Below are 113,596 nucleotides of genomic sequence, written 5' to 3' on the forward strand. Positions count from 1 at the left end.
CTCGGCGAAGACCATCGACGCGGCGGCGAGCAGGGTCTGCCGTCGTACGGGCCCCCAGGAGACCGGATGGGTCAGTACCGCCCGGCGGACCGGCTCTCCCGCGACCTGGTCCGCCTCGGCCGCGACCCGACGCAGCACGGCGGCGATGAGTTCGACCACCGGTACGGCCCGGTCGCCGAGCAGCACCGTGCCGTGGTCCACGCAGCGCTTCGGCGCCGGCTCGAACCGCCCCGGCTGGGTACGCGCCGAGTGCAGCGCATCCCGGCCGGTCAGCAGGCCGCCGTCCGCCTCCGCGAAGACGGCCGACGGAAGCAGTGGCGAGCCGTCGAACAACAGCGGGCGGGGCTGCGCTCCGGGACCGGCCAGCACGGCGGCAGTGCTCGACGTACCGAAGTCGACGCCGACCCGCACCCCGTCGACTCCCACGCCGACACTCTATGCGGGACCCGCCAGCCGAGACCATCGGGCGACTCTGGCCTTGGTCAGTCCCGGTACGGCTCCGGCGTCTGCCGAGTGCCGCAGCCAGGCTGCCGTCTCCGCCCGCGCCCGGCCACGCTGGCTGTCCGTCATCACTCTGAGCGCACCGACCACTTGCCGGGAAGGTCGATTGTGGGCCAGCCAAAGCTGCCGCCGGGCTGCTCGACCATGCCGGTGTTGTCGTTCAACAACTGGGCCAACGACGTCATGGAGCTGTCGAACCTGTCGATGTACTCCAGCAGCGCCAACGCCGCGGCAGCAAGCAGTGAGATCACGGCCGCAGCGGTGCCACAGGCTTCCGGTGGTGCGGCGGGGGCGGTGACGACCGCAGCGGCCAACCCGACGGCGCCGACCATACCGGCGACAAACGTCGCTACCGCGGCGGCCAGAGCTGCCCAGAAGGCGACGAGGCCCCAGCCGAGATCGTCCAACGCGGCTTGAATCTTTTCGGTGGCCGGTCCGATGGTCGCGATGGCATCTGCCTGGGCGAGCGCCGCGTCCCGGTAGGCATCGGCTGCCGTGCCGGTCCAGAGGCGAGCAGAGTCCAACCCGTGTGGAGACACCTTTTGCTGCAAGCTACTAACCGGGGCACCCACCCGTAGGTTCCAGTACTCGCCGATGCGCCAGAGCGCTGGCGGGAAGCCCGGTTCCTCGGCGAACCTCTGCAGCTCATCGAATATGCGGTCCTTAAGTTCGAGGAACCTCTGCCATTCCCGCTCAATCGCCTCGGCACCGGTGCCGAGCGGCAACAGACGCATCACGTCGTTGAGCCGATCCGCCAACTCCACAGTCAACTGCTGGACCCGTTCGAGTCCGTCACTGACGTTCTGTTGCGAGCCCTCAGCAATCTGCTCCAGCCAGCTTGCCCTACTGCGCTCATCGCTAGTCCCCTGCCCGCTCCACGCGTACGGATGCCCCCAGGTCCGCCCGGTCGTACTCGTCCAGCACCGCCCGAAGCCTGGTCGCCATCTCCGTCATAATGACCGCACCCTCGCTCAGTATCCTCACCAAGAACTCCTGCGCCTCGGTGTAGCGCTGCCCGGCGCCGAGCCTGTCGGCCAGATATCCGGTGTGAAATCCGGTGAGGGCTAACGAGGACGCATCCTGCGCGGCCTTCGTCATGACCTCGGCAGCTTCATGCCATGTCGTCGCATCGCTCACAAGTGCTTCGCGTGCCATTCTGATGGTCGCCGCATCCGGTTCGGCCAACTCGGTGTCCCCCTCAAACTCTTGCCAGACGGCAGCGCTGCCGCCGCTGGTGTGAACAGATCAGCCGGGCGAGCCCAAGCGACGCATCAGGGCCGCTGGATCCACCGTGAGATCGCGCAATGCCGCTAGGCCCGGTAGACCGCCCAACGCGGCCTCGTCCTCCTGGGCAATCCGGTCGTACGCGTCCTGGCACGCCTCGTACAGATCGCTAGCAACGGCCTGGCCACTCGGCTGTTTCCGCAGCCAACGTTGATCGATGTCGACTCGTAAGATCTGGCCACCGGTCAACGTGACGGTCACACGATCGGCGAGGGACCGTCCTTGTACCTGCTGGCGCGCCCGCACGTCCGTCCGATGACGGAGGTCGTTCATCTCGGACATGGCTGCATTAGTGGCGTCCGATATCCGTAGGAGCTCCTCCACCCTGCTCTCATCGACACCAATCTGTCCGGTGTGGTGACAGTCAGAGGGGTCGGCGCCTTGGCACCGGATGAGCGCGCTCTGCCAGTCAGCCGGCGGCTCGCCATCTGCACGCTCAGCCACGCGTTCCGACCAGACCCTTATTCGATCGACAACAGCGCGGTTCGCCGCAGTGGTGATCGCCTCCGCCAGCCGCTCGGGACTTAGATCCCGCCACCATGTATGACTGACATCAACTCGCTGCACACGCCCCGAGTCGTTCAGATGCACCCGCACTGTGTGTGAATCATCCGCGCCGACACCGCTCACACCCGAGTGGTCCGTTCGCCAGGCAAGTCGCTCGGCCGACTCACGAAGCTGGAAGAGGTCCCGCGCAATGTTCACTGAGCCCCCATAATCTGATGAACGGTAGAGATGGACGATGCAGATCTCAGCGGGGCCAAGCCGTCATGGCGCGCAGCCAGGCCACGGTCTCCGTCACTCCCGGGCAACGTGCAACGGACAGGGCGTCGGCCAGGAAAGACAACTGATCCGGGGGCAACAGCACCCGTTCGCGACTGGCTAGGCGGAGCCGGACCTGCCGCCGGCCCGAGTCCACCACCAGCAGGGGAACAGTGGGCGGTGCTTGCATCGCGGCGGCCGGAGCCGAGACGGCGAGCATCTCGGCAGTGGACTGCAGTGACACGGCATGGGCGGCAGCCAGTTCGATGACCTGGCGACGTCCGTCCTGCACGGTCAGCCGAGTGCCGTCCAACCATGCCCCGGGAAACACGTGCCGTAACACACGGCGCAGCAGAAACCACGTCGCGATGCCGAGGACCGCACCTGTCACAAACGGCAGGGAGAGCGGTCCTCCTTCGAACGGATCAGAGCCGTCGGCAAGTATCCGCACCAGCAGCCTGCCCAGCCCGAAGCCGGCGGTGACGGCGGCAATGGCGACAGCGCCACCGAGCACCAACACGAGCAGGTATCGACCCACGAGCCCGCGCAGGTGCCCGACCGAGAGATAGACACGTTTGCCTGGCGACTGCACCCGGCCATCATGACAGACAGGGGCGACACGTAGGGTGGTCAGGATTGTGACAGAAGGTCAACAGCCGCCAGTGCTCGATCTACACCCGTACGGTCAAACCAACGCTCGCAATCCATGTCTCGCCACATACCGACTGCGGTCCGAGGCGGTTCAGCACATGCTGGCACCCACTGTTGCTCTATGAAGCCAGGTGACGGTCTCCACGGCGCCCGGGCAACGTGCCACGGAGAGCGCGTTGGCAAGCGCGAATAGTTGATCTGGTGGTAGCTGGATGGCATCCGGGTTGGCCAGACGGAGGTGAACGGTCCTACCCTCGCCGATGACGACGAGCACTGCCATCATTGGGGCTGGTCCGACCACACCGGCACGACGCACCGGGCCGATGAGCGGCCTGTTGGTCACCCGAACTGCCACGGATGTGGCGTAGGAAAGCTCGACCGTCCGCTCCCGAACGACTCGTACCGTAAGCCTGCTGCCCTCCAGCCAGGCGTCGGTACGTACCACCCTTGTGATCCGCACCGCGGTATATGCCACGACCGCCCCGGAGGCCAGTACGGCCAGCACGATCGGCAGGAAGCCCCATCGCTCAGGGCCACTCGGATCACCAGGGGCCAGAATTGCTATCCCCACCAACCCCAGTAAGGTGCCGGCACATATCGCCGCGCCAGCTGCCATGCCTCCGAGAAACACCATGCAGACGACGCGGATGGCTCGGCTACCGTGAAATCCCACGGACAGCCGATATCGATGCATCCCGCTCTGCACCTGGCCATGATGGCAGATAACGGCGCCACTGTGGGTGGTCAAAATTGCAACAGAAGGTCAGCGGCCGTCGCTGCCGCGATACTCAGACGCTCAGCGGTCGACCTGGGTGAAGTCCCAGACGTGTGGGGTACGGGCGAGCATCCGGGCCGGTGGGTCGGGCAGCGAGACCGGGTTGGCCCGCCACTTCGAGATGACCACCAGCCGGTTGTCGGTGGAGGAGAAGACCTCGCTGGAGATGTGCAGCGGATTGTGCTCCAGCTCGGGCAGGGCGCTGTCGCAGACCCAGGTGAGCAGGTCGGCGAAGCCGGCACGCTCCGCGCGTACCTCCCACATCCGTACGATCACGTCGGTCATCACGCTCCTCACCGCCCTCGACGCCGCCGGAACACTACACGCTGACGATCGTGAGCGGCATCGCGGAATCGGCGGGCAGGTCCAGCCGGCTCGGGGCCACCCCGGCGGCCACCAGGTGCGACCCGAGCGCCGCGACCATCGCGCCGTTGTCGGTGCAGAGCTTCGGCCGGGGTACCCGGACGTGGATGCCGTGTTTCGCCGCTCGCTCCTCGGCCAGCGCCCGCAGCCGCGAGTTCGCCGCGACCCCACCGCCGAGCACCAGCGTCTCGATGCCCCGGTCCCGGCAGGCCGCGATCGCCTTGCCGGTCAGTACGTCGCAGACCGCCTCCTGGAACGAGGCGGCCACGTCCGGCACGGGTACCGGCTCACCGGCCCGCTGCTTCGCCTCCACCCAGCGGGCGACCGCGGTCTTGAGCCCGGAGAACGAGAAGTCGAACCGGTGCGCGGCGAGGTCCTTCGGCGCGGTCAGCCCACGCGGGAAGGCGATCGCGTCCGGAGCGCCGGACCGCGCCTCCCGGTCGATCGGCGGGCCGCCCGGGAACGGCAGCCCGAGCAGCCGGGCCACCTTGTCGAACGCCTCTCCGGCAGCGTCGTCGATGGTGGCGCCGAGCGGGGTGACCCCGGTGGCCAGGTCGTCCACCAGCAGCAGCGAGGAGTGTCCGCCGGAGACCAGCAGCGCGATCGCCGGCTCGGGCAGCGGGCCGTGTTCCAGCGTGTCCACCGCGACGTGCGCGGCCAGGTGGTTCACCCCGTACACCGGTTTTTCGGCGGCCAGCGCGTAGCCCTTGGCGGCGGCCACCCCGACCAGCAGCGCGCCGGCCAGCCCGGGACCGGCGGTGACGGCGATCGCGTCGATGTCGGCCAGGGTCACCCCGGCGTCATCCAGCGCGCGGCGCATGGTCGGCACGATCGCCTCCAGGTGCGCCCGGCTGGCCACCTCGGGCACCACCCCGCCGAACCGGGCGTGCTCGTCCACACTGGACGCCAGCGCGTCGGCGAGCAGGGTGTGCCCGCGTACGACGCCGACGCCGGTCTCGTCGCAGGACGTCTCGATCCCGAGGATCAGGGGTTCGTCAGCCATCGTTCACCCGCTCCAGTTCGACCTGCATCACCAGCGCGTCGGTGTTGCTCGGTTGGTAGTAGCCGCGCCGCACGCCGACCGGCTCGAAGCCGTACGTCGCGTAGAGGCGCTGCGCCGGTGCGTTGTCCACCGCCACCTCCAGCAGTACCCGGCGTACGCCCCGCCGGGTCGCCTCGGCCAGCAGCTCGGTCAGCAGCATCCGGCCGATGCCGCTGCGCTGGGCGTCCCGGCGTACCGCCACGTTCTGCACCCAGGCCTCGTCCGGCGGCGCGACGGCGAGGCCGGCATAGCCGACGAGTGCGTCGGTGTCGTCCAGCGCCGCCAGATAGTGGTGGCCGTTCGCCAGCTCGTTCCAGAACATCGCCGCCGACCACTGCTCGGCACCGAACAGGTCCGCCTCGATCGGCAGCGCTTCGGAGATGTGCCACCAGCGGAACGGGCCCAGCCTGGTCATCCGAGCCCTGCCCTCATCGACCACTGCCCTCACGGTAAGACCGGCTTGCGTCCGGCCGCCGCCACGGCGTCCGGCCGGCGCAGGTAGAGCGGCGTGAGCGGGTCACCGGGGGCGCCGGCCCGGACCCGCTCGGCCGCCAGCTCCGCCAGGGCGTACGGCGGGGGGTAGTCCAGCCCGGCTCGCGGCGGCAGTCCGAGGATGTCGGCGTACCGGCGGGCCCCCTCGCCGACCGCGACCTGGACGCCCAGTTCCCGGGCCCGCTCGGCGACGGCGGCCGGGGTGTCGACCTCGGGCCCGGCCAGCCGCTCGCCGGCCAGGTCGTAGACGGCCCAGTAGATCTCCCGGCGCCGGGCGTCGGTGGCTGCCAGCACCGGTCCCACCTCGGGAGCCGCCCCCGATCGCGGCTGGGTCGCGGCGTGCCCGATGGCGTCGAGGGAGGGCACGCCGTAGGTGGGGATGCCCAGCACCTGTCCCATGCTCGCCGCGGTGACCAGGCCGACCCGCAGCCCGGTGAACGGCCCGGGCCCGACCCCGGCCACCACGGCGGTCAGGTCGGCCGGGCGGGCACCGGCCTCGGCGAGCACCTCGGAGACCTGCGGCGCGAGCAGTTCACCGTGGGCCCGGGCGTCGACGACGCTGCGCTCACCGCGCAGCGCGACCGTGTCGGCGGTGACCTCCGCCAGCGCGGCGGTCACCGCCGGGGTCGAGGAGTCCAGCACGAGTACGAGCACATAGGCACCCTAACCGGGCGGTCGTCGACGCCGGGCACGACCCGGGGCGGCATGGGTGCCGGTCGCGCCGCTCACCTCCGCCCGCCGGACCGACATCGGCGGCGAGCGTGATACCACCGAGTCATCTTGATGACAGGGTGGTATCACGCTCCTCGGATACATGCAGCATCTGACGGTGTCTTCGTCCCGGCTCACCACACTGCTCGGCACGACCCTGCGCCGACAGCGGGAACTGCACGGCCTGACCCAACGCGATCTGGCTGAGCGCTCCGGCGCCAGCCAGGCGGCGATCGCCCGGATCGAACAGGGGGTGCGGGCGCCGACGGTGGCGATGCTGGAGCGGCTGCTGGCCGCGCTTGATCTCCAGCTCACCGTGGGCGTCGAGCCGCTCGACGCCCAGCGCTGGAACCCACGGTGGGAGGAATTCGGCTACCTGCCCACCGACCCGCGCGAACCCGGCGAGCACCGATGGCAGGTGGTCGGTGGGGTGCTGCGGGCCAGCATGGCTGACGAACTGCCGGAGGCGATCGAGGTCCGGCACGACGACCGGAGCTACCGGGTGGTGCCGCTCGCCCTGGTCGAGGTGACCGAGCCGGCCACCGCCGACCTGATGCGGCGGTGGCGGGCCCGACACGCCTGCTCAGCGGGCTGACAGGTCCCAGTCGACGGTGGGCCGGCCGGCGTCGGCGAGCGCCTTGTTGCAGGCGCTGAAGGGGCGGCTGCCGAGGAAACCGCGAGGGTTCATCGGACTCGGGTGGCCGGCCTCCAGCACCACGTGCGCCGGATTGGTGACCAGCGCGGCCTTCTTGCGTGCGTATCCGCCCCAGAGCAGGAAGACGATCCGCTCCGGACGGGCGTCGAGGGCCTTGATGGTGGCGTCGGTGAATGCCTCCCAGCCCTTGTTGCCGTGCGAGCCCGGGGTCGCCTGCCGGACGGTCAGCACCGCGTTGAGCAGCAGCACGCCCTGGTTAGCCCAGCGGGTCAGATTGCCGCTGCGCGACATTGGCACCCCGAGGTCGTCGGCCAGCTCCTTGAAGACGTTACGCAGCGACGGTGGCACCGAGACGCCGTCGCGGACGCTGAAGCTGAGCCCGTGCGCCTGCCCCGCCTTGTGGTAAGGGTCCTGGCCGAGGATCAGCACCCGGCAGTCCTCCGGCGCGCAGAGCCGGTAGGCCGCGAAGAGGTCCTCCATCGGCGGGAAGACGGTCTGGGTCGCGTATTCCCCGGCGACGAACTCGGCCAACGCGGCGGTCTGGGCCGGGTCGAGATGCGGGTCCAGCGCCGCCCGCCAGGCCGGAGGCAGCAGGGCCGGAAGATCCAGGGTCATCGGTAACCTCTCGAGCGCCACGGTCGTTTCCCGCACTCTAGAAGTCCGGTACGACACCGGGAAATTCCGGTACGGCGCCCCTTCTCAGCGCGGCGTGGCGCCCCTCTTCAGCGCAGCTCGGCGAGCCGGTCGGCCCAGTCACCGCCGAACGGCACCAGCTCGATGCGCCGGGTGTCGTCGTCCCGCCGGTCGATGACCACCCGCAGGTGCGTGTCGACCAGGTGCTCGACCATGCCCTCGCCCCACTCGACCACGGTGACCGCCTCGTCCACCGAAGCGTCCAGATCGAGGTCGTCGATCTCGGCCCGGGGGTCGACCGCGTCGCCCAGCCGGTACGCGTCGGCGTGCACCAGCGTGGCCCGGCCGCCCCGGGCCGGATCGGGCCGGTGCACCCGGGCGATCACGAAGGTCGGCGAGGTGATGTCGCCGAGTACGCCCAGCCCGGCGGCGATCCCCTGCACCAGGGCGGTCTTGCCGGCGCCCAGCGGACCGGTGAGCACCAGCAGGTCCCCGGAGCGGAGCAGTTCGCCGAGCCGCCGCCCGAACTCGTGGGTGTCCGCCACCGTCGGCAGCTCGCGGACCAGTTCGGTGCCGCGCAACGCGTCGCTCATCCGGACAGCTCAGTCCCTTCCTCGGCCGGGCAGCCGGTCGAGGAAGTCCAGCAGTGCCGTATTGACCTCGTCGGCGTGTTCCAGCATCACCACGTGCCCGCTGTCGGGCACCTTGACGTATTCGGCGTCCGGCAGCCAGCGGACGATCTCCTCGGAGTGGGTGACCGGCGTGATCATGTCGCGCTCGCCCACGATGACCAGGGTCGGAGTGTCCCGCAGTGCGGCCAGCACCGGATAGCGGGCATGGGTGTAGATGGTGCGCAGATAGCGGGCCACCGTCTCGGTGGAGGTGCGCGAGTTCATCTTCTCCACGTAGGAGACCAGCGCCGGGCTGGGGGTGGGGGTGCCGAAGCCGTACCGGCGGGTGAGCAACCAGGCCAGGTTGGCCGAGGCGCGGCGGGCCCGGTCGATCACGCTGCCGGTCAGCCGGGTGGCGTTGTCGACCACCGGCAGCAGCGGTGCGCCGGCCCGGGCGACGATCGTCGGCAGGCCGAACTTCGTCTCCGCCACCAGCCCGCCCGAGGTGGCCATCAGCACGGTGCCGACCACCCGCTCGGCGAACAGCTCCGGATAGCGCTCCGCGAACGCCATGATGGTCATGCCGCCCATCGAGTGCCCGATCAGCACCAGCGGACCGGTCGGCGCCGTCCGGTCGATCACCGAGCGGAGCGTCTCGCCGAGCGCCTGGAGCTGGTATTCACCGGACTCCAGCCGACCGGATCGGCCGTGCCCCGGCTGGTCGTAGAAGACCATCCGGTCCTCGCCCAGCTCGGTAAGGATCTTGCGCTGGAAGTGGAAGGTCCCCATGTCCAGGCAGAAGCCGTGCACGAAGACCAGGGTCGGCCGCTCCGGGCCGGACGGCGGCCCGACCAGTTCCACGTGGATGTCGGTGCCGTCGGCGGTGGAGACGGTGCAGGACTCGTGGTAGGGCAGCGCCCCGAACGGCTCCGTCGCGTACCGGTCGCCGGGTGCGGCCTTGGAACGGCGTACCACCGCCCGCTCGGCGGCCACCCCGGCGGCGATGCCGGCCGCCGCGACCCCGGCCGCCGCGCCGATGATGCCGGCGACCCGGAACAGCCCGGTCCGGGTCGGGGTACGCCGGGACGGCTGCCGCTGCACCGGTACCCGGGGCGGGGCGAACCGCTTGGCGGGGCTCACCGCTGCTGCCCGTCGTACACCCGGGGCACCCGGACCCCGCCGAATCGAGTGACGATCTCGTAGTTGATGGTGCCGATCGCCTCGGCCCAGTCGTCGGCGGTGGGTGCACCGTCCGCGCCGCTGCCGAAGAGGGTCGCCACGTCGCCCGGGGCGACCGGGTCGTCGCCGCAGTCCAGCATGATCTGGTCCATGCAGACCCGGCCGGCGATCCGGCGCCGGGCACCGGCGAGCTGGACCGGGCCGACGTTGGAGGCGTGCCGGGGTACCCCGTCGGCGTAGCCCAGTGGCACGACGGCCAGCGTCGTCTCCCGCTCCGTGTGGTAGGTGTGCCCGTAGGAGACCCCGGTGCCGGCCGGTACCCGCTTGGTCAGCGTCACCCGGGCCCGGGCGGTCATCGCCGGCCGCAGCCCGAACTGCTCGCCGGGCACCGGCGACAGCCCGTACATCGCGATGCCGGGACGGACCAGGTCGAAGTGGGTGTCGGGCCGGGTCAGCGTGGCCGCCGAGTTGGCCAGGTGCCGGTAGCGGGGGCGCAGCCCGGCCCGCTCGGCCAGGGCCAGCCCCTCGCCGAAGACCGCGAGCTGCCGGTCGGTGGTGGCGTGCGTGGGCGCGTCGGCGTGGACCAGGTGGCTCCACAGCCCGACCACCTCGATCAACCCGTCGGCCTGGGCCTTCGCCGCCGCGTCGAGCAGCTCGGGCCAGTCGTCCAGGGTCGCGCCGCCCCGGGACAGGCCAGTGTCGATCTTGAGGTGGGCCCGGACCGGCCGATCGGCCCGCTCGGCGGCGGCGACCAGCTCGGCGAGCTGGCCGAGGCTGGCGGCGGCCAGGTCGATCCCGGCGGTCACCCCCTCGTGCAGCGGCAGCCCGGGCGCCAGCAACCAGGCCAGCACCGGTGCGGTGATCCCGCCCCGGCGCAGCGTCAACGCCTCGTCCAGGGTGCAGACGCCCAGCCAGTCCGCCCCGGCGTCGAGCGCCGCCCCGGCGACCGGCAGCATGCCGTGGCCGTACGCGTCGCCCTTGACCACGGCCATCAGCTCGGCACTCGTCCCGGCCCGCAGTCGGGACACGTTGTCGCGGATCGCGTCAAGGTCGACGCGTACCTCGGCCTGCCACATGCGCTCAGCCTACTGAACGGTAGATCGAAATGGCCCCGGGTGGCGCGACCAGGACACTTGGCCGGTCACCGGGGCAGCCTGGCGACCACCGGGCGCAGCGCGGCCGCCACGTCGTCGGCGGTCACCGGCCCGCGCCGGGCCGCCTCCTGCCCGGCCAGCCCGTGCAGGTACGCCGCGGCGGCCGCCGCCCGCTCCGCCGGCAGACCGGCGGCGAGCAGCGAACCGAGCAACCCGGCCAGCACGTCGCCGGTGCCGCCGGTGGCGAGTGCCGGGGTGCCGGTCGGGTTGGCGAAGGCCCGCCCGTCCGGGGTGGCGATCACCGTCCGGTCGCCCTTGAGCAGCACCACCGCGTTCATCCAGGTGGCGAGTTGCAGCGCGGCGGCGACCCGGTCCATGGGCGGCTCGCCGCAGAGCCGGGCGTACTCGCGGTCGTGCGGGGTGACCACGATCGGCGCGTCCCGCTCCCGCAGCCGCTCGGCCATCGAGCCGTCCACCAGCAGGGTGAGCGCGTCCGCGTCGAGCACCACCGGCACCGGCGCGGCGAGTACGCAGCGCAGCTCAGTCGCGGCCCGCTCGTCGGTGCCGAGCCCGGAACCGCAGACCCAGGCCTGCACCCGGCCGGCGTCGTTGACCCGCTCGGCGGCGACCACCGAGGGATAGCGGCGCAGCACCTCGACACGGGCGCCACCGGCGTACCGGATCATGCCGGTCGGTCCGGCGACCGCGCCACCGACCGAGAGCACCGCCGCGCCCGGGTACGTCGCCGAACCGGTGGCCAGGCCGACCACGCCCCGGCTGTATTTCTCCTCCTCGGGACCGAGCCGGGGCCACCAGTCGCGCACGTCCGACCACTCGGTGACCCGTACCGCCGGAGTGGCCCGCAGCCACGGGCCGAGCCCGATGTCGACCAGCTCGACCCGCCCGGCCCGGGGTGCGGCCGGGCCGACCACCAGGGCCGGCTTCAGGCAGCCGAAGGTGACCGTGAGGTCGGCGGTCACCGTGCTGGGCAGGCCGACCGAGCGCGGCACCTCGCCGGTGTCCACCTCGACCCCGCTCGGCACGTCCACCGCCACCACCGGCGGCCGGTCCCCGGACCGGCCGGTCAGGCCGGGCAGCTCGGCGACCAGCCGGGCCGCCGGCTCGCGCAGCCCGCCCGAGCCGCCGATCCCGACGATCCCGTCCAGCACCAGGTCGGCCCGGTCCGGCAGCCCGTCGACCACCCGCCCGCCGGCCGCCCGCAGCGCGGCCAGGCCGCCCTGGTGCACCCGCTCGGGCGCCAGCAGCACGGCACTCACCGCCGCGCCCCGGCCGGCGAGCCGGGCACCCGCGTAGAGGGTGTCGCCGCCGTTGTCGCCGGAGCCGACCAGCAGCAGCACCCGGGCGCCGTACACCCCGCCACCCCGCTCGGCGAGCAGCCGGGCGCAGTGCCCGGCCAGCCCACCGGCGGCACGCCGCATCAGGGTGCCGGCCGGCACTGTGGCCATCAGGGAGTGCTCGGCGGCGCGTACGTCCGCCACCCGCCACGCGGCCCTCATCGCTCCGCCACCACCATCGCCGAGGCGATCCCGCCGTCGTGCGACAGCGACAGGTGCCAGCGCTGCACCCCGCGTTCGGTGGCGGCGGCGGCGACCGTGCCGGAGACGGTCAGCCACGGCCGCCCGTCCGGGTCGGCGACCACCTCGCAGTCGTGCCAGCGCAGCCCGACCGGCGCGCCCAGCGCCTTGGCCACCGCCTCCTTCGCCGCGAACCGGGCGGCCAGCGACTCGGCCGAGCGCGGACTGCCCGACCCGGTGGCGCGTTCCGCCTCGGTGAAGAGCCGATCGGCCAGCAACGGGGTGCGGGCCAGCGCCCGGGCGAACCGATCCACCAGTACGACGTCGATGCCGACTGCGACGATCACCGCCTCACCCTACCGGCGGGCGCCACAGCGCACGCCACGGTGACCGGCTCACTCCACGGTGACCGACTTGGCCAGGTTGCGCGGCTGGTCGACGTCGTGCCCCCGGGCGGCGGCGATCTCGCAGGCGAGCACCTGCAACGGCACCGTGGTCACCAGCGGGGCCAGCAGGGTCGGGGTGCGCGGTACGTAGATCAGGTGGTCGGCGTACGGCGTCACCGCCTCGTCGCCCTGCTCGGCGATCACGATGGTGCGGGCACCCCGGGCGCGGATCTCCTGGATGTTGGAGACGATCTTGTCGTGCAGCATGCCCCGCCCGGCCGGGGAGGGCACGATGCAGACCACCGGGGTGCCCTGGTCGATCAGCGAGATGGGCCCGTGCTTCAACTCGCCCGCCGCGAACCCCTCGGCGTGCATGTAGGCGAGTTCCTTGAGCTTGAGCGCGCCCTCCAGGGCGACCGGGAAGCCGACGTGCCGGCCGATGAAGAGCACCGTGGGGGCCGCCTTGAGGTCCCGGGCGAGTTCCCGGACCGGCTCGATGCCGGCGAGCAGCTCCCGCAGCTTGTCCGGCATCTCCTGGAGCTGGTCCACCACCGCGGCGACCTCGTCGGCGTACTTGATGCCACGGACCTGGGCCAGGTGCAGGCCGATCAGATAGCAGGCCACCACCTGGGTGAGGAACGCCTTGGTCGAGGCGACCGCGACCTCGGGACCGCCGTGGGTGTAGAGCACCGCGTCGGACTCGCGCGGGATGGTGGAGCCGTTGGTGTTGCAGATCGCCAGCACCCGGGCCTTCTGCTCCTTGGCGTGTCGGAGTGCCATCAGGGTGTCCATGGTCTCGCCGGACTGGGAGATCGCCACCACCAGGGTGGACCGGTCGAGCACCGGGTCGCGGTAGCGGAACTCGCTGGCCAGCTCGACCTCGCAGGGGATCCGGGTCCAGTGCTCGATGGCGTACTTCGCCACCATCCCGGCGTGGTACGAGGTGCCGCAGGCGACGATGAAGATCTTGTCGGCGTCCCGCAGGTCCTGGTCGGAGAGGCGGACCTCGTCGAGCACGATCTCGCCGGTCTCCTTGAGCCGGCCGAGCAGGGTGTCGGCGATCGCCTGCGGCTGCTCGGCGATCTCCTTCAGCATGAAGTAGTCGTAGCCGCCCTTCTCGGCGGCCGAGGCGTCCCAGTCGATGTGGAAGTCCTTGCCGGTGGCGGGTGCACCGGTGAAGTCGGTGATCTCGATGGCGTCCCCGGTGATGAGGACGACCTGGTCCTGGCCCAGCTCGACCGCGTCCCGGGTGTGTTCGATGAACGCGGATACGTCGCTGGCCAGGTAGTTCTCCCCGACCCCGCGCCCGACCACCAGCGGCGAGTTGCGCCGGGCCCCGACCACCGCGCCGGGGATCGCGGCGTCCACCGCGAGCAGCGTGAAGGCGCCCTCCAGCCGCTGGCAGACCTGGCGCATCGCGGCGGCCAGCAGGGCCGGCCCGTCGGGCTCACCGGCGGCGCGCAGCCGGTGCAGCTCGCCGGCGAGCAGGTGCGCGGCGCACTCGGTGTCGGTGTCGCTGGTGAACTCGACGCCGTCGGCCTCCAGCTCGGCGCGGAGCTTGGCGAAGTTCTCGATGATGCCGTTGTGGATCACGGCCACCCGGCCGTCGGTGGCCCGGTGCGGGTGGGCGTTGCGGTCGGTGGGCCCGCCGTGGGTGGCCCACCGGGTGTGCCCGATGCCGGTGGTCCCGGCGCCGATGCCGAGTGCCGCGGCGCCGTCGTCGGTCGCCGACCGCTCGGCCAGCACCTTCTCCAGGTTGGCCAGCTTGCCGGCCTTCTTCTCGGTCAGCAGCTCGCCTTCGCAGACGACCGCCACGCCGGCCGAGTCGTAGCCGCGGTACTCCAGCCGCCGCAACCCGTCCAGCACGATGCCCAGCGCCGGCCTGGCGCCGGTGTAACCCACGATTCCGCACATGGCCCGCAGCCTAACCTAAGTTCGCTCATCTGGCCTGCTCGAAAGGTGCTTGTTCGATCACTGATCCTGCTCGGTATCCTGACCCGCCGCCACAACCGGACGAACGGCCGCTCGACTGGCCTGCCCAGGCTTCACCGGTACATCGCGGCCAGCGGTGACGGGGTACCGTGACTGGCGCATTCGCTGCCATCTCCTCCGGCGCCCGCCCCTCCCCGTCGCCGCGCCCCTGCTGTCCGCCATATCTGGAGCCAGACCCGATGACCGACTCGCCGCCCCCGCACAACCCGTACGATCCTTCAGCCGAGTACGAGCCGCCGACGACGAAGTTCGGCCCGCCGCAGCAGCCCCAGCCGGAGAACCCGGCCGAGGAGGACGACGCCCCGACGACGAGGTACGCCCCGCCGCAGCAGCCTCAGCCCGGGCAGCCGTCCGGCTACGGACAGCCGGTGCAGCCGACGACGTACGGGCAGCCGCCGGCCCAACCGGGCGCGTACGGCCAGCCGCCGCCGCAGCAGCAGCCCGCCCCGTACGGGCAGCCGACCTGGGGCCAGCCACCGCAGGCGGCCGGGTACGGCCAGCCGCAGCAGCCGAACCCGTACGGCCAGCCCCAGCAGCCCAACCCGTACGGCCAGCCGCAGCAGCCGAACCCGTACGCCCCGGCACAGCAGCCCGGCCCGGGCCAGCCGCCGGCCCCGCCCTACGGTGCCGGCCCGGCGTACCCGCCGCAGTCCGGCCCACCAGCCACGCCATACCCCACCAGCGGGGCGCCGAACCAGCAGGACGCCGGTTACGGCGTCTACCCGCCGCAGTCCGGCCCGCCCGGGCCCGGCGACCAGTACGCGGCGGCCGGCGCCGGCGGCCACCCCGGATACGGACAGCCCGGACAACCAGCGCAGCCCGGCTACCCGGGTGGGCCGTTCCCGCCCGCACCGCCGAAGAAGAGCAACAAGACCATGATCATCGTGATCGTGGCCGTGGTGGTGGTCGTGCTGATCGCCTGCGTCGGGATCTGCCTCGGCCCGCTGTCGTTCATGGACCAGGTGCGGAAGACGGTGGAGACCGGCCTCGACGCCACCCCGACCCCGTCCAGCTCCGACGGTACGGACGGCGGCGACCCGGGCAGCGGCGGTCAGACGGTGGTCTACGAGGTGACCGGGGACGGCCGGGTCGCACTCTCCTACATCGACGGTGCCGGCAAGCAGGTGCACTCGCCCTCGGTCGACCTGCCGTGGAAAAAGGAGGTCAAGATTCCCGAGGACGAGCTGAAGACGGTGGTGGCGATCCGCACCGGCGGCGGTTCCGGGGACATCTCCTGCAAGATCACGGTTGACGGCCAGTCCACCGCCGCCAAGAGCTCCAGCGGCAACTACGCGACCGTCACCTGCTCGGACTTCGGGATCTGACACGACCGCGCACCACGCCTCTAGGGTGACGGGGTGACGACGACAACGGACTCCGATCCCCTGGTCCGCCGGATGCGCCCGTTCGGCACCACCATCTTCGCGGAGATGTCGGCGCTGGCGGTGCGCACCGGCGCGGTCAACCTGGGTCAGGGCTTTCCGGACACGGACGGGCCGCCCGAGATGCTGGCCGCGGCGGCGGAGGCGCTGCGCGGCGGGCAGAACCAGTACCCGCCCGGTCCAGGCATCCCGGCACTGCGCGCCGCGGTCGCCGCACATCAGCGCCGGTTCTGGGGGCTGGACTACGACCCGGACGGGCAGGTGCTGGTCACCGCCGGGGCGACCGAGGCGATCGCGGCGGCGATCCTCGGACTCTGCGAGGCCGGCGACGAGGTGGTCTGCTTCGAGCCGTACTACGACTCGTACGCCGCCTCGATCGCGCTGGCCGGCGCGGTCCGGCGGCCGGTCACCCTCCGCCCGGTCGACGGCGGCCGGTACGCCTTCGACCCGGCGGAGCTGCGGGCCGCCTTCGGGCCACGGACCCGGCTGGTGCTACTCAACTCGCCGCACAACCCGACCGGCAAGGTCTTCGACGCCGACGAGCTGGCGCTGATCGCGCGGCTGTGCCAGGAGTTCGACACCCTCGCCGTCACCGACGAGGTGTACGAGCACCTGGTCTTCACCGATGCCGGCAGCCCGCACATCCCGCTGGCCACCCTGCCGGGCATGTGGGAGCGCACCCTGCGGGTCTCCTCGGCGGGCAAGACGTTCTCCTGCACCGGCTGGAAGGTCGGCTGGGCCAGCGGCCCGGCCCCGCTGGTCGCGGCGACGATGCGGGTCAAGCAGTTCCTCACCTATGTCAATGGCGCGCCACTACAACCGGCGGTCGCGGTGGCCCTGGCCCTGCCGGACGGCTACTACCACGGTTACCGGGCCGATCTCCAGGCCCGGCGGGACCAGCTCGGCGCCGGGCTGGTCGAGGCCGGCTTCGAGGTGCTGGTCCCGGAAGGGACCTACTTCGTCACCGCCGACATCACCGCGCTGGGCGGGCGGGACGGGGTGGAGTTCTGCCGCTCGCTGCCGGAGCGCTGCGGGGTGGTCGCCGTGCCGACGCAGGTCTTCTACGACGACGTCGAGGCGGGCCGGCGACTGGTCCGGTTCGCCTTCTGCAAACGCCCGGAGGTGCTGGCCGAGGCGGTGACCCGGCTACACGCGCTCGGCGGCGCACCAGCCTGACCGCATCCCCGTCGACATTCAGGCGCCCTCCGCCAGCCCCGCGCCGCGGCCGTCGGGCAGCCGCTCGGGTACGGCACCGGCGCTGGCCAGCCGCGCGGCTGGGATGCGGACCTGGGCACCGTCGAGCAGCGCCGCCTCGGCGTCGTCGAGGAAGGCCAGGTCCGCCTCGGCAAGTCGACCCTGCTGCACCTGGTCGGGGCGATCGAACCGGCCGACTCCGGATCGGTCGTCGTCGGCGGGCAGGAGATCACCCGGTCGGTCGCCGGGCCCTGGCCGCGTACCGCCGGAGCGTGGGCTTCACCCTGGCCCGGGCCAGCCAGCTCCGCTCCGCCGCCCGCCGGCCTACGCCGGCACCGGGCTGGCGGTACGCACCTCGGCGGCGATCCGCTCCGCGACCTCGTGGGCCAGCTCCAGGGTGGGCGCCTCGACCATCACCCGGACCAGCGGCTCGGTGCCGGAGGGGCGGAGCAGCACCCGACCGGTCTCGCCCAGCTCGGCCTCGGCCCGCTGCACCGCGCCGAGTACGGCGGGAGCGCCGGCTCCGACGGTCCGGTCCGCGACCGGCACGTTGATCAACACCTGTGGCAGCTTGGTCACCACCGAGGCCAGCTCGGCGAGGGTACGGCCGGTGGCCGCCACCCGGGACATCAGGTGCAGCCCGGTGAGGACGCCGTCGCCGGTGGTCGCGTACGCCGGCAGCACCAGGTGCCCGCTCTGCTCGCCGCCCAGCGCCAGCCCGGAGGCGCGCAACTCCTCCAGCACGTACCGGTCGCCGACCTTGGTCTCGACCAGCCGGATGCCGGCGGCGGACATGGCGAGCCGCAGCCCGAGGTTGCTCATCACGGTCGCGACCAGGGTGTCCTGGGTCAGCGTGCCGGCCTCCCGCATGGCCAGTGCCAGGATCGCCATGATCTGGTCGCCGTCCACCTCGCTGCCGTCGGCGGCGATCGCCACGCACCGGTCGGCGTCGCCGTCGTGCGCGATGCCGAGGTCGGCGCCGTGCTCCAACACGGCGGCCCGCAGGTCGTCGAGGTGCTGCGAACCGCAGTCGTCGTTGATGTTGAGCCCGTCCGGCTCGGCGTGGATGGCGATCACCTCGGCACCGGCCTCCCGGTACGCCACCGGGGCGACCTCCGAGGCGGCGCCGTTGGCGCAGTCGACGACGACCTTCAGCCCGTCGAGCCGGTGCGGGATCGTGCCGACCAGGTGCTGGACGTAGTGTTCGGCCCCGTCGAGCAGGTCGTGCACCCGGCCCACGCCGGCACCGGTCGGCCGCTGCCAGCCGGCCGAGCCGTTCGCCTCGACGGCGGCCTCGATCTTCAGCTCGACGTCGTCGGGGAGCTTGTGCCCACCGGCCGCGAAGAGCTTGATCCCGTTGTCCGGCATCGGGTTGTGCGAGGCCGAGAGCATCACCCCGAAGTCGGCCTTCGCCTCGCCGACCAGGAACGCCACCCCCGGCGTCGGCAGCACACCGACCCGGACCACGTTGGCTCCGGCGCTGGTCAGCCCGGCCACCACCGCCGCCTCCAGCATCTCGCCACTGGCCCGGGTGTCCCGGCCCACCACGGCGAGCGGCGGATGGCTCCGGTCCTGCTCGGCGAGGGTGTGCGCGGCCGCCACCGCGACCGCGAGTGACAACTCGGGGGTGAGGTCGGCGTTCGCGCGTCCGCGTACGCCGTCAGTGCCGAACAGCCGCCCCATGCGCGAAACCTCCGGGAAGCGCACCAGTAGAGAACAACGAAACGGCCGGACACCGCCACCGCGGAAGGGGGCGGTTTCCGGCCGTACGTCAGACGGACAAGGTGTTGCCGCTGATCAGCGCTTGGAGTACTGGGGCGCCTTGCGGGCCTTCTTGAGGCCGTACTTCTTGCTTTCCTTCTCCCGAGCGTCCCGGGTGAGGAAGCCGGCCTTCTTCAGCGCCGGGCGGTCGTCGGGGTCGTTGGCGATCAGCGCCCGCGCGATGGCCAGCCGCAGCCCGCCGGCCTGACCGGTGGTGCCGCCGCCCCGCAGGTTGGCGATGATGTCGAACGCCTCGGCCTTCTCGGCGGTGACCAGCGGCTCCTTGATGAGCTGCTGGTGCACCTTGCTCGGGAAGTACGCCTCCAGGTCACGACCGTTGCAGGTGATCTTGCCGCTGCCGGGAACGATCCGGACCCGGACGATCGCCTCCTTGCGGCGGCCCACGGTCTGGATCGGCCGGTCGCCACGAGGAGCCCGGGCCACCGGGGCGGGCACCGGGGCTTCGGCGGTCGCGATGGTGTCGGTCATGCTGTTTCCTTCGCCCGCGCTCACTGCGCGATCTGCTTGATCTCGAACGGCACCGGCTGCTGCGCGGCGTGCGGGTGCTCGGCACCGGCGTAGACCTTCAGCTTCTTGATCAGCTTACGGCCGAGCTTGTTGTGCGGGAGCATGCCCTTGACGGCCAGCTCGATGGCCCGGTCGGGACGCTTGGTCAGCAGCTCGTCGTAGCCGACCTGCTTCAGACCGCCGGGGTAGCCGGAGTGACGGTAGGCGACCTTGGTGTGCCGCTTGTTGCCGGTCAGCGCCACCTTGCCCGCGTTCACCACGACGACGAAGTCACCGGTGTCGACGTGCGGCGCGAAAGTCGGCTTGTGCTTGCCGCGCAGCAGCGTGGCAACGTGGGTGGCCAGACGGCCCAGCACGACGTCTGACGCGTCGATGACGTGCCACTGACGCTCGATTTCACCCGGCTTCGGGCTGTACGTACGCACAGGTCTACCTTGTCTCGTCGTCGGTCTGGGGTCGCGCACCGGTCGCCAGGCACGCACAAACGACCAAGCGTACCCGGGAGAGGCACGCCCGCGGATGTCACGTGAAAACTTGGGTGTCACACAACAGCAGGCAACGATACCTGGTCGCCGGTGCCGGGGTCAAAACGGGACACCCCCCGGCGGGCTGGGCGACGGCAGGACCTCCGCCTCCACCGGAACGATAGCCCGGAGGCCCCGCCGCAGCCCGGCCGGGGGTCTCACACCCCGGCGAGGCGGCCCGGCGACGGGCGGAGGTAGACCACCCAGGTCACCACGAGGCAGAGGGCGTACCAGGCGATGAAGGCCAGGTAGGCGGCGTCGGCCGACTGGTACGCCAGGAACGACTGCCGGAAGGCGATGTTGACCAGTACGCCCCCGAACGCGCCGACCGCCCCGGCAATCCCGATCAGGGCACCGGAGAGCCGCCACGCCCGGCGCTGCGCGGCGTCCGGATCCAGCTCGCCGGCCGCCACCGCCCGGGCCGCCTTGGCCCGGAAGATCGCCGGGATCATCTTGTACGTCGATCCGTTGCCCACCCCGGAGAGCACGAAGAGCCCGATGAACCCGATCAGGTAGAGGGTCAGCGAGCGCTCCCGGGAGGCGTAGTAGACCAGTCCGGCGCCGCCCGCCATGGCAGCGAAGGTCGCGAGGGTCACCCGGGACCCGCCGTACCGGTCGGCCAGGTGGCCGCCGACCGGCCGGATCAGCGAGCCGACCAGCGGCCCGAGGAAGGTGAGGTACGCCGCGTCGAGCGGGGTGCCGAACCGGTCGCCGAACTGCACCAGCAGCACCTGCCCGAAGGCGAAGCCGAAGCCGATGAACGAGCCGAAGGTGCCGATGTAGAGCACGGACATCACCCAGGCGTGCGGGTCCCGGGCCGCCTCCCGGATCGCCCCCCGCTCGTTGCGGACCCCGGTGATGTTGTCCATGTACCGGGCCGAGGCCAGCGCGGCGAGCACGATCAGCGGGAGGTAGATCGCCGGCACCAGGCGCGGGTACGCGGCACCGGCCGTGGCCAGCACCGCCAGCCCGACGAGCTGGACGGCGGCCACCCCGATGTTGCCGCCGCCGGCGTTCAGGCCCAGCGCCCAGCCCTTGAGCCGCTGCGGATAGAAGAGGTTGATGTTCGCCATCGAGGAGGCGAAGTTCCCGCCGCCGACCCCGGCCAGGCAGGCCAGCAGCATCAGCGTGCCGTAGGACACCCCCGGCTCGATCAGGATCGCCATCGGCACCGCCGGCACCAGCAGCAGCAGCGCGCTGACGATCGTCCAGTTCCGCCCGCCGAACCGGGCCACCGCCAGGGTGTACGGCAGCCGCAGCGTCGCGCCCAGCGCCGCCGGTACGGCGGTCAGCAGGAACTTCCCGGCCGGGTCGATCCCGTACTCCGGGCCGAGGAAGAGCACCAGGACGGACCAGAGGCTCCACACCGAGAAGCCGATGTGCTCGGAGGCGATCGAGACGATCAGGTTGCGCCGGGCGATCGGCGCTCCGGTCGTACGCCAGAATTCGGGGTCCTCGGGCCGCCAGTCGTCGAGCTGGTGCCGACGGGCGGTCACCGGTGCGGCGGCGGTCTCCGGCGGCGGAAGGGTGCCGAGGCCGGCCGCCGCCGGGGCGGAGGCCGTGCTGTCGGTCCCGGGATCGGCCGTCGGGCCGGTAGCGGCGGCAGTACTAGTCATGCCGCCCGAAAGTAGGAGCGCGGGGTTTCCCGGCGGTTCGCACTCGAAGTCGGACCGGCAACGGTCGGCGCACGGCGGGCCCCGGCGGATGGTGAGATCCGTCGCCCCGCTCAGATGCCCTGGAGGATACGCAGCGCCCGGCTGACCCGGAACATGGTGTCGGCGTCGGCGACCCCGACGCACTCGGTGAACCACTTCTTCATCGGCGACGAGAGCCGGTCGGGCATCACCACGAATTCGCCCATGGTGACGGCGAGCGGGGAATCCCGGAGCAGTTCGGAGTCCACCACCTCGGCGACGATCACGATCGGCACGTCGGTGGAGTTGTATACGTCGGAGCTGATCACCAGGCCGAGCCGGGACCGCGCCCCGTCGATCCGCCAGATCTCGCCTCTACGCAGCACTGAACCTTCTTCACCCTGAATCGCGCGGTGCTCAGTAACCGCGTCCGACCTCGCGGTCCGCCGGACCGCGAGGGGAGGTTGACGAAGGTTCACTCGGACCCCTGCCGAGAGCCGCATCGACCAGTGCGGCCTCCTGGGCGTCGGCGATGGCGGCGGCCTCGATGTCCAGGCGGGCCCGGCCGACGGCCGCGGCGTGCGCGGCGAAGACCTCGCGGAGCGCCTTCTCCCGGGCGGCCTGGTCGATCCAGGCGGAAAGCGACATGCCGTCCCGTTTCGCGAAGCGCCGCGCCTCTTCGATCGTCTCGTCCGAAAACGAGAGGGTCACCTTGGCGGTCATGCCGCCCAGCCTACCGACGGTATGACCAGCCGTCATTCCGGCTCGTTGTCACCGGTCGTCAGTCCAGCTCCCGCCGGCCGCCGAAGACGGCGAACCGCCACGACTTGTAGAAACAGTCGACACCGACGAAACCGGCCTCGGTCAGCCAGCGGCACTGGTCCGGCAGCGGCGCCGGGCGGTCGTGCATCATCCGCTCCCGGGCCGCGGCGATCTCCGCCTCGGTGGCGCCGAGCGCGGTGACCTGGGCCAGCCACACCTCGTCGTACCGGGAGTCCAGGTCGGGGGTGCCGCCGGCCACCTGTTCGGCGTTCACGAACACCCCGCCGGGGACCAGTACCTGCCGGACCCGGCGGTAGAGGTCCCGCTTGTCGGCGTCCGGCAGGTGGTGGATGGCCAGCGCGGAGACCACCGCGTCGTACGGGCCGCCGGGCAGCGGCGCGGTCAGGTTGGCGACCACCGTCTCGTGCGGTACGCCCCGCCGGGTCAGGTGTCCCCCGGCCACCGCGAGCATCGCCGGGGCGCCGTCGAGCAGCGTGGTCCGCACCCCCGGTACGGCGGCACTGAGCAGGATCGAGAGCAGCCCGGTGCCGGCGCCGAGGTCGAGTACGGCCGGTACCCGCCCGGACGCCAGCGCCCGGCGCAGCGGCGGGGCGGCCACCTCGACCGCGGTGCCGTAGAAGTCGTCGAAGCACGGCACGAGCCGGCGTCGGGACTCGTCGTACGACCCGGCCACCGCGTCGAAGAGCGACACCACGGCCATCGGAGTGCCTCCTAAAATGTGGAACGACCTTCCACATCATAGATCCACTGCGCGGAGCAGCACCGTCACGAACCCGGCCCGCTCCCGTCCGGGCCGCCGGCCCGCCGGGAGGTTCCGGGCCCCGGTCCGGAGGATTGTAGGTAACCTCCGGCCGCCGGCAAGCCGAGCCGACCCGCTGAGTGGGGTCCGTGTGAGCGGCTCTTGACAGGCCCGAAACAAGAGGGACCCGGCGGTGAAACCGGGCGCCGGCACGCTTCGGACATGACAGACGGTGCACGCACTGCGACGCATTCGGAGGATGTGTCCCAGGACGTGGTCACGCACTGCCCATACTGCGCCCTGCAGTGCGGGATGACCCTGCGCCGCACCGGCGAGCGGGTGGAGGTGCTGCCCCGGCAGTTCCCCACCAACCGCGGCGGGCTCTGCCAGAAGGGCTGGACCGCGGCCGAGTTGCTCGACCACCCCGACCGGCTGACCACCCCGCTGCTGCGGGACCGCCCCGGCGGGCAGTTGCGCCCGGCGAGCTGGCCGGAGGCGCTGGACCGGGTGGCGGACGGAATCCGCCGGATCCAGTCCAGCCACGGCCGGGACGCGGTGGCCGTCTTCGGCGGCGGCGGACTGACCAACGAGAAGGCGTACGCCCTGGGCAAGTTCGCCCGGGTCGCGCTCGGCACCCGGAACATCGACTACAACGGCCGGTTCTGCATGTCCTCGGCCGCCGCCGCCGGGATGCGTGCCTTCGGCCTCGACCGGGGGCTGCCGTTCCCGCTGGCCGACCTCGGCACCGCCGACACCCTGCTGCTGGTCGGCGCGAACGTCGCCGAGACGATGCCGCCGCTGGTCCGCTACCTGATCGAGCAGCGACAGCGCGGCGGCACCCTGATCGTGGTCGACCCCCGAGCCACCGCGACCGCCCGGCAGGCCACCCTGCACCTGCAGCCGACCCCGGGCACCGACCTCGCGGTCGCGAACGCGCTGCTGCACATCGCCCTGGCCGAGGGACTGGTCGACAAGGACTACGTGGCCGCCCGGACCACCGGGTTCGACCAGGTGCGCCGGGTCACCGCCGGCTACTGGCCGGCCCGGGCCGAGCGGCTCTCCGGGGTGCCGGTGGCCGACCTGGAGGCCGCGGCCCGGGCGCTCGGCACCGCCGAGCGGGCGATCATCCTCACCGCGCGCGGCGCCGAGCAACACGCCAAGGGCGTGGACACGGTGACCGCCTTCATCAACCTCGCCCTCGCGCTCGGCCTGCCCGGCCGGCCCGGCTCCGGGTACGGCTGCCTCACTGGGCAGGGCAACGGCCAGGGTGGCCGCGAGCACGGGCAGAAGGCCGACCAGCTCCCCGGCTACCGCCGCATCGACGACCCCGCCGCCCGGGCACACGTCGCCGGGGTCTGGGATGTGCGGCCGGACCTGCTGCCCGGGCCGGGCGTGTCGGCGTACGAGCTGCTCAGCGCGCTCGGCACCGACGGCGGCCCGAAGGGGCTGCTGGTGTTCGGCTCCAACCCGGTCGTCTCGGCGCCCCGGGCGGCCCGGGTCACCAGCCGGCTGCGCGACCTCGACCTGCTGGTGGTGGCCGACTTCGTCCGCTCCGAGACGGCCGAGATCGCCGACGTGGTGCTGCCGACCGCGCAGTGGGCCGAGGAGGACGGCACCATGACGAATCTGGAGGGTCGGGTACTGCGCCGCCGCGCGCTCCGCCCGCCACCGCCGGGCGTACGCACCGATCTGGCGCTGCTGTCCGACCTCGCCGACCGGCTCGACCACGTCGACGGGGCGACCGATCGGGGCCGGTCCCGCTTTCCGGCGGCACCCGAGCAGGTCTTCGCGGAGCTGCGCCGCGCCTCGGCCGGCGGAGCCGCCGACTACGCGGGGATCACCTGGGAGCGGATCGATGCCGAGGACGGCGTCTTCTGGCCCTGTCCGGACGAGGACGGGCCGGGCACGTCGCGGATGTTCGTCGACCGGTTCCCGACCCCGGACGGGCGGGCCCGGTTCCTGCCGGTGGAGCACCGCCCGCCCGCCGAGGAGGTCTGCCCGGACTATCCGGTCTACCTCACCACCGGCCGGGTGTTGACGCAGTACCAGTCCGGTGCGCAGACCCGGCGGGTCGAGGCGCTGCGCCGGGCCGCCCCGAACGCCTTCCTGGAGCTGCATCCCGACCTGGCGGCCCGCCTCGGGGTGGACGACGGCGACGAGGTGCGGGTGACCAGCCGCCGGGGCGAGATGCGCGCGCCGGCCCGGCTGACTCCGACCATCCGGCCGGACACCGTCTTCGCGCCGTTCCACTGGGCGGGCGCGGCCCGGATCAACTCGGTGACCAGCGACGCCCTCGATCCGATCTCCCGGATGCCCGAGTTCAAGGTCTGCGCGGTCCGGGTGGAGAAGGCAACGGTGGAACTTTCCCCACCTGAGCTGCCCGATGTGTCCGCCCCGAGCTCCACCGACGGCCACGACGGGCCGCGGGGCGAGGTCGGCGAAGGTCCAGTCAGCGAGCGTCCCGAGGTGGCCCCATGACAGAGGAGACAGTGGACGGATCACGGAACCGGATCGTGATCGTCGGGCACGGCATGGCCGGTGCCCGGTTGGCGGCCGAGCTGTCGGCCCGGCTCGGCGACGCCAAGATCACGGTACTCGGCGCCGAGCTGCACCGGGCGTACAACCGGATCATGTTGTCCAGCCTGCTGGCCGGGAAGGTCGACGAGTCCGGTGTGGAGCTTGCCGAGGCGGCCGGGCACGGCATCGACGTACGGCCCGGGGTCGAGGCCACCGCCATCGACCCGGCAAGCCGCACGGTGACGACCGGCCAGGGCGACCTGATCGGGTACGACCACCTGGTGCTCGCCACCGGCGGGCGCGCCCTGGTGCCGCCGCTGGCCGGGCTGGACCGGGAGAGGCTGCCGGACCGGGTGGCCGTGTTCCGCACCCTCGACGACTGCCGGCGCATCCTGTCCGCCGCCGCCGGAGCCCGCCGGGCCCTGGTCCTCGGCGGTGGGCTGCTCGGCCTGGAGGCGGCCCGGGGCCTGGCCGCCCGGGGGCTCGACGTGCACGTGGTGCACCCGGTCGGGCACCTGATGGAGCGGCAGCTCGATCCGGCGGCCGGCGCCGTGCTGGCCCGTACCCTGGCCGGGCTCGGCGTCACCACCCACCTGGACGTGGCCGCCAGCGCCGTCGCCGTCCGGCCCGACGGCCTCACCCTGACCCTCTCCGACGGACGGGTTCTCGACGCCGACCTGCTGGTGCTCTCCTGCGGGGTACGCCCCGACGTGGAGCTGGCCCGTGCGGCCGGGCTCACCGTGGACCGGGGGGTGGTGGTCGACGACCGGCTGCGCACCAGCGACCCGCACATCTCGGCGATCGGCGACTGCGCCCAGCACGCGGGCGTGGTCACCGGCCTGGTCGCCCCGGCCTGGGAGCAGGCCCGGGTGCTGGCCCAGGTGCTCGCCGGGCAGGATCCCCGGGCGCGCTACCGGCCGCAGCCGGCGGTCACCCGGCTCAAGGCCGCCGGCATCGACCTCGCCGCGATGGGTGACGCGGCCGCCGGCCCCGCCCCGGACGTCGAGGAGCTCAGCTTCTCCGACCCGGTCCGCGGCACCTACGCCCGGCTGCGGATCGTCGGCGAACGGCTCACCGGGGCGATCATGCTCGGCGACAACCCGGCGGTCGGCACGGTGATCCAGCTCTTCGACCGGGGTACGCCGGTGCCGATCGACCGCCGCACCCTGCTGCTCGGCCGCAGCCGCGACGCCGCGAGCGCGGCGCCGGTCGAGTCCCCGGCGCTGATGCCGGACGCGGCCACGGTCTGCCAGTGCAACACCGTGCGCAAGGGCACGCTGGTGCGCTGCTGGCGGGCCGGGGCGAGGTCGTTGGAGGACGTCGTCGCCGCGACCCGGGCCACCACCGGCTGCGGCAGTTGCCGGGACGCCGTCGAGGGGATCCTCGGCTGGCTCTCCTCAATCGACACTCCCGACCCGGTGGAAGCAGAGGTGGCGGCATGACGAACGACAAGCCGGAGCGGCAGCGACTCGTCGTGGTCGGCAACGGCATGGTGGGGCAGCGCTTCGTCGAGGCGCTGCGCTCCCGGGACACCGAGGGCCGCTGGCAGGTCACGGTGCTGGCCGAGGAGGGCCGGCCGGCGTACGACCGGGTGCGGCTCTCGGCGTTCTTCGACGGGGTGGACGCGGACGAGCTGAGCCTGCACCGCCCCGACGACGGGGTCGACCTGCGGCTGGGCGAGCCGGTGGTGGAGATCGACCGGACCGGTCGGCGGGTGGTCACCGGCGGCGGCGAATACCGGTACGACGCGCTGGTACTGGCGACCGGGTCGTACCCGTTCGTGCCGCCGATCGACGGCGCGTACGTGGCCAAGGGTCCGGACGCACTCGGGCCCACCCCGGCGCTGCGCTCCGGGGTCTTCGTCTACCGCACCCTGGACGACCTGACCGCGATCCGCGACTTCGCCAAGGGCCGGCGTACCGGTGCGGTGATCGGCGGCGGGCTGCTCGGCCTGGAGGCGGCGAACGCGCTGCGGCTGCTGGGCCTGACCACCTCGGTGGTGGAGTTCGCCCCCCGGCTGATGCCGGTGCAGGTCGACGAGGCCGGTGGCGCGATGCTGCGCCGGTACGTCGAGGAGCTGGGCGTCGTGCCGCACCTCGGAGTCGCCACCACCGCGATCCGGTCCCGCCCGGACGGCGAGCTGGCCGGGCTGACCCTCTCGGACGGCAGTTGGCTCCCCACCGATCTGGTGGTGGTGGCCGCCGGCATCCGGCCCCGGGACGAGCTGGCCCGGGCCGCCGGCCTGGAACTGGGCGAGCGCGGCGGGATCCGGGTCGACGAGACCTGCCGCAGTACCGACGAGCGGATCTGGGCGATCGGCGAGTGCGCCGCCGTCGATGGCACCTGCTACGGCCTGGTCGCTCCCGGCTACGCGATGGCAGAGGTGGTGGCCGACCGGCTGGTCGGCGGTACGGCGACCTTCCCGGGCGCGGACCTCTCCACCAAGCTGAAACTGCTCGGGGTGGACGTGGCCGCCTTCGGCGACGCGCACGGCAGGACGCCCGGCTGCCTGGACGTGACCTTCACCGACCCGGCCACCCGGGTCTACGCCAAGCTGGTCCTCTCCGACGACGCCAAGACCCTGCTCGGCGGGGTGCTGGTCGGTGACGTGACCGCGTACCCGACGTTGCGGGCCAGCGTCGGCGGCGCGCTGCCCGGGCCGCCGCTGGCCCTGCTCGCCCCGGCCGGCGACGGCACCGGGACGGGGGCCGGGATCGCCGCGCTGCCCGGCTCGGCCCAGGTCTGCTCCTGCAACGCGGTGACCAAGGACCAGCTCGTCGGCGCCATCGCCGAGGGTTGCACGGACGTGCCGGGGCTGAAGGCGTGCACCCGGGCCGGGACGAGCTGCGGGTCCTGCGTACCGATGCTGAAGCAGTTGCTGGCGGTCTCCGGGGTGAGCCTGAGCAAGGCACTCTGCGAGCACTTCGAGCACAGCCGGCAGGAGCTGTTCGAGATCATCCGGGTACGGGGAATCCGCACCTTCTCCCGGCTGGTCGCCGAGCACGGCCGGGGGCGGGGCTGCGACATCTGCAAGCCGGCGGTCGCCTCGATCCTCGCCTCGCTCGGCAGCGGCTACGTGCTCGACGGCGAGCAGGCGTCGTTGCAGGACACCAACGACCACTTCCTGGCGAACATCCAGCGGGACGGGACGTACTCCGTGGTGCCGCGGATCCCGGGTGGCGAGATCACCCCGGAGAAGCTGATCGTGATCGGCGAGGTGGCCCGGGACTTCCAGCTCTACACCAAGATCACCGGTGGGCAGCGGATCGACCTCTTCGGTGCCCGGGTCGAGCAGCTGCCGCAGATCTGGCGCCGGCTGGTGGACGCCGGGTTCGAGTCCGGGCACGCGTACGGCAAGGCGCTGCGAACGGTCAAGTCCTGCGTCGGCTCCACCTGGTGCCGGTACGGGGTGCAGGACTCGGTCGGGCTGGCGATCGCCCTGGAGCTGCGCTACCGGGGACTGCGCGCGCCACACAAGATCAAGTCAGCGGTCTCCGGCTGCGCCCGGGAGTGCGCCGAGGCCCGCAGCAAGGACTTCGGCATCATCGCCACCGACAGCGGCTGGAACCTCTATCTCGGCGGCAACGGCGGCTTCCGCCCCCGGCACGCCGAACTCTTCGGCCAGGACCTCTCCACCGAGGAGCTGGTCCGGTACGTCGACCGGTTCCTGATGTTCTACATCCGCACCGCCGACCGGCTACAGCGGACCGCCGCCTGGATCGAGGCGATGGAGGGCGGCCTGGAGCACCTGCGGGCGGTCATCGTCGACGACTCGCTCGGGCTCTGCGCCGAACTGGACGCCGCGATGGCCCGGCACGTCGGTTCGTACTCCGACGAGTGGCGCGACACGCTGGCGGACCCGGACCGGCTGCGCCGGTTCACCTCCTTCGTCAACGCGCCCGACGTACCGGACCCGTCGATCACGTTCGAGGTGGAACGGGGACAGCCCGTTCCGGCCCTGGGAGACCGCCGACCGGTGTCGCTCGGCCTCCCGACGACCATGGGGGTACCGAGTTGACTCTGGACACCACGATCAACGACGGATCGGCGATCAACGACGGGTTGACCGAGGGCGCCGGGCCGGGCGACGACGACGCGCGCTGGACGGCCGTCTGCCCGTACCCCCGACTGGAGCCGGAGCGCGGGGTGGCCGCGCTGGTCGACGGCGAGCAGGTGGCGGTCTTCCGCACCTTCGACGGCCGGCTCTTCGCGATCGGCCAGCGGGACCCGATCGCCGGCGCGTACGTGATGGCCCGGGGCATCGTCGGCAGTCGCGGCGAGATCCCGACCGTCGCCTCCCCGCTGCACAAGCAGGTCTACGACCTGCGTACCGGCGACTGCCTGGACGTGCCCGGGGTGGCGGTGCCGACCTACCGGGTGCGGTGCCGGGACGGGCTGGTCGAGGTGGCCCCCCGGCACCGGCCGGCCGGGGACGCCTGATGTCCGGCGAGCTGTCCGGCTTCACGGTCGGGGTCACCGCCGACCGGCGGCGCGACGAACTCACCGCCATGCTGGAGCGGCGCGGCGCCCGGGTGGTGCTCGCCCCGGCGCTGCGGATCGTGCCGCTGGCCGACGACACCGAGTTGCGCGCGGCGACCCGGGCCTGCCTGGACAATCCGCCCGACGTGCTGATGGCGAACACCGGGATCGGGATGCGCGGCTGGCTGGAGGCGGCGGAGGGCTGGGGGCTGGCCGAGCCGCTGCGTGCGGTGCTCTCCCGGGCCTACATCGTCAGCCGGGGGCCGAAGGCCCGGGGCGCGATCCGGGCCGCCGGGCTGCACGACGAGTGGTCGCCCGCCTCGGAGAGCTGCGACGAGGTGATCGACCACCTCCGGCAGCGTGGCGTACGCGGCCAGTTGATCGCGATGCAGCTACACGGCGAACGGCAGCCGGAGTGCACGGCCGCGCTGGAGGCGGCCGGGGCGAGCGTGATCGAGGTGCCGGTCTACCGCTGGGCGGCGCCGACCGACCCGGCCCCGCTGCACCGGCTGGTCGACCTGATCGCCGGCCGGCTGGTGGACGCGGTCACCTTCACCTCCGCACCGGCGGTCGGTGCCCTGCTCCGGGCCGCCGGGCCGAGCACCGAGGCGGTACTGGACGCGATGCGCTCCGACGTACTGGCCGCCTGTGTCGGGCCGGTCACCGCCGCGCCGCTGCGCCGGCACGGCGTACCGGTGGTGGCGCCGAGCCGGGCCCGGCTCGGCGCCCTGGTCCGGACCATCGTCGACGAGCTGCCGCAGCGGGCGATCAGCGTCAAGGTCGCCGGTCACCTGCTGACCCTGCGCGGACACGCGGCCATCCTGGACGGTGAGCTGCGGCCGCTGGCCCCGGCACCGATGGCGGTACTCCGGGCCCTGGCGAGTACCCCCGGCCGGGTGATGTCCCGGGCCGCCCTGCTGCGCACCCTGCCGAGGGGCGCCGACGAGCACGCCGTGGAGATGGCGGTGGCCCGGTTGCGGGCTGGACTGCGCACCCCGGGGGTGGTGCAGACGGTGGTCAAACGCGGCTACCGACTGCCGGTCGACTGACCGCTCCTCGACCTGATCTCGCCGATCTTTTCTCGATCTGGTGCTCTTCGATCCGGCCCTCTCCGGGGCTGGATCGAGCAGCGGGGGCGCCGCTCCGCACACGGAGCCACGACGGAGCGCAAGGGACGGTTCACCAGTTCATCTACCGGACGGTCGCCGCCTCACGCTTGGGTATCGGCTCGGCTTGATCCCTTGACTGGCGGACAGGCGGTTGGCAGGGTAAGGCCGCAACGTCCCGGAAGCGCCCGTAAGCTGCCCTCCGGGACTGTGCACAGGGGACAGGTGGAGGCGCCTCGTCGCCCTGGCAGAGAACATTTCAGGTCGCGTCACACCCTGCTCGCGAACGCGTCAGGAGGACTGCCGGATACATCGGGCAAGGCTTTACGGTCACGGCGGGGACCGGCCACCGAGAACCGCCGGATTCACCTGCACCCGCAGCGCCATCAGCGGGACGCGGCCGATCCTGAACCGGGCGACCGTTCCACATCCTCAATGGATTCTCCTCAAAGGACAGGTAGGAATGACGAGGCGTATACGCGTGCTGGCCGCCGCGGCCCTGGCCACGGCCATGCTGGTCACCGCCGGCTGCTCGGGCTCGGACGACTCCGACGGAGGCGGCGCCGGCGGCAAGGCTCCGGACAAGGTGACGTACCTCACCGGGTTCGGCACCGGTGGTCACGACGCATTCGCATGGGTGGCGAAGGACAAGGGCTTCTTCTCCGAGGCCGGGCTCGACGTCACCATCCAGCAGGGCGCCCCGGCCACCAACAACCAGGGCCTGCTCTCCGGCAAGGCGCAGTTCACCTACAGCGACGTGACCCAGCTGATGATCCAGACCGGCAAGGCGCAGGTCACCGAGATGCGCGTGATCGCCGCGGTGCACCAGAGCACCCTGGTCGCGATCTTCGCGCCGCCCGGCTCCGGCGTGACCAAGCCGAAGGACCTGGAGGGCAAGCGGGTCGGCGTCGCCCAGGGCTCGATCACCAAGACCCTGCTTCCGGCGTACGGCAAGCTGGCCGGCTTCGACTCCGCCAAGCTCCAGTTCGTCGAGACCACCCCGCAGACCCTGGTCGGCCTGCTGGTGGGCAAGAAGGTCGACGTGCTCAGCACCTTCGTCATCACCCGCAACACGGTGGAGACGGTGACCAAGCAGACGATGACCGTCATGCCGCTCACCGACTACCTGCGGGACCTGCTCGGCACCGGCCTCACCACCACCGCCAAGTACGCCCAGGAGAACCCGGACATCGTCAAGCGGTTCAAGGACGCGGCGATGAAGGGCCTCAAGTACACGGTGGAGAACCCCGCAGAGGCCGCCAAGATCATGAAGGCCAACAACCCGAACGTGAACGAGCAGGGCGCCGCGGCGGAGATCAAGCTGATGACGCCGTACGTCACCTCGGCGCCGGGCAACACGATCGGCGCGCTCGACGAGCAGCGGGCCGCCCGGGCCATCGCCATCCTCCAGGGCGCCGAGCTGATCCCCGCCGGCCTCACCCCGGACAAGGTCATCGACTTCTCCATCGCGCCCAAGGCCTGACCGAACGGCGTGACACCTCGGGGACGGTGAGTGGGCAGCCACTCGCCGTCCCCTTCTGGACGCAGAGGAGAGAACACGTTGCCCGTCTGGACCCCTCCGGGCAGTGCTGCCCGCGACCCGCACGACCTGCCGCACCGGCCGACGCGCCCGGCCACCGGCCGCGGATACCGTCCCGGCGGATCCGATGACCGTTAGCCGCGACCTGTCCCCCGGTACCCGGACCGCGCTGCCGATCGTCGGCACCATCGTCGCGATCGGCCTCTGGTGGCTGGTGACCATCGTCTTCCACATCGAGACCCTCTTCCTGCCGTCACCGCCGGAGGTCGTCGACGCCTTCGACCGGGAGCCCGCCTACCTGTTCGAGGCGGCCTGGGCCACGCTGTGGGGCACGCTCGCCGGCTTCGGCATCGCGGCGGCCGGCGGGATGGTCGCGGCGCTGCTGCTGACCAGCTCACGCCTGGTCGAGCAGGCCACCCTGCCGATGATCGTCGCGTTCAACGCGGTGCCGAAGGTCTCCCTCGTCCCGCTGCTGATCCTCTGGATCGGGTACGACTCGCGGACCAAGGTCTCCCTGGTCGTCCTGATCGCGTTCTTCCCGATCATGGTGGCCACCATGTCCGGCCTGACCTCGACCCCGGCCGACCTCTACGAGCTGACCAGGTCGCTGTCGGCGTCCCGGCTGAAGACATATCTCAAGGTACGGCTGCCGTGGGCGCTACCCCAGGTCTTCGTGGGGCTGAAGCTCGGCATCACGCTCGCCCTGATCGGCGCCGTGGTGGCCGAGTTGCAGACCCTGAACGAGGGTCTCGGTGCGATCATCTACAGCACCCAGCAGTCGTTCGACACCCCGCTGGCGTTCGCCGCGATCACCCTGACCGGGGTACTCGGCATCGGCCTCTTCTACGCCGTGGTGGTAGCGGAACGGCTCGCGGTGCCGTGGGCCCGGAAGATCTCCGCCTGAGCCGCCCCACTCCCCGCCCGACCGACCGGGCGGATCACCGCCCCGGCCGTGGCCGGCGGTGATCCGCCCGCCGGGTCAGGCCAGCCCGGCACCGCCGTTGAGGTCCAGGTTGACCGCGTTGACGGCCGGGTTCTCCAGGAGGAACACGGCGGCGTCGGTGACGTCCGCCATGGTCGTCAGCCGGCCCGTCGGGGTACGCGCCCGGTAGGTCTCGTGCACCTCGGCCGGCTGCTTGGCCCAGAACGGGCTGTCGCCGACGATGCCGGGGTGCAGGGCGTTGACCCGGACCGGCCGCAGCTCGGCGGCGAGCACGTTCACCAGGCCGACCACCCCGGCGTTCACCGTGGAGACCGTCGCCGAACCGGGAAACGGCCGGTCCTTGGAGCCGCCGCCGAAGAGCAGCACGGAACCGCTCGGCGAAAGCCTGGACGCCAGGGTGTGCGCCACCTCGGTGTAGCCGACCAGCTTGACCGTGACCAGGCTGACCGCGCGGTCGATCTGGTAGTCGGAGACCTTGTTGACGTCCCGGACGAAGGCGGAGAGGACCAGGTGCCTGACCTCGCCGATCCCGGCGAGCGCGGCGGCGATGGACCCGGGATCGGCGAGGTCGACGGCGACACCCGTCGTCCGGCCACCGATCTCGGCGGCGACCGTTGCGGTCCGGGCCGCGTCGCGCCCGGTGACGACGACCTCCAGCCCCCGCTTCGCGTAGTGCTCGGCCACGTCCCGGCCGAGGCCGGAAGTACCCCCGATGACGACTACGCAGCCGCCATCGGGGCCATCGTGCTGTGGCATATCTGTCCCTCTCGCTGTGCAGGATTGAACCGCGGAGCCTCCCCGGGCCCGGCAAGCCTGCTCAATGAACCTCTTTCAACCTCCCCTTGCGGTTCGTCGGACCGCAAGGTCGTACGCGGTGCGTGAGCGCCGCGCGGTTCAGGTTGAAAAAGGTTCAAGTGCGAGGGTCAGCCGACCGGGGTGGGTTGGCCCCGGCCGTGCTCCGCACGCAACGTCTCCATCGCGTGCTGCACCACGTTCACCAGCACGTGCTTGACCGACTCGCGGTGTCGGGCGTCGCACATCACCAGCGGCACGTGCGGAGCGATCGCGAGCGCCTCGCGTACCTCCTCCGCCTCGTACTGCGGTGCGCCGTCGAAGCAGTTCAACGCCACGACGTACGGCAGGTGGCGGTTCTCGAAGTAGTCCAGCGGCGCGAACGCGTCGGCGATCCGCCGGGTGTCGACCAGCACCGCCGCGCCGACCGCACCACGGATGATCTCGTCCCACATGAACCAGAACCGGGTCTGTCCGGGCGTGCCGAACAGATAGAGGATCAGGTCCTGGGCCATCGTGATCCGGCCGAAGTCCATGGCGACCGTGGTGGTCTCCTTGCCCGGCACCTTGGACGGATCGTCGATGCCGACACCGGCCGCGGTCATCACCGCCTCGGTGGTCAGCGGGGTGATCTCCGAGACCGCACCCACGAGCGTCGTCTTGCCGACCCCGAACCCGCCGGCAATAACGATCTTCGCGGAGGTGATCCCAGCACCACCGCCACCGCCACCGCCACCGCGACGCGGCTTGGCCGAGTCATAGCCTGCGAAGTCCACTTAGCACCCTCTCAAGCAGTTCCATCCGCTCCTCGTACGCCTCAGACGGTGGAGCGGCACTGTGCAGCGTCAGCAGGCTGTCCGCCACCATGTCGGCGACCAGCACCCGGGCGACACCCAACGGCAGCCGGGTGTACGCGGCGATCTCCGCCAGTGACTGCGCCCGGCCCTCGCAGATCGTGGCGATGCGGTGCTTGTCATGGCCGGCGAACCGGGACTCCACGACCGCGGCCGGGCTCGCCACGAGTACCGCCTCAAGTGCGATCTCCAGACGAGCCTCGGTACGACCGCGGGTGACCGCGTACGGTCGGACGAGCGCGCCACGCGGATCATCGCGTCGTCCCTCCATACCGTGGTCACCTCCTCAGAGTCGAGTCGCGGCCGCACCGTTGCCATCCTTGGTCTGCCCGGTTAGGGACGCGAGACGGCCTCGCGCGGCAATGGCACAAGCGCCGCACCGACCCGTTCCACCAGCAGCGCCATTTCGTAGCCGACCTGACCCACGTCACAGCTCCGCGCGGCCAGTACGGCCATCGAGGAACCGTCGCTGATGGACATCAGGAACAGGTACCCACTGTCCATTTCGATCACAGTCTGAAGCACGCCGCCAGCGCTGAACATCCGGGAGGCGCCGTCGGTCAAACTGACCACGCCGGAGGTGATCGCCGCGAGCTGGTCGGCCCGGTCCGGCGGCAGGTCCCGGGAGGAGGCGAGAAGCAGGCCGTCCGCCGAGACCGCGACGACGTGCGCGATGCCGGCGACGCTGTCGGCGAAGTTACTGAGCAGCCAACCCATGTCCTGCATCGCTGCTGGCCTGTTCATCCGCTCGTCTCCTTGGTTGAGATCATGCCGTTCTGCTCGGAACCGGCCGTCCGACCGCGCTGTACGCCACGGTGGTAGGCCGACAAGAGGCCGCGTACCTCGTCCGGGGTACGCCTGGTCCGCTCACGCGCGCTCTTCGGCTCGACGCCACCGGGCACCAGTTGCGCCTGGGGCACCCGCTTGGGCAGGCCGGACCGGGTCGTCCCCCCGTTGGCCGGCTCCGCCGCCCGGCTGGCCCGGGCCCAACCCTCGTCGGCCGCCGTCCGCCAGGACCCCTCGGTCCCGTTCGGCGCGGCCGGCGCCGGTGCGGCAGCGGGCGCGGCGGCCGGCGGTGCCGCGGCGGCGGGTGGCGGCGTCGGCGGCGTGTAGGGCGCCGGCGGCGGCGCGGAACGCCCGGGGGTGCGGGCGGCCAGCGGGGCGCGGCCCGGGGTTGCCCCGCTCGGCGACGGCGGCGCGCTCGGTGCCGGCGGCGACTGGTAGCCACCCGGCGGCACGGTGAAGATCGCGGTCGAGTCCGATCCGTGGGAACGGAACCAGACCGCCTCCATCTCGCGGAAGATCGGCGCTTCGCCGGTGTCCTCCACCCGGGGCGCGACCGCGGACGCGGCGCTGACCGGGGTACCCGCGACCGGGCCGGACGGCAGGCCGGAGGGTGCCGCCACCGCGGGCGTCATGGCGTGCGTCGCGGCCGGGCCGGAACCCGCCGCGCCGCGCCGCGGCAGCGACGACGCGACCGTCGGGTACTGCACGGTCGGCGAGGTGACCCCGGTCGAACCGGCCAGGCCCGAGTGGGCGGGCGGAGCCGTCGACGCCGGACTCTGGTACGTCGGCGTCACGGCCTGCTGGTACGTCGGCGCGGGCGTGGCCGGCAACTGGCTCGCCGTCAGGTGGCTGTTGACCGGGGCACCGGTGCTGGCCGGCATCGCCCCGGCCGGGTCGCCGGCGGTCTGCCACTGGTTTCCCGCGCTGCGCCACTGCTCGGTCAGGGAGCCGCCGGTACGCGACGCGCCGACCGGAGAGAGCGTCTCCTGCCAGGCCGCACCGGTCGACGGCCGGCTCGCGGCCGGTGCCTGCTCGACCGCGAGCGGCTGCCGCTGCCGGCCGAGCACCTGGTCGCGGCCACGCGGGTTGGGCAGCACCACCGTGCTGGCCGGCAGGGTGACCTGGGCGACCGTGCCGCCCTCCACGTTGCGGCGCAGGTCGACCCGGATGTCGTGCCGGTGCGCCAGCCGACCGACGACCGCGAGACCCATCAGCCGGAAGGCCGCCACGTCGACGGCCGGCGGCGCGGCCAGCCGGCGGTTCAGGGCGTCCATCTGCTCTTCGCTGAGCCCGAGACCCCGGTCCTCGACCTGGATCAACACGTAGTCGCGGATCCGGCGGGCGTCGGCGACCACGGTGGTGTGCGGCGGCGAGAAACGGGTCGCGTTGTCGAGCAGCTCGGCGACCAGCCGGACCACGTCGTTGACCGCGTGCGCGGCGACCGAGATGTCCGGGTCGACGGTGCCGAACTCGATCCGGTTGTAGAGCTCCACCTCGGACTGCGCGGCGCGCAGCGCGTCGATCAGGAGCGCGTCCTCCCGGCGGGGCGCCGTCGAGTCGGCGCCGGCCAGCACGAGCAGGTTCTCGTCGTTGCGACGCATCCGGGTGGCCAGGTGGTCCAGCTCGAAGAGCTGGGCCAGCCGCTTCGGGTCCTCCTCACCCCGCTCGATCGCATCGAGTTCGCCGATCATCCGGTCGACCAGGGTCTGGCTTCGCCGGGCCAGGCTGAGGAACATCGCGGAGACGCTGGTCCGCAGGGCGGCCTGCTCGGCCGCGATCCGGACCGCCTCCTTGTGTACGACGTTGAACGCCAGGGCGACCTGGCCCACCTCGTCCTTGTTGTTGAGTCTGATCGGGTCCCGGACCTGCCGGACGATCTCGTCGACGCCGCCGTCGCCGATGGTGCCGACGTCCCGCAGCCGGCGGACCGCCTCCGGCAGGTCGTGGTTGGCCACCGAGAGCGCGCCCTCACGGAGCCGGCGCAGCGACTGGTTGAGCGACCGGGCCAGCACCACGGCGAGGGCGAGCGCGACGATCAGCGTGATCAGCACGATCACCGACTCGATGATCGCCTGTTGGACGACCTCGGACCGGGCCGACTCGGCCTGGTCCAGCAGATCGGCCTCGAGCAGGGTCTCCGCCCAGCGCACCAGGTCGTTGATCGAGCCGATCGCGATCGCCGCCGAGCTCGCGGAGACCGGTGCCTGCCGCCCGACCGACCGGGTCAGGTCCCGGGCCACCTTGTCGGCGAGGATCACCGCGTCGCCGGTGACGGCACCCTCGACCACCGCCTCCTGCCGGGAGTCGGCGGAGGCGCGGAAGGCCAGCAGCGCCTCCTGCCTACTGGTCTGGGTGGCGATGTAGGCGGAGAACTGCTCCTGGTCCAGCACCCCGTTGCCGCTGGCCAGGGCGCTGTAGACCACCGCCTCCTCCTTGGCCACCGCCTCCTTGGCCTGGGCGAGCGAGGCGAGGGTACGCAGGCTGTCGCCGACCGCGCCCTCACCGGAGATCTGACCGAGTGCCTCGCCGTACGCCACGAGTTCGTCGATGATCACCTCGTACCGCAGGGTGGCCTCGCCGGGCGGCATCTGCGGGCGCTCCAGCACCTCCTGCCGGGTGCCGTTGAGCGTGGCCAGGCGGTCGTCGATGACCTGCAGTCGGTCCTCCACCGAGGCCGGGACGCCACTCACCTGCGCCCGCCGGTCGTTGTACGCGGCGATCCGGGCATCGGTGCGCTGCACGTACGCGTCGTACGTCTCGGTCGTCGTCTCCCGCGACTTGGCGAGCAGCCTGGCGGCGGCGATCCGCTCCTTGTGCACGTCCTGGGTGAGTGCCGAGATGTCGGCGGAGAGCTCGGTCAGCGACCGGAGCACACCGGCCTGGTAGGCGCCCTGACCGATGTCGACCAGCCGGATCGTGGCGAGCGCGAGGACCGCGGCGACGGGGACGACGAGCAGCAACGCCAGCTTGGACCGGATCCGGGTGTCCCGTAGCCGGGGAAGCCAGCGGCGCGGTGCAGCGCCCCCCCGCAAACCTTTTGCGGGCAGGGTCGTAGGTCCGGTGCTCACGACATCGCCTCCGTCGTTTCATTACGTGACCCGTCGACCGATGCCTGCTGCAGCGGATCGAGCCGCACGCGGCACGGCCGCGATTTCATCAGAAGAAGGCCGCTTTGGGAAGCGACGGGAGGGCAGCAAAGGTCCATCATGGGACGTCGACTACCCTCGAAGCCGAGAGATCGACGCATCGTCGGGTCTCTGATCAGCACATATATCTCTAGAGTGGTCGCTTGTATCTGGAAAGTTATCCCGCACCCGTACCCCCTCTTATCACTATGTGAGACCCGTCATCCCGAAACCGGCCTGGTATCGAGCGCTTGACCCAGGCGGCCGGCATTGGCAAGGTTTTGCGGGTTTGAAGGCTTCGCGTGAACCGTACGGCAGATCGTTGCCCATCCATTGTGGACGACTAGATCGGCGGCCGGGCAAGCCCCCCGCCCGCGCCGGATACCTGGAGGACTGAGTTGAGGCCCATCCGCTCCGCGATACCCGCGCTGCTCGCGTCGGCCATCCTGGCAACTTCGCTGACCGGCTGCCAGTTCGGCGCGCCGGAGGAGGAGACCGGGGAGATCGTCATCGGCGCCGACCTGGAGCTGTCCGGCGCGGCCCCACAGGTGGGTAAGGCCTACCAGCGGGCCCTGGAACTCAAGGTCGAGCAACTGAACGAGTCCGGTGCGCTGGGCGGTCGCCGGGTCCGCCTGGAGGTCCGGGACAACAAGTTCGACGCCAGCATCTCGGCGACCAATATCGGCGATTTCACCGCTAATCCGGCAATCAGCGGCATCATCATGGGCAGTTGCAACGACTGCGCCATCGGTGCGGCGAAGACGGTGAAGAGCAAGCAGGTTCCGACGATCGCGCTCGCTCCGGCCAGTGACGTGGCCGCCCCGGGGCCGGACCGGGAATACATGTTCAAACTCGGCCCGAACGCCCGCGACAACGTCGCCGCCATCGCCGCCGAACTCCGTGCCCGTAAGGTCAAGACGGTGGCGCTGCTGCACACCGCCGACAGGTACGGCACGGAGGGCGCGGCGACGCTGGCGAGCGAACTCGTCGGCGTCGAGGAGGACTCGACCGACATCCCGATCCTGGCGAAGCGGTCGGTGAAGGTGACCGACACCGACGTCAGCCAGGCGGTGGAGGCGCTCGTGTCGGAAGAGCCGGAGGCGATCATCGTGTGGACCCCGGCCGACCAGGCCAACCTGGCGATCGCGAGCCTGAAGGGCGAGGGCTACAAGGGCCACGTCTTCTTCGACGCGGTGGCCGCCGGCGACCTCTTCATCGGCAACAGCGGCAGCGCGGCGGAGAACACCACGATGGTCTTCACCCAGACCATGGTGATCGACGACGTGATCGCGACCACCCCGGCCAAGGCGGCGAGCAAGCAGTGGTTCCGGGACTACACCGCCCGGTTCGGCGGCTACTACGGATACTCCTCGTTCGCCGCCGACGCGGTGCAACTGATCGTGGACGCGGCGGTCCGGGCCGGCGGCGGCGAGGAGCCGGACCGCAGGCGCATCCGCAGCCTGCTGGAGACCGCGGAGACCGACGGCCTCTCCGGCCCGATCCGGATGACGCCGGAGAACCACTCGGGGCTGATGCCCCAGGCGTTAAGCCTGCTGGTGGCCCGGGGCGGCCGGTGGCGACTGGCCGGCTGAGCCGGCGCTCGACAACGCGGTCCGGCGGCGGGAACGGGTCTCGCCGCCGGAAGGCGTCCGGGATAGCCTGTCGACACTGTCGACCTGTCGAATGGGGTGGCCCAGCCATGATCCGACTCTCCGGAGTATCCCGGACCTTCGGCGGCCGGTCCGGTTCCGTTGAGGCGCTGCGGGGCATCGACCTCGACGTCGCCGAGGGCGAGTTCCTCGCGGTGGTGGGCCGCTCCGGCTGCGGCAAGTCCACCCTGCTGCGCCTGGTGGCCGGCCTGCTGCCGGTGACCGAGGGCGAGATCCGGGTGGCGGACGAGGTCGTCACCCGGCCACGGCGGGACATCGCCATGGTCTTCCAGCGGCCGGCGCTGCTGCCCTGGCGGTCGGTGCTCGACAACGTGCTGCTGCCCACCGAGATCTTCGGCTGGAGCAAGGCCGCACACCGCGAGCGGGCCCGCGGCCTGCTCTCGATGGTCGGGCTCAGCGAGTTCGAGAAGCGGCTTCCGCACGAGCTCTCCGGCGGCATGCAACAGCGGGTGTCGCTGTGCCGTGCCCTGATCCAGCAGCCGAAGGTGCTGCTGATGGACGAGCCGTTCTCCGCCCTGGACGCGCTGACCCGGGAGGAGTTGTCGGTCGAACTCCAGCGGATCCACATGGAGCACTCGGCGACGATCCTCTTCGTCACCCACTCGATCGACGAGGCGGTGCTGCTCGCCGACCGGGTCGTCGTACTCAGTCCGCGGCCCGGGCGGATCCGCAAGGTGCTCGGCATCGACATCCCGCGTCCCCGCTCGCTGGGCCGCAACGCGCACTTCGAGGACGTCGCCCGGGCCAGCGCGGAGCTGCACGAGCTCCTGCTCGACCACCCCGAGGGCGAGGCCGGGCTGGCACTGAGCCGCAGCGGCCAGGCCGACCAACAGCACTGACCCGACGCTCAACCACGCTCCGTAGCCTGTCGCGTACTACTGCCTCACCCGCGTCCAGCCCAGGGTGGCGGGCCCGGGTGGGGGTGCGTAACGTGCCCGGCATGGCCTACCGGACCTGGGGCAGAGTGCTGCTCGCCGCACTCCTCGTCGGGATAGTCAGCGGCGCCGGCCAGCTGGGGATCGCGTACGGGCTCGGCCTCGTCCGCTTCGACCGCGGCTTCGACGCGGCCACGGCGAACCAGTGGCCCGCCCAGCTTGTCTGGGTCGGCTGGTTCGCCATGGTGGCGGCCGTACTCGGCGCGACGCTGGCGGACCGGCTCGCCCGCAGGTACACCCTGCCCACCACGCTCGGCAATCGAGCGGCGATCTCCGCGCTGGCCGCCCTCGGCGCGCTCGCGGTCGCACCACTCTCCATGCAGCCCGCCCGGGCGGCCCAGGTCGCCTCGGCCGACCCGGTGACCCTGGCCGGCGTGGCCGCGGCGCTCGGTGCCGGGGTCGGGTTCCTCGCCGCCCTGGCCGCGCTCAGCCAGCGTCCGCTGGTCTGGAACATCGCGGCGGTGACCGGCACGGTCTGGTTCCTGGCGGTACTGTCCGTGCTCCCCTCGCTCGGCCCCACCGATCCGCTGCCCGCCGTACGGCTCGGCGGTGTCGACCCGAGCTGGTTGAGCGCTGGCACCAGCCAACGGCTGGCAGTCGTCACCATGCCGGCGCTGGCCCTGGTCGCGGGCGCGCTCACCGGTGCCCTGGCCCGGTGGCGCGAACTGTCGGTGCCCGTTGTCGCCAGTTGTGGGGTGGCGGGCCCGTTGATGCTCGCCCTGGCGTACGTCGTCGCCGGCAGAGGCGACTCGGCCGATGCCTACCAGGCGGCCCCGTACTGGGGAGCGCTGATCTCCGTCGGTGCGGGCGCGCTGGGTTCGGTACTGGCGGCCTGGGCCCGCTGGCCGCTGACCACGACCGCCCCCGAGGAAACCGCCGAAGCCGGCTCGTCCGCCGAAGCCGACCCGTCCGCCACCGCAACAACGCCCGGCGGTACCGCCGGAACGATGCCAGGCGACACCGGCACCGCCGGCACGACGCCGGCCGGCAGCGGCACGACGCCGGCCAGCAGCGGTGCCAGCGACGCGCCGACTGTGATCATCCCGGCGGCGAACCCGACGGCCGGCGGCGCCACCACCGGCACAGCGGCACCCGGCGGCGCCACTGCCGGCGGTACCTCGGCCGGCCGGACCTGGCGACTGGAGATCCCGAGCGGCGAACCCCGGACGGGCGGCACCGGCGCCAGCGGTGACCGGCTTACCGGGACGGCACCGGCCGGCACCTGGCCGCCTTCTTCGGCGGTGGACGGGCGGACGGTTGGTGAATCGGCCGAGCCGTCCCGGGAGCCGGCGCCGAGTTCGGGAAACTGGTCGTTCGACATCGGGTCGTTCGACATCGGCAGCGGCATCCCGACTCCACGCGTCCCGACGGAGGATTCCGCGCCCACCGAGCGGTTCGGTGCATCGGCCCCGACCGTGCCCGAAAGCGGTCAGCAAAGCGCCACAGAACCAGTCAGCCCGGGCAGCGGCGGGCCGGCCACCGATTCGGGGGACGCCGGGTTCCCAGCCGGTTGGGCGGGTGCCGGTCGACTGCGTACCGAAGACTTCTGGCCGACCACGACACCGCCGGCGACAACACCTGGGGCATCGGCGACCCCTGCGGCGACCACACCGGCAGCACCGGAGTCGCCGGCAGCACCGCCACCGACGGTCTCGACGCCACCAACGGCTCCGGCGCCATCAGCGGCAACGCCCCCGCCATCACCAGTGACGCCGAACCGTAGCGACGAGGACTGGGACGCCTTCGCGTCGGTCAGCCGCCCCCGCCTCGACCGCCGTGAACCCTCCACCGACCCCGCCCACCGACCGGCCGACGACGGCGCTGCTGGCACCACCGGCCGCAGTACCACCAGCCTCAATGCCAGCAGCCCCGGCAGTTCCGGTGTCGGGAGTTCCCACCTCAGCGGTTTCATCGCCGGTCCCCCGGGGGAGAGCACCGGGCGGGCCGGGGACAACCGGTCGTACCCGAGCGAGCCCACAGCGACACCCGGCAGGACTCCGGCGGGGCCGGGCGGGATCAGGGCGACACCGGGCCGGGACTCTGTCGGATCCGGCGGGGCGGCCGCCGGGCTGCCCGAACCGGGCTGGAGCCGGACGGAGCCGAGCGGAGCGGACCCGGACCGGACCGAGCGGATCCCGCCCGTTCCGGTGGTCTCCGGTGATTCCCCGGTTCGGCCGGCATCGGAACGCGGCGCGCGTCCGGCCGACCCCGTCCCGGAGACCACCGCCGAGGTCACCCCCGAGCCTGAGCCCGAGCCCGCGACCGGAGACGCCGAGCGGCCGACCGGGCGAATCCGTCGCGGCCTGTTCCGGCGCAACCGGGGCAACGCCGACCCCGAGCAGACCGACATCGTGGAGACCGGCAAGAGCGGGTCGACGCAGGACAAGAGCGAGTCGACGCAGGACAAGAGCGAGTCGAAGCGGCGGGAGGCGAAGGGCCGCAACCGTAGTGAGGAACCGGTGCCGGCCCGCGACGAGGAGTACGTCGACTGGGTGAGCGGGCTCAGCGAGCCAGACCCGACCGCCGACGACCTCGGGCTGGACCGCAGCGTACGGCGATCACTGCGCTCGACCGGCCGCCACCACGCCGACTGACCGCTGTCGCCTCCGGACGGGCGCGACCCCGGCTCGACCTGGACTACCGAGGCGTATCCCCGCCCCGGTAACGCCTCCGGCGTCCAGGTCGAGCGTCTCTGGCGTCCAGGTCGAGCTTCTTCAACGCCCAGGTGGTGCGTCTTCGGGAGTCCGGGTTACCGGTGGCGCGGGCAGACGGAGGGCCGGAAGGGGCACCGGGCGGGCAGCGGCCCGTCAGGCCAGGGGCAGGTACACCTTGCCGCCCGAGGCCAGGAACTCGGTCGACTTCTCCTGCATGCCCTGCGCCGCGTACTCCTTCAGTTCCTGGGTGATCTTCATGGAGCAGAACTTCGGACCGCACATGGAGCAGAAGTGCGCCGTCTTGGCGGGCGTCGCCGGCAGGGTGGCGTCGTGGTACGCCCGTGCCGTCTCCGGGTCCAGCGACAGGTTGAACTGGTCCTCCCAGCGGAACTCGAACCGCGCCTTCGACAGCGCGTCGTCCCAGGCCTGCGCCCCGGGGTGCCCCTTGGCCAGGTCTGCGGCGTGCGCCGCGATCTTGTACGCGATGACCCCCGCCTTGACGTCGTCCCGGTCCGGCAGTCCCAGGTGTTCCTTGGGGGTGACGTAGCAGAGCATGGCGGTGCCGAACATGCCGATCATCGCGGCACCGATCGCCGAGGTGATGTGGTCGTACGCCGGGGCGATGTCCGTGGTCAGTGGACCGAGGGTGTAGAACGGCGCCTCGTGGCACAGCTCCTGCTGGAGGTCCACGTTCTCCTTGATCTTGTGCATCGGCACGTGCCCCGGCCCCTCGATCATCACCTGTACGTCGTGCTCCCAGGCCACCGAGGTCAGTTCCCCGAGGGTACGCAGCTCGGCGAACTGCGCCTCGTCGTTCGCGTCCGCGATCGAGCCGGGCCGCAGGCCGTCGCCGAGCGAGAACGTGACGTCGTACCGGGCGAGGATCTCGCAGAGTTCGGCGAAGTTGGTGTAGAGGAAGTTCTCCTCGTGGTGCGCCAGGCACCAGGCCGCCATGATCGAGCCGCCCCGGGAGACGATTCCGGTGACCCGGTTGACCGCCAGCGGCACGTAGCCGAGGCGTACCCCGGCGTGCACCGTCATGTAGTCGACGCCCTGCTCGGCCTGCTCGATCACGGTCTCCCGGAAGATCTCCCAGGAGAGCTTCACCGGGTCGCCGCCGACCTTCTCCAGCGCCTGGTAGATCGGGACGGTGCCGATCGGCACCGGGGAGTTGCGGATGATCGCTTCCCGGGTCTCGTGGATCCGCTTGCCGGTGGAGAGGTCCATCACGGTGTCCGCGCCCCACCGGGTCGCCCAGGTGAGCTTCTCCACCTCCTCGGCGATCGAGGAGGTCACCGCCGAGGTGCCGATGTTGGCGTTGACCTTCACCAGGAAGCGCTTGCCGATGATCGCCGGCTCGCACTCCGGGTGGTTCACGTTGAGCGGCAGCACCGCCCGGCCGGTGGCGATCTCCTCCCGGACCACCTCGGCCGGCATGCCCTCGCGGACCGCCACGAACTCCATCTCCGGGGTGACGATCCCGGCCCGGGCGTAGCCCAGTTGGGTGGGTCGGGCACCGTCCCGACCGGCGAGTGGAGTCCCGGCGCCGCGTACCGGGGCCACGTCGCCCCGTTCCGCGATCCACGCCCCGCGCAGCGGCGGCAGCCCCTCTGCCGGGTCCGACCCGGGACCGGACGTGTCGTAGAGCCGGACCGGCGGTTCGTCGCCGGTCAGCTCGACCTCCGCGAACGGCACCCGGACGTCCGGACGCGCCCCTGTCACGTACACCTTGCGACGAGCCTTCATGACTTCCTCCTCGTGCTGGATGGACCGGACCCGCTGGATGGACCGGACCCGCCGCCGGCCGCCGCCGCACCGGACCAGCCGAAGTGGTCCAGCGGCCCGTGACCGCTCCCCAACGACCAGGTGCGGGCGCCGAGCAGCGCGCGGGTGACGTACTCCTTGGCAAAGGCCACCGCGTCCGGCACCTGGTCACCGAGCGCCAGCCGGGCGGCGATCGCGGCGGAGAACGAACAGCCGGTGCCGTGGGTGTTCCGGGTCGGCACCCACGGCCGGCGCAACAGCCGCACCTCGGTACCGGTGCAGAACGCGTCGACCGCGCCGCCGAACGCCTCGGCACCGCCGGCCGCCAGCCCCGAGTCGTCGACGTCACCGCCGGTCACCACCACGTACCGGGGGCCGCCCGCGGCGAGCTGCCGGGCCGCCTCCGCCATCTCGTCCGGCCCGGAGACCGCACGGCCGAGGATCGCCGCCGCCTCCGCCCGGTTCGGCGTCGCCACCAGGGCGTACGGCAGCAGCCGCTCGATCGCCCCGACCACGCCGAGCCGCGCTCCGCTGGTCGAGACGAGCACCGGGTCGACCACCAGGTTGGGCAGCAGGCCGTCCCGGGCCGCCCCGGCCACCGCAGCGGCGACCTCCGGGTCGCCGAGCATCCCCGTCTTCACCGCCAGCGGAGGCATGTCCTCGACCACCGCGTGCAACTGTGCGGTCACCATCTCGGCGGAGACCGGGAAGACCGCCCGTACCTGATGGGTGTTCTGCGCCGTGACCGCGGTCAGCACCGAGGTGCCGTAGGCCCCGAGCGCGGCGAAGACCTTCAGGTCGGCCTGGATGCCGGCGCCCGCCCCGGAGTCCGAGCCGGCCACGGTCAGCACCACCGGCGGCGTCACCGCGCCCACCCCGAGCTGGCCGGCAGTGCACGGCCGTCGGCCCGCGCCTCGACGACGCCGCTCCGCACCTCGACGACGCCGGCCCGCGCCTCGACAGTGTCACTCCGCACCTCGACGGCGTCGGCCCGCGCGGCGGCGGCGCAGAGGTCGCGGACCAGCCCGGCCGGGTCGCCCGAGCGCATCACCGCACCCATCACCGCCACCCCGACCGCACCAGCCGCCAGGCAGGCGTCGACCTGCTCGGGGGTGCCGACGCCGCCGAGCGCGACCACCGGCACCGGACTGCGCGCGACCAACCCGGCCAGGCCGTCCGGACCGAGCGGTGGGCCGTATCCAGGCTTGGACGGGCTCGGATAGACCGGCGAGAGTGTCACATAGTCCTCGGTGGAGACCCGGCCCAGCTCGACCAGGTCGTGGCAGGAACGGCCGACCAGCGGCAGCGCTGGCGGCGGGTACGGGCCGGCGGCCGGCAGGTGCACCGCGTCGCCGTCGAGCGGGTCCGGCCCGGCGACCAGCAGGGTGCCCTGCACCGGGGCGAGGATCGCCCGCAGCCGCCGGGCCAGTTCGAGCCGCTCCGGCCGGGGCAGGTCCCGCTCCCGCAGCAACACCCACCGGGCCCCGCCGTCGACCGCGGCCCGCACCACCTCGTCGAGCGGCCAGTGCGGCTGCCACCGGTCGGTGACCAGCACGATTCCCCGTGGCCCGGTCACAGCTCGGGCCGCCCCTCGTCCGGAGTGGATGCCAGCGCGTGGAAGCGCCGGGGAATCCGTCCCGCACCGGCGGCCAGCCGGCCCGCCTCGACGGCGAACCGCATGGCGGTGGCCATCCGTACCGGATCGGCCGCCCGGGTCACCGCGCTGGCCAGCATCACCGCATCGCAGCCGAGCTCCATCGCCAGGGCCGCGTCCGAGGCGGTGCCGACGCCCGCGTCCAGGATCACCGGTACGTCCACGTTCTGCCGCAGCAGCCGCAGGTTGTGCGGGTTGGTGATGCCCAGCCCGGAGCCGATCGGCGCACCCGCCGGCATCACCGCGGCACAGCCGAGGTCCTGCATCCGGCGGGCCAGCACCGGGTCGTCGGTGACGTACGGCAGCACCGTGAACCCGTCGGCGACCAGCCGCTCGGCGGCGGTGGCCAGCTCGACCGCGTCGGGCAGCAGGGTCCGCTCGTCGCCGATCACCTCCAGCTTGACCCACGACGTCTCGAACGCCTCCCGGGCGAGCTGCGCCACGGTGACCGCCTCGGCGGCGGTACGGCATCCGGCGGTGTTCGGCAGCAGCCGTACGCCGCATCGGCCGAGTACCTCCAGCAGGCCGCCGCCCATGGTGGCGCCGCTGTCGATCCGGCGCAGCGCGACGGTGACCAGCTCGGTACCGCTGGCCCGGATCGCCTGTTCCAGCACGTACGGGCTGGTCGCCCCGCCGGTGCCGAGGATCAGCCGGGAGCTGAACTTCTCACCCGCGAGCACGAACCCCGGTTCGGGATCGGGAAGTGGTTCGGGATCGGGACGTACGGACGACATGCTGGGGTCACCCGCCCTGGGCCGCGGTCAGCACCTCGACCCGGTCGCCGTCCCGGAGCAGCCGGGCCGGCCAGCCGCCGCGCGGCACCACCTCGCCGTTCACCGCGACCGCCACGCCCCGGTGTGCGCTGGTGATCCGCTCCACCAGGTCCGCCACGGTCAACTCGCCGGGCAGCCGCTGTTCGACTCCGTTCACGGTCAGCTCCACCGCGCCCTCCCTACCTGGTCGTTCCGTCGTCCGGTCCCGGCCTCCCGCCGACCGCCGGCCCACTGCCACCGCCCAGCCCACTGCCACCGCCCAGCCCGCCGACACCGCCCGGGCCGGCACCAGCGCCACCCGGCCGGCCGGCACTACCGGTACGCGCCGGGCCGCCGACACCGCCGACACCGCCGACACCGCTGGCGCCGCCGGCGCCGCCGGTGCCGGCCCGGCCACCGAGCGCCGCCGGAGTGCCGAACCGGGCCGGCGACAGCGGCGCGAGCGCCGGATCCGGCACTCCGGTGGCGAGCAGATCGGCGATCAGGTCGGCGGTGAGCGGGGTGAGCACGATGCCGTGCCGGAAGTGCCCGGCCGCCACCAGCACCTCGGGCCGATCCGGCAGCGGACCGAGCAGCGGTGCGTTGTCCGGCGTACCGGGGCGCAGCCCGGAGCGCGCCTCGACCAGCTCGTACTCGGTCAGTTCCGGGATCACGTCGGTGGCGGCCCGGAGCAGGTCGAGTACCGCTCCGGCGGTGACGTCGAGGTCGGCGCGCTCCTCGACGGTGGCCCCGACCACCACCTCGCCGTCGGTCCGGGGCACCAGATAGACGTGCCGGCCGTCGGCGTGGCCCCGGATCACGTGCCGGAAGCCGGGTGCCGCACCGCCGGGCGCGCGCAGCCGCAGGATCTGTCCCTTCACCGGCCGGATCGGCAGGCCGGTCAGCGCCGCCGTGCCGCAGCCGGCCGCGACGACTGTCGCCGCCGCGTCCAGCTCCGTGAGGTCCCGGACCGGCCGGGGCAGCAGGGTCGCCCCGGCGCGTTCGACGGCGACCCGCAGCGCGGTGACCAGCCGGCGCGGGTCGACCTGGTGGTCGCCGGGGGCGAGCGCGCCGCCGCGCAGCCGGGTGGCCAGCAGCGGTTCGCGGTCCCGCAGCTCCGCCGGCCGCAACGGGGTCACCGGCAGCCCCAACTCCCGCTGGTACGTCCAGAGCCGTTCCGCCTCGGCCAGGTCGTCGGAGGTGAGCGCTACGGTCAGCGTCCCCTCGGTCCGGTAGCCCAGGTCCAGCCCGGTGTACTCGGCGAGTTCGGCGGCGAAGCCCGGCCAGCGGGCCGCGGACTCGACGAGCAGTCCGGTCAGCACCCGCTCGCCGAAGTAGGTCTCGGCGACCGGGGCGAGCATTCCGGCCGCCACGTCGGAGGCGCCCGAGCCGGGCGTGGCGTCGTACACGCTGACCCGCATGCCCCGGGCGGCGCAGCGCCAGGCGACGGCGAGCCCGATCGGGCCACCGCCCACCACCGCCACGTCCGCCCGGCCGCCCCCTACCGTTGAACCTTTTTCCAGCTCCCCTTGCGGTCGGGCGGACCGCAAGGTCCGACGCGGTGCGTGGGCGCCGCGCGGTCCAGGTGGAAAAAGGTTCATTCCTGGGCCCCCGCACCCCGAGCCGAGAGCGGGGAACCGCGCCGGGGGTTCCACCCCGGCGATGCTCCCCGTTCCGGATCGGGTGGGGGCGGGTCGGTGTGCAGGGCGGTGAGGAGGGCGGCGGTGGCCCGGGCCGGGTCGGCGGCGCCGGAGACGGCACCCACCACGGCCACCCCGTACGCCCCGGCGGCCAGCAGTGCGGGTACCCGCTCGGCGGTGATCCCGCCGATCGCGATCACCGGTACCGGCACCGCCGAGGCGACCCGGCGGATTCCCTCCGGGCCGATCGGCGCGGGCAGTCCGTCCTTGGTGGAGGTGGCGTGACAGGGGCCGACGCCGAGGTAGCTGGCGCCGGCCGCGACCGCCGCCGCACCCGTGCGCGGGTCCCGGGCGGTCGCGCCGAGCACGGCGGTCGGGCCGAGCACCCGGCGGGCGGCGTCGACCGGCAGGTCCCGCGCACCGACGTGCCCGCCCGCCGCCCCGATCGCCAGTGCGAGGTGCAGCCGGTCGTTGACCAGGCAAGATGCCCCGACGGCGGCACACCGGCGGGCGACCTCGGCGGCCAGCTCGTACGCCGTCCGGTCGTCGATGTCGTCCTCGACCCGGACCTGTACGACCAGTTCGGGGCCGGCGACCGAGAGGGCCGCGTCGACCACCGCGAGCGGATCCCGCCCCGGCCGGGTGTCGGTGATGAGGTGAAGTCGTCCGATGTGTAGCACGGCAACGCTCCTCCCTGCGCCGGCATTACCCGGATCAGGTTCGACGGTCGGGGGCTCGACAGCCCCCCTCTCAGCCCGGTCCACCGGGCTCCCGTGGGTTACTTGTCGGCGAGCGTACGCGCCTGGTCACGGATCCGTAAAGGGCCGTGATAAATCGCACAGTGTCAGCACTCGACCACTACTGCCGTTCCAGAGCCGCGACCGCGGCCCGGTGGATATGTCTGTCCTATCCGGATCATTCGCGCTCGTTACACAACCGTTACCCGAATTAACCTCACCGCCGTATTCCGAGCGGCCGGCAGGCGCCCCTAATTTGTTCAATCACAAGGCAAAATTCGACGGCCGGTGCTTCGGCGAGTTCCGGGCGTACCTCCACCCCCCGTGGCGGTCTTCGGCGTACCGACCCGGGATCCCCCTGTCCTCACCGGACCAAGGAGATCCTCCGTGTCCAGTCCCGGCCGCTCCGGCGGCACATCGCACCCCCCGCAACCCCGTCGCAGACTCCTTCGCGGGCTGGTCGGCGCCGCCACGGCCGTGCTCCTCGGCACGACCGCGCTGACCGCCACCCCGGCCTCGGCCGCCCCGGCGGTCCTGCCACAGGCCCTGGCCCCCGTCAAGCAGACCCCGGCACTCAACCTGGCCCCCCAGGCCGAGCCGTTCAGTGTGCTGGTCTTCTCCAAGACGGCCGGCTTCCGGCACGACTCCATTCCGGCCGGCATCGCCGCCATCCAGCAACTCGGCGCGGAGCACGGGTTCACCGTCGACGCGACCGAGGACTCGACCGCCTTCACCGACGCCAACCTCGACAGGTACCAGGCGGTGATCTGGCTCTCCACCACGGGCGACGTGCTGAACGCGGAGCAGCAGGCCGCCTTCGAGCGCTACGTCCAGGCCGGTGGCGGATACGTCGGGGTGCACGCCGCCTCGGACACCGAGTACGACTGGCCCTGGTACGGCGAGCTGGTCGGGGCGTACTTCGCCTCGCACCCGGCCAACCAGCAGGCCACCATCAAGGTCGAGGACCACGCGCACGAGTCCACGAACGACCTGCCGGCACAGTGGTCCCGGTACGACGAGTGGTACAACTTCCGCGACAACCCGCGCGGCGACGTGCACGTACTCGCCTCGCTGGACGAGACCAGCTACGCCCCCGGCGCCGGGGCGATGGGTGCCGACCACCCGTTCGCCTGGTGCCAGGACTACGACGGTGGCCGGGCCTGGTACACGGCCGGCGGCCACACCCAGCAGTCGTACGCCGAGCCGGAGTTCCTGGACCACCTGCTCGGCGGCATCCAGACCGCGGCCGGTGCCGTGGAGGCCGACTGCTCCGCCTCGCTGACCAGCAGCTTCGAGAAGATCACCCTGGACAGCAACACCAACAACCCGATGGAGTTGGACGTCGCCGCCGACGGGCGGGTCTTCTACATCGAGCGGGACGGCCGGGTCCAGATCATCAAGCCGGACACCGGCACCACGGTCACCGCCGCCGACCTCGACGTCTTCACCGGCAACGAGGACGGGCTGATCGGCATCCGGCTCGACCCGGACTTCGCCACCAACAAGTGGGTGTACCTCTACTACGCCCCGAACGGCGGCGCGGCCCGCAACTACCTGTCCCGGTTCACCGTCGTCGGTGACACCCTCGACCTGGCCAGCGAGAAGGTCGTGCTCCAGGTGACGACGCAGCGGAACACCTGCTGCCACGCGGGCGGCAGCATGACGTTCGACAGCGCCGGCAACCTCTATCTGGCCACCGGGGACAACACCAACCCGTTCGAGTCGAACTCGTTCACCCCGATCGACGAGCGGCCGGGCCGGCAGGACTTCGACGCGCAGCGCAGCTCCGGCAACACCAACGACCTGCGCGGCAAGGTGCTGCGGATCCACCCGGAGGACGACGGGACGTACACGATCCCGCAGGGCAACCTCTTCGCGCCGGGCACCGAGAAGACCCGGCCGGAGATCTACGCGATGGGCTTCCGGAACCCGTTCCGGATCGGCATCGACCCGTTGACCAACACCCTCTACGTGGCCGACTACGGCCCGGACGCCGGAGCGGCGAACCCGGACCGCGGTCCGGAGGGGACGGTCGAGTGGAACGCGGTCGGGCAGGCCGGCAACTACGGCTGGCCGTACTGCCACGGGGCGAACTACGCGTACAACGACTACCAGTTCCCGTCCGGGCCGAGCGGGGCGAAGTTCGACTGCGCCGCGCCGGTGAACAACTCGCCGAACAACACCGGGCTGACCAACCTGCCCCCGGCGATCCCGGCCACCGTCGACTACGACTACAGCGGCAACCCGCTCTTCCCGGAGATCGGCGGCGGCGGTGCCCCGATGGGTGGGCCGGTCTACCGGTACGACCCGGAGAACCCGTCCGAGCGCAAGTGGCCGGCGTACTACGACGGCAAGGCGATGTTCGGCGAGTGGAACCAGAACAAGATGTACGCCTTCCAGGTCGCCGAGGACGGAAAGTCCCTGGTGGACATCAACCAGTTGCTCACCGGGATGACCTTCATCCGGCCGATGGACTTCGAGTTCGGCCCGGACGGCGCGCTGTACCTGATCGAATGGGGCAGCGGCTTCGGCGGCAACAACGACAACTCCGGGGTGTACCGGATCGAGTACATCGCCGGTGACCGGGCGCCGATCGCGGTCGCCACCGCCGAACCCACCTCCGGGCCGGCCCCGCTGACCGTGGCCTTCTCCAGCGAGGGCTCCCGGGACCCGGACGGCGGCCCGATCACCTACGCCTGGACGTTCGGGGACGGCGGCACCTCGACCGAGCCGAACCCGACGCACAGCTACGCCGCGGCCGGCAACTACACCGCCCAGCTCACCGTCACCAACGACACCGGCCGGACGGCGGTGGCGAACGTACCGGTGACGGTCGGCAACACCGCCCCGACGGTGACCATCGAGTTCCCGCCGGACGGCGGCTTCTTCGACTGGGGCGACCAGGTGAAGTACACGGTCAAGGTGACCGACCCGGAGGACGGGGAGATCGACTGCACCAAGGTGAAGCTCCAGTCGTTCCTCGGCCACGACGAGCACGCCCACCCGATGGGCGAGCAGTTCGGCTGCGAGGGCTCGGTGCAGACCGCGCTCGCCGCCAGCCACGGCGCCGACGCCAACGTGTTCGCGGTCTTCGAGGCCACCTACACCGACGGCGGCGGGGCCGGCAACTCCAACCCGCTGACCGGCCGGGCGATCGAGCAGTTGCAGCCGAAGCGGAAGCAGGCCGAGTACTACTCGGCGACCGGCCGGGCGCCGGGCGCGGTCGGCGGCGGTGACCCGGGCGTGCAGACCCAGGCCACCACCGACGTCGAGGGCGGCTTCGAGAACATCGGCTGGGTCGAGGACGGCGACTACTGGACCTTCGACCCGACCAACCTGACCGGCATCACCGGGTTCCGGTTCCGGGCCTCCTCGGCCGGCGGCGGCGCCCGGATCGAGGTACGGTCCGGTGCGGCCGACGGGCCGGTGCTGGCCACCGCCACCGTGCCGGACACCGGCGGCTGGCAGACCTTCACCAACGCCACGGCCGAGCTGGCCACTCCGAGCACGGCAAGTGGCCCCCTGTTCTTCGTAGCGCGCAACCCGGTCGGAGCCACCGGCACGGGAGCGATCGTCAACGTCAACTGGGTCGACTTCCTCGGTCGCGGCGTCACCGACAACGCGCCGCCGACGGTGACCGCCACCGCCACCCCGACCACCGGCACCGCGCCGGTCGCGGTGAGCTTCGACGGCACCGCCAGCGACGCCGAGGGCGACGACCCGCTGACGTACGCCTGGGACTTCGGGGACGGGGGCACGGCGACCACCCTGGACGCCACGCACACGTACACCGGCCCGGGGACGTTCACCGCGACCCTGACCGTGACCGACGCGCGCGGCGCGGCCGCGTACGCCACGGTGACGGTGCGGGTGGAGGCGCCGAACACCTCGTGCTTCGGGGCCCGCTCGGACGACTTCGACGGCGGCGAGCTGGACAAGGCCCGCTGGTCCACGGTGGTCCGGGAGAACCAGCTCTACGGTGTGCGGGGCGGCTCCCTCGTCCTGCCCACCTCGGTCGGCGACCTCTACGGCACCCGCAACGACGCCACCAACGTCGTGTTGCAACCGGCGCCGAGCGGTAGCTGGCAGGCCACCACCAAGCTGAGCCTGGCGGCGGTCGCCGACTACCAGCAGGCCGGCCTGATCGTGTACGGCGACGACGACAACTACGCCAAGCTGGACCTGCTGTACGGCGGCAGCCGGCGGATCGAGTTCATCCGGGAGACCGCCGGCACCCCGCGCAACGAGAGCGGCGACTCGGCGGCCGCACCGGCCGGTGACTCGATCTACCTGCGGCTGACCAGCGACGGAGTGAACCTGACCGCGGCATACTCGGCCGACGGGCAGACCTTCACCCCGGTCGGCCGGTCGGCGGCGCTGGCCGGCATCGACAACCCGAAGGTCGGGCTGTTCGCGTTGAACGGTGGCAGCACCGCACCGGTGGTGGATGCCAGCTTCGACTGGTTCCAGATCACCCCAGACGAGCCGGCCGGCGAGGTGACCCCGAACGACGAGTTCACCGGGACCACCCTGGACAAGTGCCGGTGGGACGGGATCATCCGGGAGGACCCGGCGAAGTACCGGGTCGCCGACGGCGCGCTGCACATCGACGTGCCGAACGGCGACATCTACACCGGCAACAACACCGGGCCGACGAACTTCGTGCTCCAGACCGCCCCCGAGGGCGACTGGACGATCCAGACGAAGGTCGACGGCAGCAGGCTGAACGAGCAGTACCAGCAGGCCGGCCTGATGGTCTACGGCGACGACGACAACTACCTGAAGTTCGACTTCATCGCCGACAACCAGGTGGGCCAGCCGGTGACGCGGCGGATCGAGTTCCGCAGCGAGATCGCCGGTACCGTGCAGGACCCGCAGCCGCAGGCGACGAACCTCACCGAGTCGGTGTGGCACCTGCGACTGGCGAGATCGGGTAACGCCTACACGGCGGCGTACTCGGCGGACGGGACGACCTGGACGGAGTTCGAGCCGCTGACCAACGCCGCGGTGGGTGCCACGCCGCGGATCGGTCTGTTCAGCCTCGGTGGAGCGCAGACCGCGTCGAAGACCGTCTCGTTCGACTACTTCCGGCTCAGCACGGAGGCCGTCGACGAGGCCGCCCCGGTGACCACCGCCACCGTGTCGGGGACCCCGACCGGCGGCTGGCACACCGGCCCGGTGACGGTGACCCTCGCCGCCACCGACAACGCCGGGGGCAGCGGGGTGGCCCGCACCGAATACCAGCTCGACACCGCGACGACCTGGAGCGCGTACGCCGAGCCGGTGCTGGTCGCCGGGGACGGCCCGCACACCGTGCGGTTCCGTTCGGTGGACGAGGCGGGCAACGTCGAGGAGGCGAAGTCGGTCGAGGTGAAGATCGACGCCACCGCGCCGGTCAGCACCGCCGCGTTCGCCCCGCCGACCGACGACGGCTGGCACAGCGGCACCATCCCGGTGACGCTGGCCTCGACCGACGCCGGTGCCGGGGTGGCCAAACTGGAGTGGTCGCTCGACGGCGGTGCGTGGACGGCGTACACCGAGCCGGTGAACGTGGCCGGGGACGGGCAGCACGAGCTGCTCTACCGGGCCACCGACGGTGCCGGCAACGCCGAGACGCTCAAGTCGGCGATCCTGAAGATCGACGGCGCGAAGCCGACCGTGCTGGTCTCCGGGCTGGCCGACGGCCAGCTCTACGGCGACAGCCAGGACGTCCGGGTGAACTGGTCGGCGGTCGACCCGACCTCCGGCATCAAGGCGACGGTCGGCACGCTGGACGGCCGCCCGTACCAGCCGAACACCCTGCAGGCGATGTACGAGCTGCCGCTCGGCCTGCACGAGCTGACCGTGACCGCGACGGACAAGGCCGGGAACGTGACGACCTCGACCGTACGGTTCTTCGTCACCACCTCGTTCCGGGACATGCAGATGCTGCTGGACCGGTTCAAGGCGACGAGTCGGCTGTCGGCCAAGGCGCACAAGCAGTTGTCGGGCAAGCTCGACGCGGTCCGCCAGGCGGAGGCGAACGGCAACGACAACCGGGCGATCACGCAGCTCGGTCAGTTCAAGGCGCTCGCCGCGGACGCCGGGCTGGTCACCGAGGCAGAGATCCGGGACGTGCTGATCCGGGACGCCGACGCGATGATCGTCCGGCTGGGCGGCAGCCCGAGCGCCTCCGGAGTCAGGGCCAACGACGGCAAGTCGGTGCAGGGCACCGGCCGGCTGGTCGAGGACCCGACCCGGGTGAAGCGGGGCGGAAAGCTCTGACCCGGGAAGTTCGGCACGTCAGGTAAGCGCGGGGGCGGTCACCATTCGGCGGCCGCCCCCGTACCCGTCCGGCGGACGATCCGCCGGGAAGGAGTACCCCGAATGCGACGTCGACCCCCGACAGCACCCCGGCAACTCGTACCACTGCTCTGCGCCCTCTTCCTCGCCGTCGGGCTGCTCCCGGCGGCACCGGCCGCCGCGCACGGCGGCAAGATCAAGCTTGCCGTCGCCGGCGACGGCGCGACCGGAGTGACCGTGCAGGCCAGCTACCAGGACGGCCATCCGGTGGACAACGGCGTACGGCTGGTGTTGACCGCCACCGCCGAGGGCGGCCGGACGGTCGGCCCGCTCCAGCTCAACCCGGCCGGCGAGGGTGAGGGCTTCTACAGCACCGGGCCGGTCCTCACCCCCGGCTCCTGGCAGGTCACGGTCAGCGCGCCGAAGCCGAACCCCGCCGAGGTACGCGTGGTCGTGCAGGCCCGGGCCGCGCAGGCCGCTCCACCGGCGCCCGCGCCGGGTGCGGCCGGCGCACCGGACCCGGCCGACCCCACCACCTGGCTGTGGTGGGTGGCCGGGGCCGCGGTGGCGCTCGCCGCCCTCGCCACCCTCACCGCCCTTGTGGTACGCGCCCGCCGCCGCCCCTGACCCCGCGCGCGTCGACCGCACTCGATCGCCGCATCACCCACCTGGACGCCAGCTGCGCTAGCCGCCTCGGGTAACGCCTCTGGTGTCCAGGTCGGCGGCGTCAACTCCGGCGGGCCGGGTCCGGAGTCAGAGGAGGGCGCGCAGCGCGGTGAGGTCGTCGGGGGTGGGCTGCCAACAGCCGGCGTTGGCGTTGGCGCGTACCTGGTCGGGGGTGGTGGCCCCGGCGATCACCGAGGTCACCGCCGGCTGGGCGGCCAGGCCGCCGATCGCCACGTCCAGCAGGGAACGGCCGCGCTCGGCCGCGTACTTCTCCAGCGCCTCGATGGTGTCCCACGGTGCGGAGGCGAGCCGGGCGGCGTACCTCGGGTTCGGGCCGGCGAGCCTGCTCTCCGGCGGCGGCTGCGCGCCCCGCTTGTACTTGCCGGTGAGCAGCCCGTCGGCGAGCGGGAAGAACGGCAGCAGGCCGAGTCCGAAGTGCTGGGCGGCCGGCACGACCTCGGTCTCCACGGCCCGGTTCAGCAGGCTGTACTCGTTCTGCGCGCTGATGAAGGGCGTGCGGCCCCGGGTACGGGCCGTCCAGGCCGCGTCGGCGATCTGCCAGCCGGCGAAGTTGGAGTTGCCGAGGTAGCGGACCTTGCCGGCTCGGACCAGGTCGTCGAGCGCGGTCAACGTTTCCTCGATCGGCGTACCCGGGTCCGGCTCGTGCATCTGGTAGAGATCTATGTAGTCGGTGCCCAGCCGGCGCAGGGACGCCTCGACCGCCCGCGCGACATAGCGTCGGGCGCCCCGGGCGCCGTGGTCCGGCCCATTCATCCCCGACATGCTCATGCCGAACTTGGTCGCCAGTACGACGTCGTCCCGCCGGCCGCGCAGCGCGGCACCGAGTTGCTCCTCCGACCCACCGTGCGGCTGGCCGTAGATGTCGGCGGTGTCGAAGAAGTTGATGCCGGCGTCGAGGGCCGCGTCGACCACGGAGCGGGTGCCGGCGGCATCGAGCTTGCGGCCGAAGTTGTTGCACCCGATCCCGACGACGGACACCACGAGCCCGGAGTCGCCCAACCGGCGGTAGGTCATCTCAGTCACGAGATCAACCCTATGCCGCCGGCGCCGGCCCGAGAATCCGCACCGCACTCCGCTCACCCCGAGCAGGGGAGGACCATTTTAGAAAATGATTCGGCGTTGATTCACATCCGTGAAGTCGACTGGCGCACTGGCGCGTCGCGTGCGTACGCCGGAAATTGCTATATCGTGGGCACGGATACGGCGACCTCTGCGATAACCCCATGCCGTTCACGGTCGCCGCGCGAGGCGTCGAAAGGCGGGTTCACATGGCGGTGAACGGCCGATTCGACCGGCCCGACACGGAGATGTCCGTCGTCCCTGCCCAGGTCAGCAGGGAGAGCAACGCACCGATCGAGGTTACCGTCGTGCTGCCCTGCTACAACGAGCAGGCGCACGTGCTGGCGGAAATCGAGCGCATCTGCGCGGCAATGGACGCCAGCGGCCTGCATTACGAATTGCTGGCGATCGACGACGCCTCCACCGACGACACGTTGGAGATCCTGCGCGAGGCGACCGGCCGATTCCCCCGGCTCCGGCTGCTGGCGTTCCATCGCAACGGCGGTTCCGGTACCGCGCGCCGGATCGGCACGGAACAGGCCCGGGGTGCCATCGTGGTCTGGACCGACGCGGACATGACCTATCCCAACGAGCGGATCCCCGAGTTCGTCCGGCTGCTGCTCCGGGACCCGCACGTCGACCAGGTCGTCGGCGCCCGCACGAGCGAGCAGGGCAGCCACAAGTTCCTCCGGGTACCGGCGAAGTGGTTCATCCGCAAGATCGCCGAGCGGCTGGCCGGCACCCGCATCCCGGACCTCAACTCCGGGCTGCGGGCGTTCCGCCGGGACGTGTCGCTGCCCTACCTCCGGCTGCTCCCGCCCGGCTTCTCCTGCGTCACCACCATCACGATGGCCTTCCTGCACAACCAGCACGACGTGCACTACGTGCCGATCTCCTACGCCCGCCGGTCGGGCTCGTCGAAGTTCCACTTCGTCCGGGACGCCTACCGCTACTTCCTGCAGGTGCTCCGGATGGTGATGTACTTCAACCCGCTCAAGGTGCTGATGCCGCCGTCGCTGCTGCTGCTCGCCGTCGGCTCCGGGAAGGTCGTCTACGACCTGGTCGCGCATCCGGTACGGATCGCGACCAACACCGTACTGCTGCTCTGTGCCGGCCTGATCGTCGGCGCGGTGGCGCTGCTCGCCGACCTGATCGTGCGGTCCAGAATCGACTGGCCGCCCGGAAACCGCTCGTGAACGAGGCGGTGGGGTCCGCCGCCGCGCTGCTCCGGGTCCGGGGCATCGGCCTGCGGGTCCGGGACACGGTCGCCCGGGTACGCGAGAGCAGGCCGGCGGCGCCGGTCGGGGAACCGGAGGTGCCGGCCGACGACCCGCCCGGGTCGGACCTCCGCCGGGTCGAGCGGTGGGGCTGGGCCGGCGTCGCCGCGATCACCTGCCTCGTCGCGGTGACCTGGATCCCGCTGCTCGGCATGCCGTTCGGCGACAACCACCCGGGTCGGATCATCGGCCGGTACGCGCTGCAGCTGCGGAACCTCCACGAACAGGGCATCCTCGGCTCGCACTTCGGTGCCGACTGGCTCCCGTACGCCTCGACGCCGTACGCGCACCACCCGCCGCTGTTCAACCTGCTCACCGCGCTGACCGGCCTGCTGCCGGGCGACGACGAATACCAGGTGTGGCTGCCGGCGTACCTGCTGGCCCTGCTGATCATCCCGGCCGGCGCCGCACTGCTGCGCGGGCTCGGCCTGCACTGGTCGGCAACCCTGCTGGCGCTCGGCCTGATGGTGGCCACCCCCTTCTACTGGATCTACAGCCCGCTGATGTTCGACCTGGGGCCGATCCTGGCCCTCTCCGCCCTGGTGGTACGGCTGCGCGCCCGCCCCGATCCGGCCCGCCGGCTCGTCGCCGGGGCCTGCGTCGCCGCACTGCTCACCACCCTGGTCTCCTGGCCCGGCGTCGGGTTCGCCGCCGTACTCGGGCTGTGGCTGCTGGCGACCCGCCGGGTCGACCGGGTGACGGTCCTGGTCGGCGCGAGCATGCTGGCCGGGGTGGCGATCAGCCTCACCTTCGTGGTCGGGGTGACCGGGATGCAGATGCTCGGCGGGCAGGCCGAGCTGCGCAGTACCGGTGGCGGCTACACCGTGCGGCAGTTCCTCCGCCGGCAGTGGCGGTACGCGTACGACCTGCTGCCGCTCTGGTACCTCGGCGCGCTGCCGATCGGTGCGGTCGTCGGGCTGCTGGACCGGCGTACCCGGGTCTACCTGGCGATGGCGGTCGCGTTCACCGGCGCCTGGATCCTCGGGCTGAGCAACGGTGCCTTCGTGCACTCGTACTGGTCCTATCCGATGCTGGTGGTCGGGCTCGTCGGGATGGGCGTGCTGCTGGACCGGCTCGCGGCCCGGCTCACCGGCCGGACGACCGGAGACGGGCTCGACGTCTCCGGCCGGGCGGACGGACTCGACGGGTACACCCGGAAGGACGAGTTCGGGGGCCGCCCGGAGGACGGTGGCGACCTCCGGCCGGCGGGTGAGCGGATCGCCGGGATGCCGGCGGCGGTGCGTCGGTTCGTCCGGACCAGGCGGCGGCTGGCGGGGCGGCGGGTCCGGGTGACCGCAGCGGCGCTGGTCGGGACGGCGCTCGGGGCGTACCTCGGGATGCTGGTCCTCGGCCCGGACCGACAGCGGCTGCTGGACGAACCGGCCCAGGCCGGCCGGCTCGTGGCCCGGCATCCACCACCGGCCGGGCAGCGGTACGCCTGGGTCGCCGGCACGGGCGCGACCAGTCCACGGTGGCTCGCCTACTACTGGCGGCTGAAGCCCCGGCTGCTCACCGCCGCGACGCTGCACACCGAACCGACCCGCCCCGAGGACCTGGTCCTGGTCAACCTCCGCAACCGCCCGGACTGGTTGCCCGAGTCGGCCGAGGCGCGGGCCGTGGCGCGGGACGGGCCGTACGCGCTCTTCCCGGTCGCCGTGCTCACCAGCGCCGCCAATTCCTGATCCCGCACCACCGGGCTCCCGATCGCGCGTCACCCGTTCCCGATCCCGGGCCGGGCGGTGGTCCCGGGCAGGGGAGCTACGGTCGGGTCGCCAGCGCCACGAGGCCCGGCCCGCGGTCCGGGCGCATCCGCTGGAGGACGACGAACGGCGAGACGGCCAGCCGGATCGCCTCGCCGGCCAGCGCCCCGTGCGGTTGCAGGATCCGCCCCGAGGTCGAGGTGCGCTCCTGCGCCGTCCCGCCCGTCGGCCCCGCATCGGGGTCGCCGGCTCCGCTGGGGCGGTCGGCGCGGCGTCCCGCCCAGCGGTCCCGTACGGAGTCGAGCAGATAGCCGAGCGGCCAGCCGTAGTGCACCACCCGTACGTCGGTGGCACCGGCGTCGAGCAGCCGCTGCCGGAGCTGCCCGGCGGAGTACCGCCGGTAGTGTCCGACCAGGGTGTCCCAGGCGCCGAACCGCTCCGGATCGGCGGGTACCGACAGCAGCAGGTGGCCGCCGGGCCTGACCAGGGTCAGCCACTCCGTCAGCACCGGCAGGTCGTCGGCGATGTGTTCCAGCACCTCGAACGCGCAGACCAGGTCGTAGCCGGCGGCCGACGGCACCTGCCGGTGATCCCCGTTCAGCACCGTCCCGCCCAGCGGCGCGATCCGGGCGTACGCGGTCGCGAAGCTGCGCGGGTCGGGTTCGGCCGCGGTGTAACTGGCCAGCCGGGCCAGCCGGGTGCCGACCGAGCCCAGCCCGCAGCCGAGTTCCAGGATGGTCCGCGGCCCGCACTCCGCCACGATCCGGCGTACCACGTTCCAGCGCAGCGCCGCCCGGGGTGGCAGCGGCGGGTCGGCCGCCAGCGCGGTCATCCGACCCACCAGACCGGAGCGGCGGTCAGGTCGCCGCCGGCCGCCGCCGGCGCGCCGGACACGCCCGCCGACGACAGCGGCGTGGCATCGTCCGGGTGGACGGTGGGGTCGATCCGGTGCCGGACCGGTGTCACGACGGACGCCGGCCAGAAGTGTTCGACTGCCCGTCGCCGTGCGGCCCGCCGCAGCCGGGCGAGCCGGTCCGGGTCCCCGGCCAGTTCGCGGAGCGCGGTGGCCAGCGCGGACGGGTCGCCGGCCGGCACGAAGACGGCCGCATCGCCGAGCGCACGGCGTTGCGGCACGGTGTCGGAGGTGACGATGGCGCAGCCGGCGGCGGCGCCCTGGAACACCTTCGTCGGCACCACCCGGCCGGCCTTCGCCGTCTCGCCGAAGATGCCCAGCGACACGTGGTGCCCGGCGACGAACGCGGGCAGGTCACCCGCCGGTACCCAGTCGTGCCAGGTCACTCGCGGGTTGCCGGCGGCGGCCCGGCGGCAGGCCGGGTGGTCCTGCCCGGTGCCGACCACGGTCACCTCGATCGAGTCATCGGCGGCCAGCGCGGCCAGCGCGGCGCCCAGGGTCCGGGTGCCGTGCAACGGGGTGAACAGCCCGACGAAGACCACCCGCAGCCGCCGCCGGCCGCCGCCGGCCGGGTCGCCGGGCCAGCGGTGCCGGGCGGTACGGGCGCCGGCCGCGAACCACTCCGCGCCGGCTCCGACGGGTACCACGATCCCCCGGTCCCGGGCCGCTGCCGGCAGTGCGTCGAGGTGCTCGGCGGTGTCCACCAGTACGACGTCGGCCCGGCGCAGCGCGGCGTCGTCGATCGCCCGCATCAGCCGTCCCCGCACACCCCCGGCGGCGGCGAGTCCCCGGTCCCGGGCCGTGCCGGCGGCGGAGACGAGATGGTCGAGCACGATCGGCGTACCCCGGAACAGCAGCCGGGCCAGGTGCACGTCGAAGTGCCCGAGATAGCCGACCAGTACGGCGTCGACCGGGCCGGTGGCGGTGGCACGCCGCTGCCGCAGGGTCCGCAGTGTCAGCAGGGCCCAGCACCGGGCCAGCTTGCCGGCGAGCAGCGGGAGCCGCCACGGCTGCCGGAGCACGGCTATCCGGCCGGCGGTGTCCAGGGTCAGTGGCTCGTTCAGCTCGGTCACCTCGTCACCGGCTGCCCGGAGCCCTTCGAGGAGTACGCCGACCCGGGGATGCCGCCGTACGTCGTAGCTGCCGAACACCTGCCAGCGCACGAGCAGCAGCGTAACGTGCCGTACACCCACCAGCACGTTCCGTCGTCACCGTTGGCGCGTCGCGGAATCCGTCGACCCGGCCCGCCGCCCCTCCGGGATCCCCGCCGCCCCGGCCGACGCCGCCCCGGCCGACGGCACCCCGGCCGACGGCACCCGATCGGGCGAGGAGGATTCGGAAGGTGGCGACTGCCGGGATAGCCGGCCGGAGAGTCGACGCCCTGACCACTGGACCGAGATCGCGACGGCGGGCAGGAGCAGGTCCACCAGGGTCAGCAGCAGCCGGGACAGCACGGTGGCGACCAGCGCGGCCGGCCCGGCGACGGTCGGACCGAGCAGCAGGGGCAGCGCCACCTCCCGGGGGCCGACCCCGGCCGGCGCCACGGCCAGCAGAAACCCGACCGACCAGGAACCGGCAAAGGCGCCGATCGAGCGGAGCAGCAGGTCCGGACCGCCCGCACCGACGTCGGCCAGGAGCAGCCAGAGGTGCGTACCGTAGCCGAGCCAGGTCGCCAGCGACCACCCGACGGCCCGGCGAATCCCGCGCAGGGACAGCGGCCGGGGCATCGGTTCGCGGCGGGCCAGCCGGAGCAGCGCGGCGAGGATCCGGTTGACCAGCGGCGGCCAGAGCACCAGCAACGCGGGCGGGACGGCCAGCAGGATCCACCAGTAGTCCGCCACGGCCCGATCACTCAACACCGGCAGGGCGACGGCGGTGAGCAGCAGGCCGGTGCCGAGCGTGACGATCATCGCCAGTAGCGCCGCCACCGCCGACGCCCGCCCCGGCACCCCGTACGCCCGTCCGAGCCGGGCCTGCACCAGGATCGGCCAGACCTTGCCGGGCAGGTACTTCGCCAACTGCCCGACGAAGAAGATCCGCGCCGCGCCGCCCAGCGGAAGTTCGGCGCCGAAGTCCGCCAGGATGGCTCGCCAGGCCAGGCAGCCGCAGAGCCCCCCGGCGACGGCGGCCAGTCCGGCCAGCAGCAGGCCCGGCACGGAAAGTTCGTCGAGCACGGCCGGCACCTCGTCCCACCGGCTCGCGACAGACCAGCCGACAAGGCCGAGGAATGCCCCGGTCACCGCGACCTGGGCGGTTCTCCGCACCAGGCGCCACCTGCCGGTTCCGCACGGCACCACGACGAGGACGATACTCCGCGTGACACCACCAACCCGGAGAGCCACGCGGCTGCCGCAACCTGGCCTGTCCACCAGCTCTGCCGGCGGCCTGACCTCGTCACCGGCCTGGGCTCGTCACCACCTCCGCCGCCGGCCCGATCTCCTCACCGCCTCCGGCGCAGCGCCGCCGATGGACGCGGGCGGAGATGGCCGGCGGACATGGCCGGCTCGGCTCAGCCCACGTCCCAGACCGGTTCCGGGGTCTCGACCACCTCACCGTCGCCCCGGAAGAGCAGGAACCGGTCGAACGACCGGGTGAACCAGCGGTCGTGGGTGACCGCCAGCACCGTCCCCTCGAACGCCCGCAACCCGGCCTCCAACGCCTCGGCCGAGGCCAGATCCAGGTTGTCGGTCGGCTCGTCCAGCAGCAGCAGGGTGGCGCCGGAGAGTTCCAGCAGCAGCACCAGGAACCGGGCCTGCTGTCCACCGGAGAGCGTGCCGAACCGCTGGTCGCCCTGGCCAGCCAACTCGTACCGGTTCAGCGCCTTCATCGCGGTGTGCCGGTCCATCCCGGCCCGGTGGTCGTCGCCCCGCCACAGCACCTCGACCAGGGTCTTGTCGAGCAGCTCCGGACGGTCGTGGGTCTGGGAGAAGTGGCCGGGCCGGACCCGGGCACCCAACCGGGCCACCCCGCCGTGCCGGACCGGGGCCAGCGCCAGGCCACCGTCGACCGGGCCGTTGGCCGGGTCCGGATCGGTGCCGCCCCGGGCGAGCAGGCGGAGGAAGTGCGACTTCCCCGTACCGTTGGCGCCGAGCACCGCCACCCGGTCGCCGTACCAGACCTCCAGGTCGAACGGGAACGTGAGGTCGTCCAGCTCGACCTGCTCGCAGACGATCGCCCGCTTGCCGGTGCGTCCGCCGGTCAGCCGCATCCGGATGTCCTGGTCCTTCGGCGGTACGGGTGGTGGCCCGGCCTCCTCGAACTTGCGCAGCCGGGTCTGCGCCGCCTGGTAGCGGGAGGCCATCCCGTCGTTGTACGCCGCCTTCTGCTTGTACATCAGCATCAGCTCGCGCAGCTTCTGATGCTCCTCGTCCCAGCGGCGGCGCTGCTCCTCCAGCCGGTCGTGCCGGGCGAGGCGGGCCTCGTGCCAGCTACCGAAGCCGTCCGGGTGTACCCAGGCGCTGCCGCCCTCCACCGCGACCACCCGGTCGGCGGTGCGGGCCAGCAGCTCCCGGTCGTGCGACACGTAGAGCACCGACTTCGCCGACTCCCGCAGCCGCCCCTCCAGCCAGCGCTTGCCCGGCACGTCGAGGAAGTTGTCCGGCTCGTCGAGCAGCAGCACCTCGTCGATGCCGCGCAGCAGCAACTCCAGGGCGAACCGCTTCTGCTGCCCGCCGGAGAGGGTGCGTACCGGTCGGCTGCGCGTCTTCTCCCAGGGCAGCTCCAGCACGATGGTGGAGACGGTGTCGAAGAGCACCTCGGCGTCGTAGCCCCCGGCCTCGCCCCAGGCGGTCAGCGCTTCCGCGTACGCCAGTTGGGCCTTCCCGGCGGCGCTGCTGAACTTGCCGCGCACCTCGGCGTCGTGTAACGCCACCTCGGCCGCCGCCAGCCGCTCCCCCGCTGCGCGCAGCCTCGGCGGCGAGAGCGAGAGTACGAGATCGTGTAGCGTCGACTCGTCGCCGATCATGCCGATGAACTGGCGCATCACGCCCAGCCCGCCGGAGCGGGCGATGGCTCCGGTCCGGGTGGGCAGGTCGCCGGCCACCATCTTCAGCAGGGTGGTCTTGCCGGCGCCGTTCGGCCCGACCAGGGCGACCTTGGCGCCCTCCCCGACCCGGAACGAGACGTCGGCGAACAACTGCCGGCCATCCGGCAGGATGTGCCCGACTCCGGCGACGTCCACGTAACCCACGTCGGCATCCTGCCCCAACCACCCCTCCCGACGACACCGGGTTTCAGCGGCGTGACACCGGGTCCCAGGCGGGAGGCCGGATTCCGGGGCCAGCCGGCCAGAGGGCGGGAGGCCGGATTCCGGGGCCAGCCGGCCAGAGGGCGGGAGGCCGGATTCCGGCGGCCACTCGAACCAGGGCTGGGACGGTGCCGGGGCCGAACCGGCCTGCCCGGAGCGGGGCGGTCAGCGGGTGACGCGGAGCACCCGGTAACCCTTCTGGCTGGCATGACGCTCGACCTGCCAGCCGGCCTCGACGAGCCAGCGCTGGAGGGAGTCACCGCCGAGATGCCGGGCCACCACCAGCCATGCCACGCCGCCCGGCGCCAACCTGGGCAGCCAGCGCCGCAGCATGCCGTGCAGCTCCTCCTTGCCGATCCGGATCGGCGGATTCGACCACAGTTGCGCGAAGGTGAGGTCCTCCGGCACCTCGTCCGGCGCGGCGACGCGTACCCGGTCGGCCAGGCCGAGCCGCTCGGCGTTCTCGCCGGTGAGTTCGCGGGCCCGGGCGTTGACGTCGACCGCCCAGACGGTGGCCGCGCTCGCCCGGGTGGCGAGTACGCAGGTGATCGGCCCGTAACCGCAGCCCAGGTCGAGCAGCGCTCCGCCGGCCTCCGGCCCGGGCAGCTCAGCCTTGCGCAGCAGTACGGCGGTGCCGGGATCCAGCCGGTCGGCGGAGAAGACCCCGGCCGAGGACGTCAGCTCGTAGTCGTACCCCTCGACGGAGAACGCCACCGTACGCCGGTCGGCGCTGGTCGCGGGATCGGTGCTGAAATAGTGGTCGCCGGTCACGCCACGCATTCTCGCCTACCGCGCGGGCGCTCTCGCCAGTGGCCGTTCCTCCGGGCCCTGCCCGGCTTCCGGGCAAATGACCACCCTCTCACCAACTGCGACTCATCCACGGCGGCGCGCCGATCCGCATTTCCGTTACCCTGTGCGACATGGTTTATGGGCGTGGACCTCGACCGGGCGGTGGACCGCCACGGTCTCGACGAGATCCCGCCGATCAGCCTTCGGACGATCCGGATTCGGCGGCCGGTCCACCCCCAGGCCGGGCCGGCCGGCGCCGGCCCGGAGCCGAGCGGTCCGACGGGTTACCGGCGGCGGCCCGCTTCGGTCCGTCCACTCCGGAGCCTCCTGCACCGGACTCCGCCCAAGGCTGGCCGGGCGACGGACCGGGTCGACCGGCGGACCGTCCAGGTCGGCCGATGACGGCTCCGGGCCGCCCCATCGACACCTCCGGCCGATTCCCCGAAGGGCCGGGCCGGCACGCGGACGGACCAACCAGCCGGCACGCGGACGGACCAACCAGCCGATACGCCGACGGGCCGGGCGGCCGGTACCCCGAGGCGTCGCCCGGGCGTGCGCCGGACGACTTGGGGCGCTCCGTGGAGCCCCCCGGTCGGTCCCGCCGTGCCCGGCACGGCGCTCCCGAGTCCGACGGCATCGGGCCGGGTGCCGGCTATCCGCCGCCGGGCAAGCCGGTCCCCGGCCCACTCGGCCCCCCCGGCGGCCAGACTCGCGACCGGTTGCCCTCGAATCGTCCCGGCCAGGATCGTCTGCCCCCGGGCAGCCCGATCCGCGGCGCCGGTGGCGGACGCCATCTGACCGCCCCCGACGACGGACCTCCCGGTGGTGGCCGGCCGGTCCCAGGCGGGCGGTCGGCCACCGGTGACCGCCCCGGCCCTCGTGACCGGATGGCCCCCGGCGGCCGGCCGGTTCCCGGCGCCCGGATGCCCGCCGACGAGCTGCCCGCCGCCGAGAGTGGGCCGGGTCCGGGCGGCCGAGCGCCGCGGGCGGGTGGACGCGGCGTACCCGTCGGACCGGTTCCGTCCGGCGCCGAGTCGTTCGGGCCGCCCCGCACCGCCTCCGGCCCCGCCGCGCCCGGGAGCACCGATTCGCGGGAGCGTGCCGCCGGTGGTCGACGTCGGGCCCACCCCGAGCACGCCTCCGGGCCGGACGGCCCGTACCGACCGGGCCCCGGGGAGGGTCCGCCCGCCGCGCCACGGTCTGCTCCGGTGCCCCGGCAGCGGCGCCCTCCCTCGGCCGACCAGGAGCCGCTCCGGCCCGGCTTTCCGGACCCCGCCGGGCCGCCCGCCGCACGGCGCAGGTCCGCCGACCGGCCGGGCGACGGCCCGGCCGAGCATCGCGGTGACCGGGGCGCGCCGGCCCGACCTCCGCTGGACCGCGCCATGCCACCCCGGCCAGGCCCGGAGAACCCGGGCGGACGACGGCCGGGCGGGCCGGCTCCCGCCGAACCTCCCCCCGCAGGCCGGTCCGGCACCCGCGGCTCGCCCCGCTCCGGTCCGTCGTCCGGTGGTGCGCCGATGGCGACGCCACGACCCCGACCGGGAGATCCTGGGACGGATGGTGTCATCCGGCCCGGCTCCGAGCCGGGTAGGCCAGCGCCAGCCGGTCCACCGCCCCCGCGCCGGTCCCGGACCGCCGGAAACCCGCCGGGCTCACCCGCCGGCCCGCCGCACGACCGGACCCCCGGCTCACCCGCCGCCCCGCGCACCGGCCCGCCACACGACCGGACCCCAGGCTCACCCGCCGCCCCGCGCACCGGCCCGCCACACGACCGGACCCCAGGCTCACCCGCCGCCCCGCGGCGCGACCGGACCCCGGGCCCGGGCTCACCAGCGGGTCCCCGCTCCGGACCACCGGGAGCGGCACCGCTGGACCGTGGCCCAGGCTCACCCGCCGGACCACGCTCCGCACCGGACGGCGTACCACGATCACCCGCCGGGCCGCGCAACCGGCCATCCGGCGCCGCACCGCTGGACCGGGGCCCAGGCGTACGCCCCGGCCCCGCCCCGGACGGCGTACCACGATCGCCCGCCGGGCCGCGCACCGGTCCGCCGCACGACCGGGCTCCGGGCTCACCCGCCGGCCCGCGATCCGGGCCACCCGCCGGCCCGCGATCCGGGCCACCCGGTGGCGGGCGGTCGGGGCCGCCGGCACAGGGTGCGCGTACCGGGCCGGCCGGTGGTGCCTCCCCGGCCTCCCCAGCCCGCGCGCCGGGCCCCGAGGTGGCGCCCAAGTCGGCCGTTGCCGCGCCGGCCGCGCCCACCCCGGCAACCGCCTCGGGCAAACCCGCCGCCGGCTCCGCCCTCGCCACCGTTTCGTCGACCTCCGGCAACACGGGCGCACCACTGCGCAGTTCCAAACGGACCTGGCAGTTGATCATCGGCTCCCTCGGCGTACTGCTCCTGCTCGGTATCTGTGGGCTCAGCTCCTACTTCTTCATGGTCGACGACCCCGTCGGCCGGGACTCCCGGGCGGCTGACGGCACCGGTGCCGGCGCCGCACCCCGGGACATCAGCTCCCGCGCCGCCGATCCGGCTCCGCTGACCGTCAAGGAGGTCTTCCCGGGCGGCAAGGAGGTGCTGGTCGACCCCGAACAGTCGCCGTACGAGCTGCTGAAGACCCAGGCGGCGGAGGACTGCGAACTCGCCGCCGACGGCCAGATCGCCACCGTGCTGGCCGACGCCGGGTGCAGCCAGTTCGTCCGCGGCACCGTACGCTCTCCCACCGGCCTGTACGTCGCGACCGCCGGCATCGTCAACCTGGCGGACGAGGCGGGGGCGACCTCGGCGCGCGAGAAGATAAAGCCGATCGTGGACGGCCGGAAGGGGCGCTTCCTGGGCCTCGCCGCCGGACGCGGCACCGAGGCCGTCACGGCCGCCTCGGCCCAGGCCGGCTGGCACGTCCGCGGCCACTTCCTGATCTACTGCGTCGTCGCCAAGAGCGACGGCAAGACCATCGGCGAGGAGGACCTGTTCGCCCGGCAGATCCTCTCCGACATGATCGAGGTGTACCTGCGCGGCAAGGTGCTCGACCAGCGGATCCTCGCCCCGTCCGGGCCGGCGAGCCCGGCGGGGTCCGACTGAGCAGCGGCCGGCGGCACCGACCGGCCCGGCGGCGTGACACCGCCGGGCCCGCCGGTCGGGTTCAGGCCGAGGCGGTGAGCCGGAGCCGACGGGTACGCAGCGCGCGGCTGGCGTACTCGGCGGGGTCCTCGGGGTAGCCGACCGCGACCAGGGTCAGCCCGTGCGGCGGCGCCACGCTCACCTCGCTGGCCCGCTCCCGCCGCCCGAGCAAGCCACCCGGCCAGTCGACGGGGCGGCGCCCGTCCCCGGCCACCAGCATCGCCCCAACCAGACTGCGCACCATCGACTGGCAGAACGCGTCGGCCTGCACGGTGGCCACCAGCAGTCCGTCCGGATCCCGCCGCCAGTCCAGTCGGGTCAGTTCCCGCACCGTCGTGGCGTTCTCCTTGCGCCGGCAGTACGCCGCGAAGTCGTGCTCGCCGACCAGCCCGGCGGCGGCCCGGTTCAGCGCCGCCAGGTCGAGCGGGCGCGGCCAGGCGAGCACCTCGTGCCGGCGCAGCGGCTCGGCGCCGTACGGGGCGTCGGTGACCCGGTACTCGTAACGCCGGAAGGTGGCCGAGAACCGGGCGTCGAACTCGGCCGGTACCTGGGTCACGCCCCGGACCCGGACGTCCGGCGGCAGTACTCCGGCGAGCCGGCGCAGCAGCGTCTCCGCCCACTGCCGCCACACCGCGCTGGGCAGGTCGAGATGGCAGACCTGCCCGCTGGCGTGCACACCGGCGTCGGTCCGCCCCGCCACGGTCAGTCCACTGACCCGATCCGGCCCGATGATCCTGGTCAGTGCCTCGACCAGCACCCCGGCGACGGTACGCCGACCGGGCTGCGCCGCCCAGCCGGAGAAGTCGCCGCCGTCGTAGGCGACGTCCAGGCGTACCCGGGTCCGCTCCTCATCCACCTCGTGCTCCACGACCAGCTCCAGATATGCCGCAGCCCGACACCCCCGCGGGGATGCCGGGCCCGGCGTCGTTCGTCGGTGTTACTTGGTGTCCGCCTCGTCGGTGTCCTCCCGGGCCGCCCCGGTGTCACCGGAGCGCGACTCCGGTGCCTCGGCGTCCTGGTCGTCGTCCGGAGACGAGGAACGCGGGGTCTCCTCGTCCGGGGCGAGCGCCTCGACCTTGTCCTGCTGCGCCGCCTTGCGGGCGGCGGTCTTCTTCGCCGGCGCCGCCGGGGCGACGACCAGCTCCTCGACCAGCTCGATGATGGCCATCGGCGCGTTGTCGCCCTTGCGCGGGACGGTCTTCACGATCCGGGTGTAGCCACCGTTGCGGTTGGCGAACCGGGGAGCGATCTGGTCGAACAGGGTGAAGACCACGTCCTTGTCCCGTACGACGGTCAGCACCCGCCGGCGGGACGCCAGGTCCCCCCGCTTGGCCTTGGTGATGAGCTGCTCCGCGAGCGGACGGAGCCGCTTGGCCTTCGTCTGGGTGGTCGTGATGCGGCCGTGCTGGAACAGCGCGGTGGCCAGGTTGGCCAGGATCATCCGCTCGTGCGCGGGGCTACCGCCGAGGCGGGGGCCCTTGGTGGGCGTGGGCATTCTTGGTGCTCCTCAATAGTGGGTGGCCGGATCTCCAGTGGGTGGCCGGATCTCCGGCTAGCCCCGGACTAAAGCTGCTCGGTCTCGCGGTAGTCGTCGGTGTCGTAGTCGGCCTCGCCGAAGGAGTCGACGACGTGCGCCGGGTCGAAGTTGGGCGCGGAGTCCTTCAGCCCCAGCCCCATGCCGGCGAGCTTCATCTTGACCTCGTCGATCGACTTCTGCCCGAAGTTCCGGATGTCGAGCAGATCGGCCTCGGTACGCCCGATCAGCTCGCCAACCGTGTTGATGCCCTCGCGCTTGAGGCAGTTGTAGGACCGGACGGTGAGGTCCAGCTCCTCGATCGGCAGCGCCAGGTCGGCGGCGAGCTGTGCGTCCTGCGGCGACGGGCCGATGTCGATGCCCTCGGCGCTCTCGTCCAGCTCCCGGGCCAGCCCGAAGAGCTCGACCAGGGTAGAGCCGGCCGAGGCCAGCGCGGTCCGCGGCCCGATCGAGGCCTTGGTCTCGACGTCGATGATCAGGCGGTCGAAGTCGGTACGCTGCTCGACCCGGGTCGCCTCGACGCGGTACGTCACCTTCAGCACCGGCGAGTAGATCGAGTCGACCGGGATCCGGCCGATCTCGGCGCCGGCCTGCTTGTTCTGCGCGGCGGTGACGTAGCCACGGCCCCGCTCGACGGTCAGCTCCATGTCGAGCCGGCCCTTGCCGTTCAGGGTGGCGAGCTTGAGGTCGGCGTTGTGCACGGAGACACCGGCCGGGGGCTGGATGTCACCGGCGGTGACGTCGCCGGGGCCCTGCTTGCGCAGGTACATGCTGACCGGCTCGTCGTGGTCGGAGCTGACGCAGAGCTCCTTCACGTTCATGACGAGCTCGACCACGTCCTCCTTGACGCCCGGGATGGTGGTGAACTCGTGCAGCACACCGTCGACCTTGATCGAGGTGACCGCCGCGCCCGGGATGGAGGAGAGCAGGGTCCGGCGGAGCGAGTTGCCCAGGGTGTACCCGAAACCCGGCTCGAGCGGCTCGATGGTGAACCGGGAGCGGGTCTCGCTGATCGACTCCTCGGTGAGGGTCGGCCGCTGGGTGATGAGCATGTTGTTTCCTTTTCGTTCGGGGCACCCGCTATTTGATGCCCAAACTCATGTCCGGCGCTCCGCGCCGGCTCCCGGCGGCGAGGCCGGGAGCCGGGCGCGGAGACGCCAGGAACCGCTACTTCGAGTAGAGCTCGACGATCAGCTGCTCCTGGACCTGGGTGTCGATGACCCCCCGGGCCGGAAGCGAGTGGATCAGCACCTTCATCTGGCTGGGGATCGCCTCTAGCCAGGCCGGCACCGTCTTCGAGCCGGCCTCGGCCTGCGCCACGATGAACGGCGTCAGCTCCTTGGACTTGGCCCGGACCTCGACGATGTCGTGCTCCTTCACCCGGTACGACGGGATGTCGACCTTGCGGCCGTTCACCGTCAGGTGTCCGTGCTTGACGAGCTGCCGCGCGTGGTCGCGCGACTTCGCCAGACCGGCCCGGTAGACCACGTTGTCGAGACGCGACTCCAGGATCTGCAGGAGGATCTCGCCGGTCTTGCCCTTCTTGGCGACGGCCTCCTCGTAGTACCCCCGGAACTGCTTCTCCAGCACGCCGTAGACCCGGCGGGCCTTCTGCTTCTCACGAAGCTGGAGCAGGTATTCCGTCTCCTTGGTACGGCCCCGGCCGTGCTGCCCGGGCGGGAACGGCCGGGACTCGAACGGGCACTTCGGGCCATCGCACTTGCTGCCCTTGAGGAACAGCTTCATCTTCTCCCGACGGCAACGGCGGCAGTCGGCACCGGTGTAACGAGCCATGTTCTTCGTCTACCTCTCAGACCCGACGACGCTTCGGCGGACGGCACCCGTTGTGCGGCTGCGGGGTGACGTCGGCGATCTGGCCGACCTCCAGCCCGACGGCCTGCAGCGAACGGATGGCGGTCTCCCGGCCGGAGCCGGGGCCCTTGACGAACACGTCGACCTTGCGCATGCCGTGCTCCATGGCCCGACGCGCGGCGGCCTCGGCGGCCAGCTGCGCGGCGAACGGAGTCGACTTGCGGGAACCCTTGAAGCCCACCTGGCCGGCGGAGGCCCAGGAGATGACGGCACCGGTCGGGTCCGTGATGGAGACGATGGTGTTGTTGAACGTGCTCTTGATGTGCGCCTGCCCGTGGGCGACGTTCTTGCGTTCCTTGCGCCGGACCTTCTTGACGGCGGCCCCGGCGCGAGCCTTCGGTGGCATAAGTCTGTGCGCTCCTAGTTGACTTTCCGGAACAGGTCGCGGCTCTCCGGAGGGAGAGCCGGCCGGTCACCAGAGAACTTTCCGGTGCGGGTTGGAGTCCGGCCCACCTCGGCGGATGCCGACCCGGATTCCGGTTCAGTTCTACTTCTTGCCGGGCTTCTTCTTGCCGGCGACGGTCCGCTTCGGGCCCTTCCGGGTCCGGGCGTTGGTACGGGTCCGCTGACCACGGACGGGCAGACCCCGGCGGTGCCGGATGCCCGCGTAGCAGCCGATCTCGACCTTGCGGCGGATGTCAGCGGCGACCTCGCGGCGCAGGTCGCCTTCTACCTTGTAGTTGGCCTCGATGTGGTTCCGGAGCTGGACCAGCTCCTCGTCCGTGAGGTCCTTGGCGCGCTTGTCGGGGGAGATGCCGGTGGCGGCGAGCGTCTCGACCGCGCGGGTCCGACCGACCCCGAAAATGTAGGTGAGCGCGATCTCCAGCCGCTTCTCGCGGGGGAGGTCGACGCCGACTAGCCGTGCCATGTGCGGGCGTACTCCTCGGATTTCTTCGCGGAGGTCTGTACCCGCCCCACCCCGCCTGCCCAAACCTGCGGGCCCCGGCCTCCGACCGGGGGTCGGCCACGACTGCGTTCTCGCTGGGCGATCTCGCGGCTCGCGGCTGGGACGAGCTTGTGTTGTTGTACGGGATCTGCGGCCAGGACCCACCGTCGATGCCGCCGGCTCGTCACCGGCCGGCGGTCGCGGATCAGCCCTGGCGCTGCTTGTGGCGCGGGTCGGTGCAGATGACCATGACCCGGCCGTGCCGGCGGATCACCCGGCACTTGTTGCAGATCCTCTTGACGCTCGGCTTGACCTTCACGGTTGCCTTACTTTCCCATCTGTGCCCGGCAGCGCGCTGACGCCGTCGAGTCTTGAGGACGGACACGGACACCCGGCCGTCGTCAGGCAGTTCACGAAGCCCGGACCGGCAGCCGGCCCGGCGACGTTCACTTGTAGCGGTAGACGATGCGCCCTCGGGTCAGGTCGTACGGCGAAAGTTCGACGACGACCCGGTCCTCGGGCAGGATGCGGATGTAGTGCTGCCGCATCTTGCCGCTGATGTGAGCCAGCACCTTGTGGCCGTTGGCGAGTTCCACCCGGAACATGGCGTTCGGGAGTGGCTCGATCACTCGGCCCTCGATCTCGATGGCTCCGTCTTTTTTCGGCATGTCCTCCGCTGTCCTGACGTCGGTTACTCCGGACGGCTCACAACGCCTTTCCCGGACGGAGAACATCCGAGCCAGCCGCGGCTCCGGCCCCACCGAAGCGCGGGTGGGCATGCCGGAGTGGACGCTGTGCGCCGATCAGCCAGTGTACGCGCGCCCGCACGCCAGCGCCAACCCGGGACCCCGGGGGTCGCCGGATCGGACGAACGCGACTATATCAGGCGGGTTCCTCCTGGCCGGCCTGCTCGTCCCGCCGGCGTTTCCGCTCCTCCACCCGGGCCCGCTTCTCGATCTTCGCCCGTTCCTTAGCCGCCTGCTTCGCCGCCTGCTTGGCGGCCCAGCGCTGCGGCTCCCCCTTCGCCAGACCCGTGACGGTACCGACCAGCAGCAGCGCGCCGAGCGGCCCAGCTACCCAGCCCGGCCAGAAGTAGAGGAAGTCGGTCGCCAGCACCGAGGTGACCGCCCAGATCGCGACGACGATGCCGACCAGGCCGAAGTAGCCGTCCCAGGTGTCGGCCAGCCAGGCCCGGGTGGCGCCCGGATACCGGCCGTCGGGTCCGGGGCGGAGCACCGGCCGCTTCGGGTCGCCGGTCGGCACCAGCTGGGCCTGGTCGACCGGCACCGTCCCCGGCAGGTCGGTGAGGAGCCCGTCGAGGTCTCCGTACGTCTTCGCGGCGTACGCCCGCTGCAGCCGGTCGTCGTACTCGCCCAGGTCGAGGCGGCCCTCGTTCAGTGCCCGCAGGAGCTGGTCGGCCACGGCCGCTCGGTCGGAGTCCGCAGCACGCATCTCGTCCCGCCGGTCCATGACTACGAGGATGCCACTGCGGGTCCAGCCCCGCCTACCCCGCACAGGCCGGCGGCGGCCGTCAGCCGGCCGAGGACCTGGCCGGTTCCCGGGCGGTGACCAGGTCGCCGAGCCGGGCCCGGCCGCCGTCCGGCGCGGTCAGTACCCAGACACCGTCGTCCAGCAGCGCCATCGTGTGCTCGACGTGGGCCGCGATCGACCCGTCGCGGCTGATCACCGTCCAGCCGTCGTCCAGCTCCACCGTGCGAGGGGACCCCATCGTCACCATCGGCTCGATCGCCAGCGCCATCCCCGGCACCAGCCGGGGGCCACGCCCGGGCCGGCCGTGGTTCAACACGTGCGGGTCCTGGTGCATCTCGGTGCCGATGCCGTGCCCGCCGTACCCCTCGACGATGCCGTACCGGCCGGCGGCCCGGACCGCGCGCTCGACCGCGTACGAGATGTCGGTCAGCCGGCCGCGACCGCTGAGCATGCCGCGCGCCGCGGCCCGGATCCCCGCCCACATCGCGTCCTCGGCGGCCTCGGCCATCCGGAGCAGTTCGGGACGGACCTCGCCGACCCCGACCGTGATCGCGGCGTCGCCGTGCCAGCCGTCGAGGATGGCACCGCAGTCGATCGAGATCAGGTCGCCGTCCCGGAGCACCTGGGTCGGTGCCGGGATGGCGTGCACGATCTGCTCGTTGACCGAGGAGCAGATCGACGCCGGATAGCCGTGGTAGCCCTTGAACGAGGGCGTGCCGCCGGCCTCCCGGATCACCGACTCGGCGATCGCGTCGAGGTCGGCGGTGGAGACGCCCGGGGCCACGGCCGCCCGCATCCGCTCCAGGGCCGCCGCGACGACGAGCCCGGCGGCGCGCATCAGCTCGATCTGCTCCGGGGTCTTCAGCTGGATGTCCAGCTGGGGACGGCGCATGGTGCCCAGCCTATCCGCCGTACGACCGCAGGGCGTCGATAGCCCGGACGGTAACGTCCTCCACCGGCCCGGTGGCGTCGATGCCGACGAGCTTGCCCTGCGCACCGTAGTAGTCGATCAACGGTGCGGTCTTGCTGGCGTACTCGCGCAGCCGCTCGGCGATCGTCTCGGCCTTGTCGTCGTCGCGCTGGAACAGCTCCCCGCCGCAGCGGTCACAGAGCCCCTCGACCGAGGAGGGGTCGAACTCGATGTGCCAGACCTTGCCGCAGCCCCGGCAGGTACGCCGGCCGGAGAGCCGCCGGATGACCTCGTCGTCGTCAACCACCAGCTCCATCACCAGGTCGAGCGCGGTGCCGAGATCGGCCAGCAGCTTGTCCAGCGCGGCGGCCTGCGGAGTGGTCCGCGGGAAGCCGTCGAGCAGGAACCCCTCGGCCGCGTCCGGTTCGGCGAGCCGATCCCGGACCATGTTGATCGTCACCTCGTCCGGCACCAGCTTGCCGGCGTCCATGTAGCGCTTCGCCTCGACACCGAGGGGGGTGCCCTGCGACACGTTGGCCCGGAAGATGTCCCCCGTCGAGATCTTGGGCACGGCGAGGTGGGCGGCGATGAACTCGGCCTGGGTCCCCTTGCCCGCCCCGGGGGGACCGACCAGAACGAGTCGCATCTACCGCAGGAACCCTTCGTAGTTCCGCTGCATGAGCTGGCTCTCGATCTGCTTCACCGTCTCCAGCCCGACGCCGACCATGATCAGCACGGCCGTGCCACCGAACGGGAAGTTCTGGAACTGCTGGTTGTCCAGCCAGATGAAGAAGAAGTTCGGCAGGATCGAGATCAGGCCCAGGTAGAGCGCGCCGGGGAGGGTGATCCGGCTCAGGATGAAGTCGAGGTAGTCGGCGGTCGGCTTGCCGGGCCGGATGCCCGGGACGAACCCGCCGTACTTCTTCATGTTGTCCGCGACCTCGGTCGGGTTGAACGTGATCGAGACGTAGAAGTACGTGAAGAAGATGATCAGCAGGAAGTACACGCTGATGTAGGTGGGGCTGTCCGGCTGCACGAGGTGGTTCTGCACCCAGGTCTGCCAGCCGTTGAGGTTGTTCTGGTCGAAGAACTGGAGCAGCAGCGACGGCAGGTAGAGCAGCGACGAGCCGAAGATGACCGGGATCACACCCGCCTGGTTGACCTTCAGCGGGATGTAGGTCGAGGTGCCGCCGTACATCCGCCGGCCGATCATGCGCTTGGCGTACTGGACCGGGATGCGGCGCTGCGCCTGCTCGATGAAGACGACCGCGGTGATGACCACCAGGACCAGCACCAGCACCAGGCCGAACATCGCCCAGCCCTTGTTGTTCTTGATGGTCCAGCCCTCGCTGGGCAGCCGGGCGGCGATCGAGGTGAAGATCAGCACCGACATGCCGTTGCCGACGCCCCGGTCGGTGATCAGCTCGCCGAGCCACATCACCACACCGGTACCGGCGGTCATCGTGATCACCAGAACGGTCACGGTCAGCCAGGTCGGCAGGCCGGTGCCCTCCGGGATGATCGGGAACTCCTGGCACATCCCGTTGAAGAGCTGGCCGGAGCGGGCCAGCGCCACGAACGCCGACGCCTGCAGGATGCCCAGGCCCAGGGTGAGGTAGCGGGTGTACTGCGTGATCTTCGCCTGACCGGCCTGGCCCTCCTTGCGGAGCTGCTCCAACCGCGGGATGACCACGGTGAGCAGCTGCAGGATGATCGAGGCGGTGATGTAGGGCATGATGCCCAGCGCGAAGACCGACAGCGAGAGCAGCGCGCCGCCGGAGAAGAGGTTGAGCAGGTTGAAGACGCCGTTGCCCTCGCCGTCCTCCATGGTCTCGATGCACTTCTGCACGTTGCCGTAGGAGACGCCGGGGCTGGGCAGTGTCGCACCGAGCCGGTAGACCGCGATGATGCCTACTGTGAACAGCAGCTTCTTGCGCAGGTCAGGCGTGCGGAACGCACTGAGAAAGGCGGAGAGCAACTTCTTCCTCCTGCGCGAGGCGGCCGCCGGTGGTTCGTGGCGGGACGGGGTGGTTGTCGGGCGATCGACCCGATACCCATAGCTGGGATCGGACTCTAACAGTCCGGCGCGCTTCCGGGCAGATCCACCCGGAGAGCATTCACCGCTTCCGATATTAACGGGACGATTGGCCCGCTAGTAGCCGTGGCGCCCGCCAGTTGCCGTGAACTGGGCGAGCGCCTCGACCGCGACGTCCTACAGCTCCGTCACCGAGCCGCCGGCAGCGGTGATCTTCTCCTTGGCCGACGCGCTGAACGCGTGCGCCGACACCTGGAGGGCGACCCCGCCCAGCTCCCCGGTACCGAGAACCTTCACCGGCTGCCCCTTGCGGACGGCGCCGGCCTGGACCAGCTCCTGCGGACCGACCTGGCCGCCCTCCGGGAACAACTCGGCGAGCCGGTCCAGGTTGACCACCTGGAACACGACCTTGAACTTGTTCTTGAAGCCCTTCAGCTTCGGCAGCCGCATGTGGATGGGCATCTGCCCACCCTCGAAGGCCGCCGAGATGTTCTTCCGGGCCTTGGAACCCTTGGTACCGCGACCGGCGGTCTTCCCCTTGGAACCCTCACCGCGACCCACCCGGGTCTTCTCGGTCTTGGCTCCGGGGGCCGGGCGCAGGTGGTGGACCTTGATCGTCATTACTCGACCTCCTCGACCTTCACGAGGTGGCTCACGGTGAAGATCATGCCCCGAATCTCGGGACGGTCCTCCTTGACCACCACGTCGTTGATCCGCTTGAGACCGAGCGACCGCAGCGACTCGCGCTGGTTGTGCTTGGTCCCGATGCCGGACCGGACCTGGGTCACCTTCAGGCGTGCCATCAGGCCGTCACCCCCGCCTGGGCCGCCAGCATGGCGGCCGGGGCGACGTCCTCGACCGGCAGGCCCCGACGCTTCGCGACCGCCTCCGGCGACTCCAGCCCCTTCAGGGCCGCCACCGTGGCGTGCACGATGTTGATCGGGTTGGACGAGCCGAGGCTCTTGGAGAGCACATCGTGGATGCCCGCGCACTCCAGCACGGCCCGGACCGGACCACCGGCGATGACGCCCGTACCGGCGCTGGCCGGCTTGAGCAGCACCACACCAGCGGCGTCCTCGCCCGTCACCGGGTGCGGGATCGAGGCACCGATCCGGGGCACCTTGAAGAAGTGCTTCTTGGCCTCCTCGACGCCCTTGGCGATCGCCGCGGGCACCTCCTTGGCCTTCCCGTAGCCCACACCGACCGTGCCGTCGCCGTCGCCCACGATCACCAGGGCGGTGAAGCTGAAGCGACGACCGCCCTTCACGACCTTGGCAACCCGGTTGATGGCGACGACCCGCTCAAGGTGCGGCGTCTTCTCGGCGGGCGCGTTTCCGCGACCGCCCTCACGGCGGTTGTCGCGGCGACCACCCTCGTTGCCACCGGACCCGCCGCCACGGCGCTGTTGACCTGGCATCAGCAGCCTTCCTCTCTCTCGTGACGGGGTTAGAACTCGAGCCCGGCTTCGCGGGCCGCGTCGGCCAGCGCGGCGATCCGCCCCGCGTACTGGTTGCCACCGCGGTCGAAGACGACCTTGGAGATCCCGGCCGCCTTGGCCCGCTCGGCGACGAGCGCGCCGACCTTGCCGGCCAGGGCGCTCTTGTCGCCCTCGGCGCCCCGGATCGAGTCGTCCATGGTCGAGGCGTAGACCAGCGTGTGGCCCTTGCCGTCGTCCACGATCTGCGCGGTGATGTGCCGCAGCGAGCGGGTGACCACGAGACGCGGCCGCTCGGCGGTGCCGACGACGGTCTTGCGGACCCGGAAGTGCCGACGCGCCCGCCCGATGGCGCGCTTGGCGGCAACCCCGCGGCGGCGCTTGAGCAGTGTGGCGGTCACTTCTTACCTGCCTTTCTCTCAGCCTTGCGGCCGACGGATGACCTCGCCCTGCCGTTGGCGGTCACTTCTTGCCCGCCTTTCCGGCCTTGCGCCGAATGACCTCGCCCTGGTACTTGACGCCCTTGCCCTTGTACGGCTCCGGCGGGCGGATCTTGCGGATGTTGGCGGCGACCTCGCCCACCTGCTGCTTGTCGATGCCGGCCACGTGGAACAGGGTGGGCCGCTCGACCGTGAAGGTGATCCCGGCCGGGGCCTTCACCTGCACCGGGTGCGAGAACCCGAGCGCGAACTCCAGGTCGCTGCCCTTGGCGGTGACCCGGTAACCGGTGCCGGCGATCTCCAGGGTCTTGCGGTAGCCCTCGGTCACCCCGGTGATCATGTTCGCCACCAGCGTACGGCTCAGGCCGTGCAACTCCTTGGCCTTGCGCTCGTCGTTCGGCCGGCTGACGTGCAGCTGGCCGTCCTCGCCCCGCTCGGCCGTGATCGGCTCGGCCAGGGTGTGCGACAGCTCGCCCTTCGGCCCCTTGACCTTGACGGTCGAGCCGTCGATGGTCACCTCGACGCCGGACGGCACCGGGATCGACTTACGTCCAATACGCGACATTTCTCTCTGTCTCCCGTTACCAGACGAAGGCGAGGACTTCCCCGCCAACGCTCCGCTTGCGGGCCTGCCGGTCGGTCAGCAGCCCCTGGGACGTCGAAATGATCGCCACGCCCAGTCCACCGAGCACCCGCGGGAGCCCGTCCGACTTGGCGTACACCCGGAGGCCGGGCTTGGACACGCGCTTGATGCCGGCCAGGCTCCGCTCGCGGTTCTGGCCGTACTTAAGCTCGACGACCAGTCGCTTGCCGACGGCGCCCTCCTCGGGCTCCTCGACCGCCCAGGTCGCGATGTAGCCCTCGGACTTGAGGACCTCGGCGATGTTCGCCTTGATCTTCGAGTAGGGCATCGTCACCCGGTCGTGGTACGCCTGGTTGGCGTTACGCAGACGCGTCAGCATGTCTGCGATCGGGTCGGTCATCGTCATGGATCTCGTCAGCCTTTCTCGCCGGGGTTCCCGGGGCATTGACCCGGGCCTACGGCGTTGCGATCCTCGCCCCGGATATCGGTCGGGACGTGGCTGGGCCCAAAGCGGGTGGCGTTGCGGTGCTCGCTCCGCCACCCACGGATGGGGCGCAGTGTCACCAGGAAGCCTTCGACACGCCGGGCAGCTCACCGCGGTGGGCCATCTCCCGGATGCAGACCCGGCAGAGGCCGAACTTGCGGTAGACCGCCTTCGGCCGCCCGCAACGCTGGCAGCGGGTGTACGCGCGAACCGAGAACTTCGGCTTCGCGGCGGCCTTGAGGATCAGCGCCTTCTTCGCCATCTCAGTTCTCCTTGAACGGGAAGCCCAGGAGCTTGAGCAGCGCCCGGCCCTCGTCGTCGGTCTTGGCGGTGGTCACCACCGTGATGTCCATGCCCCGTACGCGGTCGATCCGGTCCTGGTCGATCTCGTGGAACACCGACTGCTCGGTCAGGCCGAACGTGTAGTTGCCGTGCCCGTCGAGCTTGCGCCCGTCCAGACCACGGAAGTCCCGGATCCGGGGCAGCGCGATCGAGAGCAGCCGGTCCAGGAACTCCCACATCCGGTCGCCGCGCAGGGTCACCTTGGCGCCGATCGGCATGCCCTCGCGAAGCTTGAACTGCGCGATGGACTTGCGGGCCCGGCGGACCTGCGGCTTCTGGCCGGAGATGGTGGCCAGGTCGCGTACGGCGCCGTCGATCAGCTTCGCGTCCCGGGCAGCCTCGCCGACGCCCATGTTGACGACGATCTTGACCAGGCCGGGCACCTGCATCGGGTTGCCGTACTGGAACTGCTCGCGGAGCTGGCCCACGATCTCTTCGCGGTACCGCTGCTTGAGCCGGGGCAGCGTCTTGGTCTCGGTTGCCGTCATCACAGGTCCTTACCGGTGCTACGCGCGATGCGGACCTTCTGGCCACCCTCGTCGATCCGGTACCCGACCCGCGTCGGGTTGCCGTCGGAGTCCAGGACCATCACGTTCGAGACGTGGATCGCGGCCTCCTGCGTGACGATGCCGCCGGTCTTCGCACCGCGCTGGGTGGTGCGGATGCGGGTGTGCTTCTTGACCCGGTTCACGCCCTCGACCAAGACCTTGTCCTGCCGCGGGTAGGCCGCGATGACCTTGCCCTTGGCACCCTTGTCCTTGCCGGCGATGACGATGACCGTGTCGCCCTTCTTGACCTTCATGCCCGCACCTCCCTCCGGTCGGCGCGTGCCTGAAGGTCACACCGCCTGAGCTTGCTGGTTCCCTCGCTGCGCTCGGTCACGGTCACAACACCTCCGGCGCGAGCGAGATGATCTTCATGAACCGCTTGTCCCGCAGCTCACGGCCTACCGGGCCAAAGATACGGGTACCCCGCGGGTCGCCACCATCCTTGATGATCACGGCTGCGTTCTCGTCGAATCGGATGTACGAGCCGTCCGGCCGCCGCTTCTCCTTCGCGGTGCGGACGACGACCGCCTTGACGACGTCGCCCTTCTTCACACCGGCACCGGGAATGGCGTCCTTGACCGTGGCCACGATGACGTCGCCGATGCTCGCGTAGCGCCGACCGGAGCCACCGAGCACCCGGATGCACAGGATCTCCCGAGCACCCGTGTTGTCGGCGACGCGCAGTCGCGACTCCTGCTGAATCACGTCTATCTCCTATGTCTGCCAGTTCTCAGCCGGCGGTGGATCCGGCCTGCCTTCGTCGACCGAAGTCCCGTGCCGGCTGAGCTTGGCGGAACCCTGAGCCTGCGGTACGGCTCTTACTTGGCCTTCTCGAGGATCTCCACGACCCGCCACCGCTTGGTGGCGGACAGCGGACGGGTCTCCATGAGCAGCACCCGGTCGCCCACGCCGCACGCGTTCTGCTCGTCGTGCGCCTTCAGCTTGCTGGTGCGGCGCATGACCTTGCCGTACAGCGCGTGCTTGACCCGGTCCTCGACCTCGACGACCACGGTCTTTTCCATCTTGTCGCTGACCACGAGGCCCTCCCGGACCTTGCGCTGGGCCCGCGCCTTCGCAGTGGTGGTGGTCTCGTCACTCATGATGCAGTCACCTCAGTCGGCGCGGCCGAAAGCCCAAGCTCACGCTCACGCATGATCGTGTAGATCCGGGCGATCTCCCGGCGGATGACCTGGAGCCGGCGGTTGTTGTCCAGCTGACCGGTCGCCGACTGGACGCGGAGGTTGAACAGCTCCGCCTTGGCCTCCCGGAGCCGGCTCACCAGCTCCTCCTCGGAGAGCTCACGCAGCTCGCTGGCCTTCACGCCCGCGGCCATCAGCTTTCACCCACTTCGCGCGTCACAATGCGGCACTTCATCGGGAGCTTGTGGATCGCGCGACGCATCGCCTCTCGCGCGATCTGCTCGTTGGGGAAGGACATCTCGAAGAGCACCCGCCCCGGCTTGATGTTGGCCACCCACCACTCGGGCGAACCCTTACCGGAACCCATCCGGGTCTCGGCCGGCTTCTTGGTCAGGGCCTGGTCCGGGAAGACCGTGATCCAGACCTTGCCGCCACGCTTGATGTGCCGGGTCATCGCGATACGCGCCGACTCGATCTGCCGGTTGGTCACGTACGCGGGCTCGAGCGCCTGGATTCCGAACTCGCCGAACACCACCCGGGTGCCACCCTTCGCCGCGCCGTGGCGGTCGGGGTGGTGCGGCTTGCGGAAGCCCTTCGGGGGCTTGCGCGGCATCAGCATCTGTCAGCCCTCCTGCGCTGAGCTGTCCGTTCCGGCGGAACCCGCCGGAGTCGCCGCGGCGGTAGCCGGCGCGGCGGTGTCGTTCGTCGCCTCGGCGGGCGTACCGGAGATCTCCGCGGCCGCCGCCCGGCCCGCCTCGGTGCCGCCGGCGGTGGTGCCGGAGGAGCCGGAGCGGCCACGACGCGGCCGCTCGGGACGGTCGCCCCGCTCACGGCGCGGACGTGCCGGACCCGCCTCGGCCGGAGCCTCCCGACCGGGTACGGCGTCGCCCTTGTAGATCCAGACCTTCACGCCGATCCGGCCGAAGGTGGTCCGGGCCTCGAAGAAGCCGTACTCGATGTTGGCCCGCAGCGTGTGCAGCGGCACCCGACCCTCGCGGTAGAACTCGGTACGGCTCATCTCGGCGCCGCCGAGCCGGCCGGAGACCTGCACCCGGATGCCCCGCACGATCGGGTTCTTCATCGCGGACTGCATGGCCTTACGCATCGCCCGCCGGAAGCTGACCCGGCTGGAGAGCTGCTCGGCCACGCCCTGGGCGACGAGCTGCGCATCCGACTCCGGGCTCTTCACCTCGAGGATGTTGAGCTGCACCTGCTTGCCGGTCAGCTTCTCCAGCTCGCCACGGATCCGGTCGGCCTCCGCACCCTTACGGCCGATGACGATGCCCGGCCGGGCGGTGTGGATGTCGACCCGGACCCGGTCCCGGGTCCGCTCGATGTCGACCTTGGAGATGCCGGCCCGCTCCAGGCCCTTGGACATCATCCGCCGGATCTTGACGTCCTCGGCGATGTAGTCCTTGTAGAGCTTGTCCGCGTACCAGCGGGACTTCCAGTCGGTCGAGATGCCGAGCCGGAACCCGTGCGGGTGAACCTTCTGACCCATTACTCGGCACCCTCCGTCTTGCTCTGCGTCTCCGCTGCCTCGGTCGTCGGCTCGGCCTCGGCCGGCGCGGTCGCCTTGGCCGGAGCGGCCTTCTTCGCCGCGCCCCGGCCGCCCGGCGCTGCCGGCGCGACGGCCTCCACCACGATGGTGATGTGGCAGGTCCGCTTGCGGATCCGGTACGCCCGGCCCTGCGCCCGCGGCTGGAAGCGCTTCATCGTCGGGCCCTCGTCCACGAACGCCTCGCTGACGAGCAGCGCGTCGGGGTCCAGCCGCTCGTTGTTCTCCGCGTTGGCGATCGCGCTCGCGAGCACCTTGTAAACCTGCTCACTCGCCGCCTGCGGCGCGAACTGCAGCACCGTGAGCGCCTCCTTCGCGGGCAGACCGCGGACGAGGTTGACCACCCGGCGCGCCTTGGTCGGCGAGATGCGCACGTGTCGCGCAACCGCCCGCGCGCCCGGAAGCACCGGAGCGTCGCCCTTTACTGGCATCGCTGAAACCCCTTGATCCTTTATCCGTGGTCGGCGCTCAGCGCCGGCGGCTCTTCCGGTCGTCCTTCTCGTGACCCTTGAACGTGCGGGTCAGCGCAAACTCACCGAGCTTGTGCCCGACCATCGCCTCGGTGATGAACACCGGGACGTGCTTGCGCCCGTCGTGCACGGCGATCGTGTGCCCGAGCATGTCCGGGATGATCGTCGAGCGGCGCGACCAGGTCTTGATGACGTTCTTCGAGCCCTTCTCGTTCTGCGTCTCCACCTTCTTGAGCAGGTGGTCGTCGATGAACGGGCCCTTCTTCAGGCTGCGAGGCATGTCTACCTATCTCCCTTAGCCGCGCTTACGGGTGGCGTAGCGGCGGCGGACGATGAGGCGGTCGCTCGCCTTGCCCTTCTGCCGGGTACGACCCTCGGGCTTACCCTGCGGGTTCACCGGGTGACGACCACCGGAGGTCTTACCCTCACCACCACCGTGCGGGTGGTCGACCGGGTTCATCGCCACACCACGGACGGTCGGGCGGCGGCCCTTCCAGCGCATCCGGCCGGCCTTGCCCCAGTTGATGTTTGACTGGTCGGCGTTGCCGATCTCGCCGACGGTGGCCCGGCAGCGCACGTCCACCCGCCGGATCTCGCCGGAGGGCATCCGCAGCGTGGCGTACGCGCCCTCCCGGCCCAGCAGCTGGATGCCGACGCCGGCCGAGCGGGCCAGCTTGGCGCCGCCGCCGGGACGCAGCTCCACCGCGTGGATCGTGGAACCGACCGGAATGTTGCGCAGCGGCAGGTTGTTGCCCGGCTTGATGTCGGCGCCCGGACCGGACTCGACCCGGTCGCCCTGCTTCAGGTCCTTCGGCGCGATGATGTACCGCTTCTCGCCGTCGGCGTAGTGCAGCAGCGCGATCCGCGCGGTGCGGTTCGGGTCGTACTCGATGTGCGCGACCTTCGCCGGCACGCCGTCCTTGTCGACCCGCTTGAAGTCGATCAGACGGTACTGCCGCTTGTGCCCACCACCGTGGTGCCGCGTGGTGATCCGGCCGTGGGCGTTACGCCCGCCCTTCTTCGGCAGCGGAACCAGCAGCGACTTCTCCGGGGTCGACCGGGTGATCTCGGCGAAGTCGGCGACGCTGGAGCCACGCCGGCCCGGCGTCGTCGGCTTGTACTTACGGATAGCCATTGTCTATACCCCTCAGCTGACCGGGCCGCCGAAGGCCTCGATACGGTCACCGTCAGCCAGCTTCACCATCGCCCGCTTGGTGTTCTTGCGCTTGCCGTACCCGGTGCGGGTGCGCTTGCGCTTGCCCTCGCGGTTGAGCGTGTTCACCGTCAGGACGCGCACGTCGAAGATCTGCTGAATCGCAATCTTGATGGCGGTCTTGTTGGCGTCCGGGTGCACCAGGAAGGTGTACCAGTTCTTGTTCAGCTCGCTGTAGCTCTTCTCCGAGACGACCGGCGCGAAGATGATGTCCCGCGGGTCGGCGATGGTGCTCACTTGTCGCTCTCCTCACCCTGCGCCCCACCGCGGACACCCAGGAACTCGTCCAGGGCCTCCTTGGTGAAGACCACGTCGTCGGCCACCAGCACGTCGTACGTGTTGAGCTGGCCGGCCTCCAGCAGGTGCACCCGGGGCTCGTTGCGCAGCGAGAGCCAGTTCAGCTCGTCGGTGCTGCTGAGCACCACCAGCACCCGCTTGGCCTCGGTCGCCTTGCGCAGCGTGGCGAGGGCGCCCTTGGTCGACGGCTTGTCGCCGGTGACGAAGGTCTCGACCACGTGCACCTGGCCGCCGCGGGCCCGGTCCGAGAGGGCGCCCCGCAGTGCGGCCGCCTTCATCTTCTTCGGGGTCCGCTGGCTGTAGTCGCGCGGGACCGGCCCGTGCACGACGCCACCGCCGGCGAACTGCGGCGCGCGGATCGAACCCTGCCGGGCCCGACCCGTGCCCTTCTGCTTGTACGGCTTCTTGCCGCCACCGGCGACCTCGCCACGGGTCTTGGTCTTGTGCGTGCCCTGCCGCGCGGCGGCGAGCTGGGCGACCACGACCTGGTGCATCAGCGCGATGTTCGCCTGCACGTCGAAGACCTCGGCGGGCAGCTCGACGGAGCCGCTCGCGGTGCCCTCGGCGGTCAGCACGTCAACGGTGGTCACGCCGCACCGCCCTTCTTCGCGACGGCCTTGGCGGCCGAGCGGACCAGCACCAGCGCGCCCTTGGGGCCGGGGATGGCGCCGCGGACCAGCAGCAGGTTGTTCTCCGGGTCCACCGCCTGGATGGTGAGGTTCTGCACGGTGTAGCGTGCCCCACCCATCCGGCCGGCCATCCGGGTGCCCTTGAAGACCCGGCCCGGGGTGGCGCAGGCGCCGATCGAACCGGGCGAGCGGTGCTTGCGCTCGACACCGTGGCTGGCGCGCAGACCGTGGAAGCCGTGCCGCTTCATGGGACCGGCGAAGCCCTTGCCCTTGGTCCGGCCGGTCACGTCGATCGGCGTGCCGACGGCGAACGCCTCGACGCTGACCTCCTGCCCCAGCTCGTAGTCCGCGGCGTCGGTGGTGCGCAGCTCGACGATGTGCCGGCGCGGCGCCACGTTGGCCTTGGCGTAGTGGCCGGTGATCGGCTTCTTGACCTTCCGCGGGTCGACCGCGCCGTACGCCAGCTGGACCGCGGAGTAGCCGTCCTTCTCAGCGGTGCGGACCTGGGTCACGACACACGGTCCGGCCTGCACCACGGTCACCGGGACAACCTTGTTGTTGTCCCAGACCTGGGTCATGCCGAGCTTGGCGCCCAGGATGCCCTTCACTTGCCTGTCCATTAGTCCGGTCCCTACAGCTTGATCTCGATGTCGACGCCAGCCGGCAGGTCGAGGCGCATGAGCGAGTCGACCGTCTTGGGGGTCGGGTCGATGATGTCGATCAGACGCTTGTGCGTGCGCATCTCGAAGTGCTCACGCGAGTCCTTGTACTTGTGCGGCGAACGGATCACGCAGAAACGGTTGATCTCCGTGGGCAGCGGCACCGGGCCCGCGACCTGAGCCCCGGTACGCGTCACCGTCTCAACGATCTTGCGCGCCGAGGAGTCGACCACCTCGTGGTCGTACGCCTTGAGCCGGATGCGGATCTTCTGTCCCGCCATGGTGGCCTCTGTTCCTTCTCTCGCCTTGTCCGTCCCGCCCGCCCGCTCCAGCGGAGCCGCTCTCCCGGAGGGGAGCGGGATGTTCCATGCCGGGCTCGGGCGCTGCCCAGTTCCCGTGCTGTCCGACCCCCGCGGTCGGGCGTGTCGCACCCCGGGGCCGGACTCCACCCCGGAAAGTCCGAGACGGTCCCGCCCGTGCGGGAAGTATCGGGGCGCCGGAGATAGATCAACTATCCCCGGACGCCCAGCAAGGGTGGCTGACTGCTGGGCAGCCAGCCACCCCGCCGGTACGCAACCTGACCAGTATGCCGTACTACCGCACGGCAACGCTAATCGGGGTTACCTGAATTACTTTGATTACTTAACGATCTTCGTGACGAACCCGGCGCCGACGGTCCGGCCGCCCTCGCGGATCGCGAACTTGAGGTTTTCCTCCATCGCGATCGGCTGGATCAGCTTGACCGACATCGTGGTGTTGTCACCCGGCATGACCATCTCGGTGCCCTCGGGCAGCGTGACGACGCCGGTAACGTCCGTGGTCCGGAAGTAGAACTGCGGACGGTAGTTCTGGAAGAACGGGGTGTGCCGGCCACCCTCCTCCTTGGAGAGGATGTAGACGGTCGCCTCGAACTCCGTGTGCGGGGTGGTGGTGCCAGGCTTGACGACCACCATGCCGCGCTCGACGTCCTCGCGCTTGATGCCCCGGAGCAGCAGACCGACGTTCTCACCCGCGCGGGCCTCGTCGAGCAGCTTGCGGAACATCTCGATACCGGTGCAGACCGTCTTCTGCGACTTCTCGCGGATACCGACGAGCTCCACCTCCTCGTTCGGCTTGAGGATGCCGCGCTCGGCGCGACCGGTGACCACGGTGCCCCGACCGGTGATCGTGAAGACGTCCTCGATCGGCATCAGGAACGGCTTCTCGGTCTCCCGCTCCGGCTGCGGAATGGCGGTGTCGACGGCGCTCATCAGGTCCATGAGCTTGTCGGTCCACTCCGGGTCGCCCTCGAGCGCCTTCAGCGCCGACACCCGGACGACCGGCAGGTCGTCACCCGGGTACTCCTGCGCCGACAGCAGCTCGCGGACCTCGAGCTCGACCAGCTCGAGCAGCTCCTCGTCGTCGACCATGTCGCTCTTGTTCAGCGCCACGACGATGTAGGGAACGCCGACCTGGCGGGCCAGCAGCACGTGCTCGCGGGTCTGCGGCATCGGGCCGTCGGTCGCCGCGACCACCAGGATCGCGCCGTCCATCTGCGCGGCACCGGTGATCATGTTCTTGATGTAGTCGGCGTGACCGGGGCAGTCGACGTGTGCGTAGTGCCGCGCCTCGGTCTGGTACTCGACGTGTGCGATCGAGATCGTGATGCCCCGGGCCTTCTCCTCCGGCGCCTTGTCGATCTCGTCGAACGGCGTGTACGGGTTCAGGTCCGGCATCTTGTCGTGCAGGACCTTCGTGATGGCCGCCGTCAGCGTCGTCTTACCGTGGTCGATGTGACCAATGGTGCCGATGTTGACGTGCGGCTTAGTCCGCTCGAACTTCGCCTTCGCCACTGGTGTCCTCCTGTGGACTTCTTGGTTCGTACGCCCGGCACGCCATTCGGCGCTCAGGACTCTGTCGACAGCCTTTCCGACCGAGGTTCCCGGCCGGGAAGTCATGTGGGTCTTGCGGCGGTGAAACCTTCAGGCCCGGTCTAGCAGCCCGGCCCGTGGGCGCCGCGGGCGAGATTACTCGCCCGCCGCACTCGCGGTATCACCGGCCCGGCACCGGGTCAGTGCGCGTTTCCGCTCACTCACCCGTCGCCTTCGCGATGATCTCCTTCGCCACGCTCGCGGGAACCTCGGCGTAGGAGTCGAACTGCATGCTGTAGCTAGCCCGGCCCTGGGTCTTCGACCGCAGGTCGCCGACATAGCCGAACATCTCCGACAGCGGCACCAGAGCCCGGACGATGCGAGCGCCGCTGCGCTCCTCCATCGCCTGGATGATGCCTCGGCGGGAGTTGAGGTCGCCGATCACGTCGCCCATGTTCTCCTCGGGCGTGGTGACCTCGACGGACATCATCGGTTCGAGCAGTGCCGGGTCGGCCTTGCGGGCCGCCTCCTTCAGCACCATCGAACCGGCGATCTTGAAGGCCATTTCCGACGAGTCGACCTCGTGGTACTGGCCGTCGAGCAGGGTCAGCTTCAGACCGACCAGCGGGAAGCCGGCGAGGATGCCGTACTGCATGGCGTCCTGGGCACCGGCGTCCACCGAGGGGATGAACTCCCTCGGGATCCGCCCACCGGTGACCGCGTTCGCGAACTCGTACGTCGGCGAGTCGTTGTCCAGCGGCAGCGGTTCGAGGCTGACGATGACCCGGGCGTACTGCCCCGAACCACCGGTCTGCTTCTTGTGGGTGTACTCGACCTTCTCCACCTTGCGGCGGATGGTCTCCCGGTACGCCACCTGCGGCTTGCCGATGTTCGCCTCGACGTTGAACTCGCGGCGCATCCGGTCCACCAGGATGTCCAGGTGCAGTTCGCCCATGCCGGAGATGACGGTCTGGCCGGTCTCCTCGTCGAGCTTGACCCGGAACGTCGGGTCCTCCTCGGCGAGCCGCTGGATGGCGGTGCTCAGCTTCTCCTGGTCGGCCTTTGTCTTCGGCTCGATCGCGACCTCGATGACCGGCTCCGGGAAGGTCATCGACTCCAGGATGACCGGGTTGGCCGGGTCGCAGAGGGTGTCGCCGGTGGTGGTCTGCTTCAGACCCTGCACCGCGATGATGTCGCCAGCCTGGGCCGAGCTGCGCTCTTCCCGCTTGTTGGCGTGCATCTGGTAGATCTTGCCGATCCGCTCCTTGCGGTCCTTGGTGGAGTTGATCACCTGCGATCCGGACTCCACCGTGCCCGAGTAGACGCGGACGTAGGTCAGCTTGCCCAGGTGCTTGTCGGTCTGGATCTTGAAGGCCAGCCCGGAGAACGGCTCGTTCTTGTCCGGCTTGCGCAGCATCGGGGTCTCGCCGTCGGGGGCGGTGCCCTCGATCGCCGGGACGTCCAGCGGCGACGGCAGGTAGTCGACCACCGCGTCGAGCATCGGCTGGACGCCCTTGTTCTTGAAGGCCGAACCGCAGAGCACCGGGTTGGCCTTGCCACCGATGGTGGCCCGCCGGATGGCGGCCTTGATCGCGTCGACGGAGAGTTCCTCGCCCTCGAGGTACTTCTCCATCACCGAGTCGTCGACGTCGGCGAGGGTCTCGATCAGCTTCTCGCGCCACTCGGCGGCCAGGTCCGCGAGGTCGGCCGGGATCTCCTCGACCGCGTAGTCCTCGCCCTTCTGGGTCTCACCGCGCCAGGTCAGCGCCCGCATCCCGATCAGGTCGACGACGCCGATGTGGTCGCCCTCCAGGCCGATCGGCACCTGCAGCACCAGCGGGGTGGCGTTGAGCCGGTCGATCATCATCTGCACGCAGCGGAAGAAGTCCGCCCCGGTCCGGTCGAGCTTGTTGACGAAGCACATCCGGGGGACGTTGTACTTGTCGGCCTGACGCCAGACGTTCTCCGTCTGCGGCTCCACACCCGCGACACCGTCGTAGACGGCGACCGCACCGTCGAGCACCCGCAGCGACCGCTCGACCTCGACCGTGAAGTCGACGTGGCCGGGCGTGTCGATGATCTGGATCGTGTGGCCCTTCCACTCACACTTGGTGGCGGCGGAGGTGATGGTGATCCCCCGCTCCTGCTCCTGCTCCATCCAGTCCATGACGGCGGCGCCTTCGTGGACCTCACCGATCTTGTAGGTGATGCCGGTGTAGAACAGGATCCGCTCGGTGGTAGTGGTCTTACCGGCATCGATGTGCGCCATGATGCCGATGTTGCGTACGTTGGCGAGCGCGTCTGCGGCGGCCACTTCAATCCCTACTTATCGTCTCGTCGTCTCGTCGGTGTGATCGCGACCGTTGCCCGGGCTCCGGCGCGGCGGACCGCGCCGGAACCCGGCTGGCCGTTACCAGCGGTAGTGCGCGAAGGCCTTGTTGGACTCGGCCATCTTGTGGGTGTCCTCACGCCGCTTCACGGCGGCGCCAAGACCGTTGCTCGCGTCCAGCAGCTCGTTCATCAGCCGCTCGACCATCGTCTTCTCCCGGCGGGCGCGGGAGTAGGTGACCAGCCAGCGCAGGCCGAGCGTGGTGGCACGCTGCGGCTTGACCTCGACCGGCACCTGGTAGGTCGCGCCACCGACCCGGCGGCTGCGCACCTCCAGGGTCGGCTTCACGTTGTCCATCGCCCGCTTGAGCGTGACCACGGGGTCGGTGCCGGACTTCTCCCGGCAGCCCTCCAGGGCCTCGTAGACGATGCGCTCGGCGAGCTGACGCTTGCCGCGGAGCAGGATCTTGTTCACCAGCTGGGTGACCAGCGGGGAGTTGTACACCGGGTCCGCGACCAGCGGCCGGCGCGGAGCAGGGCCCTTACGCGGCATGTCAGCTCTTCTCCTTCTTCGCGCCGTAGCGGCTACGGGCCTGCTTGCGGTTGCGGACGCCCTGGGTGTCCAGCGAACCGCGGACGATCTTGTAACGCACGCCCGGAAGGTCCTTCACACGGCCGCCACGGACCAGCACGAGGGAGTGCTCCTGGAGGTTGTGCCCGACGCCCGGAATGTAGGCGGTCACCTCGATCTGGCTGCTGAGCTTCACCCGAGCGACCTTGCGCAGCGCGGAGTTCGGCTTCTTGGGGGTGGTGGTGTACACGCGCGTGCACACGCCGCGCCGCTGAGGACTCCCCTTCAGCGCCGGCGTCTTGGTCTTACTCGTCTTCGCCTGGCGGCCCTTGCGGACCAACTGCTGGATCGTGGGCACCGGGTTTTCCGCTCCCTTCGGCCGCCCTCTGCGACCGCGCCGTGTGTCTTAGCCACCCGTCCGGGTGGCTCTCTTACCTTCCAACCAGGGCCGTCTCGGGACGGTCCCGGCACCCGCGGTCGGGCGTGTCGCCCGCTCGCGGTTTCCGCCGTCGCTTGTCGACGCCGGATTCCAGCTCGTCGGCACGCTGGGGCGTAGCCGACTCGTTTCGACTTTGTCGTGGGTTGCTCGATTGCCACCACGTGGACTCGGGCACACGCACGAGTTGCCCGGGCATGCCCGGGCACGAGAGGAAAGAGTACCTACCGTGAGTGGGCACGTCAAAACAGGACTCCGGGAGGTTGTCGAGCACCCCCGGCCAGGCCCGGATCTCCGCGTCGCTCCCGAAAAGCACTGCCGATTTTCAAGTGTACCGGCTGATCCCGCGATCGGCCCGTCGGCCCGGTAACCCGACAGCCGCCCGCCCCGGCCGGCCGGCCGCCGACGGCGCTCAGGCCAGTTGCAGCAGCACCGCCACGGCCAGCGCGAGCACCGTCAGCGCGAGGCCCACACCGGCACAGCTGATGCCGGCGATCGCCAGACCCCGGCCGGTGAACCGGACCGGCGGCGCCGTGGAGCCCGGCGCGGCCGCGGGCGTCATGCGGCGGCGACCAGGCCAGCGCGCCCGACCGGTGGGCGAGGTCTGCCGGCGGCCCAGTTCGCCCAGCAGCACGCCGGCCAGGCCGAGCAGCCCGGCGAGCACCGCGAAGGCGCCTGCGACCCAGCCGCCCCAGTCCTCCGGGCTGCTGCCGGCGAGGCCCAGGCAGCCGGCGGTGAAGGCGACCAGCACGGATCCGACCCCGGTCACCAGCGAGGCCACCGCCGGCCCCGAGGTGACCGGAGCCACCTCGAGATGCACCAGGCCGAACGGCGTACCCGGGACCGCGTCCACCCGGCTGGGCGCCCGCAGCGACTCACGGGGCGGCGCCGGCACCGCGGCCGGTCCAGCACCGCCGGCCGGGCCCGCTCCACCGGCCAGCCCGGGCATGCCGGGGTACGCCGTCGGCGCACCGCCCGGCGTCGCGGCCCGGAGCGGCTCCGCCACCGGGTACCCGGCGACGCCGGCCGCCCCCGGCGCGCCCGCCGAGGCCGGGCCGGAGGTCGGAACCGCCGGCACAGGGCCGGAGCCCCAGGCGGAGGTCGCCGGGGCCGGCGGTGTGGCGGGGCTCGGCGCCCAGGTCGGGTTCGCCGGGAGCGGGGCGGTGGAGGCGCCTGCCCAGCCCGTGCCGGAGACCCCCGGCCCGGCCTCGGACCCGGCCGGCGCGGGGCGGGACCATTCGCTGGCCGGCCCGCCCGGCTCCCCCGGCGCGCTCGTCGGCGACGCCGCGGCAATCGGCGGCAGCGTGTACGAGGGCTCGGGGTAACGAGGCTCGTGCCCGGCGGGCTGCCCCGGCGTCTCGTCCGCCGCGCGCTCCACCCCGGGTGGCTGCGCCTCCTCCGTCACGAAAACTCCCCTGCACACCACCGAGCCGCCAACCACGGCGGAACCGACCGGCCGAGGAGAATCCGTCGACCGGGCCCGACACGTCGTGCCAAGGTCAGGTTACCGCCGTGCGGCCAGCCGCCACCGGCCCGGTTACGTCCGGTAGCCCTGCCGCCGAACCACCCTCCGCTGGCGGCCTGGTCAGTCGACCCCGGGCGCGAAGTCCTGGCCGACCGAGCCGTCGGCCAGATTCACCACACCGATCACGGTCGCCGCCACCAGCGCGGTCGCGGCGAGGGCGACGCCGGCCCAGGCCAGCTGCTCACCGCGACGCAGCCAGGCGGCACCCGTCAGATAGCCCCCCGACGCGTACGCCTCCCGGCGGGCCTGCCGGGCCAGCAGCATCGCCAGCGTCGCCGGGACGATGCCCCCGACCAGTGGGCCGGTCAGCAGCGCCACCAGGCCGAGGGCGAAGACCGCCCGGGACTTGGTGGAGCGCACCGGATCCGGGTCGAGCGGATGGCGCGTGGCCGGGCCGGCGGCCGGCATCGTGGTCACCACGCCAGCCTACCCAACCCGGCGTGCACGGCCGGAAAAGCGAGGCGCCCCGCCCGTCAACCGACGAGCGGGGCGCCTCAGGTGTCGCTTAGCGGTACGACCCGAAGTCGAAGTCGTCCAGCGGCACCGCCTGGCCGCTGGCCGGCCCGAACCCGTAGTCGGTCTCGGGGTAGCCGGTCATCGAGTAGACCTTGGCCTTCGCCTCCTCGGTCGGCTCGACCCGGATGTTGCGGTACTTGCTGATGCCCGTACCGGCCGGGATGAGCTTACCGATGATGACGTTCTCCTTGAGACCGATCAGCGAGTCGCTCCGGGCGTGGATCGCCGCGTCCGTGAGCACCCGGGTGGTCTCCTGGAAGGACGCCGCCGACAGCCACGAGTCGGTGGCCAGCGACGCCTTGGTGATACCCATCAGCACCGGCCGGCCCGCCGCGGGCTCGCCGCCCTCGGAGACGAGCCGGCGGTTCTCCGACTCGAACAGCGCCCGGTCGACCAGCACACCCGGCAGGAACTCGGTCGCGCCGGAGTCGATCACCGTCACCCGCTTGAGCATCTGGCGGATGATGATCTCGATGTGCTTGTCGTGGATGAGCACACCCTGCGACCGGTAGACCTCCTGGACCTCCTGGGTCAGGTGGACCTGGACCGCCCGCGGGCCGAGGATCCGCAGCAGCTCGTGCGGGTCGATGGTGCCCTTGGTGAGCTTCTGGCCGACGTCGACGTGATCCCCGTCGTGCGCCTGGAGCGGCACCCGCTTGGAGATCTTGTCGTACACGATCTCGTCGCTGCCGTCGTCCGGCACCACGATGATCTTGCGCGACCGCTCGCCGTCCTCGATCCGGATCCGGCCCGGGGTGTCGGCGATCGGCGCCTTGCCCTTCGGGACCCGGGCCTCGAAGATCTCCTGGACCCGGGGCAGACCCTGGGTGATGTCCTCACCCGCGACACCACCGGTGTGGAAGGTACGCATCGTGAGCTGGGTACCCGGCTCACCGATCGACTGGGCGGCGATGATGCCGACCGCCTCGCCGACGTCCACGGTCTTGCCCGTCGGCAGCGAGCGGCCGTAGCACGCCCCGCAGACGCCGAGCTTGGACTCGCAGGTGAGCACGCTGCGGACCCGTACGGTGTCCACCCCGGCCCCCACGATCCTGTCGACCAGGATGGTGTTGATGTCCGCACCCCGCTCGGCGACCAGGTTGCCGTCGGGCCCCTTGATGTCGTCGGCCAGGGTACGGGCGTGCACGCTGGTCTCCACGTGCTCGTGCGCCACCAGCCTGCCGTCGAGCTGGGTCGCGATCTGCATCGGGATGGCGCGGTCGGTGCCGCAGTCCTCCTCGCGGATGATCACGTCCTGCGAGACGTCCACCAGGCGACGGGTCAGGTAACCCGAGTCGGCGGTACGCAGCGCCGTGTCGGCGAGACCCTTCCGGGCACCGTGCGTGGAGATGAAGTACTCCAGCACGGAGAGACCCTCCCGGTAGCTGGCCTTGATCGGCCGCGGGATGATCTCGCCCTTCGGGTTGGCCACCAGACCACGGATCGCGGCGATCTGGCGGAGCTGGAGCAGGTTACCGCGGGCACCCGAGTTGATCATCTTCCACAGCGGGTTCTCCTGCGGCAGCGCGGTCTCCATCTCCTTGGCGACCTCGTTGGTCGCCTTGGTCCAGATCTCGATGAGCTCGCCGCGACGTTCCTCGGCGGTCATCAGACCCCGCTGGTACTGCTTGTCGATCCGCTCGGCTTCCTTCTCGTACCGCTCCAGGATCTCCCGCTTGCGCGGCGGCGCGATGACGTCCTCCATGCCGATCGTCACGCCGGACCAGGTGGCCCAGTGGAAGCCGGCCTCCTTGAGCCCGTCGAGCGTCGCGGCCAGGGCCACCTTCGGGAACCGCTCGGCGAGATCGTTGACGATCGCGGAGAGCTGCCCCTTGCGGATCTCGTAGTTCACGAACCGGTAGCCCTGCGGCAGGGTCTCGTTGAAGAGCACCCGCCCCAGCGTGGTCTCCACGGTGAGCGGCTCACCCGGGACCCAGCCCTCCGGCGCGGTCCACCGGGAGGCACCGGGGCCGTTGTCCACCTCGACCACACCGCGCAGCCGGATCTTCACCGGGGTCTGCAGGTGCAGCTCACCGTTGTCGAAGGCCATCCGCGCCTCGGCGTCCGAGCTGAACACCCGGCCCTCGCCGACCTCACCCGGGGTGAGGTGGGTCAGGTGGTAGAGGCCGATGACCATGTCCTGGGTGGGCATGGTGACCGGCTTGCCGTCCGCCGGCTTGAGGATGTTGTTGGACGAGAGCATCAGGATCCGAGCCTCGGCCTGCGCCTCGGCGGAGAGCGGTACGTGCACCGCCATCTGGTCGCCGTCGAAGTCCGCGTTGAACGCGGTGCAGACCAGCGGGTGGATCTGGATCGCCTTGCCCTCGACGAGCTGCGGCTCGAACGCCTGGATGCCCAGCCGGTGCAGGGTCGGCGCCCGGTTCAGCAGCACCGGGTGCTCGCCGATGACCTCTTCCAGCACGTCCCAGACGACCGGCCGCTGCCGCTCGACCATCCGCTTCGCGGACTTGATGTTCTGTGCGTGGTTGAGGTCGACCAGCCGCTTCATCACGAACGGCTTGAACAGCTCCAGCGCCATCTGCTTGGGCAGGCCGCACTGGTGCAGCTTGAGCTGCGGACCGACCACGATCACGGAACGACCGGAGTAGTCGACCCGCTTGCCCAGCAGGTTCTGCCGGAACCGGCCCTGCTTGCCCTTGAGCATGTCCGACAGCGACTTCAGCGGCCGGTTACCCGGGCCGGTGACCGGCCGACCACGCCGTCCGTTGTCGAACAGCGCGTCCACGGCCTCCTGGAGCATCCGCTTCTCGTTGTTGACGATGATCTCGGGCGCGCCGAGGTCGATCAGTCGCTTGAGCCGGTTGTTCCGGTTGATCACGCGGCGGTAGAGGTCGTTCAGGTCCGAGGTCGCGAACCGGCCACCGTCGAGCTGCACCATCGGGCGCAGGTCCGGCGGGATCACCGGTACGCAGTCCAGCACCATGCCGAGCGGCGAGTTGCGGGTGTTCAGGAACGCCGCCACGACCTTGAGCCGCTTGAGCGCCCGGATCTTCCGCTGGCCCTTACCGGTACGGATGATCTCGCGGAGGTTCTCCGCCTCGGCGTCCAGGTCCATGTTCTGGACCAGCGCCTTGATCGCCTCGGCACCCATCCCACCGGTGAAGTACTCGCCGAACCGGTCCCGCAGCTCGCGGTAGAGCAGCTCGTCGGTGACCAGCTGCTTCGGCTCCAGCTTGCGGAAGGTGTCCAGCACCTCGTCGAGGCGGTCGATCTCGCGCTGCGCCCGGTCGCGGATCTGGCGCATCTCACGCTCTCCGCCCTCCTTGACCTTGCGCCGCACGTCGGCCTTGGCACCCTCGGCCTCCAGCTCGGCCAGGTCGGCCTCAAGCTTGGCGGCCCGCTTCTCGATCTCCGAGTCACGGCTGTTCTCGGCCTGCCGCTTCTCGGCCAGGATCTCGTTCTCCACCGTGGCGAGGTCACGGTGTCGCGCCTCCGTGTCGACGCTGGTCACCACGTACGACGCGAAGTAGATGATCTTTTCGAGGTCCTTCGGCGCCAGGTCGAGCAGGTAGCCAAGCCGGCTCGGCACACCCTTGAAGTACCAGATGTGCGTGACCGACGCGGCCAGCTCGATGTGGCCCATCCGCTCACGCCGCACCTTGGAACGGGTCACCTCGACACCGCAGCGCTCACAGATGATGCCCTTGAACCGGACCCGCTTGTACTTACCGCAGTAGCACTCCCAGTCCCGCTGCGGGCCGAAGATCTTCTCGCAGAAGAGCCCGTCCTTTTCCGGCTTCAGGGTGCGGTAGTTGATCGTCTCAGGCTTCTTAACCTCGCCGTGCGACCACTGACGGATGTCGTCAGCGGTGGCCAGGCCAATCCGCAACTCGTCGAAGAAGTTGACGTCGAGCACGTTATATGTCCCTCGTGTCGTGTCGTTTTACCGCTAGCTCTCATGCGGGGGTCGGGGGCGGGTGACCCGCGGAGGGATCAAGCCTGACCGCCCGGAGCGGGTCATCCGCCCCCGACCCCACACAACCTCACACCTCTTCGACCGAGCTCGGCTCACGCCGGGACAGGTCGATGCCGAGTTCCTCCGCGGCCCGGAAGACCTCGTCGTCGGTCTCGCGCATCTCCAGGGCCACACCGTCGCTGGAGAGCACCTCTACGTTGAGGCACAGCGACTGCAGCTCCTTGAGCAGCACCTTGAAGGACTCCGGGATGCCCGGTTCGGGAATGTTCTCGCCCTTGACGATCGCCTCGTACACCTTGACCCGGCCGAGGACGTCGTCGGACTTGATCGTCAGCAGCTCCTGCAGGGCGTACGCGGCGCCGTACGCCTGCATCGCCCAGCACTCCATCTCGCCGAACCGCTGGCCACCGAACTGCGCCTTACCACCCAGCGGCTGCTGCGTGATCATCGAGTACGGACCGGTCGACCGAGCGTGGATCTTGTCGTCGACCAGGTGGTTCAGCTTGAGGATGTAGATGTAGCCGACCGCGATCGGGTCGGGCAGCGGCTCGCCGGAACGTCCGTCGAAGAGCTGCGCCTTGCCGCTCGCGCCGATCAGCTGCTTGCCGTCCCGGTTGGGCAGGGTCGACGAGAGCAGACCGGAGATCTCCTCCTCCTTGGCGCCGTCGAAGACCGGCGTCGCCACGTTGGTGTCCGGCTCGGACTCGTGCGCGTCGATCGACCGCAGCGCCCGCTTCCAGTCCGCGTCCTCACCCTGTACCTGCCAGCCGGTCTTGGCGACCCACCCGAGGTGGGTCTCCAGCACCTGGCCGATGTTCATCCGGCTCGGCACGCCGAGCGGGTTGAGCACGATGTCGACCGGGGTGCCGTCCTCCAGGAACGGCATGTCCTCGACCGGCAGGATCTTGGAGATGACGCCCTTGTTGCCGTGCCGGCCGGCGAGCTTGTCACCGTCCTGGATCTTCCGCTTCTGCGCCACGTAGACCCGGACGAGCTCGTTGACGCCCGGCGGCAGCTCGTCGCCGTCCTCCCGGGAGAAGGTCCGTACGCCGATGACCGTGCCGGTCTCGCCGTGCGGCACCTTCAGCGAGGTGTCCCGGACCTCGCGCGCCTTCTCGCCGAAGATCGCGCGGAGCAGCCGCTCCTCCGGGGTCAGCTCGGTCTCGCCCTTGGGCGTGACCTTGCCGACCAGGATGTCGCCGGTGACGACCTCGGCGCCGATCCGGATGATTCCGCGCTCGTCGAGGTCGGCGAGCATCTCCTCGCTGACGTTCGGGATGTCGCGGGTGATCTCCTCCGGACCGAGCTTGGTGTCCCGGGCGTCGACCTCGTGCTCCTCGATGTGGATCGAGGTGAGGGCGTCCTGCTGGACGAGGCGCTGCGACAGGATGATCGCGTCCTCGTAGTTGTGGCCCTCCCACGGCATGAACGCGACCAGCAGGTTGCGGCCGAGCGCCATCTCGCCGTCGTCGGTGCACGGACCGTCCGCGATGACCTGGCCCGCCTCCACCCGGTCGCCCTCGAAGACGATCGGCTTCTGGTTGACGCAGGAGCCCGCGTTGGAACGGCGGAACTTGTGCAGCAGGTAGGTACGCCGGTGGCCGTCGTCCTGGTGCACCGTCACGTAGTCGGCACACAGGTCCTCGACCACGCCGCCGACCTCGGCGACGACCACGTCACCGGCGTCCACCGCGGCCCGGTATTCCATACCGGTACCGACCAGCGGCGCCTCGGCCTTGACCAGCGGCACCGCCTGGCGCTGCATGTTCGCGCCCATCAGTGCCCGGTTGGCGTCGTCGTGCTCGAGGAACGGGATCATGGCGGTGGCGACCGACACCATCTGGCGCGGCGACACGTCCATGTAGTCGACCGCGGTGGGGGCGACGTAGTCGACCTCACCGCCCTTCCGGCGGACCAGGACCCGGTCCTCGGCGAAGGTGCCGTCCGCCCGCAGCGCGGTGTTGGCCTGCGCCTTGACGAACCGGTCCTCCTCGTCGGCGGTCAGGTAGTCGATCTGGTCGGTGACCCGACCCTCGACCACCTTCCGGTACGGCGTCTCGATGAAGCCGAACGGGTTGACCCGGCCGAAGGTCGACAGGGCGCCGATCAGGCCGATGTTCGGGCCTTCCGGCGTCTCGATCGGGCACATCCGGCCGTAGTGCGACGGGTGCACGTCCCGGACCTCGAAGCCGGCCCGCTCCCGGGACAGACCACCCGGGCCGAGCGCGCTCAGCCGCCGCCGGTGGGTCAGCCCCGCGAGCGGGTTGGTCTGGTCCATGAACTGGGACAGCTGCGACGTACCGAAGAACTCCTTGATCGCCGCCACCACCGGACGGATGTTGATCAGGGTCTGCGGGGTGATCGCCTCGACGTCCTGGGTGGTCATCCGCTCGCGGACCACCCGCTCCATCCGGGAGAGGCCGACCCGAACCTGGTTCTGGATCAGCTCGCCCACGGTACGGAGCCGGCGGTTGCCGAAGTGGTCGATGTCGTCGGCCTCGTAGCCCTCCTCACCGGCGTGCAGCCGGCAGAGGTACTCCACGGTGGCGACGATGTCGTCCTCGGTCAGCGTGCCCTTGTTGATCGGGACGTCGACCTCGAGCTTCTTGTTGAACTTGTATCGGCCGACCTTGGCGACGTCGTACCGCTTCGGGTTGAAGAAGAGGTTGTCGAGCAGGGTCTGGGCGTTCTCCCGGGTGGGAGGCTCGCCCGGCCGGAGCTTGCGGTAGATGTCGAGCAGCGCCTCGTCCACCCCGGCGATGTGGTCCTTCTCCAGGGTGGTCATCATCAGCTCGGACCAGCCGAACCGCTCGCGGATCTGCTCGTTGGTCCAGCCGATCGCCTTGAGCAGGACGGTGACGGCCTGCCGGCGCTTACGGTCGATGCGGACACCCACGGTGTCGCGCTTGTCGATGTCGAACTCCAGCCAGGCACCCCGACTCGGGATGACCTTGACGCTGGAGAGATCGCGGTCGGAGGTCTTGTCCGGCTGCTTGTCGAAGTAGACGCCCGGGGACCGGACGAGCTGGCTGACCACCACGCGCTCGGTGCCGTTGATGATGAAGGTGCCCTTCGGCGTCATCATCGGGAAGTCACCCATGAACACCGTCTGGCTCTTGATCTCGCCGGTGGTGTTGTTGGTGAACTCCGCGGTCACGAACAGCGGGGCGCAGTAGGTCAGGTCCTTCTCCTTGCACTCCTCGATCGAGGCCTTGACCTCGTCGAAGCGCGGCGCGGAGAAAGAGAGCGACATAGTGCCAGAAAAGTCCTCAATGGGACTGATCTCGTCGAGGATCTCGGCGAGACCCGATCGAGCGTGCGGGTCGTCGGCCGACCGGCCCTGCCAAGCCTCGTTGCCGACCAGCCAGTCAAACGACTCGTTCTGGATGGCGAGGAGGTTGGGGACCTCGAGGTGTTCGGTAATCCTGCCGAAGGAGATTCGGCGGGGCGCGAAAGCGCTCGACGTACGACTGGTCTTCGCAGGGCGGGAAGCTGCCAAGATGCGTCCTTCCGAGGACCGGTGCTGCTAGATGCGGCTGTCACGCGTGCACTCCAATGGCCCCACTCCAAACGCCCAAAACTGGACATTCCGAGCAGGGGTCAAGTCGGAAGGCAGCGCAAACTAGCAGTGTAGCCGAGCGGCTAACCGCTGTCCAGCCCACCACGGCAGGGCGTTGCAGAACGTGTCGCCAGCCGCCGGCTGGCGCGCGCCGAGCGCGCTCACACGTCCCGCACGCATCCCGCTAGGCCTCGTAGGGACCAGCGGCTCGTGGTGCTCCGTGGCCCTTACCCAGGTGTCGGCCGTCGCAAGCGCGGAAGGTCTTGCTGATGTCAGCGTGCCTGCCGGTTCCTGCCGCGTCAAGGGCTGATGCCCGGGTCGGGCGACGTCTTTGCCCGGGTCGCCATCCGAGCCTGACCGGCCGGACGGGCCGACGACGGCCGTCCGAGGCGCCAAAGCCCTGATCATCGACGGTCGCAGCCTGTCAACGAACGGAGACGGGCGGCGATCCGGCGCCGGATCGCCGCCCGTCGGCGACATCGCTGTGCGTCAGCTCACTAGCCGACGCGAGCCGCCTCCGGTGGCCCGTACCTCCGCGGCCCCCGCTCGGCGGAACGGAGAGCTGGTCGGTACGGGCCGCCCGGGGCGACGTGGTGCGGAACTACTTGAGGGTGACCTTCGCGCCCTCGGCCTCGAGCTTGGCCTTGGCCTTGTCGGCGGCCTCCTTGTTGGCCTTCTCCAGGACCGGCTTCGGCGCGCCCTCGACGAGGTCCTTGGCCTCCTTCAGGCCCAGGCCGGTCAGCTCGCGCACGACCTTGATGACCTGGATCTTCTTGCCGCCGTCGGCCTCCAGGATGACGTCGAACTCGTCCTGCTCCGGCTCGGCCTCGGCGGCCGGGGCCGCCGGGCCACCGGCGGCGATGGCCACCGGCGCGGCGGCGGTCACGTCGAAGGTGGTCTCGAACTGCTTCACGAACTCCGAGAGCTCGATCAGCGTCATCTCCTTGAACGCGTCGAGCAGCTCTTCGGTGCTGAGCTTCGCCATGGTGTCTGGCGTCCTTTCCTAATCTCTTACACGAATATCGGGGGTACCGGAGGGCTGGCCGCTCAGGCCTGCCCCTCCTTCTCACGCTTGTCCTGCAGGGCAGCCGCCAGGCGGGCGGTCTGCGCCAGCGGCGCCTGGAACAGGGCAGCGGCCTTGCTCAGGCTGCCCTTCATCGCGCCGGCCATCTTGGCCAGCAGCACCTCACGGGACTCGAGGTCGGCGAGCTTGTTGACCTCGTCCGCGGTGATCGCCCGGCCCTCGAAGACGCCACCCTTGATGACGAGCTTCGGGTTGGCCTTCGCGAACTCCCGCAGACCCTTCGCCGCCTCGACCACGTCGCCGGAGACGAAGGTCAGCGCGGTAGGACCGGTGAACAGCTCGTCGAGGCCGGCAATGCCAGCGTCCGTCGCGGCGCGCTTGGCCAGCGTGTTCTTCGCCACCTCGTAGGTCGTGTCCCGACCGAGCGAGCGGCGTAGCTGGGTGAGCTGGGAAACCGTCAGGCCGCGGTACTCGGTGAGCACGGTGGCTCCCGAGTTGCGGAAGTATTCGGTGAGCTCGGCGACGGCGGTGGCCTTGTCGGCCCGAACCGGCTTGTCCGCCATGTCCCTCCTCTCTCGTTGCTCCAGGCTGATCACGGCCCGACCGGCCGTCTGGGCGCGGTCGGAGCCCGGGTGCGGGTCGGAAGTTCCGCCGCAACGAGAGAAGCCCCGGCGCAGGGCGCACGGGGCGGGAAGGTCATGCGGACACGACCTGACGCTACCGTCTCCCCTGCGCGGGCCGCCCGTCGAGCGGGACCTTCGACCGTGCCGGGGCACGGTGACCAGCGGTCTCTGGGTGAAACTTGTCGGCCAAGTTACCTTGACCGACTTATCAGAGTACGGGATGCCCGCCGTAACGACCAAATCACCCGAGGTGGTCCGGCTCACGTCCGGCCCATCCCGCTCAGGCGCCACGTCCCGGGCTCACGTCCGGTGGCGGCGGAGCCAGGCGTACCCCGCCAGCGCCGCCGCGCTCCAGAGCAGGGCGTGCCCGGTCAACAGGGCCACCGACCAGCCGGTCGGCCCGGCGGTGCTGGCCCGGGCGGTGGCGAGTACCGGGGGCGCGATCCAGGGCAGCACCGAGTCCTTCAGCCCGAAGACGTACACCCCGACCACCCCGCCAACCAGGGCGGCCAGCCCGTACAGCGGGCTGTTGGTCGCCGCCCGGCTGGCCAGCGCGCCCAGGGCGACGGCCGCCGGCAGGACCAGCAGGTGTGCCCAGAGCCCGACCGTCATGCCCAGCGCGAGCGGCAGGTCGCCGTCCCGTTGGGGGCCGGTCACCCCGCCCACCAGCCAGGGCAGCAGCAGCGCGACCGGGACCAGGGCCAGCCCGGCCAGCCCGGCGGCGAGGATCCCGCCGGCCAGTTCCGCCCGGCGGCCGGCGGCGACCACGGCGAGCCGGCGCTGGGTGTCCGGCTCGGTGTCCAGCAGCAGCTTGGTCTGCCAGGCCAGGACCGGGAAGAGCAGCACGGCGGAGACGCCGTACGCCTCGGCTGCCTGTGCGGCACCGCCCCCATACAGCACGGTGAGCGCGACCAGCCCGGCGATCAGCGGCGGCAGCGCCCGAGCGGTCCGAACGAATCCCGCCAACCGCATCCGAGCCAGCGCGATCACGACGCCTCCCCGGTGGCCGCGACGGGTTTCGCCGACTGCTCGCCGCCCCCGTCGACCGCCCCGGCCGGATCACCGGGACCGCCCGAAACAGCCGGAACGCCGGAAACGGCCGGAGCGGCCTCGGCACCGGAAACGGCCGGAGCGGCCTCGGCACCGGAAACGGCCCGGGTGCCCGAGGCCGCCGGGGTGCGCGCCGGAGCGGCCAGCTCGGCCGGAGGTTCACCGTGTCCGGCGGGGCGTACCCCGAGCACCTGGTGGCCGGCGCGGCGCAGCGCGGCGACGGTCTCCAGTGCCCGGGCGGTCGGCACCGCGATCTCCACCACGGAAGTCCCGACTCCGGCGGTCCCCTGGTCGGCGGCGGCCGGAGGCACGGCGGTGACGCTCCCGGCAGAACCCGGAGACACTGCGGTGCGGCCCTCGGCCGGGGTCCCGCCCCCGGCGGGCCGCTGGTCGGCGGAGCCCGGAGACATGACGCGCACGGTCCCGTCGGTCACGCTCCACTGCGCGGCGTGCGGCAACCGGACCGTCTCGCCACGGTGGTCGCTGACCAGTACGGCGCCGCCGCCGTCGAGTACCTCCGCGATCAGCTCGGGGACCAGTTCGCGGGTGGCCGCGTCCAGCCCCTCCCACGGTTCGTCGAGGACGAGCAGACCGGGCGGGCGGAGCAGGGCCTGGGCCAGCCCGACCTTCTGGGCGGTGCCCTTGGAGAGCGCCGGCAGCCGGACGTCGCGGTACGCCGCCAGCCCGAGGCGCTCGATCCAGCCGGTCACGGTACGGGCTGCCGCCGTGGCCGAGAGCCCCCGGATCCGGCCCATCCCGGTGAGGTACTGGCCGACGGTATGCGGCTGGTCCGCCGGAAAGCGCTCCGGCACCCAGCCGACCGTCCGGGGCCGGTCCCGGACCACACCCCGGGTCGGGTCCAGTACGCCCACCGCCACCTGGAGCAGCGTCGACTTGCCCACCCCGTTGCGACCGAGCACCACGGCGCTCTGCCCGGGGCCGATCTCCACCTCGACCGCGCGCAGCACCCACGGGTCGCGGGCGCCGTACCGCAGCCAGACCTGATCCAGTCGCACGGATAGCAGCGTGCCACAGCGCTGCCGGGAACGCGGGGCCGCAGCGCTCGGGATGGTGGTGGCACCGGTCCCAAGCCCTCCGGCGCACCGGAAACACCGACGCGGGACGCCCGCGAAACGTCGCTGGGCGCCCCGCGTCGGACGGGACTGACCGGTTCCGGTCGAGGCTCAGGCCTCGGCCGACTCCCGCAGGTTCTTCACCACGTTCGGGTCGACCGGAACGCCCGGGCCCATGGTGGTGGTGAGGGTGACCTTCCGGAGGTACTTGCCCTTGGCCGCGGACGGCTTGGACCGGAGCACCTCGTCGAGCACCGCGGCGTAGTTGTCGACCAACTGGGCCTCGGAGAACGAGGCCTTGCCGATGATCAGGTGCAGGTTGGAGTGCTTGTCCACCCGGAAGGTGATCTTGCCGCCCTTGATGTCCGAGACGGCCTTGGTGACGTCCATGGTCACCGTGCCGGTCTTCGGGTTCGGCATGAGACCGCGCGGGCCCAGGATCCGCGCGATCCGGCCGATCTTGGCCATCTGGTCCGGCGTGGCGATCGCGGCGTCGAAGTCCAGCCAGCCCTCCTGGATCCGGGCGACCAGCTCGTCGGTGCCGACCACGTCCGCTCCGGCTGCGGTCGCCTCCTCGGCCTTGGCGCCGGCCGCGAAGACGATCACGCGGGCGGTCTTGCCGGTGCCGTGCGGAAGGTTGACCGTGCCCCGGACCATCTGGTCGGCCTTGCGGGGGTCGACGCCGAGGCGCATAGCGACCTCGACCGTGGCGTCGAACTTGACGGTGCTGCTCCCCTTGGCCAGCTTGACGGCCTCGATCGGGGTGTAGAGCTTGTCCCGATCGATGGCCTCGGCGGCCTTGCGGTAGCTCTTGCTGCGCTGCATCTCTGATTACTCCTGTGGTGTCTGGCGGGCTGCGGGGTGCCGCGGCCCTCCCACGAACTGGTCGTGCCGGTCAGGGGTGGTAAAGAGGGACCTATTCCTTGACCGTGATGCCCATCGACCGGGCGGTGCCGGCGATGATCTTCTCGGCCTGGTCGAGGTCGTTGGCGTTCAGGTCGGCCATCTTCTTCTCGGCGATCTCGCGCAGCTGGGCGCGGGTGACCGAGCCGACCTTCTGGCTCTGCGGGACGCCGGAGCCCTTCTGCACGCCGGCAGCCTTGATCAGCAGTCGGGCGGCGGGCGGGGTCTTCAGCACGAAGGTGAAGGTCCGGTCCTCGTACACGCTGATCTCGGCCGGCACGATGTCACCGCGCTGCGACTCGGTCTGCGAGTTGTAGGACTTGCAGAACTCCATGATGTTGACGCCGTGCTGACCCAGCGCCGGACCGACCGGCGGCGCCGGGGTGGCCTGGCCCGCCGGGAGCTGAAGCGTGAACGTCTTGACGAGCTTCTTCTTCGGAGGCATGTCTCTTCCTGGGCTTGAAACTGGGGAACGTGCACCTGAGGTCACCCGTCGGCGCGCACGGTCAAGCGCGCCTGCGTGGCGGGCGACGTTCAAGAGTAGCGCAGCACCCTCGCGGGCGCCGCGCCGAGGTCGGCCGGGGCTGGATGAGGCTGGCCAGGGCCGGATCCGGGTGTGCCCGGACCGCCGGGCGTCCCGTCAATCAGATCTTGGCGACCTGGTTGAAGTTGAGCTCGACCGGAGTCTCCCGACCGAAGATCGACACCAGGACCTTGAGCTTCTGCTGGTCGGCGTTGATCTCGCTGATCGTGGCCGGCAGCGACGCGAAGGCGCCGTCGGTCACGGTGACCGAGTCACCGACCTCGAAGTCGAGCACCTTGACCTCCGGCTTCGCCTTCTTGGTCTCGGTCTCCACCGCCGGGGCGAGCCACTTGAGCACCTCGTCGAGCGAGAGCGGCGCCGGCCGGTCGGCCCGGTCGGTCGCGCCGACGAAGCCGGTCACCCCCGGGGTGTTGCGCACGCAGGAGTACGACTCCGGGGTCAGCTCCATCCGGACCAGGATGTAACCCGGAAAGACCTTGTTCTGGACCTGGAGGCGCTTGCCGTTCTTGACCTCGACCTCTTCCCGGGTCGGCACCTCGACCTGGTAGATGAACTCTTCCATGTCGAGGCTGGTGATCCGGGTCTCCAGGTTCGTCTTGACCTTGTTCTCGTAACCGGCGTACGAGTGGACCACAAACCAGTCACCGGGCGCGTAGCGCAGCTTCTGCCGCAGCTCGGCGACCGGGTCGTAGTCCTCGTCCGGCGCCTGCTCGGCGGCGAACTCCGGCTCGTTGGCGGCCTCGACCGACTCGGTACCGCTCGCCGTCGCCACCGCGGACTGCTCGTCCGGGGTCTCGGCGGTCTCGTCGTACTCAGGCACGCTCGCTCACTTCCGTCACTATCAGGTGGGGCAGGTGGTCAGCTAGAGCCGCCGAAGACCCACAGCACGCCGCGGGCGAAGGCGAAGTCCAGCCCGGCCACGATCGTCAGCACCACGGCGACGAACACGACCACCACGGCGGTGTAGGTCAGCAGCTCCTTACGGGTCGGCCAGATGACCTTACGCAGCTCCGCCACGACCTCGCGGAAGAACCGGGCAAGCCGGCCGAATATTCCGACCCGACCCTCGGTCTTGGTCTTGGGCGTGCTGTCCGCCGATTCGGCCTTAGTGCGCTCCCGGGTGGCGGTGCCACCACGCCCGACCGGCTCGTCCGCCTCGTCGTCGGCGTCATCGTCGACAACGTCGTCGATCATCTCGTCGTCGAGACGGTCGTTGTCGTCCTCGTCGCGCCGATTCTTCTCGGCCACTTCGCCCTCCGTCGCCGGGTGGTTGGTACGCGCGCCGGTGGGCGCACGCTGCGCTTTTCACGCCGGCCGGAACCCGGAGTCTCCGCCGCGGGCGCCGACCGCCCTCGACCGAACCCTCCGGACGACCGTCCCCGGAACGGCCCGCGGCCGGCGGATCCGTCAGGGAACGGACCGGGCGGACTGACCGCCCCGGCTCGACCCCGCCGGTGCCACCAACACGAGCCGGTCGCCACAGGTGGTGGCGACGCCGATCCCGGGACCGGTCAGGCCGTAGGCGCAGGGGTGACAGGACTTGAACCTGCAGCCTGCGGTTTTGGAGACCGCTGCTCTGCCAATTGAGCTACACCCCTGTGCGGGCAGCTGGACCCACTCAGGCACGCACGCCTGAGTAGAGGCCACTTGCCCCACGGCGGACCAGTGTACGGGTAGAGGCACGAGTTTCCCAACCGGTGTGCCCCAGCGAGCCCGCCGCACCTGGTCCAGCCCGGACTAGGCCGGGGTACGGATCACCGCCCGGGCCTGGGCCAGCACCTTCTCCCCCTGGCAGGTGGCGGTCAGGTCGAGCCGGGTGAGTCCGTCCTCGGGCTCGCCCCGCACGGCGGCGCTCACCTCGATCTCGGTGCCCTCGTCGTCGTCCGGGACCACCACCGGCCGGGTGAACCGGACGCTGTACTCCACCACCGCGTCCGGCGAGCCGGCCCAGTCGGTGACCGCCCGTCCGACCAGCGCCATGGTGAACATGCCGTGCGCGATCACCCCGGGCAGCCCCACCTTGGTGGCGAACCGGTCGCTCCAGTGGATGGGATTGAAGTCGCCCGAGGCGCCCGCGTACCGGATCAGGTCCGCGCGGGTGATCCGGAAGGTCCGGGGAGACAGATCCATCTCAGCCCTCTCCGCGTACGACGAGCTTGGTCCAGACGGTGACCACCGGCTCCCCGGCGGTCGTGTTCACCTCGGTGCGGGTGGTCATGAAGGCGTGCGCGCCCCGGTTGACGATCTCCTCGATCGTGTTGACGCAGACCAGCTCGTCGCCGGCCACCACCGGCCGGGTGTACCGGAACCGCTGGTCGCCGTGGACCACCCGGCTGTAGTCGACCCCGAGTTCCGGGTCATCGACGATCTGCCGGTTGGCCGCCATGGTGATCGTGAACGGATACGTCGGCGGGGCCACCACGTCGGCGTGCCCGAGCGCCCGGGCGGCATCCGGATCATGGTGCGCCGGGTCAGCGGCGCCGATCGCGGTGGCGAACTCTCGGATCTTCTCGCGCCCCACCTGGTAGGGCGGGGTCGGCGGATAGCTGCGGCCGGCGAAGGACGGGTCCAGGGACATGCCGCCGAACCTACACGGCCGGGGCGAGCCGCCGGGGTCGCCGCCCAGCGGCCGGAACCCGCCCGTGGGACGCCCGGAGCGGTCCCGCCGCACGCCGACCCCGGGCCGGCTGCGGACAGCAGAATCGCCGCCCCGGGGCCTCGGGCGGGAGCGGGCTCGCAGGCGCGCTCGCCAGAGGCTGGAACGGCGATGCTGGAGGTCTCTGACCGGCCGACTCCCGTCGGCGGCGGATCAGCGGGTCTCGCGGTGCAGGGTGTGCTTGCCGTCCCGGGGGCAGAACTTCTTCAGCTCGATGCGGTCCGGGTCGTTACGGCGGTTCTTACGCGTGATGTAGTTGCGCTCCTTGCACTCCACACACGCCAAAGTGATCTTGGGACGGACATCGGTCGCCTTGGCCACGGCGGGGCGCCTTCCTCGTTAGCGGACTGAACTACGACGTACCAGCGTAGACGCCTGCCACGCGGACACGCAAAGTGGGCGCCAACGGCGCCCTCTCGTTTCGGTCTCCGGGTCGGCCCCGGCGCCCGAGAGTAGCGGTGGCCGGACTTGAACCGGCGACACAGCGATTATGAGCCGCTTGCTCTGCCATCTGAGCTACACCGCCGAGGCGGGTCCAGCTGAACCCTCTGAGCCCCCTTACGGAATCGAACCGTAGACCTTCTCCTTACCATGGAGACGCTCTGCCGACTGAGCTAAGGGGGCGCGCACGCGATCTTTCCCGGTGGCGCGCAGAGGTAAGAGTACACGTCGTCGGGCACGAGGTGAAATCAGATCCCCGGTGGCCATACCGGGGCATCGACCCCGGGTCGCCGGCGCAGCTCAGGGCACCGCCCGCAGCCGCCGTACGTCGGCCGGGCCGGACTGGGTGTCGGACTCCGTCTGGGCCGCGAACCAGGCCTCCAGGCGCTCGTACGGCAGCGGACGGCTGAACAGGAAGCCCTGCCCGATCTGGCACCCGATGTCCTGGAGCAGTTCCAGGGTGAGTTCGCTCTCCACCCCCTCGGCCACCACCGCCAGGCCGAACTGCTGGGAGAGCGTCACCACCGCGTTGACGATCGCCAGATCCACCGGATCGGTCGCCATCCCCTGCACGAACGAGCGGTCGACCTTGACCTCGTTGACCGGCAGCCGGCGCAGGTAGGAGAGCGACGAGTGGCCGGTGCCGAAGTCGTCGACGGCGAGGCGTACCCCGATGTCGCGCAGCCGGCGCAGCCCCGGCACCGCGCGCTCGGTGCCGTCCAGTACGCCGGCCTCCTTGATCTCCAGCGTGAGCAGTTCCGGGGCGACGCCGTACTCCGCGAGCATCCCCTGCACCAGGGT

At 71.3% G+C, this 113,596-nt stretch carries 111 protein-coding genes, 3 tRNA genes, 3 pseudogenes and 1 riboswitch (2 of these 118 cut by a window edge); of the genes and pseudogenes, 18 read left to right on the forward strand and 99 right to left on the reverse strand.

The genetic code is table 11. The annotated features are described in order from the left end of the window. From ACSMXO_RS38220 to tsaB, 10 genes are all read right to left on the reverse strand, one after another. Nucleotides 1-426, reverse strand: the 5' portion of a protein-coding gene (locus ACSMXO_RS38220) for an Hsp70 family protein (protein WP_455415716.1). 2,190 nt of this gene lie to the left of the window's left edge; only the first 426 of its 2,616 coding nucleotides appear in the window; its start codon is at nt 424-426; its stop codon lies beyond the left edge, outside the window. Nucleotides 427-569: 143 nt separating this feature from the next. Next, nucleotides 570-1,271, reverse strand: a complete 702-nt coding sequence (locus tag ACSMXO_RS38225) for a hypothetical protein (RefSeq protein ID WP_455415717.1) — start codon at nt 1,269-1,271, stop codon at nt 570-572. A gap of 88 nt (nt 1,272-1,359) precedes the next feature. Beyond that, complete coding sequence (locus tag ACSMXO_RS38230) at nt 1,360-1,686, reverse strand: hypothetical protein (protein ID WP_455415718.1); 327 nt, start codon at nt 1,684-1,686, stop codon at nt 1,360-1,362. A gap of 60 nt (nt 1,687-1,746) precedes the next feature. After that, nucleotides 1,747-2,376, reverse strand: coding sequence for a hypothetical protein (locus ACSMXO_RS38235; RefSeq protein ID WP_455415719.1), 630 nt, complete (start codon nt 2,374-2,376; stop codon nt 1,747-1,749). A gap of 160 nt (nt 2,377-2,536) precedes the next feature. Further along, nucleotides 2,537-3,139, reverse strand: a complete 603-nt coding sequence (locus ACSMXO_RS38240; RefSeq protein ID WP_455415720.1) for a hypothetical protein — start codon at nt 3,137-3,139, stop codon at nt 2,537-2,539. Between the two features lie 150 nt (nt 3,140-3,289). Next, nucleotides 3,290-3,904 (reverse strand): hypothetical protein, encoded by a 615-nt coding sequence (locus ACSMXO_RS38245; RefSeq protein WP_455415721.1) that lies wholly within the window; start codon nt 3,902-3,904, stop codon nt 3,290-3,292. Between the two features lie 90 nt (nt 3,905-3,994). Continuing rightward, nucleotides 3,995-4,249, reverse strand: coding sequence for a hypothetical protein (locus ACSMXO_RS38250; protein ID WP_346258357.1), 255 nt, complete (start codon nt 4,247-4,249; stop codon nt 3,995-3,997). 43 nt (nt 4,250-4,292) lie between these two features. Next, nucleotides 4,293-5,339 (reverse strand): tRNA (adenosine(37)-N6)-threonylcarbamoyltransferase complex transferase subunit TsaD, encoded by a 1,047-nt coding sequence (gene tsaD, locus ACSMXO_RS38255; RefSeq protein WP_346258257.1) that lies wholly within the window; start codon nt 5,337-5,339, stop codon nt 4,293-4,295. Then, on the reverse strand, nt 5,332-5,793 hold the full coding sequence (rimI, locus tag ACSMXO_RS38260) for a ribosomal protein S18-alanine N-acetyltransferase (RefSeq protein ID WP_455415722.1): 462 nt from the start codon (nt 5,791-5,793) through the stop codon (nt 5,332-5,334). The genes tsaD and rimI overlap by 8 nt, the downstream gene beginning before the upstream one ends. 29 nt (nt 5,794-5,822) lie before the next feature. Next, the gene (gene tsaB / locus ACSMXO_RS38265; RefSeq protein WP_346258259.1) at nt 5,823-6,524 is read right to left on the reverse strand and encodes a tRNA (adenosine(37)-N6)-threonylcarbamoyltransferase complex dimerization subunit type 1 TsaB; all 702 of its coding nucleotides are present in this window, start codon (nt 6,522-6,524) and stop codon (nt 5,823-5,825) included. Nucleotides 6,525-6,699: 175 nt separating this feature from the next. On the opposite strand from tsaB, the gene ACSMXO_RS38270 reads away from it, so the two are divergent. Beyond that, on the forward strand, nt 6,700-7,176 hold the full coding sequence (locus ACSMXO_RS38270) for a helix-turn-helix domain-containing protein (RefSeq protein ID WP_455415723.1): 477 nt from the start codon (nt 6,700-6,702) through the stop codon (nt 7,174-7,176). Here the strand turns inward: ACSMXO_RS38270 and ACSMXO_RS38275 are convergent. From ACSMXO_RS38275 to glmS, 7 genes are all read right to left on the reverse strand, one after another. After that, nucleotides 7,165-7,851, reverse strand: a complete 687-nt coding sequence (locus tag ACSMXO_RS38275) for a uracil-DNA glycosylase (protein ID WP_346258261.1) — start codon at nt 7,849-7,851, stop codon at nt 7,165-7,167. The genes ACSMXO_RS38270 and ACSMXO_RS38275 overlap by 12 nt on opposite strands. A 107-nt stretch (nt 7,852-7,958) precedes the next feature. Continuing rightward, on the reverse strand, nt 7,959-8,462 hold the full coding sequence (tsaE, locus tag ACSMXO_RS38280) for a tRNA (adenosine(37)-N6)-threonylcarbamoyltransferase complex ATPase subunit type 1 TsaE (RefSeq protein WP_346258262.1): 504 nt from the start codon (nt 8,460-8,462) through the stop codon (nt 7,959-7,961). Nucleotides 8,463-8,471: 9 nt separating this feature from the next. Continuing rightward, complete coding sequence (locus tag ACSMXO_RS38285) at nt 8,472-9,539, reverse strand: alpha/beta fold hydrolase (protein ID WP_455419406.1); 1,068 nt, start codon at nt 9,537-9,539, stop codon at nt 8,472-8,474. Nucleotides 9,540-9,616: 77 nt separating this feature from the next. Next, complete coding sequence (gene alr, locus ACSMXO_RS38290; protein ID WP_455415724.1) at nt 9,617-10,735, reverse strand: alanine racemase; 1,119 nt, start codon at nt 10,733-10,735, stop codon at nt 9,617-9,619. A gap of 65 nt (nt 10,736-10,800) precedes the next feature. Continuing rightward, entirely contained in the window at nt 10,801-12,270 is a 1,470-nt protein-coding gene (locus tag ACSMXO_RS38295) for an NAD(P)H-hydrate dehydratase (protein WP_455415725.1), read from the reverse strand. Then, nucleotides 12,267-12,635, reverse strand: coding sequence for a holo-ACP synthase (locus tag ACSMXO_RS38300; protein ID WP_455415726.1), 369 nt, complete (start codon nt 12,633-12,635; stop codon nt 12,267-12,269). The genes ACSMXO_RS38295 and ACSMXO_RS38300 overlap by 4 nt, the downstream gene beginning before the upstream one ends. Before the next feature lie 48 nt (nt 12,636-12,683). Further along, nucleotides 12,684-14,588 (reverse strand): glutamine--fructose-6-phosphate transaminase (isomerizing), encoded by a 1,905-nt coding sequence (glmS, locus tag ACSMXO_RS38305; RefSeq protein WP_346258266.1) that lies wholly within the window; start codon nt 14,586-14,588, stop codon nt 12,684-12,686. Between the two features lie 257 nt (nt 14,589-14,845). On the opposite strand from glmS, the gene ACSMXO_RS38310 reads away from it, so the two are divergent. Together ACSMXO_RS38310 and ACSMXO_RS38315 are read left to right on the forward strand one after the other, a co-directional pair. Beyond that, entirely contained in the window at nt 14,846-15,991 is a 1,146-nt protein-coding gene (locus ACSMXO_RS38310) for an MmpS family transport accessory protein (RefSeq protein WP_455415727.1), read from the forward strand. 33 nt (nt 15,992-16,024) lie between these two features. Next, nucleotides 16,025-17,224: a pyridoxal phosphate-dependent aminotransferase gene (locus ACSMXO_RS38315; protein WP_455415728.1), complete on the forward strand. Its 1,200-nt coding sequence runs from the start codon at nt 16,025-16,027 to the stop codon at nt 17,222-17,224. A gap of 18 nt (nt 17,225-17,242) precedes the next feature. On the opposite strand, the gene ACSMXO_RS38320 is transcribed toward ACSMXO_RS38315, so the two are convergent. The 8 genes from ACSMXO_RS38320 to ACSMXO_RS38355 all read right to left on the reverse strand — a co-directional run bounded on the left by ACSMXO_RS38320 (nt 17,243) and on the right by ACSMXO_RS38355 (nt 23,172). Beyond that, nucleotides 17,243-17,413, reverse strand: a complete 171-nt coding sequence (locus ACSMXO_RS38320; protein ID WP_455415729.1) for a hypothetical protein — start codon at nt 17,411-17,413, stop codon at nt 17,243-17,245. 153 nt (nt 17,414-17,566) lie between these two features. After that, nucleotides 17,567-18,925, reverse strand: a complete 1,359-nt coding sequence (glmM, locus tag ACSMXO_RS38325) for a phosphoglucosamine mutase (protein ID WP_455415730.1) — start codon at nt 18,923-18,925, stop codon at nt 17,567-17,569. 114 nt (nt 18,926-19,039) lie between these two features. After that, nucleotides 19,040-19,492 (reverse strand): 30S ribosomal protein S9, encoded by a 453-nt coding sequence (gene rpsI, locus ACSMXO_RS38330; protein WP_346258271.1) that lies wholly within the window; start codon nt 19,490-19,492, stop codon nt 19,040-19,042. Nucleotides 19,493-19,512: 20 nt separating this feature from the next. Then, on the reverse strand, nt 19,513-19,956 hold the full coding sequence (gene rplM / locus ACSMXO_RS38335; protein ID WP_107260811.1) for a 50S ribosomal protein L13: 444 nt from the start codon (nt 19,954-19,956) through the stop codon (nt 19,513-19,515). 257 nt (nt 19,957-20,213) lie between these two features. Further along, a complete protein-coding gene (locus ACSMXO_RS38340) occupies nt 20,214-21,671 on the reverse strand; it encodes a nitrate/nitrite transporter (RefSeq protein ID WP_346258272.1) in 1,458 nt (485 codons plus the stop codon). A gap of 110 nt (nt 21,672-21,781) precedes the next feature. Next, a complete protein-coding gene (locus ACSMXO_RS38345; RefSeq protein WP_346258273.1) occupies nt 21,782-22,075 on the reverse strand; it encodes a type II toxin-antitoxin system PemK/MazF family toxin in 294 nt (97 codons plus the stop codon). Between the two features lie 31 nt (nt 22,076-22,106). Continuing rightward, on the reverse strand, nt 22,107-22,412 hold the full coding sequence (locus ACSMXO_RS38350) for a DUF6364 family protein (RefSeq protein ID WP_455415731.1): 306 nt from the start codon (nt 22,410-22,412) through the stop codon (nt 22,107-22,109). Nucleotides 22,413-22,470: 58 nt separating this feature from the next. Further along, on the reverse strand, nt 22,471-23,172 hold the full coding sequence (locus ACSMXO_RS38355) for a methyltransferase domain-containing protein (RefSeq protein WP_455415732.1): 702 nt from the start codon (nt 23,170-23,172) through the stop codon (nt 22,471-22,473). Between the two features lie 261 nt (nt 23,173-23,433). On the opposite strand from ACSMXO_RS38355, the pseudogene ACSMXO_RS38360 reads away from it, so the two are divergent. The 7 genes and pseudogenes from ACSMXO_RS38360 to ACSMXO_RS38390 all read left to right on the forward strand — a co-directional run. Then, nucleotides 23,434-25,560, forward strand: a pseudogene (locus tag ACSMXO_RS38360) (molybdopterin oxidoreductase family protein); the annotation flags it as partial. A 125-nt stretch (nt 25,561-25,685) separates the two neighbouring features. Next, nucleotides 25,686-27,170, forward strand: coding sequence for an FAD-dependent oxidoreductase (locus ACSMXO_RS38365; protein WP_455415733.1), 1,485 nt, complete (start codon nt 25,686-25,688; stop codon nt 27,168-27,170). Continuing rightward, a complete protein-coding gene (gene nirB / locus ACSMXO_RS38370; RefSeq protein ID WP_455415734.1) occupies nt 27,167-29,746 on the forward strand; it encodes a nitrite reductase large subunit NirB in 2,580 nt (859 codons plus the stop codon). The genes ACSMXO_RS38365 and nirB overlap by 4 nt, the downstream gene beginning before the upstream one ends. A gap of 44 nt (nt 29,747-29,790) precedes the next feature. Beyond that, on the forward strand, nt 29,791-30,168 hold the full coding sequence (nirD, locus tag ACSMXO_RS38375) for a nitrite reductase small subunit NirD (RefSeq protein ID WP_455419407.1): 378 nt from the start codon (nt 29,791-29,793) through the stop codon (nt 30,166-30,168). After that, the gene (locus ACSMXO_RS38380; RefSeq protein ID WP_346258278.1) at nt 30,168-31,256 is read left to right on the forward strand and encodes a uroporphyrinogen-III synthase; all 1,089 of its coding nucleotides are present in this window, start codon (nt 30,168-30,170) and stop codon (nt 31,254-31,256) included. The genes nirD and ACSMXO_RS38380 overlap by 1 nt, the downstream gene beginning before the upstream one ends. Before the next feature lie 520 nt (nt 31,257-31,776). Further along, nucleotides 31,777-32,796 (forward strand): ABC transporter substrate-binding protein, encoded by a 1,020-nt coding sequence (locus ACSMXO_RS38385; protein WP_455415735.1) that lies wholly within the window; start codon nt 31,777-31,779, stop codon nt 32,794-32,796. Between the two features lie 184 nt (nt 32,797-32,980). Further along, nucleotides 32,981-33,757 (forward strand): ABC transporter permease, encoded by a 777-nt coding sequence (locus ACSMXO_RS38390; RefSeq protein ID WP_455415736.1) that lies wholly within the window; start codon nt 32,981-32,983, stop codon nt 33,755-33,757. 75 nt (nt 33,758-33,832) lie between these two features. On the opposite strand, the gene ACSMXO_RS38395 is transcribed toward ACSMXO_RS38390, so the two are convergent. The 5 genes from ACSMXO_RS38395 to ACSMXO_RS38415 all read right to left on the reverse strand — a co-directional run bounded on the left by ACSMXO_RS38395 (nt 33,833) and on the right by ACSMXO_RS38415 (nt 39,296). Further along, a complete protein-coding gene (locus tag ACSMXO_RS38395) occupies nt 33,833-34,552 on the reverse strand; it encodes an SDR family NAD(P)-dependent oxidoreductase (protein WP_346258281.1) in 720 nt (239 codons plus the stop codon). 167 nt (nt 34,553-34,719) lie between these two features. Next, complete coding sequence (locus tag ACSMXO_RS38400) at nt 34,720-35,364, reverse strand: GTP-binding protein (protein ID WP_455415737.1); 645 nt, start codon at nt 35,362-35,364, stop codon at nt 34,720-34,722. Next, nucleotides 35,345-35,713, reverse strand: coding sequence for a DUF742 domain-containing protein (locus tag ACSMXO_RS38405; RefSeq protein ID WP_203868082.1), 369 nt, complete (start codon nt 35,711-35,713; stop codon nt 35,345-35,347). Before ACSMXO_RS38405 ends, ACSMXO_RS38400 begins: the two co-directional genes overlap by 20 nt. Nucleotides 35,714-35,775: 62 nt before the next feature. After that, nucleotides 35,776-36,186 (reverse strand): roadblock/LC7 domain-containing protein, encoded by a 411-nt coding sequence (locus tag ACSMXO_RS38410; protein WP_101368105.1) that lies wholly within the window; start codon nt 36,184-36,186, stop codon nt 35,776-35,778. Continuing rightward, nucleotides 36,183-39,296 carry a sensor histidine kinase gene (locus ACSMXO_RS38415; protein ID WP_455415738.1) on the reverse strand — a complete coding sequence of 1,038 codons (3,114 nt, stop codon included), beginning with the start codon at nt 39,294-39,296 and terminating at the stop codon, nt 36,183-36,185. The genes ACSMXO_RS38410 and ACSMXO_RS38415 overlap by 4 nt, the downstream gene beginning before the upstream one ends. Before the next feature lie 455 nt (nt 39,297-39,751). Here ACSMXO_RS38415 and ACSMXO_RS38420 point away from each other — a divergent pair, with 455 nt between their 5' ends. The 3 genes from ACSMXO_RS38420 (at nt 39,752) to ACSMXO_RS38430 (ending at nt 44,552) form a co-directional block, all read left to right on the forward strand. Then, entirely contained in the window at nt 39,752-40,945 is a 1,194-nt protein-coding gene (locus ACSMXO_RS38420; RefSeq protein ID WP_455415739.1) for an ABC transporter substrate-binding protein, read from the forward strand. A gap of 107 nt (nt 40,946-41,052) precedes the next feature. Then, the gene (locus ACSMXO_RS38425) at nt 41,053-41,862 is read left to right on the forward strand and encodes an ABC transporter ATP-binding protein (RefSeq protein ID WP_346258284.1); all 810 of its coding nucleotides are present in this window, start codon (nt 41,053-41,055) and stop codon (nt 41,860-41,862) included. Between the two features lie 101 nt (nt 41,863-41,963). Then, nucleotides 41,964-44,552, forward strand: a complete 2,589-nt coding sequence (locus ACSMXO_RS38430) for a hypothetical protein (RefSeq protein WP_455415740.1) — start codon at nt 41,964-41,966, stop codon at nt 44,550-44,552. A gap of 213 nt (nt 44,553-44,765) precedes the next feature. On the opposite strand, the gene thiC is transcribed toward ACSMXO_RS38430, so the two are convergent. The 7 genes and pseudogenes from thiC to thiE all read right to left on the reverse strand — a co-directional run. Beyond that, the gene (thiC, locus tag ACSMXO_RS38435; protein ID WP_346258286.1) at nt 44,766-46,358 is read right to left on the reverse strand and encodes a phosphomethylpyrimidine synthase ThiC; all 1,593 of its coding nucleotides are present in this window, start codon (nt 46,356-46,358) and stop codon (nt 44,766-44,768) included. Between the two features lie 71 nt (nt 46,359-46,429). Continuing rightward, a pseudogene (gene thiD, locus ACSMXO_RS38440) lies at nt 46,430-47,242 on the reverse strand (bifunctional hydroxymethylpyrimidine kinase/phosphomethylpyrimidine kinase); the annotation flags it as partial. Further along, nucleotides 47,239-47,952, reverse strand: a complete 714-nt coding sequence (locus ACSMXO_RS38445; protein ID WP_455415741.1) for a thiamine phosphate synthase — start codon at nt 47,950-47,952, stop codon at nt 47,239-47,241. The pseudogene thiD and the gene ACSMXO_RS38445, both read right to left, overlap by 4 nt. Further along, nucleotides 47,949-48,764, reverse strand: coding sequence for a thiazole synthase (locus tag ACSMXO_RS38450; protein WP_455415742.1), 816 nt, complete (start codon nt 48,762-48,764; stop codon nt 47,949-47,951). Before ACSMXO_RS38450 ends, ACSMXO_RS38445 begins: the two co-directional genes overlap by 4 nt. A gap of 7 nt (nt 48,765-48,771) precedes the next feature. Beyond that, entirely contained in the window at nt 48,772-48,972 is a 201-nt protein-coding gene (gene thiS / locus ACSMXO_RS38455; RefSeq protein WP_346258290.1) for a sulfur carrier protein ThiS, read from the reverse strand. 10 nt (nt 48,973-48,982) lie between these two features. Continuing rightward, the gene (gene thiO, locus ACSMXO_RS38460; protein ID WP_455419408.1) at nt 48,983-50,305 is read right to left on the reverse strand and encodes a glycine oxidase ThiO; all 1,323 of its coding nucleotides are present in this window, start codon (nt 50,303-50,305) and stop codon (nt 48,983-48,985) included. A gap of 179 nt (nt 50,306-50,484) precedes the next feature. Beyond that, a pseudogene (thiE, locus tag ACSMXO_RS38465) lies at nt 50,485-51,093 on the reverse strand (thiamine phosphate synthase); the annotation flags it as partial. Nucleotides 51,094-51,096: 3 nt separating this feature from the next. After that, a riboswitch (TPP riboswitch) is annotated at nt 51,097-51,207 on the reverse strand. Nucleotides 51,208-51,546: 339 nt separating this feature from the next. On the opposite strand from thiE, the gene ACSMXO_RS38470 reads away from it, so the two are divergent. Together ACSMXO_RS38470 and ACSMXO_RS38475 are read left to right on the forward strand one after the other, a co-directional pair. Next, complete coding sequence (locus ACSMXO_RS38470) at nt 51,547-57,423, forward strand: ThuA domain-containing protein (RefSeq protein ID WP_455415743.1); 5,877 nt, start codon at nt 51,547-51,549, stop codon at nt 57,421-57,423. 102 nt (nt 57,424-57,525) lie between these two features. Beyond that, nucleotides 57,526-58,068, forward strand: coding sequence for a hypothetical protein (locus tag ACSMXO_RS38475; protein WP_346258292.1), 543 nt, complete (start codon nt 57,526-57,528; stop codon nt 58,066-58,068). A gap of 126 nt (nt 58,069-58,194) precedes the next feature. Here the strand turns inward: ACSMXO_RS38475 and ACSMXO_RS38480 are convergent, their stop codons facing one another. Beyond that, nucleotides 58,195-59,142, reverse strand: coding sequence for an aldo/keto reductase (locus ACSMXO_RS38480; protein WP_346258361.1), 948 nt, complete (start codon nt 59,140-59,142; stop codon nt 58,195-58,197). A 293-nt stretch (nt 59,143-59,435) separates the two neighbouring features. Between ACSMXO_RS38480 and ACSMXO_RS38485 the strand changes: the two genes are divergently transcribed. Together ACSMXO_RS38485 and ACSMXO_RS38490 are read left to right on the forward strand one after the other, a co-directional pair. Further along, complete coding sequence (locus tag ACSMXO_RS38485; protein WP_346258293.1) at nt 59,436-60,383, forward strand: glycosyltransferase family 2 protein; 948 nt, start codon at nt 59,436-59,438, stop codon at nt 60,381-60,383. Beyond that, nucleotides 60,380-62,146 carry an ArnT family glycosyltransferase gene (locus ACSMXO_RS38490; RefSeq protein ID WP_455415744.1) on the forward strand — a complete coding sequence of 589 codons (1,767 nt, stop codon included), beginning with the start codon at nt 60,380-60,382 and terminating at the stop codon, nt 62,144-62,146. The genes ACSMXO_RS38485 and ACSMXO_RS38490 overlap by 4 nt, the downstream gene beginning before the upstream one ends. A gap of 76 nt (nt 62,147-62,222) precedes the next feature. Here ACSMXO_RS38490 and ACSMXO_RS38495 read toward each other — a convergent pair whose 3' ends face one another. The 5 genes from ACSMXO_RS38495 to ACSMXO_RS38515 all read right to left on the reverse strand — a co-directional run bounded on the left by ACSMXO_RS38495 (nt 62,223) and on the right by ACSMXO_RS38515 (nt 68,094). After that, nucleotides 62,223-62,996 (reverse strand): class I SAM-dependent methyltransferase, encoded by a 774-nt coding sequence (locus tag ACSMXO_RS38495; protein ID WP_346258295.1) that lies wholly within the window; start codon nt 62,994-62,996, stop codon nt 62,223-62,225. Continuing rightward, nucleotides 62,993-64,270, reverse strand: coding sequence for a glycosyltransferase (locus ACSMXO_RS38500; protein ID WP_455415745.1), 1,278 nt, complete (start codon nt 64,268-64,270; stop codon nt 62,993-62,995). Before ACSMXO_RS38500 ends, ACSMXO_RS38495 begins: the two co-directional genes overlap by 4 nt. 15 nt (nt 64,271-64,285) lie before the next feature. Continuing rightward, nucleotides 64,286-65,341: a lysylphosphatidylglycerol synthase domain-containing protein gene (locus ACSMXO_RS38505; protein ID WP_455415746.1), complete on the reverse strand. Its 1,056-nt coding sequence runs from the start codon at nt 65,339-65,341 to the stop codon at nt 64,286-64,288. Nucleotides 65,342-65,586: 245 nt separating this feature from the next. Further along, nucleotides 65,587-67,266 carry an ABC-F family ATP-binding cassette domain-containing protein gene (locus tag ACSMXO_RS38510; protein WP_455415747.1) on the reverse strand — a complete coding sequence of 560 codons (1,680 nt, stop codon included), beginning with the start codon at nt 67,264-67,266 and terminating at the stop codon, nt 65,587-65,589. Nucleotides 67,267-67,488: 222 nt separating this feature from the next. After that, the gene (locus tag ACSMXO_RS38515) at nt 67,489-68,094 is read right to left on the reverse strand and encodes a class I SAM-dependent methyltransferase (RefSeq protein WP_455415748.1); all 606 of its coding nucleotides are present in this window, start codon (nt 68,092-68,094) and stop codon (nt 67,489-67,491) included. A 2,240-nt stretch (nt 68,095-70,334) separates the two neighbouring features. Between ACSMXO_RS38515 and ACSMXO_RS38520 the strand changes: the two genes are divergently transcribed. Then, nucleotides 70,335-71,195 carry a hypothetical protein gene (locus ACSMXO_RS38520; protein WP_455415749.1) on the forward strand — a complete coding sequence of 287 codons (861 nt, stop codon included), beginning with the start codon at nt 70,335-70,337 and terminating at the stop codon, nt 71,193-71,195. Between the two features lie 61 nt (nt 71,196-71,256). On the opposite strand, the gene truA is transcribed toward ACSMXO_RS38520, so the two are convergent. The 56 genes from truA to ACSMXO_RS38800 form a co-directional block, all read right to left on the reverse strand. After that, on the reverse strand, nt 71,257-72,090 hold the full coding sequence (truA, locus tag ACSMXO_RS38525; protein ID WP_455415750.1) for a tRNA pseudouridine(38-40) synthase TruA: 834 nt from the start codon (nt 72,088-72,090) through the stop codon (nt 71,257-71,259). An 81-nt stretch (nt 72,091-72,171) separates the two neighbouring features. Then, on the reverse strand, nt 72,172-72,729 hold the full coding sequence (rplQ, locus tag ACSMXO_RS38530; RefSeq protein WP_455415751.1) for a 50S ribosomal protein L17: 558 nt from the start codon (nt 72,727-72,729) through the stop codon (nt 72,172-72,174). A 68-nt stretch (nt 72,730-72,797) separates the two neighbouring features. Beyond that, complete coding sequence (locus tag ACSMXO_RS38535; RefSeq protein ID WP_101368124.1) at nt 72,798-73,820, reverse strand: DNA-directed RNA polymerase subunit alpha; 1,023 nt, start codon at nt 73,818-73,820, stop codon at nt 72,798-72,800. Nucleotides 73,821-73,935: 115 nt separating this feature from the next. Then, nucleotides 73,936-74,562, reverse strand: coding sequence for a 30S ribosomal protein S4 (rpsD, locus tag ACSMXO_RS38540; RefSeq protein WP_203868102.1), 627 nt, complete (start codon nt 74,560-74,562; stop codon nt 73,936-73,938). Between the two features lie 16 nt (nt 74,563-74,578). Next, nucleotides 74,579-74,986: a 30S ribosomal protein S11 gene (gene rpsK / locus ACSMXO_RS38545; protein WP_030329919.1), complete on the reverse strand. Its 408-nt coding sequence runs from the start codon at nt 74,984-74,986 to the stop codon at nt 74,579-74,581. Between the two features lie 141 nt (nt 74,987-75,127). After that, the gene (gene rpsM / locus ACSMXO_RS38550; RefSeq protein WP_130461971.1) at nt 75,128-75,508 is read right to left on the reverse strand and encodes a 30S ribosomal protein S13; all 381 of its coding nucleotides are present in this window, start codon (nt 75,506-75,508) and stop codon (nt 75,128-75,130) included. A 223-nt stretch (nt 75,509-75,731) separates the two neighbouring features. After that, on the reverse strand, nt 75,732-75,845 hold the full coding sequence (gene rpmJ / locus ACSMXO_RS38555) for a 50S ribosomal protein L36 (RefSeq protein ID WP_012184307.1): 114 nt from the start codon (nt 75,843-75,845) through the stop codon (nt 75,732-75,734). Nucleotides 75,846-75,972: 127 nt separating this feature from the next. Then, nucleotides 75,973-76,194: a translation initiation factor IF-1 gene (gene infA, locus ACSMXO_RS38560; RefSeq protein WP_007073013.1), complete on the reverse strand. Its 222-nt coding sequence runs from the start codon at nt 76,192-76,194 to the stop codon at nt 75,973-75,975. 214 nt (nt 76,195-76,408) lie between these two features. Then, nucleotides 76,409-76,996 (reverse strand): DUF1707 SHOCT-like domain-containing protein, encoded by a 588-nt coding sequence (locus tag ACSMXO_RS38565; RefSeq protein ID WP_346258304.1) that lies wholly within the window; start codon nt 76,994-76,996, stop codon nt 76,409-76,411. A gap of 61 nt (nt 76,997-77,057) precedes the next feature. Then, nucleotides 77,058-77,909: a type I methionyl aminopeptidase gene (gene map / locus ACSMXO_RS38570; RefSeq protein ID WP_346258305.1), complete on the reverse strand. Its 852-nt coding sequence runs from the start codon at nt 77,907-77,909 to the stop codon at nt 77,058-77,060. 10 nt (nt 77,910-77,919) lie between these two features. Then, entirely contained in the window at nt 77,920-78,573 is a 654-nt protein-coding gene (locus ACSMXO_RS38575) for an adenylate kinase (RefSeq protein ID WP_318395945.1), read from the reverse strand. Then, nucleotides 78,574-79,905, reverse strand: a complete 1,332-nt coding sequence (gene secY, locus ACSMXO_RS38580; RefSeq protein WP_346258306.1) for a preprotein translocase subunit SecY — start codon at nt 79,903-79,905, stop codon at nt 78,574-78,576. 234 nt (nt 79,906-80,139) lie between these two features. Further along, nucleotides 80,140-80,583, reverse strand: a complete 444-nt coding sequence (rplO, locus tag ACSMXO_RS38585) for a 50S ribosomal protein L15 (protein WP_101368131.1) — start codon at nt 80,581-80,583, stop codon at nt 80,140-80,142. After that, on the reverse strand, nt 80,583-80,765 hold the full coding sequence (rpmD, locus tag ACSMXO_RS38590; RefSeq protein ID WP_013735939.1) for a 50S ribosomal protein L30: 183 nt from the start codon (nt 80,763-80,765) through the stop codon (nt 80,583-80,585). The genes rplO and rpmD overlap by 1 nt, the downstream gene beginning before the upstream one ends. Then, nucleotides 80,765-81,379: a 30S ribosomal protein S5 gene (rpsE, locus tag ACSMXO_RS38595; RefSeq protein WP_101368132.1), complete on the reverse strand. Its 615-nt coding sequence runs from the start codon at nt 81,377-81,379 to the stop codon at nt 80,765-80,767. The genes rpmD and rpsE overlap by 1 nt, the downstream gene beginning before the upstream one ends. Nucleotides 81,380-81,408: 29 nt before the next feature. Continuing rightward, entirely contained in the window at nt 81,409-81,798 is a 390-nt protein-coding gene (rplR, locus tag ACSMXO_RS38600; RefSeq protein ID WP_455415752.1) for a 50S ribosomal protein L18, read from the reverse strand. Between the two features lie 61 nt (nt 81,799-81,859). Then, a complete protein-coding gene (rplF, locus tag ACSMXO_RS38605) occupies nt 81,860-82,402 on the reverse strand; it encodes a 50S ribosomal protein L6 (RefSeq protein ID WP_346258307.1) in 543 nt (180 codons plus the stop codon). Nucleotides 82,403-82,418: 16 nt separating this feature from the next. Beyond that, nucleotides 82,419-82,826 carry a 30S ribosomal protein S8 gene (gene rpsH, locus ACSMXO_RS38610; RefSeq protein ID WP_093403619.1) on the reverse strand — a complete coding sequence of 136 codons (408 nt, stop codon included), beginning with the start codon at nt 82,824-82,826 and terminating at the stop codon, nt 82,419-82,421. 154 nt (nt 82,827-82,980) lie between these two features. Next, nucleotides 82,981-83,166, reverse strand: coding sequence for a type Z 30S ribosomal protein S14 (locus ACSMXO_RS38615; RefSeq protein WP_007073023.1), 186 nt, complete (start codon nt 83,164-83,166; stop codon nt 82,981-82,983). 1 nt (nt 83,167) lies between these two features. Beyond that, complete coding sequence (gene rplE / locus ACSMXO_RS38620) at nt 83,168-83,737, reverse strand: 50S ribosomal protein L5 (RefSeq protein ID WP_412102745.1); 570 nt, start codon at nt 83,735-83,737, stop codon at nt 83,168-83,170. Next, on the reverse strand, nt 83,734-84,048 hold the full coding sequence (gene rplX / locus ACSMXO_RS38625; protein WP_278064264.1) for a 50S ribosomal protein L24: 315 nt from the start codon (nt 84,046-84,048) through the stop codon (nt 83,734-83,736). The genes rplE and rplX overlap by 4 nt, the downstream gene beginning before the upstream one ends. An 82-nt stretch (nt 84,049-84,130) precedes the next feature. Then, nucleotides 84,131-84,499 carry a 50S ribosomal protein L14 gene (rplN, locus tag ACSMXO_RS38630; protein WP_007073026.1) on the reverse strand — a complete coding sequence of 123 codons (369 nt, stop codon included), beginning with the start codon at nt 84,497-84,499 and terminating at the stop codon, nt 84,131-84,133. Nucleotides 84,500-84,612: 113 nt separating this feature from the next. Continuing rightward, complete coding sequence (gene rpsQ, locus ACSMXO_RS38635) at nt 84,613-84,894, reverse strand: 30S ribosomal protein S17 (protein WP_346258308.1); 282 nt, start codon at nt 84,892-84,894, stop codon at nt 84,613-84,615. Further along, nucleotides 84,891-85,127, reverse strand: a complete 237-nt coding sequence (gene rpmC, locus ACSMXO_RS38640; protein ID WP_107260894.1) for a 50S ribosomal protein L29 — start codon at nt 85,125-85,127, stop codon at nt 84,891-84,893. The genes rpsQ and rpmC overlap by 4 nt, the downstream gene beginning before the upstream one ends. Then, complete coding sequence (rplP, locus tag ACSMXO_RS38645) at nt 85,127-85,552, reverse strand: 50S ribosomal protein L16 (protein ID WP_346258309.1); 426 nt, start codon at nt 85,550-85,552, stop codon at nt 85,127-85,129. Before rplP ends, rpmC begins: the two co-directional genes overlap by 1 nt. Nucleotides 85,553-85,555: 3 nt before the next feature. Beyond that, the gene (gene rpsC, locus ACSMXO_RS38650; RefSeq protein WP_346258310.1) at nt 85,556-86,434 is read right to left on the reverse strand and encodes a 30S ribosomal protein S3; all 879 of its coding nucleotides are present in this window, start codon (nt 86,432-86,434) and stop codon (nt 85,556-85,558) included. Then, a complete protein-coding gene (gene rplV / locus ACSMXO_RS38655) occupies nt 86,434-86,922 on the reverse strand; it encodes a 50S ribosomal protein L22 (RefSeq protein WP_318395951.1) in 489 nt (162 codons plus the stop codon). Before rplV ends, rpsC begins: the two co-directional genes overlap by 1 nt. Before the next feature lie 37 nt (nt 86,923-86,959). Beyond that, a complete protein-coding gene (rpsS, locus tag ACSMXO_RS38660) occupies nt 86,960-87,241 on the reverse strand; it encodes a 30S ribosomal protein S19 (protein WP_101368142.1) in 282 nt (93 codons plus the stop codon). A gap of 15 nt (nt 87,242-87,256) precedes the next feature. Next, complete coding sequence (gene rplB / locus ACSMXO_RS38665; RefSeq protein WP_346258311.1) at nt 87,257-88,096, reverse strand: 50S ribosomal protein L2; 840 nt, start codon at nt 88,094-88,096, stop codon at nt 87,257-87,259. Nucleotides 88,097-88,108: 12 nt separating this feature from the next. Then, a complete protein-coding gene (gene rplW, locus ACSMXO_RS38670; protein ID WP_101368144.1) occupies nt 88,109-88,411 on the reverse strand; it encodes a 50S ribosomal protein L23 in 303 nt (100 codons plus the stop codon). Beyond that, complete coding sequence (gene rplD, locus ACSMXO_RS38675) at nt 88,408-89,061, reverse strand: 50S ribosomal protein L4 (protein ID WP_318395952.1); 654 nt, start codon at nt 89,059-89,061, stop codon at nt 88,408-88,410. The genes rplW and rplD overlap by 4 nt, the downstream gene beginning before the upstream one ends. Beyond that, nucleotides 89,058-89,720 carry a 50S ribosomal protein L3 gene (gene rplC, locus ACSMXO_RS38680; RefSeq protein ID WP_346258312.1) on the reverse strand — a complete coding sequence of 221 codons (663 nt, stop codon included), beginning with the start codon at nt 89,718-89,720 and terminating at the stop codon, nt 89,058-89,060. Before rplC ends, rplD begins: the two co-directional genes overlap by 4 nt. 11 nt (nt 89,721-89,731) lie before the next feature. Further along, on the reverse strand, nt 89,732-90,040 hold the full coding sequence (rpsJ, locus tag ACSMXO_RS38685; RefSeq protein WP_007073037.1) for a 30S ribosomal protein S10: 309 nt from the start codon (nt 90,038-90,040) through the stop codon (nt 89,732-89,734). A gap of 357 nt (nt 90,041-90,397) precedes the next feature. After that, the gene (tuf, locus tag ACSMXO_RS38690; RefSeq protein ID WP_318395954.1) at nt 90,398-91,591 is read right to left on the reverse strand and encodes an elongation factor Tu; all 1,194 of its coding nucleotides are present in this window, start codon (nt 91,589-91,591) and stop codon (nt 90,398-90,400) included. A gap of 235 nt (nt 91,592-91,826) precedes the next feature. Continuing rightward, nucleotides 91,827-93,923 (reverse strand): elongation factor G, encoded by a 2,097-nt coding sequence (gene fusA, locus ACSMXO_RS38695; protein ID WP_346258313.1) that lies wholly within the window; start codon nt 93,921-93,923, stop codon nt 91,827-91,829. A gap of 96 nt (nt 93,924-94,019) precedes the next feature. Next, nucleotides 94,020-94,490: a 30S ribosomal protein S7 gene (gene rpsG / locus ACSMXO_RS38700; protein WP_101368149.1), complete on the reverse strand. Its 471-nt coding sequence runs from the start codon at nt 94,488-94,490 to the stop codon at nt 94,020-94,022. A 1-nt stretch (nt 94,491) separates the two neighbouring features. Then, complete coding sequence (rpsL, locus tag ACSMXO_RS38705; protein WP_101368150.1) at nt 94,492-94,866, reverse strand: 30S ribosomal protein S12; 375 nt, start codon at nt 94,864-94,866, stop codon at nt 94,492-94,494. A gap of 490 nt (nt 94,867-95,356) precedes the next feature. Next, on the reverse strand, nt 95,357-96,349 hold the full coding sequence (locus tag ACSMXO_RS38710; RefSeq protein ID WP_455415753.1) for a hypothetical protein: 993 nt from the start codon (nt 96,347-96,349) through the stop codon (nt 95,357-95,359). Nucleotides 96,350-96,529: 180 nt separating this feature from the next. Continuing rightward, nucleotides 96,530-96,877 carry a hypothetical protein gene (locus tag ACSMXO_RS38715; RefSeq protein ID WP_455419409.1) on the reverse strand — a complete coding sequence of 116 codons (348 nt, stop codon included), beginning with the start codon at nt 96,875-96,877 and terminating at the stop codon, nt 96,530-96,532. Between the two features lie 97 nt (nt 96,878-96,974). After that, nucleotides 96,975-100,862 carry a DNA-directed RNA polymerase subunit beta' gene (locus ACSMXO_RS38720; protein ID WP_455415754.1) on the reverse strand — a complete coding sequence of 1,296 codons (3,888 nt, stop codon included), beginning with the start codon at nt 100,860-100,862 and terminating at the stop codon, nt 96,975-96,977. 127 nt (nt 100,863-100,989) lie between these two features. Continuing rightward, the gene (rpoB, locus tag ACSMXO_RS38725; protein ID WP_346258316.1) at nt 100,990-104,421 is read right to left on the reverse strand and encodes a DNA-directed RNA polymerase subunit beta; all 3,432 of its coding nucleotides are present in this window, start codon (nt 104,419-104,421) and stop codon (nt 100,990-100,992) included. A 661-nt stretch (nt 104,422-105,082) separates the two neighbouring features. Continuing rightward, nucleotides 105,083-105,466 (reverse strand): 50S ribosomal protein L7/L12, encoded by a 384-nt coding sequence (rplL, locus tag ACSMXO_RS38730; RefSeq protein ID WP_318395959.1) that lies wholly within the window; start codon nt 105,464-105,466, stop codon nt 105,083-105,085. Between the two features lie 62 nt (nt 105,467-105,528). Continuing rightward, nucleotides 105,529-106,068: a 50S ribosomal protein L10 gene (gene rplJ / locus ACSMXO_RS38735; protein ID WP_101368155.1), complete on the reverse strand. Its 540-nt coding sequence runs from the start codon at nt 106,066-106,068 to the stop codon at nt 105,529-105,531. A gap of 360 nt (nt 106,069-106,428) precedes the next feature. Then, nucleotides 106,429-107,118, reverse strand: a complete 690-nt coding sequence (locus tag ACSMXO_RS38740) for a hypothetical protein (RefSeq protein WP_455415755.1) — start codon at nt 107,116-107,118, stop codon at nt 106,429-106,431. Then, entirely contained in the window at nt 107,115-108,194 is a 1,080-nt protein-coding gene (locus ACSMXO_RS38745) for an ATP-binding cassette domain-containing protein (protein ID WP_455415756.1), read from the reverse strand. Before ACSMXO_RS38745 ends, ACSMXO_RS38740 begins: the two co-directional genes overlap by 4 nt. A gap of 168 nt (nt 108,195-108,362) precedes the next feature. Then, on the reverse strand, nt 108,363-109,076 hold the full coding sequence (rplA, locus tag ACSMXO_RS38750; RefSeq protein WP_346258319.1) for a 50S ribosomal protein L1: 714 nt from the start codon (nt 109,074-109,076) through the stop codon (nt 108,363-108,365). A 91-nt stretch (nt 109,077-109,167) separates the two neighbouring features. Then, entirely contained in the window at nt 109,168-109,599 is a 432-nt protein-coding gene (rplK, locus tag ACSMXO_RS38755) for a 50S ribosomal protein L11 (protein WP_318395963.1), read from the reverse strand. A gap of 199 nt (nt 109,600-109,798) precedes the next feature. Then, complete coding sequence (gene nusG / locus ACSMXO_RS38760; protein WP_346258320.1) at nt 109,799-110,518, reverse strand: transcription termination/antitermination protein NusG; 720 nt, start codon at nt 110,516-110,518, stop codon at nt 109,799-109,801. A 38-nt stretch (nt 110,519-110,556) separates the two neighbouring features. Beyond that, nucleotides 110,557-110,946, reverse strand: a complete 390-nt coding sequence (gene secE / locus ACSMXO_RS38765) for a preprotein translocase subunit SecE (protein ID WP_346258321.1) — start codon at nt 110,944-110,946, stop codon at nt 110,557-110,559. A 277-nt stretch (nt 110,947-111,223) separates the two neighbouring features. After that, nucleotides 111,224-111,296 (reverse strand) — tRNA-Trp (locus ACSMXO_RS38770). Nucleotides 111,297-111,435: 139 nt separating this feature from the next. Next, nucleotides 111,436-111,828, reverse strand: a complete 393-nt coding sequence (locus tag ACSMXO_RS38775; protein ID WP_346258322.1) for a MaoC family dehydratase — start codon at nt 111,826-111,828, stop codon at nt 111,436-111,438. 1 nt (nt 111,829) lies between these two features. Next, nucleotides 111,830-112,276 (reverse strand): MaoC family dehydratase N-terminal domain-containing protein, encoded by a 447-nt coding sequence (locus tag ACSMXO_RS38780; protein ID WP_346258323.1) that lies wholly within the window; start codon nt 112,274-112,276, stop codon nt 111,830-111,832. Nucleotides 112,277-112,507: 231 nt separating this feature from the next. Continuing rightward, a complete protein-coding gene (gene rpmG / locus ACSMXO_RS38785) occupies nt 112,508-112,675 on the reverse strand; it encodes a 50S ribosomal protein L33 (RefSeq protein ID WP_046567246.1) in 168 nt (55 codons plus the stop codon). Nucleotides 112,676-112,807: 132 nt separating this feature from the next. Further along, nucleotides 112,808-112,880, reverse strand: a tRNA-Met gene (locus ACSMXO_RS38790). 25 nt (nt 112,881-112,905) lie between these two features. Further along, nucleotides 112,906-112,978: transfer RNA gene (locus ACSMXO_RS38795), tRNA-Thr, on the reverse strand. Between the two features lie 117 nt (nt 112,979-113,095). Further along, nucleotides 113,096-113,596, reverse strand: partial view of a putative bifunctional diguanylate cyclase/phosphodiesterase gene (locus ACSMXO_RS38800; protein ID WP_455415757.1) — the end only. Its footprint extends 2,028 nt past the window's final position; only the last 501 of its 2,529 coding nucleotides appear in the window; its start codon lies beyond the right edge, outside the window; its stop codon occupies nt 113,096-113,098.

The sequence above is a fragment of the Plantactinospora sp. DSM 117369 genome (assembly GCF_053764795.1).

What these genes read in the sequence shown, in the direction of transcription:
- tsaD (WP_346258257.1), bottom strand. Translation starts at nt 5,339, where the DNA reads ATGGCTGACGAACCCCTGATCCTCGGGATCGAGACGTCCTGCGACGAG.
- rimI (WP_455415722.1), bottom strand. Translation starts at nt 5,793, where the DNA reads ATGACCAGGCTGGGCCCGTTCCGCTGGTGGCACATCTCCGAAGCGCTG.
- ACSMXO_RS38275 (WP_346258261.1), bottom strand. Translation starts at nt 7,851, where the DNA reads ATGACCCTGGATCTTCCGGCCCTGCTGCCTCCGGCCTGGCGGGCGGCG.
- tsaE (WP_346258262.1), bottom strand. Translation starts at nt 8,462, where the DNA reads ATGAGCGACGCGTTGCGCGGCACCGAACTGGTCCGCGAGCTGCCGACG.
- alr (WP_455415724.1), bottom strand. Translation starts at nt 10,735, where the DNA reads ATGTGGCAGGCCGAGGTACGCGTCGACCTTGACGCGATCCGCGACAAC.
- ACSMXO_RS38295 (WP_455415725.1), bottom strand. Translation starts at nt 12,270, where the DNA reads ATGAGGGCCGCGTGGCGGGTGGCGGACGTACGCGCCGCCGAGCACTCC.
- glmS (WP_346258266.1), bottom strand. Translation starts at nt 14,588, where the DNA reads ATGTGCGGAATCGTGGGTTACACCGGCGCCAGGCCGGCGCTGGGCATC.
- ACSMXO_RS38310 (WP_455415727.1), top strand. Translation starts at nt 14,846, where the DNA reads ATGACCGACTCGCCGCCCCCGCACAACCCGTACGATCCTTCAGCCGAG.
- glmM (WP_455415730.1), bottom strand. Translation starts at nt 18,925, where the DNA reads ATGGGGCGGCTGTTCGGCACTGACGGCGTACGCGGACGCGCGAACGCC.
- rpsI (WP_346258271.1), bottom strand. Translation starts at nt 19,492, where the DNA reads ATGACCGACACCATCGCGACCGCCGAAGCCCCGGTGCCCGCCCCGGTG.
- ACSMXO_RS38340 (WP_346258272.1), bottom strand. Translation starts at nt 21,671, where the DNA reads ATGACTAGTACTGCCGCCGCTACCGGCCCGACGGCCGATCCCGGGACC.
- ACSMXO_RS38350 (WP_455415731.1), bottom strand. Translation starts at nt 22,412, where the DNA reads ATGACCGCCAAGGTGACCCTCTCGTTTTCGGACGAGACGATCGAAGAG.
- ACSMXO_RS38355 (WP_455415732.1), bottom strand. Translation starts at nt 23,172, where the DNA reads ATGGCCGTGGTGTCGCTCTTCGACGCGGTGGCCGGGTCGTACGACGAG.
- ACSMXO_RS38365 (WP_455415733.1), top strand. Translation starts at nt 25,686, where the DNA reads ATGACAGAGGAGACAGTGGACGGATCACGGAACCGGATCGTGATCGTC.
- nirB (WP_455415734.1), top strand. Translation starts at nt 27,167, where the DNA reads ATGACGAACGACAAGCCGGAGCGGCAGCGACTCGTCGTGGTCGGCAAC.
- ACSMXO_RS38380 (WP_346258278.1), top strand. Translation starts at nt 30,168, where the DNA reads ATGTCCGGCGAGCTGTCCGGCTTCACGGTCGGGGTCACCGCCGACCGG.
- ACSMXO_RS38385 (WP_455415735.1), top strand. Translation starts at nt 31,777, where the DNA reads ATGACGAGGCGTATACGCGTGCTGGCCGCCGCGGCCCTGGCCACGGCC.
- ACSMXO_RS38390 (WP_455415736.1), top strand. Translation starts at nt 32,981, where the DNA reads ATGACCGTTAGCCGCGACCTGTCCCCCGGTACCCGGACCGCGCTGCCG.
- ACSMXO_RS38395 (WP_346258281.1), bottom strand. Translation starts at nt 34,552, where the DNA reads ATGCCACAGCACGATGGCCCCGATGGCGGCTGCGTAGTCGTCATCGGG.
- ACSMXO_RS38405 (WP_203868082.1), bottom strand. Translation starts at nt 35,713, where the DNA reads ATGGAGGGACGACGCGATGATCCGCGTGGCGCGCTCGTCCGACCGTAC.
- ACSMXO_RS38410 (WP_101368105.1), bottom strand. Translation starts at nt 36,186, where the DNA reads ATGAACAGGCCAGCAGCGATGCAGGACATGGGTTGGCTGCTCAGTAAC.
- ACSMXO_RS38425 (WP_346258284.1), top strand. Translation starts at nt 41,053, where the DNA reads ATGATCCGACTCTCCGGAGTATCCCGGACCTTCGGCGGCCGGTCCGGT.
- ACSMXO_RS38430 (WP_455415740.1), top strand. Translation starts at nt 41,964, where the DNA reads ATGGCCTACCGGACCTGGGGCAGAGTGCTGCTCGCCGCACTCCTCGTC.
- thiC (WP_346258286.1), bottom strand. Translation starts at nt 46,358, where the DNA reads ATGAAGGCTCGTCGCAAGGTGTACGTGACAGGGGCGCGTCCGGACGTC.
- ACSMXO_RS38450 (WP_455415742.1), bottom strand. Translation starts at nt 48,764, where the DNA reads ATGTCGTCCGTACGTCCCGATCCCGAACCACTTCCCGATCCCGAACCG.
- ACSMXO_RS38475 (WP_346258292.1), top strand. Translation starts at nt 57,526, where the DNA reads ATGCGACGTCGACCCCCGACAGCACCCCGGCAACTCGTACCACTGCTC.
- ACSMXO_RS38480 (WP_346258361.1), bottom strand. Translation starts at nt 59,142, where the DNA reads ATGACCTACCGCCGGTTGGGCGACTCCGGGCTCGTGGTGTCCGTCGTC.
- ACSMXO_RS38485 (WP_346258293.1), top strand. Translation starts at nt 59,436, where the DNA reads ATGTCCGTCGTCCCTGCCCAGGTCAGCAGGGAGAGCAACGCACCGATC.
- ACSMXO_RS38495 (WP_346258295.1), bottom strand. Translation starts at nt 62,996, where the DNA reads ATGACCGCGCTGGCGGCCGACCCGCCGCTGCCACCCCGGGCGGCGCTG.
- rplQ (WP_455415751.1), bottom strand. Translation starts at nt 72,729, where the DNA reads ATGCCCACGCCCACCAAGGGCCCCCGCCTCGGCGGTAGCCCCGCGCAC.
- ACSMXO_RS38535 (WP_101368124.1), bottom strand. Translation starts at nt 73,820, where the DNA reads ATGCTCATCACCCAGCGGCCGACCCTCACCGAGGAGTCGATCAGCGAG.
- rpsD (WP_203868102.1), bottom strand. Translation starts at nt 74,562, where the DNA reads ATGGCTCGTTACACCGGTGCCGACTGCCGCCGTTGCCGTCGGGAGAAG.
- rpsK (WP_030329919.1), bottom strand. Translation starts at nt 74,986, where the DNA reads ATGCCACCGAAGGCTCGCGCCGGGGCCGCCGTCAAGAAGGTCCGGCGC.
- rpsM (WP_130461971.1), bottom strand. Translation starts at nt 75,508, where the DNA reads ATGGCACGGCTAGTCGGCGTCGACCTCCCCCGCGAGAAGCGGCTGGAG.
- infA (WP_007073013.1), bottom strand. Translation starts at nt 76,194, where the DNA reads ATGCCGAAAAAAGACGGAGCCATCGAGATCGAGGGCCGAGTGATCGAG.
- ACSMXO_RS38565 (WP_346258304.1), bottom strand. Translation starts at nt 76,996, where the DNA reads ATGGACCGGCGGGACGAGATGCGTGCTGCGGACTCCGACCGAGCGGCC.
- map (WP_346258305.1), bottom strand. Translation starts at nt 77,909, where the DNA reads ATGCGCCGTCCCCAGCTGGACATCCAGCTGAAGACCCCGGAGCAGATC.
- ACSMXO_RS38575 (WP_318395945.1), bottom strand. Translation starts at nt 78,573, where the DNA reads ATGCGACTCGTTCTGGTCGGTCCCCCCGGGGCGGGCAAGGGGACCCAG.
- rplO (WP_101368131.1), bottom strand. Translation starts at nt 80,583, where the DNA reads ATGACGATCAAGGTCCACCACCTGCGCCCGGCCCCCGGAGCCAAGACC.
- rpmD (WP_013735939.1), bottom strand. Translation starts at nt 80,765, where the DNA reads ATGGCACGCCTGAAGGTGACCCAGGTCCGGTCCGGCATCGGGACCAAG.
- rpsE (WP_101368132.1), bottom strand. Translation starts at nt 81,379, where the DNA reads ATGCCAGGTCAACAGCGCCGTGGCGGCGGGTCCGGTGGCAACGAGGGT.
- rplF (WP_346258307.1), bottom strand. Translation starts at nt 82,402, where the DNA reads ATGTCGCGTATTGGACGTAAGTCGATCCCGGTGCCGTCCGGCGTCGAG.
- rpsH (WP_093403619.1), bottom strand. Translation starts at nt 82,826, where the DNA reads ATGACGATGACCGACCCGATCGCAGACATGCTGACGCGTCTGCGTAAC.
- ACSMXO_RS38615 (WP_007073023.1), bottom strand. Translation starts at nt 83,166, where the DNA reads ATGGCGAAGAAGGCGCTGATCCTCAAGGCCGCCGCGAAGCCGAAGTTC.
- rplX (WP_278064264.1), bottom strand. Translation starts at nt 84,048, where the DNA reads ATGAAGGTCAAGAAGGGCGACACGGTCATCGTCATCGCCGGCAAGGAC.
- rpsQ (WP_346258308.1), bottom strand. Translation starts at nt 84,894, where the DNA reads ATGAGTGACGAGACCACCACCACTGCGAAGGCGCGGGCCCAGCGCAAG.
- rpmC (WP_107260894.1), bottom strand. Translation starts at nt 85,127, where the DNA reads ATGGCCGCGGGCGTGAAGGCCAGCGAGCTGCGTGAGCTCTCCGAGGAG.
- rplP (WP_346258309.1), bottom strand. Translation starts at nt 85,552, where the DNA reads ATGCTGATGCCGCGCAAGCCCCCGAAGGGCTTCCGCAAGCCGCACCAC.
- rpsC (WP_346258310.1), bottom strand. Translation starts at nt 86,434, where the DNA reads ATGGGTCAGAAGGTTCACCCGCACGGGTTCCGGCTCGGCATCTCGACC.
- rplV (WP_318395951.1), bottom strand. Translation starts at nt 86,922, where the DNA reads ATGCCAGTAAAGGGCGACGCTCCGGTGCTTCCGGGCGCGCGGGCGGTT.
- rpsS (WP_101368142.1), bottom strand. Translation starts at nt 87,241, where the DNA reads ATGCCTCGCAGCCTGAAGAAGGGCCCGTTCATCGACGACCACCTGCTC.
- rplB (WP_346258311.1), bottom strand. Translation starts at nt 88,096, where the DNA reads ATGGCTATCCGTAAGTACAAGCCGACGACGCCGGGCCGGCGTGGCTCC.
- rplC (WP_346258312.1), bottom strand. Translation starts at nt 89,720, where the DNA reads ATGGACAGGCAAGTGAAGGGCATCCTGGGCGCCAAGCTCGGCATGACC.
- rpsJ (WP_007073037.1), bottom strand. Translation starts at nt 90,040, where the DNA reads ATGGCGGGACAGAAGATCCGCATCCGGCTCAAGGCGTACGACCACGAG.
- rpsG (WP_101368149.1), bottom strand. Translation starts at nt 94,490, where the DNA reads ATGCCGCGTAAGGGCCCTGCTCCGCGCCGGCCGCTGGTCGCGGACCCG.
- ACSMXO_RS38715 (WP_455419409.1), bottom strand. Translation starts at nt 96,877, where the DNA reads ATGCCGGCCGCCGGCCCGGCCACGCGCCATCCGCTCGACCCGGATCCG.
- rplL (WP_318395959.1), bottom strand. Translation starts at nt 105,466, where the DNA reads ATGGCGAAGCTCAGCACCGAAGAGCTGCTCGACGCGTTCAAGGAGATG.
- rplJ (WP_101368155.1), bottom strand. Translation starts at nt 106,068, where the DNA reads ATGGCGGACAAGCCGGTTCGGGCCGACAAGGCCACCGCCGTCGCCGAG.
- rplA (WP_346258319.1), bottom strand. Translation starts at nt 109,076, where the DNA reads ATGCAGCGCAGCAAGAGCTACCGCAAGGCCGCCGAGGCCATCGATCGG.
- rplK (WP_318395963.1), bottom strand. Translation starts at nt 109,599, where the DNA reads ATGCCTCCGAAGAAGAAGCTCGTCAAGACGTTCACGCTTCAGCTCCCG.
- ACSMXO_RS38775 (WP_346258322.1), bottom strand. Translation starts at nt 111,828, where the DNA reads ATGGATCTGTCTCCCCGGACCTTCCGGATCACCCGCGCGGACCTGATC.
- ACSMXO_RS38780 (WP_346258323.1), bottom strand. Translation starts at nt 112,276, where the DNA reads ATGTCCCTGGACCCGTCCTTCGCCGGCCGCAGCTATCCGCCGACCCCG.